Raw genomic sequence first — 111268 nt, 5'->3', positions numbered from 1 at the left:
CGGGTCCGACGGCCAGAACATTGGAAACTGGCGGAACTTACAGCGAATGGCGTAACGACGCCGTCGCAGGTTTTGGTCATTCCCCGATTTGGCTGGTCGAACGTTCGTTGAGCGTCCCGCCCGTTTGCGCATCGATCGCCGCCAGGCTGACCTCATAGCCCCACAGGGTCCGGATATGGCGGAGGGCGGCGTCGCGACTGGCCTCCTCCAGCATGATGCCGTTCTTCACCTTGTGCTCCAATCGCAACTGCCGGTCGCCGAGCAGATCCACATCCACCACCTGGATATCCGGCCGGCTCGCGCCGATGTCGTAGCTCTGGGCGAGCCCGGCGCGTATCTTTTCGTAGCCACGCTCATTGTGTATCGACGCGACTTCGTAATGCGGTTCGCTGGCGGCGTCGGCGAGGATAAAGAACCGCCATTTTCGCATCAGAGCGGGGCTCAGATACTGGCGGATGAAAGATTCGTCGCGATGGTTCGCCCACGCGTCGAGAAGGGTTTCGCGCCAATTGCCATTGCCGGCGAAATCGGGGAACCAGTCACGATCCTCGGCGGTCGGCTCTGTCGATATGCGCTGGATGTCCTGCATCATGTCGAGGCCCAACGCATAAGGATTGATGCCGGAAAAGCGCGGGTCGTCGAAGCCCGGCTGAAAGATCACGTTCGAATGGTTGCGCAGGATTTCCAGCATCGCGCCTTCGCTGATCAGGCCGCGATCGAACAGCATGTTCATGAGCGTGTAGTGCACGAAGGTGGCGCAGCCTTCGTTCATCACCTGCGTTTGCCGCTGCGGATAAAAATATTGCGCGACGACGCGGACGATCCTGATGATTTCACGCTGCCAAGGCTCCAGGACCAGGCTGTTTTTTTCCAGGAAGTAGAGCAAGTTCTCCTCGGGCAGGTTGAGCGTTTTCTTTCGCTCCGCGATGCCGAGGTCCGTTCCGCTGGCCTTGGTCCCGTCCTTCGAACGCGGGAGCGTGCGCCAAAGGTCATTGTAGGAACGCTCTTCGTATTCCAGGCGCTCACGAACGCCTTCACGCTGCCGCTCCGACGACAGCTTTGGCGGCCGGCGATATCTGAACACCCCCTGTTCCATCAGCGCGTGGGCCGCATCGAGGATCGCCTCCACCGCGGCGACGCCGTGCCGCTCCTCGCAACGGGCAATGTAACCCTTGGCAAAGTCCAGATAGCTCAGGATCGCGCTGGCGTCCGTCCATTGCCGGAACAGATGATTGTTCTTGAAAAAATGATTATGGCCAAGCGCTGCATGAGCTGTCACCAAGGCCTGCAGGGCCATGGTGTTTTCCTCCATCAGGTAGACGATGCAAGGATTGGAATTGATCACCAGCTCATAGGCGAGCCCCCGCCCGCCTTTGCGATAGAGCAATTCCTGGTAGAGAAAATGCTTGCCGAAGGACCAGTGGCGATACATCAGCGGCATGCCGACCGAGGAATAGGCGTCGAGCATCTGCTGGGACGAGATGATCTCCATCTGCACCGGATAGATGTCGAGGTGAAGCTCTTCGATCGCGATCGCCTCGATCGCTTCGTAGGCGCGCGACAGTGTCTTGAAATCCCAGTCGGACCCAGAAAAGAGCAAACCTGATTGGCTGGTTTGGCTGGACTTGCCGGTCTGGCCGAACTTGCTGGTCTGGCCGGATTTGCTGGTCTGGATTGCCATCGGCTCCCCTCAAGCGCTTTTCTGCAAGACCGGCTGCCTGGCAAAGAGCTGGCGAAAGACCGGATAGATGTCGGCTGCGTTGGCGATACGGCTCATCTGGAAATTCGGCCATCTCTGGTTGACAACGCTGTAGGCGCGCCAGAGCGAGGTTCCATTGTCGGTGGTGCCGAAAATATGGCTCTCACGTTCGTCTATGATCTCGACATAGGCGAAATACTGGCACAGGCGCATGATCTGGCCGTCCATCAGGCCGATGCAGCGCTCGGAATCGGTGACGAAATTGTCGCCGTCCGACGCCTGGGCGGCATAGATGTTCCACTCGTTGCTGGGATAGCGCTGCGCGATGATGCGGTGCATTTCCTCGAGTGCTGTGGAAACGACCGTACCGCCGCTTTGCGTATTGTAGAAGAAAGTTTCCTCGTCCACCTCCTGCGCCTCGTGCGTATGGCGGATGAAGACGATTTCGGTGCGGTCGTAGCGCCGTTTCAGGAACAGGTGCAGCAGTACGAAGAAGCGCTTGGCCAGATCCTTCTCGCGTTCGCCCATCGAGCCGGATACGTCCATGAGACAGAACATGACCGCATTGGCATTCGGCACGGGCTGGGCGTCGAAACGGTTGAAGCGGATGTCGACGGGATCGACATAGGCGATCCGCTTGCGGCGGCGCTCAAGTCGCTCAAGCTCCTCCCGCAACGCTGCAATGCGCTGGCGTGCCGGCGCCGCGCTCTGCGGCTCTGCCTCCAGGATTGCGAGTTGCTCCGCAATCGCATCAAGCTCCTCCTGCTTGGGGCGCCTTAGCGCAATCCGGCGACCATGGCTGTTTCGCATCGTGCGACCGACATTGATGTTGGTCGGCGAACCGGTCGCCGCGAATCCGGCGCGGCGCGGTTTGAAGGAAAGTATCTCCTTGAGGTTGAGCTTGACCATGTCGGGAAGTTCGAGATCCTCGAAAAAGAGGTCGAGCACCTCCTCGCGCGAGAGCACGAAACGAAATTCGTCCTCCGAGACCGTTTTCCCGGGAGACGAGCCGCCACCGCCCTGGCCGGGCTTGGGAACCCGGTCGCCCGGGGCGAAATGCTTGTTGCCCGGCAGGATGTGCTGCCGCCTGCCGCTGTCCTTCGCATCGCTGAAGCTCGGCTCGCCTGTGCCCCTCGCCGGCATCGAGACGGCGTGCTCGCTGTCGACATCGGCGATCTTGCCGGTACGGATCCGATCCCGGATGCTTCGCTTCAGCTCTTCGCGCGCACGCTTCAGGAAGCGCTGGCGGTTGCCGAGGCTCTTGTCCTTCGGGTTCAGTCGGCGATCGACAAAGATCGGCATGGAACCATCCCGGCCGGACTCAGCCCGCCTTGTTCACCCGCATGTACCAGTCCACCAGCCGGCGGACTTGACGTTCGGTGTAACCGCGTCCGACCATCCGATGCACGAACTCGGTATGCCGCTTCTCCGTCACGCTGTCCTGCTTGGAGCCGAAGCTGATCACCGGAAGCAGGTCCTCGACCTGGCCGAACATCCGCTTCTCGATGACTTCGCGCAGCTTTTCATAGCTTGTCCAGGACGGGTTGCGGCCATGGTTCCTCGCCCGGGCGCGCAACGTGAACTTCACGACCTCGTTGCGGAAGTCTTTGGGGTTGGCAATGCCGGCCGGCTTTTCGACTTGCGACAGTTCGTTGTCCAGCACCTCGCGATTGAGGATCTGGCCGGTATCGGGGTCTTTGTAGTCCTGGTCCTCGATCCAGGCATCGGCATAGGCGATGTAGCGATCGAACAGGTTTTGGCCGTATTCGCTGTAGGATTCCAGATAGGCCTTCTGAATTTCATGGCCGATGAACTCGGCATAACGCGTGGCCAGTTCCGACTTTATGAAGTCGAGATAGGCAGCTTCCGTTTCCTTGGGGAACTGCTCGCGCTTGATCGCCTCCTCCAGAATGTACATCAGATGCACCGGATCGGCGGCCACTTCCTTGGTGTCGTAGTTGAAGGTCTGCGACAGGATCTTGAAGGCAAAGCGCGTGCTGACGCCGTTCATGCCTTCATCGACCCCGGCGGCATCGCGGTATTCCTGAACCGACTTCGCCTTGGGATCTATGTCCTTGAGGTTCTCGCCGTCATAAACGCGCATCTTCGTGTAGAGCGGCGAATTGTCGTGCTCGGCCAGACGGGTCGAGACGGTGAACCGGCTGAGAATGTCGAGAACCTCTGGAGCGCAGGAACTGGAGGCCAATTCGCTTTCGCGCAGCAGCTTTTCGTAGATCTGCCTTTCTTCGGTGACCCGCAGGCAATACGGAACCTTGACCACCAGGATACGGTCGAGGAACGCCTCGTTGTTCTTGTTGTTCTTGAACTGCAGCCATTCCGATTCGTTGGAATGGGCTACGACGATGCCCTGATACGGGAAAGATCCGAAGTTTTCCGTACCGTTGTAGCTGCCTTCCTGGGTAGCGGTCAGCAGCGGATGGAGGACCTTGATCGGCGCTTTGAACATCTCGACGAACTCGAGCAGCCCCTGCGTGGTCCGGTTCAGGCCGCCGCTGTAGGAATAGGCGTCCGGATCGGATTGGCTGAAATGCTCGAGCTGTCTGATGTCGACCTTGCCGACCAGAGCCGAAACGTCCTGGTTGTTCTCATCGCCTGGCTCGGTCTTGGCGATGCCGATCTGGCGTAGCCGCGAAGGCATCAGCTTGACGACGCTGAATTTGGAGATGTCGCCTGACAGTTCGTCGAGGCGCTTGGCCGCCCATGGCGAGATAAGACCGTTCAGCCGGCGCCGCGCGATGCCATACTTGTCCTCTAAAAGGTCGCCCATGCGGTCAGGATTGAAAAGCCCGAGCGGCGATTCGAAAACCGGGCTGATCTGGCCGCCGACCTTCAGCGTATAGATCGGACGCTCCTCCATCAGCTTCTTCAGCCGTTCGGCGAGCGAGGACTTGCCGCCGCCGACAGGGCCAAGCAGATAAAGAATCTGCTTGCGCTCTTCGAGCCCTTGAGAGGCATAGCGGAAATAGCCGGCTATGCGCTCGATCGTGTCCTCCATGCCATAAAACTCGGAAAAGGTGGGATAGACCTTGATTGTCCTGTTCGAGAAAATGCGGCCGAGCCGCTCATCCATGCTGGTGTCGATCAGGGTGGGCTCGCCGATCGCCTCGACCATCCGCTCGGGCGCCGAGGCATACATCGATTTATCCTCGCGGCAGGCAAGGAGATATTGCTGGATGCTTATCTCCTCCTGCGCCGCATTGGTGTAAATCTCCGAAAACAGATCGAAGACGTCGGAGTGGTTCTCGCGCATGGTATTCCTCGCCCCGGCCGGTCTGGTTGCTCTCGCCTCTTCATTCAACTGTCGGAAAGCCTTTGTGGTTCCCTATAACACGTAGTGCGTCTGCGACCGGATGTTAGGGGTCGAGACAGATATCGTGAACGCCTGGAAGTCAGCCAGCGAATGGCTCGCACAATGGAACGTTTCCGAGGGAAGTCCATTCTTCCATCAGCGCTTGCCGAGTGCAACAGCCCGCTGGGTACAAGCTGCCTTTCTGAAGAAATAAACCGCCCGCGCTCATCAGGTTGCCCGCGCTCAGCAGGTTGAATGGCGACGCACAGGTCATTCGGCGAAGAGAGCTGCACTGCGGTGTCCAACCCGGCACCAGGAGCAAGGGAAAGGAGATGTTCCATGTTCGAGAACAGTATGTGGTTGATCGTCGTTGCTGGCGGCCCGCTACTGCTGGCAATCCTGCTCGCCTATGCACTCCTTACGTGGCGACGTCGCGGGCCTGCAGAGCGCAGAGAAAGCGACCGGGCCACCGAGCGACTGTATCGGGAGGAGAAAGACCGCCCGGGCGGGGGCAGCTGAGAACCGTATCGGCAGCCGGACTTTCTGCTAGACTCCGACACTTTCGGGCCAAAGCGCCCGGATTTGCTTCGGCAACGCGTCCCGCACCTTGGCCGACTGGCCGAGGTCGACATGCCTGGCGAGTACCTTGAACACGGATCTCGTCGCATCTTCGGGATTCACGGGTCGAGTGGATTTCATCTCCTCGGCCACCCGCTGCAGGAAATCCTCCAACGATCGGCTGCTCGTCGGCAGATCACGCGGCCGATACCGATCATAGTAGGCTCCCCGCACGAGAAGCGCAGTTCCGCCCCCAGACTGCCACCGCCAGTCAAAGAACCATCCCCTGTGGAGAGGAATTAGTGGATTGAATTCAACGTCTGAAGCGAGGCGATCACCTTCGGGTGTTTGTGGGCTGCATTGTCGGGATGTGCATACCAATCGGCTTCTGTGTCGATCGAAAGCGCCCGACATCCATGCCATTGCGCAGCCTGAAATTAATGCCCATGACTTTAATGCCCATGACTGGACAGCTCCCAAGCGCTCCAAGACTATAGAATCCAGGCGAAGGGCCTTTACGCGTGCAGTTACGAACGGGCATCCCTAAGGAGGCGGCCATGAGGAGCGATACCGAATATCTACGTCACGCCGTGCAGATCGCCACCGAGAGCCGGCCAGTGGCAATCATCCTTTCGGGGCGCTCCTGGTCGGGCCGGAAGGCGACGTGCTGCTTTCGTCGGGCAACACCTACGCGCGGGATCGCGGCGTTGGCCACGCAGAGGCAAACGTGGCCCGCGCGGCCGCGCAGCAATACGAGCCGACCTTTCTCGAGCGATGCACGCTGGTGACCTCGGTCGAGCCGTGCTGCATGTGCGCCGGGGCCTGTTACTGGGCTGGCATCGGCACCGTGGTCTACGGACTCAGCGAAAGGCGGTTGGCCGAGCTAACCGGAGACAATCCGGAGAATGTGACCCTCGATCTGAGTTGTCATCAGGTGTTCGCCGCCGGACGGCGCCATGTAGCAATCCGTGGCCCATTCCCTGAACTCGAAGAAGAGATCGTAAACGACCACAAGGATTTCTGGTGACAGAAACCCATCAATAAGGGACTGCCGTCGGTGAAGCGTCCGTAGCCTCTGCGGCGCCACCAGTTCGAAAGCTCAGTTGCCCGGAACCTTCCTCCCCTCTCGCCGGTTTACCGCAGAGGGGTTGCAAATGAGTCGATATTTCAGCCTGTCAGCTGCGTCATTATTGCTCGCGAGCGGCTCTGCCGGCGCCCAGTCGGTAGCCAGAACTCAGTCGGCACTTGAGCCCGCGGGAGCGGAAGCGCAGCAGATAGCCATACTATTTTGGGTAATGCTAAGCGGCGGCGCCGTCATCTGGCTGGGCGTGGTCGGCCTGCTTCTTCATGCAGCCCTGGTCAATCGCCGCAGGCTGGCCGAAAAGTCCGCCGTCAGGGTCATCCTTTGGGGCGGCGTCGTCTTCCCCTCGGTCACGCTTTGTGCCCTGCTCGCCTATGCGCTGTGGCTGATGCCTGGCCTTCGGCCCTTCGCCCAGGCGAGCTCCGCCGCCCTGCGGATCGAAGTCACCGGCAAGCAGTTCTGGTGGGAAGTTGTCTATCACCCTCCTCAGGGACCGCCGGTCGCGTCCGCCAACGAGATCAGGCTGCCAGTCGGCGAGCGGGTCGAATTGACCCTGAAAAGCGCCGATGTGATCCATTCCTTCTGGATCCCACCGCTCGGCGGCAAGATGGACATGATCCCCGGCCGCACCAACAGGCTTTCGATCATGGCCACGAAACCTGGTATATTCCGCGGGCCGTGCGCGGAATATTGCGGCACGTCTCACGCCCTAATGGCTTTCTCGGCCGTCGCGATGGCGCCTGAAGCATTCCGGTCCTGGCTTGCCGTCCAGGCAATTCCCGCGGAAGGGGCCGGCGCAAGCGGCGGCGCGCTGTTCCTGCGCCATGGCTGCGGGTCCTGCCATTCCGTCGCGGGCACCGATGCGCGCGGCCTGATCGGCCCGGACCTTTCGCATGTCGGTTCCCGCGCCACCGTCGCAGCCGGAATCCTGCCCAACACCGAAGACGCCGTCGCCCGCTTCATCGCCCGGCCCGACCTGATCAAGCCCGGCTCCAGCATGCCGGCCTTCGACATGTTGCCGCCGGACGACATTCGCGCCATAGCCGCCTGGCTGAGAGGCCTGCAATGAGCGGTGCGGTCAAGGAGCGTTCGCCGGAAGAATACAAGGCGCAGGAAGAGCGGCTGCGCGCCGTCTGGGCCAATCCGGCCGGCTGGCGCTACTGGACCTCGGTGAACAATTACCAGATCGGCCTCTGGTACGGCTCGGCCGCCTTCGCCTTCATGCTGTTTGCCGGCGTGCTCGCGCTCATGATGCGGCTGCAGCTCGCCGTACCCGACAACGACTTCCTGTCGGCCGACTTCTTCAACCAGGCTTTCACCCTGCACGGCACTGCGATGATGTTCCTGTTCGCGGTGCCGATCTTCGAAGCGGTCGCGATTTTCCTGCTCCCGCCGATGCTGGGCGCGCGCGAGATGCCGTTTCCGCGCCTCGGAGCCTTCAGTTTCTGGAGCTTTTTGCTCGGCGGCATCTTCGTCTGCGGCTCGATCTTCTTCAATGCGGCGCCGTCGGCAGGTTGGTTCATGTATCCGCCGCTCGCCACCGACAAGGAGTTCTCCGGCATTGGCGCCGACATCTGGCTGCTCGGCCTTTCCTTCATCGAAGTCGCCTCGATCGCTGCCGCCGTCGAGCTCATCGTCGGCATCATGAAATGCCGCGCGCCGGGCATGCGCATCAACCTGATGCCGCTCTTCGCCTGGTACCTGCTGATCGTTGCCGGAATGATCCTGTTCGCCTTCCCGCCGCTGATCGCCGGCGACCTCCTGTTCGAGATGGAACGGATGTTCGATTGGCCGTTCTTCGACGCGGCGCGTGGCGGCGACCCGCTGCTGTGGCAGCATCTGTTCTGGATATTCGGCCATCCCGAGGTCTACATCATCTTCCTGCCGGCCATCGCGCTGATGGCCATGATCGTGCCGACTTTTTCGCAGCGTCCGATCGTTGGTTATTCCTGGATCGTGCTCGCGGCAGTGGGGACGGGGTTCCTCTCCTTCGGCCTGTGGGTACACCATATGTTTGCGACAGGCCTGCCGCAGATCTCGCTGGCCTTCTTTTCGGCGGCCTCCGAGGCGGTGGCGATCCCGACCGGCGTGCAGATCTTCGTCTTCATCGCCACCATGCTGGCTGGCCGGGTGATCTTCTCAACCCCGATGCTTTTCGGCGCCGGAGGGCTTGCCATTTTCGTCATCGGCGGACTGACAGGCGTCATGGTGGCGCTCGCACCCTTCGACTGGCAGGCGCACGACACCTATTTTATCGTTGCGCATCTCCATTATGTGCTGATCGGCGGCATGCTTTTCCCGGTCGTGGCCGGGCTCTATTACTATTACCCGCTGATCGACGCGAAGAAGCTATCCGACCGTCTGGGACGGCTCGCCTTCTGGCTGATGTTCGGCGGCTTCAACATCGCCTTTTTCCCCATGCATCTGAGCGGCTTGCGCGGCATGCCCCGCCGCGTCTTCACCTATCCAGCCGAAATCGGTTGGGATTGGCTGAACCTGATCTCGACGGCCGGAGCCTTCATTTTCGCCGCGGGCGTGCTGGTGGTCGGCTTCGACGTGCTCAGGCCCAAGCACCGGCAGCCGCGCGGCGAATTCAACCCGTGGAATGCCGGCACCCTGGAATGGATTTCCGAGCCGGAGGAGAACTGGGGCGTCCGCTCGATACCCATCGTGCGCAGCCGCTACCCTTTGTGGGACCAGAGGGATCTTGCCCGCAAGGTCAATGAAGGCCGCTATTACCTGCCCGACGCGGAAGAGGGATGGCGCGAGGGACTGGTTACCACCGTGCTCGACGCCGAACCCATCCAGGTGCTGCGCGTCGGCGGCACTTCCCATGTCACCATCGTCTCGGCGCTTTCTCTCGGGGCCGCCTTCATCGCGCTTACCTTCCACTGGTGGATCGCGACGGCGCTGGCCGCAATAATCTGCTTTTGCGCCGTCATCTATTGGCTCTGGACGGGCACTGGCGAAATCCCCGAGAAGCCGGAAAAGGATGCGGGCTTGGGCCTCAGCCTGCCGCTTTATGCCTCCGGCCCCGATTCGGTCGGCTGGTGGGCGATGTTCATCACCATGGCGGGCGACGGCACGGCGTTCGCCAGCCTCGTCTTCGGCTATTTCTTCTACTGGACGATCCATGCCGACTTTACCGCGGGGATTGCCGGGCCCGATGCGGTCTGGTCGCTGCTGGCTGCCAGTCTGTTCGCTGCGGCGTGGGGCCTGATGCTGGCGGCCCGCACGTTCAACAGGCGCGGCGCTACGGCCACTATGCGCGGCTTGCTGGTGCTGTCCCTGCTGACGACCGTCGCCGCGTCCGTCACAGGCTTGGCCGCGCCGTTGTCTCCAGGCATGGACCCGACGCGCCACGTCTATCCCGCAATCGTGTGGATCCTCGTGATCTGGGTGCTCGCCCATGCGGCGCTCGGCACGGTCATGCAGGCCTATTGCCTGGCCCGCTCGCTGGCCGGCCGACTGACGCCGAAGCATGACCTGGACCTAAGCAATGTGGTGCTCTACTGGCATTTCCTGCTGATTGCCGCCGTCATCACCTTCGCCATCATTGGCCTCTTTCCGGCAGCGATGTGAGGCGGCGATGTGGCTCGTTCCGAAACAGATCGAGACGCTCTGGACGCTGTTCACCGCGCCGGTGGTGTGGGCTGCGCATTTCCTTGTTTGCTACATCGGCGCGGCGATCTATTGCGCCAAGCCCGAGCTTGTCGGGCTGAGTTTCACCGCTGTGCGCGCCGGCATCGCCGCCGCCACTGTGATCGCCCTCTCGCTGATCGCGCTGTCAGCATGGCTCGCCTGGCGGCAATGGGGCTTCGGCACAGACGATCCGCCGCATGACGATCCGACGAGACGCGACCGGACCCTGTTCCAGGGCTTTGCGACGCTGCTGCTCTCGGGCCTCAGCTTCATCGCCGTGATCTTCACCGCGATGCCCGCATTGTTCGTGACGGAGTGTATCCGATGAGACGCGCCTGCCTCATCCTCGGCATCCTCGTCCTCGCCCTGGTCTGGCTCGGGCCGCTGCTCGATGGCTGGCGGGATTCGTTTTCGGCGCACATGCTGGCGCATATGGGAGTGGTGGCTATCGCCGCGCCGCTGATGGCGATTGGGATCCCGCTCGGCCCGACACCAGATGCAAGCCGGGCGTTCACCCTCGCCCTCCCCGCCTCCCTCGTCGAACTCATAATCGTCTGGTCCTGGCACGCGCCGGCCTTGCGGGCGCTGGCGCAAAGCTCGCTGTTTGTCACCGCTGTCGAGCAGGCCACCTTCCTCGCCGCCGGGCTGTTCCTGTGGCTGGCCTGCCTGCCGCGCCGCGGCTCCGACACCACAGGCAATGCCGCCGGCGCCTTCGCCCTGCTTCTGACGTCCATCCACATGACCTTGCTCGGCGCGCTGCTGGCACTGACCCCGAGGCCGCTTTATGGGACCGGCGAGGTAAGCTGCTTCGGTGTCGCGCTTTCCGCCCAGCAAGATCAGGAACTCGGCGGCGTGATCATGCTTCTGCTCGGCGCTGCGGTCTACCTGGCCGGCGGCGTGACGCTTTTTGCGCGCATCCTCGCCACACCACCGCGAAAGGCGGTATGATGCATATCAGCTGGAAGAAGCTCGCCATAGCGCTTGCCATTCTGCCGTTTGTCGTAGTGCTGGCGGCCTGGATCGGCTTTTTCAATGTCGGTGCCTCGAGCGGCCACTGGAAGATCACGGAATGGTTTCTCCATTTCGCCATGCGATCGGCTGTGCGCACCTATGCCCTGGCGGTCGACGTTCCAGGGGCTCTGCCGCGGCATGCGGTCCAGCCGGCCGCCGGGCATTTCGCGCGCGGCTGCGCCATCTGTCACGGTGCCCCGGGCGAGCCGCGATCTCCTGTCGCCATGAGAATGCTGCCGCAGCCGCCTGATCTTGCCGGGATCATCGGCGAATGGTCGGACGCGGAACTTTTTCGTATCGTCAAGCACGGCGTGCGTTTCACCGGCATGCCGGCCTGGCCGACGCAGGATCGTGACGACGAGGTCTGGGCGATGGTCGCCTTCCTGCGCGAACTGCCGTCGATGGACGAAGCCACCTATCGTGATCTCGCCTATGGCGAAAGGCTTACGCCTCCTGCAGACGCTGCCGGAACCCTGCCGCAAGCGCTCGCGGATTGCGCCCGCTGCCACGGCAAGGACGGCCTTGGGCGCGGTCCCGCGATACCCGTTCTGGCCGGGCAGAGCGAGGCCTATCTCCTTGAAAGCCTGCGTGCCTATGCCGAGGAAGGCCGGGCAAGCGGGTTGATGAGCCTGCCCGCAACTGAGGCAGGGCCTCAGTTCTGGCCGGACCTGGCTAAGCATTTCGCTGCCCTGCCGGCGATGCACCCCGGCGGCGGGGGCGAACCAGCACTTGTGTGGCGCGGCAAGGAAATCGCCGAGAGAGGCGTCAAGGACGCCAACGTGCCTGCCTGTCTCGGCTGTCACGGAAGACAGGACCGCAGCCCGCTCTATCCCTCCATCGCCGGCCAGCCGGCGCGCTATATCGAGGCGCAGCTTGGGCTGTTCAGGGCGGGAAAGCGGGGTGGAACGCGCTTCGGCCATCTCATGGCCAATGCGGCGAAAGGTCTGACGGACGACGACGTCCGCGCGCTTGCGGCCTATTTCTCCCGATCGGCCGCTCCGTCCGCAACCGCAACGCGATAGGCGCGTTTGCGTTCTTTCGACGTTTTCGAGGTTCTGGTGAAAAACTTGCTTGCCGCCCTTCTCATACTGGTCGTTCTTGTCGTCGTCGCCGGAGGAGCGGTCTTCTTCATGTCCCGCGAAGAGGCGACCGTTCCGATCGCGGAGACCTATGGGCCCAACCCGACCCTGCCGGAGCCCAATCCCACCTGGCTGCCGACTGTCCATGTCGCCAAGGCCACGCCGTGGCCGCAGGGCACCAAGCCGACTGCGGCCCAGGGATTTGCAGTCAACGAGTTTGCCGGCGGGCTCGACCATCCGCGCTGGCTGTATGTGCTGCCAAACGGCGACGTGCTGGTGGCCGAGAGCAATGCGCCGCCCAAGCCGGAGGAGGGCTTCAGCATACGCCGCTTCTTCGTCAATTTCTTCCAGAGTCAGGCCGGCGCGGGGACACATAGCGCCAATCGCATCTCGTTGCTGCGCGATCAGGACGGCGACGGGGTGACAGAAACCAAAACCGCCTTTCTCACCGGGCTGTTCTCGCCATTCGGCATGACCCTGCTCGACGGCAAGCTCTACGTCGCCAACGCCAATGCAATTGTGGCCTATCCCTACCAGGAGGGTGCGACCGAGATCACCGCACCAGCGGAGAAAATTGTCGACCTGCCCGCGGGAAGGAACCACCACTGGACCAAGGACGTGACCGCCTCGCAAGACGGCACGAAGCTCTATGCGACGGTCGGATCCAATTCCAATGTCGGCGAGAACGGCTTGGAGGAAGAGCAGAACCGCGCCGCAGTGCTGGAGATCGATCTCGCCTCGAAACAGACGCGTGTCTTCGCCTCCGGCCTGCGCAATCCAAACGGCCTGTCGTGGCACCCGGAAAGCGGCGAGCTCTGGGTCGCCGTCAATGAGCGCGACGAGATCGGCAGCGATCTGGTGCCGGACTACATGACTTCGGTAAAGGATGGCGGCTTCTACGGCTGGCCTTACAGCTATTTTGGCCAGCATGTCGATGATCGCGTCAAGCCACAGCGGCCCGACCTCGTCGCCCAGGCGATCAAGCCGGACTATGCGCTCGGGGCGCACACGGCTTCATTGGGACTGACCTTCAACACAGGCGACCTGTTCGGTCCTCAATACAGGAATGGCGCTTTCATCGGGCAGCATGGCTCGTGGAACCGCAGGCCGCACAGCGGCTACAAGGTGATTTTCGTGCCGTTTACCGGCGGTAGGCCCTCCGGCCCGCCTCAGGACATCCTCACCGGCTTCCTGAGCGAGGACGACAAGGCTTTTGGCCGTCCTGTGGGCGTAGCGATAGACCGGCGCGGCGCACTGCTGGTGGCGGATGATGTCGGCAACAAGGTCTGGCGGGTGGTTCCAGCTCAGACGCAATCGGCCCTTTGAGCGGTTCGTTGAGGCAGCCGCTTATCACCATTCGCATCAATCAATCAGTATCAGTGCATCGCCGTTGCCCGTTACCGGCGCCCGAGCAGGATCGATGTCAGATACATCGGAATCTGATAGCAAGAGGAGCGTCGTCGATCGCCGCGGCGGCGAACCCGGCGGGCAGCCGCGCGGCGATTCTCTTTAACGGAGTGTTCGAATGAGACATGTGTGGCGTTGGTTCGGCCCAGTCGACAAGGTGACCATCGCCGATGCGCGTCAAGCCGGGGCGCAAGGCATCGTCTCGGCCCTTCACCATGTTCCTCACGGCGCCGTCTGGCTGCCCGCCGAAATCGAAAGGCGTCAGCGCGAAGTCGCGTCTTTGCCGGATGGAAGCGCAAGCGAACTGAACTGGGAGATTGTCGAAAGCCTGCCGGTTTCCGAAGCTATCAAGACGCAGGTCGGCGAATGGCGCAGCCATATTGCCAACTACCGGACATCGCTGGAAAACCTGGCGCGAGCCGGCATTTCGGTCATCTGCTACAATTTCATGCCCGTGCTCGATTGGACCCGCACCGATCTTGCCTGGCGCCTGCCGCATGGCGGCACCACCATGCGCTTCGATCTGATCGACTTCGCCGCATTCGACATCCATATCCTGAAACGCCAAGCGGCGCTCGGCGACTACACACCGGAGATCGCCGCCGAGGCGGAGCGCCGATATGCGCAAATGGATGACCGTGCGCGCAAGATTCTGGCAAGAAGCGTCAATTCCGGTCTGCCTGGTTCGACCGAAGACACGTCTCTCGACGGTCTCGCGGCTCAACTGTCAAACTATGACCGTATCGGCGCAACCGCCCTGCGCCGGCATTTCGTCGATTTCCTGGGGGAGGTCGTGCCTTCGGCCGAACGCCTCGGCCTGCGTCTCTGCTGCCACCCCGATGATCCGCCGTTTCCGCTGCTCGGCCTGCCGCGAATCATGTCGACCGAGGCCGACTACAGCTACATTCTGGGCGCAGTCGACAGCCCGGCCAATGGAGCGACATTGTGCACCGGATCGCTCGGCGCAAGAGCGGATAATGATCTGCCCGCCATGATTGAGCGGATGGGGCCAAAAATCCACTTCGCCCATCTGCGCAATGTGCGCAAGGAAGCGGCCGGCACCCCCTGCTCGTTCCACGAGGACGAGCACCTTGCCGGCGACACCGACATGGTGGCGGTGGTGGCGGCGCTGCTCCACGAGGAAGCGCGGCGCAAGATGGAAGGACGCCAGGACGCCGTCATCCCGATGCGCCCCGACCACGGCCAGGATATCCTCGATGACCTGAGGCGCGGGGCGCAGCCCGGCTATCCGGCCATCGGTCGGCTCAAGGGATTGGCCGAGCTCCGCGGAGTCGAACATGCCATTCGCAGATCGACATCAGCTTAGTTCGCCGCGCCCCCTCTGTCCTGCCGGACATCTGTCCGGCAGGACAGAGGAGGGCGCGAAGGATCACTACAGATCAGCATTTATCCTGAGCCGCTGCATTGGGCATTCCGCAGCCGGCCTCCGGCTCGACGGCACCTTCCCCCCATTTGCGCGGACTTGTGTATAATAGCAGTTTGCGGTTTGAGTCCGATTGCAATCCGCAAGCTTGCGCTAGTTATTGGTCCATCCACAGCTGGTGTTGAGAGAAACTCGAGGCAGTTGGGAATTCATACCCTGGGAGGAAGATAAGATGAGAAAATTCGCCGCCGCTCTGGCCGCCGCCGCCACGCTGTATTCGTTCGCCGCGGGCGCGCAAGCCTATCCCGAACGCACCATCACCGTCGTGGTGCCGTTTTCGGCCGGCGGCCCGACCGACACGGTCACGCGCCTCGTCGCGGAAGCCATGTCGAAGGATCTCGGCCAGCAGATCATCGTCGAGAATGTCGGCGGCGCCGGCGGCACGCTGGGCGCCGGTCGCGTCGCCCAAGCCGATCCCGACGGCTATACGCTGCTCCTCCATCACATCGGCATGGCGACAAGCGCCACGCTATACAGAAAGCTCGCATACGACACGTTGAACAGCTTCGAATATGTCGGTCTCGTCACCGAGGTGCCGATGACCATCGTCGGCCGCAAGGACCTCGAGCCGACCGATCTGAAGGGGCTGGTCGACTACGCCAAGGCCAACAAGGATACCGTCACCGTGGCCAATGCCGGCATAGGCGCGGCCTCGCATCTGTGCGGCATGCTGTTCATGAGCGCCATCGGCACGCCGCTGGTCACCGTGCCCTACAAGGGCACCGGACCGGCCATGACCGATCTTCTCGGCGGCCAGGTCGACATCATGTGCGATCAGTCGACCAACACCACCAAGCAGATCCAGGGCGGCACGATCAAGGCCTACGCCGTCACCTCGGCTGAACGCCTCGATGTTCTGCCGGACGTCTCGACGACGACGGAAGCCGGTCTCCCGGAAGTGCAGGTCGGCATCTGGCACGGCCTCTACGCGCCCAAGGGCACGCCGGCCGAGGTCACCGAGCGGCTGTCGAAGTCGCTTCAGGTCGCGCTGAAAGACCCGAATGTCGTCGCCCGCTTCGCCGAGCTCGGCACCAAGCCGTCGTCTGAAGCAGACGCGACTCCGGCCGCGCTGAAGGCCAGGCTGGAAGGCGAGATCGCGCGCTGGAAGCCGATCATCGAAGCCGCCGGCCAGTACGCCGACTGAGGTTTTTACAAACGGGGCGCCCATCAGCGCCCCGTTTTTTTACACCGGCATCGGCGCGCCCGCCGCGCGGGCACTGGGAGGACGTCATGAAACCTTTCACAATCGACACGACCAACGGCATATGCGCCGCGCTGTTCATCTTTCTCGGTGGATTTTTCGCGCTGCAGTCGCTCGACCTCGAGATCGGCACCGCCTTCCGCATGGGACCGGGCTATTTCCCGCTGGTCCTGGCAATCGTGCTGATCCTGCTTGGCGCCATCATCCTCGTCGAAGCGGTGCGCTTCGAAAGCGAGCCGATCGGCCATGTAGCCTGGCGCGGCATGCTGTTCATCCTGCCTGCCCCGATCTTCTTCGGCCTGACCGTGCGCGGCCTAGGCTTCCTCCCCTCGATCTTCCTGACGGCGCTGATCGCATCCTTTGCCAGCGGTCGCATGAGGCCGCTGACTGCGCTCGTACTCTCCGCCGGCCTGACGCTGTTTGCGTTCCTCGTCTTCAGCTATGCGCTCGGCCTGCCGTTCCGGCGCTTCGGCCCGTGGCTGCCTTCCTGGCCGGCATTGTGAGGCGATGAGCATGGAACTCCTCGACAACCTCGCGCTCGGCTTTTCGACGGCCACGTCGCTGGCAAATCTCGGTTTCTGCCTGATCGGCGTCCTTCTCGGCACGCTGATCGGTGTTTTGCCCGGCATTGGCGCCACCGCCACCATCGCCATGCTGTTGCCGATCACCTTCCAGATCGGCGACCCGGTTTCCTCCCTGATCATGCTCGCCGGCATCTATTACGGCGCGCAATATGGCGGCTCGACCACCGCCATCCTCATCAACATGCCCGGCGAATCCTCGTCAGCCGTCACCGCGATCGACGGCTACCAGATGGCCAAGAACGGCCGCGCCGGGGCGGCACTCGCCATCGCGGCGATAGGCTCGTTCTTCGCCGGCACGGTGTCGACCTTCCTCGTCGCCATCTTTGCCCCGCCGCTGACGGCGATCGCGCTGCAATTCGGCGCGGCCGAGTATTTTTCGCTGATGATCGTCGGCCTCGTCTCGTCCGTCGCGCTCGCCCACGGCTCGATTGTCAAGGCGCTGGCGATGGTCGTGCTCGGCCTGCTGCTCGGCATTGTCGGCACCGACATCTACACCGGCACGCCACGCTTCACGCTCGGCATCCGCGAATATGCCGACGGGCTGAATTTCGTCGCGGTGGCGGTCGGCGTCTTCGGCGTCGCCGAGATCCTGCGCAACCTCGAAAACGAGCACGAGCGCTCGGTGATGATCCGAAGGGTCTCCGGCCTGATGCCGACCCGCGAGGACTTTCGCCGCATGGCGGCGCCGATCGTGCGCGGAACCATCATCGGTTCGGCGCTCGGCATCCTGCCGGGGGGCGGCGCGATCCTTGCAGCCTTTGCCTCCTACACGGTCGAAAAACGCATCTCGAAAAACCCCGGGGAATTCGGCAAGGGCGCCGTCGAAGGCGTCGCCGGACCGGAATCGGCCAACAATGCCGGTGCGCAGACCTCCTTCATCCCGATGCTGACGCTCGGCATTCCGGCCAACCCGGTCATGGCGCTGATGATCGGCGCGATGATCATCCAGGGCATCGTGCCCGGCCCCAATGTCGCGACCGAACAGCCGGCGCTGTTTTGGGGCATCATCGCCTCGATGTGGATCGGGAATCTGATGCTGATCATCTTGAACCTGCCGCTGATCGGGCTTTGGGTGAAACTCCTGACGATCCCGTATTACGTGCTCTTCCCGATCATCATGGCGTTCTGCTCGATCGGCGTCTACAGCGTCAACACCAACATCTACGACCTCTACGCCGTCGCCTTCTTCGGCTTGCTCGGCTATCTCCTGACCAAGCTGCGCTGCGAACCGGCGCCGCTGCTGCTCGGCTTCGTGCTCGGCCCGCTGCTCGAGGAAAACCTGCGTCGCGCGATGATTCTCGCGCGCGGCGACCCGACCACCTTCGTCACGAGGCCGATCAGCGCCGGCCTGCTCTTCATCGCGCTCGCCGTGCTCGTCATCGTCTTCCTGCCGGCGGTTAAGAAAAAGCGCGAAGAGGTGTTTGTGGAGGAGAATTAGCGAGAGTCAAGCGGCCGCCCGTCGACCGGCGCGGCCGCCGATGCGGGCCCCGGTTTCCGAATCGAACAGAAAGACGGCGGTATCCTGGAAGGTGATGCCGATCGGCTCATCCATGTCGTAGTGCGCCGATTTATCGGCCTTGACGGTTACGGTGGCCCCACCGAACTGGCAGGTGATCAAGGTATGATCGCCGATCAGTTCCACGGCATAGACCCGCGCCGCAATCTTGCCTTCCGATGGGCCCGTGACCCGGCAATCCTCGGGTCGGAGGCCGGCAGTGACCTTTTTCCGGCTTTCGGCAACGCTGGTCGCAAATCGCCCTTCCGTGCAGGCGAAGCTACCCTCGACCAGCTCGCCCCTAAGAAAATTCATCGGCGGCGAGCCGATGAAGCCGGCGACGAACAGGTTCGCCGGATCGTCGTAGATCTGACGGGGCGTCGCGATCTGCTGCACGACGCCGCGGTTCATGATGGCAACACGGTGAGCCAAGGTCATGGCTTCGATCTGATCGTGGGTGACGTAGATCGTCGTCACGCCCAGATCGGCCTGCAGGCGTTTCAGCTCCGAGCGCATGTGGCCACGCAGCTTGGCGTCGAGATTGGAGAGCGGCTCGTCCATCAGGAAGACGCTCGGCCGCCGCACCATGGCGCGGGCGAGCGCGATCCGTTGCCGCTGACCGCCGGAAAGCTGCCGTGGATAGCGGTCGAGGAACTCCTCGAGATGCACCTTGACGGCGGCGCTGCGCACGGAGGCGTCGCGATCGGCGCGCGGCACGCCCCGCAGCTTCAGCGGATATGCGATGTTCTCAGCGACGGTCATGTGCGGATAGAGCGCGTAGGACTGGAACACCATCGCCACGTCGCGATATTTGGGCAGCACATGGGTGACGTCGCGGTCTCCGATGAGGACGCGCCCGGAACTCACCGATTCAAGCCCGGCGACCATGCGCAGCGCCGTCGTCTTGCCGCAGCCTGAAGGGCCGAGCAGCACCAGGAACTCGCCGTCCTCGATCTCCAGGTCGAGCCCTTTGACCACCTCGACCGCGCCGAAGGACTTGTAGATATCGGACAGGGTGACCCGCATAATGACTAGCCCTTCACTGCGCCGACAAGCAGTCCGCGCGCGATGTGCTTCTGCAGGATGCTGGAGATGATGATCACGGGGGCGATCATCACGGTGATCAACACCGACATGTTCCACCATTGCGGCCCGCGGGTCGTGTTCTGTGCCGATACCAGAACCGGCATGGTCTGCGCATCGGCATTGGAGAGGAAGAGGGCCAGCAGATACTCGTTCCAGGCAAGGATCAGTACCAGCAGGAAGGTCGCGACCAGGCCGGACCGCACCAGCGGCAGCGCGATGGTGAAGAAAACGCGGAACTTGGAGGCCCCATCTATTTGTGCGCTCTCCTCGAGGTCGAGCGGGATGCCGGCGAAGAAATCGCGCGTCAGCCACACGACGATCGGCAGGTTGATGGCGGTGTAGGTGGCGATCAGCGCCACCTGCGTGTCTAGCAGGCGCATCTGCTGGAACATCACGTAGATCGGCAACACGGCGACGATCGGCGGCATGATACGGTTTGAGATGATCCAGAACTCAATATCGCTGTTGCCGACCGCAAGCTTCGTGCGTCCAAGGAGCGTGAACAGCGCAATGACGAAGAGGGCTGCCGCCACAACAATGGCGATCTCCCACCGCACGCCGAAAGTGGCCACCGCCACGATGATTGCGGTGAGCAGGATCAAGAAGATTGCAACGGCGGCGAGCTTCACCTGGAAGCGGATACGCACGAGCGCGTAGGCCGCCAGCGAGCCGATCAGGACTGCGAGCAGTGTGCTAGCGACCGCGACAACGACCGAATTCATGTAAGGGCGCAGCGTGTAATTCTGCACGAGCATGAAGTCCCATGCCTGAAGCGAGGGAGCAAAGTCGACGAACGGGAGATAGAACGGCCCGTTGTCGACCTCTCCGGGCCCCTTGAAGGACGTGATGAACACCCAGTAGAGAGGAATCACCACAACCAGCGTCCACAGGAACAACAGCACATAGGTCACCACCCTGGCGACCGGCGCCTGACTATCGATCGAGGCCGGCTCGAACAGCCGGCGCGCCAGCGAGCGCGGCTCGGCGCTCATGCTTCGAACCGGCGCGCCGGCCGGACCACGAAGTTGAAGAACGAGACGCATACGATGGTCGAGATGAAGAGCAGCATGTAGCCGATAGCCGCCGAGCCACCGAGATCCTGGGTGCGCCAGGAAATGAAGGAATGGAGCGTCATCGATTCCGTCGCCAGGCCGGGACCGCCGCCGGTGAGCACGTTCGGCAGGTCGATGATCTTGAAAGCCTCGATGAGCCGGATCAGCACGACGGTAGCAGCAATCGGCGCGATCGCTGGCCAGGTAATGTCGCGAAAAATCTGGAAGCCGTTGGCGCCGTCAAGCCGCGCCGCCTCGACCTGATCGCGCGGCTGGTTCTCAATGGCCGCCAGCAGCACGATGAACATGAACGGCGTCCACTGCCAGGTGTCGCCGACCAATACCATCAGCCGTGCCGACCAGGCCTCCGTCGCCCACGACCACTCGCTGATGCCGAAAGCGCGCACGAGCGGGGCGAAGGGCCCCTTCTGCATGTCGGCGAGCATGCGGAAAGTGTAGGCGATGCCGACCGGGGTCACCATCAGCGGGATGAAGAAGAGGACGCGAAAGAAATTCCGGCCACGGATCGGCTGGCCGCACAGCAGCGCTAGGCCCAGTCCCAGTGCGAACTGCACGGACACGCCGACGAACACGTAGAGAAGCGTATTGACGACAGTCCCTGGCACGCCGCCCGGCGCCATGGGGGCCAGCGCAAGAACCGCCAAGCCCATCGCCATCGCCGTCGCGAGAAGGCGACCAACCGTGCCGACGACGGTCGGCCTGCCACGCAACAAGTAGCGGGCGAGGAGGAAAAACAGCCCTGCCGCGATCAAGGCCAGCAAAGCGAATTGGACAAAGCCGAACGTGCCAAACTTACCGAGCAGGTGATACTGCTGCGAGCCGACCAGCAGCTTGCGGAAGTTCAAAAGTCCGATGAATTTCAGCGTGAATCCGCCCGGCGCGAGCGCAAAGCGCGAAAGCGCGAGATAGGCCGATATGATGAGCGGAAAAATCGCGAAGCAGAGAAGCACGATGACGGCTGGCAGCACCATGATCCGGCCCGAGTGACCGTCCAGCCATTCGGCCCAGCTGCGGCGGTCGGCAGCGTCTGGCATGGTGTCGGTTGCGGTCATCATATCCTGAGAAAGTGGGGCAGGCATCAGGCCCGGCGCGGACCGATGCCACGCCGGGTCGTTTGCTTGACTGCCTATTTGGCGCCGATGGTCGCCTTGTAAAGTTTGAGCTGCTCGTCTTTGCCAATCTCTTCGTTCAGCTCATTCCAGCCTTCCTCGACCGCCGCGACGGTCGCTTCCTTGTCGATTTCGCCGGCGAGGAAGCGCGACACCGCCTCGTCGAGCACGACCTGCTGATACTTTTGATTTTGCGGAATGCGCAGGTCGAGGATCATGTTCGGACTGCTCATGCTGTCGTTGATCGCGCCCAAGTAAACTTTGGCCTCCTCCTCGCTCATGCCGGCCTTCTTCCAAAGGTCGCTGTAGCTGAGCTGCGAAGTGCGGTACGGGTTGAAGCCGGTGCCGCCGACGGTCACGTCGGCATTCGACTGCGCCGGCTGCGTCATGAACGAGAAGTAGGCGTAGGCGGCGTCCTTCACCTTCGGATCGGCCGCCGCGTTGATGCCGCCGCCCCAGCCGCCAAAGGCGGCGAATGGCGCATGGTTCACGCCGTCGATCGCGTGCGGGCAGTTTTCTGCCGTGCAGGCCTCCAGCTTGCCGGTGTCCCAGTTCAGGACCTCCTTGGATCCAGGCATGATCGCCGCGCCCCATTTGCCCATCACCTTGGACTGCGCCGGATCGATCGAGATCGTGCCCACATCACCCCAGTCGAGGTTCAGCGCGCAGCGGCCGGAGGCGAAGAGCGGCCTTGTATCGCTGACGTCGAGGTTCAGCTCGTCCGGCGGGCCGTATTTGGTCGATTCAGCCAGGAAGTCGAGTGCCTTGCGGAAGGCGTCGTTGTTGACGAGCGGCGTCATGTCCTTGGTGTTGAAGAAAGTGCCCTGGCTGGTTCCCTTGGACTGGGTCATCGAGCCGACCACATCGGTGACGAACCAATAGCTCTGCGCGTTGCGCTTCTTGGCGATGCATGAGCCGAAATCCGGCGTGCCATCGCCGCTCATGTCCTTGCCATGCGTGGCCTCGGCGACCTCGAGATACTCGTCCCAGGTTTTCGGCACCGCCAGGCCGGCCGCTTCCAGCACGTCCTTGCGGTAATACATCATATGGAAGTCGCCATCGAGCGTGATCATGTAGGTCTTGCCGCTGTACTTCTCGGAGAAGTCCCGGAAGAACGCGCCCACATCGTCCTGCTGGATGTCCTTATCGGCCTCGACCCGCGGCGTCAGGTCCTCGAGGTAGCCGCCGGCAATGTAATCGACCATCCATTGCGGGGCGAACACCCCAGCGTCGACCGAGTTGGTGCCGCTCGCCCAGTCGGTGAGAATCTTTTGATAGAGATCCGAGAAGGGCACCGCGATGACATTGATCTTGGCGCCGGTAAGCGCTTCGAACTCGGGCGCGCGCCGCTGCAGCGGCTCCTGAATCGCACCAGTCTGCGTAATGACGTTCACGGTAACGCCCGCAAACGGTTTGTCCTGCGCCAAGGCAGGCGCGCCAACCAGCGCGGCAAAAGCCGAAAAGCCGGCCAGAAAGACCCCAATTCTCATCAGACTTCCTCCCGTGTTGACCGGGACTTGTTCCTGCGAAAACCAAGCCGCCGGTATCTCCCCGTCGGCTGCCGTCGCCAGAGCACGGCACCAACGCTCCTCAAGCACAATATCGGCATCGCGCAGCGAGTCCAGTGCCTTGCCGCGACGGAAGATGAGGTGCCCAGCGGGCTTCCCGGCTGATGCACCGCGTCACCGATGCTCACCACCGTCGGCATGGGCGTCACTGCAAGTTGGTGTGGCGGTGCAACATCAGTCTGTGCGCGTCGGCTATCTGCTGCGCCATGAAGAGCACAATGCTGTCGAGCAGGATCAGGCAGCATTGTTCGAACAAGCTGCCGCCAAACTGTTGCGATTTCTCGACGGGGACGTGCAGCGTGACATCGGCAATGCCGGCCAGGATCCCGGCTGGCTTATGCGTCAGCGTAACGACCTTGGCCCCCTCCGCCTTGGCGATGCGGGCAAAGCCTGTACTGACCGGCGTTTCCCCGGAGCCGGAGATGATCAGCAGCGCATCGCCCCTGCGGATCGATGGCGCCGATGCCTCACCGACGAAATGCACCGCTCGGCCAAGATGCATGAGGCGCATCGCACCCATCTGCGCGACAAGGCCGGAGCGTCCCTGCCCGGAAAAGAACCATCGCTGATCAGGGTCATCGAACGCCTGCACCAGCCTTGCAAAGGCGTCGGCGTCGATCCGGCCAAGAAGGTCGGTTATCTCCTGTCCCACGGCCAGCCACGGCCTGGATTGGGCAATCTGTCGCGAATCCATCGTGCTACCTCTTTCGGGCTTGCGGATTCTGTAATGGCGCTGCCAACCACAAGGATTTCCGGCTCGACTGCGATCACCGCTTCCAGCGTGTCGGGGCCGATCCCGCCGGCGAGCGAAACCAGAAAGCCGCGATCATGCATCTTTCTGACGGCCTCGATATGTGACGTGGAAATGTTGCCTGCCAGCCGCGGATCGGTTGGCGAGTGGACCGCGACATAGCCGAAGCTTTCGGGGAAGACAGCATTCAAGGGAAGCAATTCTTTCTTGCCCGCCTCGGTGACGGTGTCGACGGCGACCGTCGCGCCGAAGGCGGCGGCACGTTTTCCGACCGCCTCATGCGTGGCGGACGAAGCACACGACAGCACCGTCATGAACGCGGCACCGGCGCCGAATACCATATCAGCCTCGAACTGGCCGCCGTCGACGGTTTTGGTATCAGCCAACACCATGACTTCAGGGCAGAGCTCGCGCGCCGTGGTGATGGCCGAGAGGCCGAGGCGTTTCAGCAATGGCGTGCCGATCTCGATAATGTCGGCGAACGCCTTCATCTGCGCGAGCAGAGCCAGGTGTTCAGGCTTGTCGAAGGCGACTTGGAGGAGCAAGGCGGCTCTCCTGGATTGCTTAAGACAGCGGATGCGGCATGCCGCCAAACCCACTGTCGTGTGCTTCGTAGTCGAAATCTGCCATAATCCAGCAACCTCCAGGCTGGTCTGCATAGGGAGAGCAAATCGTACCCCGCAAAGCAAGTGTGGTTCTTGTCGAAAGCAGGAGGTGCGGGCCAGATCAGCGCCGACGCCACCTGCAATGCAATATGAGGTAGTCCTTTGACGAGATTGTTCGAGCCCATTGGATGCAAGGTCGACCTGCCGACTGGTGCGATGGCAAATGCAACCGGCAGCTACCAGAAGCGCTTCCGCGATCTGGACGGGCTCTATGCTGACGCCGCAGCGTTCGAAGCCATGCGCGCGACATGGGGCGAACGCATCGCCTACGAAGTCTCCGAGTTCCGGCCGACCGAGCAGTCGGGCGACCTGATTTTCGGCGTCACTCACATGGCGCCCGGCAAGGTCGGCGTCGAGTATTTCATGACCCGCGGTCATATCCACAGGCGGGCCGACCGGCCCGAGATCTACTATGGCCAGAAAGGGCACGGTCTCATGCTGATGGAGTCGCCGGAAGGCGAGGTTCGCATCCTGCCGATCGATGCCCAGACCGTCTGTTACGTTCCGCCGTTCTGGATCCACCGCTCGATCAATGTCGGAGACGACGATCTGGTGATGCTGTTCTGTTACCCCGCCGATTCAGGGCAGGACTACGAGATCATCGCGAGATCGGGAGGCATGCGCTCGCGCGTGGTCGCCGGCGATGGAGGCTGGAGGCAAGTCGACAACCCGGATTGGCGACCGCGTGACGCGAAGCTGATCTCCGCCCTCTATGGGCAATCCGGCACGGTGCCGGCATGAACGCTCGCTTCGAGATCGCTGCTTCACGTCGCAGTGCTGCACTGCGCGCGGAGAAAATCCGGGAGAATGGCGAATGAGCCGCTATCGGCCGGCCACCCAGCCGACATTCTACTTTATCGGCGTCACGACGACGAGCAGCTCGATCATGCGGGTTTTCCCTGCATGGGCGCGCCACCTCGGGCTGAAGGATGCGGTTCTCAAGGGTGCGGTTCTCAGGGGCATCGACTTTCCACTCCATGCCGATCCGGACGCCTATCGTGAGGTCGTCTCCTTCATAAAATCCGACCCGCTGTCGCTTGGCGCGCTCGTCACCACGCACAAGATCGATCTTTTCAATGCAGCGCGCGACCTGTTCGACGTGGTCGATCCGCACGCCCGCCTGATGCACGAGACCAGCTGCCTGTCGAAGCGGGGCGGCAAACTGATCTGCCATGCCAAGGATCCGATCTCTTCCGGCCTTGCGATAGACGGTTCCATTCCGGCGGGATATTTTGCGGACACCGGCGCGGAAGTCCTGTCGATGGGCGCCGGCGGATCGACGATAGCGATCACCTGGCACCTGGTGCGCAAGCAACGTGGCCCCGACTTGCCTTCGCGCATCATTGTCACAGACCGTTGGCAGCCGCGTCTCGATGAAATCGAGCGCATCCACAAAGACATGATGTCGACGGTCGAGATCGAATATGTCCTGGCAGACCGGCCCGAGCTCAATGATGAGACGTTGGCGGCGCTGAAACCCGGCTCGCTGGTGATCAACGCGACCGGACTTGGCAAGGACGCGCCTGGCTCGCCGATCACCGATGGCGGCGTGTTCCCCAAGCGCGGCATCGCCTGGGATCTCAATTATCGCGGCGACCTGATCTTCCTCGACCAGGCCAGGCGGCAGCAGGCCCGACAGCAGTTGCAGATCGAGGACGGTTGGACATATTTCCTGCATGGCTGGACGCAGGTGATCGCAGAGGTCTTCGACATCGCGATCCCGGTGTCGGGGCCGGATTTCGACGAAATGTCGCGCATCGCCATCGAAGCGGCGAAAGGCTGATGCCGTGGGTCTCGTCACGCCGTGCTCGCTTTGACCGATAGACAGAGGATCACATGTTTGCCCATCTCAGGACTCTCCCGAAATGAGCGGCGAACTTTTCCTCGCCATCGATGTCGGCACCGGCAGCGTCCGCGCCGCACTGATCGATGTCACCGGCAAGATCCTCGAGCTTGCGTCGCGAGAGCACGACCAGATCGTGCCGGAATTCGGCTGGGCCGAACAGCGGCCGCTCGACTGGTGGGAGGGTGCGCGAGCCAGCGTCAAGACGGTGCTGGACCGCGTCGACGGCGCCCGCGAAAACATCTCCGCCATCTGCGTCTGCGGGCAGATGCATGGGCTGGTCCTGCTCGACGCGCACGGAGCGCTGACACGCGAGACGGCACCGCTCTGGAACGACAAGCGCACCATCGATCACGTCCGTCACTTCGAGCAAGCGAACGAGCCGGACAGCTACCTGCCCGAAAGCGGCAACACCCCGACTCCCGCATGGCCGGGCTTCAAACTGCAATGGGTCCGAGACAACGATCCCGCCGCATACGCCCGCAGCGCAGTCGCCATCATGCCGAAGGATTACATCAACTACCGGTTGACCGGCGAGATCGCTATGGATACAGGCGACGCGTCCTGCAGCTTCCTGATGAACCCACTGCGGCTCGACTGGTCGCCGGTGATGATCGAGCGCATGGGTCTGGACGCCGCCAAGCTGCCGCCGATCCGCAACCCGCTGGATGTCGTCGGCCACGTCACCGAACAGGCGGCGCTCGACACCGGCCTGCGCTTTGGAACTCCCGTGCTGGTCGGTGGCGCCGACTATCCGGTGGCACTGCTCGGCTCAGGCGCCTGTCGCCCGGGAATGGGTTCCGACAGCACCGGCACGGGCGCCATCATCACTGTTATCGCGGAGAAGCCGCTGCTTGACCCGGAAATCTCCAACGTTGCGACGGTCGAAGGCAACTGGGCGCAATTCGTGCTGCTGGAGACCGGCGGCGACGGCATGCGCTGGGCACGCCGTGCCTTCCACGGCAACGCGCTGTCCTACGACGAGATCGTCGCCCGCGCCGCCGAGGCGCCGGCCGGTTGCGACGCGCTGCTCTTCATGCCCTTTCTCACCGGCGAGCGTCTGGGGCCCCATCGCAACGCCCGCGCACAGTTCTTCGGACTGGGCGCCGCGCATGGCATGGAGCATCTGCACCGCTCGATCCTGGAAGGCATCGCCTTTGCCATGACGCGCCACATCCGCATCATGGAACACGCATCGAACAAGCCGCTGGAGCGCGTCATCGCCGCCGGTGGCGGGGCGCGCACCGAACTCTGGCTGAAAATCAAGGCGAGTGCCTTCAACATTCCGATCCTGGTCCCGCGGGAGCCCGAATGCGGCATTGTCGGCTGTGCCGCGATGGCCGCGACGGCGACGGGCCGCTTCTCGCGCGTCGAACAGGCGGCCGAGCGATTCGTGAGCTACGGCGCCGAAATCCTGCCGGACCCCACATGGGCCGAGACCTACAGGCGCACCCAACCGGTTTTCGACCAGCTCTACTACCACAGCCAGGCGCTCTACGACGACATCGACGCACTGGCGGCCGCCACGCGCCCGACGCAGCCGTGATGCATCTCAGGCCTGCCGAGCCCTGCCTGTAGCGACAGACCTGGCAATCACGATGCATCCCGTCTGGAATGCATCGGACGATTGACTTCAGCTGTGGCGGATTTCCGTTCCCAGCACCTTCAGGCACTCGCGGATGAACGCGGCTAGTGCGGTCCAGCCCTTTGCCGAGACCATCGTGCCGTCGACATAGGCCTCAGTCGGGGACAGGTCGATATAGGTTCCACCGGCCAGCGTCACTTCAGGCTCGCAGGCAGCCAGCGCACCGACTTTCCTGCCACGCACGACGCCGTCGACCGCGATCAGGATCTGGACGCCATGGCAGATCGTAAAGATCGGCTTCTCGTTTTCGTGGAAATGGCGGACCATCGCCTGCACGCGCTTGTCCGTGCGGATGTACTCGGGGCCACGGCCGCCCGCGCAATATACGGCATGATACTGGTCGAGCTGTCTTTCCGCCTCCGAAAAGGTCTTGTTCAGCAAGGCATTGTGGCCGGGCTTTTCGGTGTAGGTCTGGTCACCTTCGAAATCGTGAAGCGACGTCTTGATCAGGTCTCCAGCGTTCTTGTCAGGACAGACAACGTGGACGATGTGGCCGACGGCCTCCATCGCCTGCTGATAGACGAAGATCTCGTATTCTTCGGTAAACTCACCGGTCAACATCAGTATTTTCTTGCCTGGCATGGTCGGTTCCTCGTTTTGTGAATGGAAGGGTTTTGTGAATGGAAGGCGGGCGGGCATTGCGCTCGCCCGGCGGCGCGGGTCTCAGAAAGCGCAATCCGGGATGTCCCCGGCGTTTGCTTGCGTTGATCAACGGTGCATTCAGCTTGACGGCGCCGCTGCCGACGGTGACGAACATCGTGCCAGCCTCAATCGAACGCCGGCAGCAAACGATCACGGGAATGCTCGATATGACGGCGCATCGCCTGTTCCGCCGCAGCGGGGTCGCAGGCAGCGAAGGCGGCCAGGATGGCCTGATGCTCGTCGAGCGCTTCCTCGGTAACGCGCGAATGGAACATCAGGCGGAAGATGTGGAAGTGCGTGTGCTGGAACGCGAGAGTCTCGCGCACGAGATCATTGTTTGCAAATTCCATGATCCTGTCGTGGAAAATGGCGTCCTGCCGCGCGAAATTGGAGTAACGCAGGCGTTCATCCTTGCCTTCGCGGCGCGCCATGCCCCCTGCGGACTCCTCAAGCACTGCAAGTTTCGTCTCATCCATCAATGCGGCTGCTTTGGCCGCCGCATGCGGCTCGAGCAGCAGGCGAAGCTCATAGAGTTCGTCAAATCGGCGCCTGGTTATCTGCGGCGCGGCACGGTAGCCGATCAAATGTGTCTTCAGCACAAGGCCTTCGCCTTCGAGGCGGCCAAGCGCTTCACGGATTGGCGTGTGGGATACTTCGAGTTCCTTGACCAGGCTGTCGACGGTGATCCGTGAGCCAGGCGCGATCTTCAGCGACATGAGTTGCGCGAAGATCGCTTCATAGACGTCCTCCACGAGGCTGTTGGATCGCTGGATGCGCCCGCTGGCGGGGTCGGCTTCTCGGGCACGGCTTGCGTTCGTGGCCTGCATCTTTGCCTCTTGACAGGACCACTGGCTATCACGATGCTTCGCTCAATACAATCCTATATCCTATACGATTTAATAGAGGATATTTTTTGGGCCGAGTTCGACGAACTTTCGCCTTCCACATCATCGAAGGGACACAGAACATGAGCCTTTTCGCTGCAATAAGGCTGCCGCGTGACATCCTCTTCGGGAAGGGCCAGCGCCATGTCATTGCAACCGTTGCGGCAAGGCTCGGCCGTCGGGCTCTTGTCTGCACGGACGAGCGATTTGCCGCAACCGTCGCCTTCGCAGAGATCATCGCGACGCTCGAGGGCGCATCGATCGATGTGCTGGTGCACGACCGTGTGCAGCCCGATGTGCCACGCGACTCGGTTGCTGTCTGCGTCGAGGAGGCGCGGGATTTTGCGCCCGACATGGTGATCGGCATCGGCGGCGGCAGTTGTCTCGACATGGCCAAATGCGCCGCGTTGCTCATCAGTCACGGCGGCCTGCTCCAGGACTACTACGGCGAGTTCAAGGTGCCCGGTCCGACGCTGCCGCTGATCTTGGTGCCAACGACAGCCGGCACCGGCTCGGAAGTGACCCCTGTCGCGGTGATCTCCGATCCGGATCGCACCATGAAGGTAGGCATCTCCAGCCCACATCTGATCGCGGCAGCCGCCATCTGCGACCCGGAACTGACGATGACATGTCCCCCGGGGCTGACGGCGATCGCGGGCGCAGACGCGCTGACCCATGCGATCGAGGCTTTTACCGCCGTCAGGCGCGGCACCGACCCCGGCCTGCCGCAACAACATGTCTTCATCGGCAAGAGCGCGCTGACCGATCATTTTGCGCTGCTCGCGATCAAGCTGCTTGGCCGCAGTCTCGAGAAGGCCTACCGCGACCCCGCCGACGAGGACGCTCGCGCCGATGTGATGATGGGCGCGCTTGCAGCCGGCTGTGCGTTCGGGACGGCCGGCACGGCGGCGGCGCACGCGGTGCAATATCCGGTCGGCGCCCTCACCCACACCGCTCACGGGCTGGGTGTCGCCACCATGCTGCCATATGTCATGAAGTACAACCGGGCCGCCGCGGCCGCCGAGATGGCCGAGATCGGCCTTGCCCTTGATCTCGACGGCAGCGACCGGAGTTCCGGTGAGATGGCCGACGCAACGATCGACGAGATCGGCCGGCTGTTTGCAGCGATCGGCATCACGCCTTCGCTGGCCAGGCTCGGGCTTCCCGCCGACAAGCTCGATTGGACGGCCGAACAGGCGCTTGGCATTGACCGTCTCATCAAGAACAATCCGCGTCCATTCGACCTGGCAGCCATGCGGGGCCTGATCCAGGCCGCCTATGATGGCGACCTCGCCACCTCTGTCATGTGAGCAATCGAGGAGCACGCCATGAACATATCGCATCAGGTGGTGGCGGACGATCAGGACACTGCCGACTTCCATAGATTCTCCCACGGCTTGTATATCGGCGGCCAATGGCGGCAATCCGCCGACGGCACGGAAATCCAGGTCGTGGACCCTTCCACGGAAGCGGTGATCGCCGCCGTTCCCGATGCGACGATCGAAGATGCTGCGGCCGCCGTCGAGGCTGCGGCCAGGGCCGCCGATGGCTGGCGCACAACGGCGCCGCGCAAGCGTTCCGAAATCCTCAGAAATTGCTTCGAGCTGATGACGCAGCGTTCCGAGACGCTGGCAACCCTGATCTCGCTGGAAAACGGCAAGGCACTGCCGGACGCGCGTGGCGAGATCGCCTATGCTGCGGAATTCTTTCGCTGGAATGCCGAGGAAGCCGTTCGCATCACCGGTGAATTCGGGATGGCGCCTTCCGGCACCAACCGGATCGTGGTCGACTACGAGCCGATCGGCATCTGCGTCCTTGTCACGCCCTGGAACTTCCCTGCCGCCATGGCGACGCGCAAGATCGCGCCCGCTTTGGCTGCCGGGTGCACGGTAATCTTGAAGCCGGCCAGCGAGACCCCGCTCACCGCCTACGCGCTTGCCGCGCTCTACCAGGAAGCAGGCGTTCCGCCAGGTGTGGTGAACGTTCTGACAACCTCCAATCCCGGCCCGGTGACGGCCGCGATGCTGGCCGATCCGCGGGTGCGCAAACTCTCCTTTACCGGCTCGACTTGTGTCGGGCGGGTTCTGCTGGCCGAGGCCCCAAAGCACGTGGTTTCGTGTTCGATGGAACTTGGCGGCAACGCGCCATTCCTTGTGTTCGATGACGCTGACCTCGACGCGGCGGTCGATGGCGCGATGGTGGCGAAGATGCGCAACGCCGGCGAGGCCTGCACGGCTGCAAACCGCATCTATGTCCAGTCTGGCGTTTACGATGCGTTTGGCGAAAGCCTCGCCAGGCGGATGTCGGCACTCAAGATCGGCGCTGGCACGGACGCGGCCACGGAGTGCGGGCCGATGATCACCAGGAAGGCCGTGGACAAGATCGACCGTCTGGTCAACGATGCTGTCGCCCGTGGCGCGCGGGTGCTGTGCGGAGGCAAGGCAGGCTCGGGAACCGGATACTACTATCCGCCGACCGTGCTCTGCGACGTCCCGGCCGAGGCGGAGATGGCGCACGAGGAAATTTTTGGGCCGGTGGCGCCGATCTCGAGATTCGAAACGGAAGCCGAAATCATCGCGCGCGCCAACGACACCGAATACGGTCTTGCCGCCTACATCTACACGCGCGATCTTGCGCGTGGAATGCGGCTGGCATCCAGGATCGAAGCCGGGATGATCGCTCTCAACCGCGGCTTGATGTCCGATCCGGCAGCACCCTTCGGCGGGGTCAAGCAGAGCGGCCTCGGCCGCGAGGGCGGCCAGCATCACGGCATTGCCGAGTTCATGGAGGCGAAATACCTCGCCATCAGCATCTGAGCGGAGGAAGAGTGCAAAGCGATCCGTTTCGCATCCGCGACCACGTCGCGGATTTTGACAAAATCGTGCAGGACATCGTTCACCGCAGCGAGGCCGTTCGCGCAACCATTCCAATGACTGCCGACGTTGCCTATGGGCCGGATCAGACCGAAACCATCGACCTGTTCTTTCCCTCGGGCAAAAGAAGCGGCCTGCCGGTGCACATGTTTATCCATGGCGGCTACTGGAGAATGTTCTCCAAGCGCGACTACTCATACGTCGCGACGACGATCACCCAGGCCGGTGCGATTGCCGTCATCGTCGACTATGCTCTGATGCCCAAGGTCAGAATGGCTACGATCGTCGACCAGGTGCGCCGCGCCAAGCAGTGGGTTCTGGACAATATTCATGACTGGGGCGGAGACCCCGCAAACCTGACTGTTAGCGGTCACTCGGCCGGAGCACATCTTTCAACGTTTCTGTTCAACAGCGAGCATACCCCCTCGAATGTGCGGGCAGCACTTCTGCTCGGCGGGCTCTACGATTTGAAACCGCTCCAGAACTCCTTTCTCGGCGCCGAGATTGGAATCACCGATGAGGAAGTCGCAATGTTTACACCTCTTGCCCATCGGCATGATCCTCAAACCAGGGGGACGGTTCTGGTCGGCGCCAATGAGACGCCGCCTTTCCATCAGCAAGCAGATCGATTCAAAGAGCACCTGCTGCAGCAGGGTTCACCGGCAACGTCGCTTGTTCTGACGAACCGCAACCACATGGACAGTGTAAGAGATCTCGGCGTGCCTGAGAGCCAGGCGGGTGATTGCCTGACGAAACTGATTGCTAACGACAGCCGCTAACCCTCCCAGCAGACATGCCGGCCATCACCACAGCGGCTTAACCGCAATGCCGTCTGCATCCAACCGGGAATTGCTCCGCCCCGTGACACCAGTCAGACCGCCCTGAGATACTCGACCCATTGCGGGGTCTGCATCACCGAGCGTGCGCGCATATATTTCCACGCCCCGTATTTGTAGAAATCGAAATCGAGCGCCGATACGACGTTCTGCACCATCGCCCAGGTTCCCCACTTCACATCGGCGAGCACCTTGTGCACGACCAGGCGGGCCTTCAACCGTGGATCGAACCTGCCAAAATATTCCTCGATGACCTCGGCCTCGACCGCATCGGAGAAGAACATTTCTCCGCACCAGATGCCGAGTTCGTAACAGCGGTCGTTGTTTGCCGCATACTCATAGTCGATCAGCATCATCGACCGGTCGGGCGCGATCATGAAGTTTCCGGGCATCGGGTCGTTGAAGCATGGAACCAGGTCGATGCCCGAAGCCTCGAGAGCCGCCCGCGCCAGAACGTACTGGCGATGCAGCCAGGCAAAATCCGCGGGCAGCGCACCTCCGAGCTCGCGCACCTGATCGACATGCTCGTCGATCATGTCGAAGACGGTCTTGGTCAGCGACAGCAGGCCCGAATCGTTGAAGCGCCGGTAGAGACCCAGAACCGAGCGCCGTACATCCGGGTCGAGGAAATCGCGGTTGGTACAGGAGCGCCGCCCCTCCATGAAATCGGCAATCTCGACACCGCGTTCGTCCAGATAGCCATAGACCGCGGGCCCGATACCGAGCGAGTGCGCACGCCGGCTCGCCTCCGCCGCCGCCTTTCGGTCGATGAACATCTCGGTGCCGCGGCCCGGAACCTTCACGAAATAGCTCCCTGACTGTCCCGCGATGCGAACGCGCCAGTTGGAATTGCTGATGCCGCCATGCACCGGCCCGTAGCGGAGTTCGCGGCCGGCCCATGGTTCGACGGCACAGATGACGGCCTCGATCTCCCGCTCGGCTTCGCTCACCGCCTCGCCCGGCCGCTTCTCAACCATGTAGGGCCTCCTCGCAGTCGCTCAAAGCCGTCTCAACTTCAGTTCGAAGTCCGGTTGGCGAAGGGACATCCGGCAGCGCAGCAGGCGCCACTGCGCGTATTTCAGAAACTCGATATCGCCGCGCGGCGATATCGAGTTCATAAGCATCCCCCAGAGCCCCCACACCAGATCGTCGGCCGCCGCATACGCACGGCAGCGGTCGAGGGAAGCCTGACGGAAGGAGCCCTCGAACACCTCAAGCGCCGGCCGCATCTCTTCTTCGAACGGAAAGGTCTCGTTGAGAAGAATGCCGATGTCGTAGAGAGGGTCGACATTGCGGGCTTCGTCGAAGTCGACGAGCTGAACCGCCCCGTCCTGGCTTATCATGACGTTGGAGGCGAGGCCGTCGGCGTGGCTGGGCCGGACATCGTAACCCGCAGCCGTGATTGCGCGCTCGATCTCGCCGACGCCGTCGAGCATCCACCAAAGATCGTCCGGGCGGTCGGCGCCAGCGGCTTTGCAGGCGTTGTCCAGCACCCGGATCCTATCGAACACCGTCCGGGACAAGGTGAATGGCCGCGCCCCGTGGATCGCCTTTTTAAGCGCGATGACCTGTTCCATCACGTCCGCCCGCCGAAGATCGTCCATGCGCGCTGTTCTCCAACCGGGGGGCAGGAGATCGAAGACGATCGCGTCGGCGTCTCGCGCAAGGTGCCGCGGACTTGGCGTGCAGCCCAGTCCGGCCGCGATGGAGGCGGCTTCAAACACGGCCTCCAGGTCGACGAACGCCTTCTGGTCCGAGTTCACGATCTTCAGGAAATAGGCCGGAGACGGCTGGTCGACCGCCACCAGCCATGCTTCGCTGTCAACGCCGCGATGCGAGGGCGATGCGATACCCGGAGGAGCTGAGGTAAAACCAATCTGTTTTCCCGTCCAGGCCGCAACAGCAGTGAGAGCCGCCTCGGCACGAACTTCCGCGGGGGTCGAGGCTTCGCCGAGCGTCTTCATCGTCTGTCCTTCAGTTCTTCAGGATGTTGCCGTCAAGGCAGAACCGCCACAGCATCCCGGCGAGCAGTTCCGTCCCCAGGAGCCGGTCCTCGGGCGTGGTAAACTCCGTCGGATGGTGGATGACACCGCCGACGCTCGGTACCCCGATGACGATCGCCGGCGTCACCGCCGACATGCTGACGGCGTCGTGCCCACCGATCGTGTCGAGCCGCAGCACCGTCTGCCCGAGCGATTTGGCGGTCTGTTCCGCCAGATCGATCAGCCCGGCGTCGAATTCTCCTGCTCGCCTCCGGTCTATGGATCGGACTTCGAAAGACGTGTTGGCGCGCGCGGCGCAGGCTGCGATCTTCTGCTTGAGCTCCGCTTCGGCCCACGCCAGAAGCTCGGCGCTTCCCGACCGCAGTTCGATGAACATCACCGCCTCTGCCGGCACCACGTTCGGCGAATTGGGATGGACTTCCAGCCGCGCCGCCGAGGTGTGCAGATCCGGACCGGCCTTGTCGGCCATGTCCCTGAGCTCGGCGATCAGATAGGCGGCAGCGAGCAGCGCATCCTGCCGCTCGGCCATCGGTGTGGGGCCGGTGTGGGCCTGCCGGCCGAGATAAGCGAGGCGATATTTGACGGCGCCCCAGAAACGGGTAAATGCGCCGATCCGCAGGCCGGCCTTCTCGAGATGGGCTGAACCTTCGATGTGGATCTCGATGAGGGCGTCCGGCACCACGCGAGCGGCCTTGCCGGCATAGCCGATCTCCGACAGCGCCTCGGCCACCGAAACGCCAGAACCGTCCCGGCGCGCCAGCGCGAAATTGAGGTCGATCTCACCGGAATTGACGCTGCTGCCAAGCAGGCTGGGCTGGAATCGCGCACCTTCCTCGTTGGTCCAGTTGACGATGACGAAGTTGCATTTCGGCGTGATGCCGGCTTCGGCCACCCGGCGCCGGATCGACTCTATCGCGCTGCAGGCGGCAATCACCCCATAGGCGCCGTCGAAACGGCCACCATTCGGCTGACTGTCGAGATGCGAACCGCACATGATGCATGGCGCATCCCTGCCCGCCCAGTCGAGAAATCCGTACATGTTGCCGATCGCGTCGACCTCAAGGCGCAGGCCTTCCTGCGCGAACCATGCAGCCAGCCAGTCGCGTGCCAGTCCATCCTCGCGGGACAGCGTCAGTCGCATCATCGAGCCGTCCGGACCACCGCCGAAGGCGGAAACCTCATCCATCATCCGATGGAGGGCTTCGGCGTCGATGCCGGGGAAGGCCGACGGGTCCTTGCGAATTTCAAGCATAGAGCACCTTTACCTGCGCCTGATCCATTTGAGCGGCGAAGTCCGCCTTGAGCGGAGCGTCGGTGATCAGGATGTCGACGTCCCGGAATTCGTATGTGCAGATGGAGCCCTGCCGGCCGAACTTGCTGCTGTCCGCCAGCATCACGCACTGCTTGGAGTGCTTTCGCAGCGCGCGGCGAATGTTCGCCTCGTCCTGTCCGAGGTCCATGAAGCCGAACCTGCTGTCGACGGTTGCAATGCTGACGAAGGCGATGTCGAACAGGTGCCGCGTGACGAGATCGACCGGATCCTGACCCATGAAGGCGCGGTAGCTCGCCCTGACGTCGCCGCCGACCGCCACGAGATTGGGATGTCCGGCATCGGCGAGCAGCGCGACGATGTCGAGCGAGTTGGTGTAGACGGTGATATCAGGCCAGTTCCTCAGATGCTTGGCGAACGCCAGCGTCGTCGTGCCGGTGTCGACGAAGATCTTGATATGGTCTCTGAGCAGGGTCGCCGCGCATTCGGCGATGCGGGCCTTTTCGCGCGCGTTCAGCCGCATCCGGTCGGCGATGGGCTCATCGGCGTCCGGGCGCGGCTTGACGCCACCGCCATAGATGCACCGCAGGTGCCCCTCGAGTTCCAGCTGCTTCAGGTCGCGACGCACCGTTTCCCGGCTGACATGGAAATGCTCGGCGAGTGCCTGCACCGACACGCGCCCGTGCGTCTCGAGTTCGGCAAGTGCATATTGCAAGCGATCTTCAGGATCGCTCATGCAAATCTCGCTTCCATCGGTATGTTCCTCCCCGTCTTTTGTCCATCATGCGGCGGCGCGGGCCCCCTGTCTTTCAACCAGGAAGCAGGCCGCCGACTCGCCGTGATTTCGCACCGTCAGCGTCGGGCTCTCGGCATGGCACCTGTCGAAGGCATGCGGACAGCGGCTGGCGAAACTGCAACCCGGCGGCAGGTCGATCGGGCTCGGCGGCTCGCCTTCGAGCAGGCAGTCCTCCGGCTTGTAGCGGCGCTCCTCCAGTGTCGGTACCGCGCTCAACAGCGCCTTCGTGTACGGATGCCCGGGATCGAAGAAAAGACGCTCATTGTCGGCGATCTCGACCACCTCGCCGAGATACATCACGGCAACCCGGTTGCAGACGCGGCGGACCATTGCAAGGTCATGCGAAATGAAGACGTAGGTCAGGCCGTGCTGGGCCTGCAGTTTTTCGAACAGCGCCAGCAGGCGGAACTGCTCGGTCTGGTCAAGCGACGACAGCGTCTCGTCCATGATGAGCACCTTCGGCTCGAGCACCATGGCGCGGGCGACGTTGACACGTTGGCGTTGACCGGCGCTGAGCCCAAGCGGCAACTCATCGTAGAGGTTCGCGGGAAGCTCGACCTCGGCCATGACCGCCAGGACACGATCGCGTATCTCTTTCGCATTGCGCATGCCGTGCACACGCAGCGGATCCTCCAGGATCGCGCCGATCGATGTCCGCGGCGGCAGCGAGTTGAACGGATCCTGCAGCACGAGCTGAAAATCGCGCCGGAACTTCAGCAGCATCTTTCCCCTCAGTTTCGAGAGATCCTGGCCATCGCAGATGACGCTGCCGCTGTCCGGAAACTCCAGGCGGCTGAGAAGCCGCATCAGGGTGGACTTGCCGCAGCCGGACTCGCCGACCACGCCGAAATTCTCGCCCGGCATGACGTCGAAGGTGACATTGCGCACGGCGCGAACCTCGCTGTGGGCCGCGAACGTTCCCCGTTTGCGGACTAGGTAGGTGCGGGTTGCGTCGCGTATGCTGATCGTTGGCCTGGCCGCGTTCGGTGTACGTGGAACCGCGACCGCTTCGCTCGTCCAGATTTTCGGTATCTGGCTGATCAACTGCAGCGTATAGGGATGCTGCGGCGCGTCGATGAGCCGCTGCGGGGTGTTGCGCTCGACAATCCTGCCTTCGGACAGCACCAGGACCTGGTCGGCCGCCTCCTTGACCGTCGGCAGCGAAGAGGAAACGAACACTACCGCGGTGTCGAAACGCTCCGTCAACTCGCGCATCAGACGCAGGACCTGCGCTGCGACTGTCACGTCGAGCGGCTGGGTGACGTTGTCGGCAACGAGAAAAGCTGGATTGCTGATCAAAGCGTCGACGATCAGCGCGCGCTGCATCATGCCGCCGCTGAACTGCGAGGGGTACTCGTCGAAACGTAGTCGTGGCGAGGGAATGCGGACCGCTCCAAGAAGATCGATGACCCGCTTGCGGGCTTCCGAGGGATCGATGCCGGGCACTACGGCGCTCAGCTTCTCGACGATCTGGCGGCCGACCGGCAAAGTCGGATCCAGCGCTCCCATAGGGTTCGCGCCGACATAGGCGATCTCCCTGCGCAGCAGGCGCATCCGTCCGCCGGCCAGGTCGAGGATGTTCTGCGACTTGTACTCGACCGAGCCGGACGAGATGCGCAGCGGCGGGTCGATCCAGTTGACCAGGGCTCGCGCCAGAACGGTCTTGCCCGAACCGCTGGCCCCGATGATGCCGACGATTTCACGCGGGGCGAGATCGAAACTCACATCGGAGAGCACCGGCCGGGCGCCAGCGCCCGTGCCCACTTCCACGCCGAGGTTTTTAACCGACAGGACCGGGCTGCTGTTCACGACACGCCTCCGTAGATCCGGTTGCGGGCCCGTTCGAGCGAAGCGCCCATCAGATTGATGCTGGTCAGGGTAAGACACAGGAACACCCCGGGCATGGTGGCGATCCACCACGCATTGAGCAGGTACTTCCTGCCATCGGCGATGATGTTGCCGAAGGTCGGCGTCGGAGGCTGCACGCCGAGGCCGATGAAGCCGAGGATCGACTCGAAGATCATCATGCGCGCTACGTCGAGCACCGACACGAAGATGATCGGCGGCAGCACCAGCGGCGCGAGCAGCCAGACCATGATGCGAAAATCCGAAGCGCCGCTGAGTTGGGCGGCGCGCACATATTCGCTCTTGCGTTCGGTCATCACGACGCTGCGCGTGACGCGGGCATAGACCGGCCAACTCGAAAGACCGAGCACAAGGATGATCGCCGGGATCGTCGGCCGCGATACCCCCAGAACGGTGATTGCGAGGATGATCATCGGTATGGAGAGCTGCGCGTCGGTGATCCGCATGATCACCATGTCGATCCTGCCGCCATAGTAGCCGGCGAGCATGCCGAGCGAGCAGCCGATGATCAGCATCACCACCACGGTGGACAGGCCGATCAGCAGGGAATAGCGCAAGCCCACCAGACTGCGCACGAGCATGTCGCGACCGATCTGATCGGTGCCAAGCGGTGCCGCCCAGTTCCATTTGTCGCCGAGGAAGGGCGGCGACTGCAAACGGCCGGCGACGTTCATCTTGGTGGGGTCGATCCCGCTCAAGGCCGGGTAGAGCAGCGCCGCGAGACCCAGTATGGCGAAGATCACGAGGCCGACCCGGAACTCGTTCGACGCCAGGGCCGCCTTCCATATTCGCCGGGAGAGGGAAGCGCCGCGCTGCGCTTCCGGCGCGGTTACCTTCAGGCTCAGATTGGTTTGCGCGAGGCTCATCAGTATTCCAGTCTCGGATCGATCAGCGTCGCGATCAGATCGACCGCGATGTTGATCAGGACGAAGATGGCGCTGGTGACGATCGCTATGCCCTGAATCAGCGGAAAGTCGCGCTGCAACACGGCATTGATGGTCAGAAGCCCAAGTCCGGGATAGTCGAAGATGAATTCGATCACGAGCACGCCGCCGAGCAGGCCGCTGATCTGGATGCCGAGAAGGTTTAGCAGCGGAACGGAGGCGTTGCGCAGCGCGTGCGCGAAGATGATCCGACGCTGGCTGAGCCCGCGCACGCGGCCGACTGCAATGAACGGCATCATCATTGCCGAGGAAATCGAGCCGGTCAGCGTCCGGATTAGAACCGGCGAAAGTTCGACAGCCAGCACGATTGCCGGCAGGATGGTGTAGGCAAAGCCCTTGTAGCCGATCGCCGGCAGCCATCCGAGCTTCACGGAGAGCAGCAGCGCAAGCACGATGCCGAGCCAGAAACCCGGCAGGGATATGAAGATCGATGACACGTAGAAAGCGACTTTGTCCGGCCATCGCCCGGGAGACAATCCGGCCGGGATGCCGACCAGGAACGAAAAGAGCATCGCGAACACGATCGCCAGAAAGGCGAGTTGCAGCGTCATCGGCAGGGTCTCGCCGATAAGGGTGAGCACATCGGCGCGCTCGCCGCGCGTGGCATCCCCGAAACTGGATCCGCCGGTCGAGGCGCCGCTGGCCGGCCGAACGAACGACTGGCCGAGGTCGCCCCTGACGACGCCGCTCATGTAGCGCCCGAATTGAACCAGCACCGGGTCGCGAAGCCCCATCTCCTTGGCGATCTGCTCGATCAGCGCCTCGGGCGCCATTCCGCCCGCCATCAACCGGACGGGATCGCCAGGAACGACGCGAAGCAAGGTGAAAATCAGCAGCGTTACAAGAAAAATGATCAGCGCACCCTGGGCCAGGCGGCGGACAAGAAAGCTAATGATGAACATTCCATCTCCTGCGGCGGACGAAGCCCGAGGACTGGTTGCCAGCAGCCGAGCCCGTGTGTCTCACCCGGCCGTCGACGACAACCGCGGCCCGGGTTGTTACTCCCGCGGGCCGCGGCTGGCGCCGATCAGGCGAACGCCCCCTTCGACGCGTCCATGGAACCGTCCGGATAGATGAAGAGCCCCGTGAGAGATTTGTCCATCGCGTGGATCATGACGGAGGTGAACAGGGAGAACGACGGCACCTTCGCGGCAATCATCGGCATCGTCTCGGTCTGGAGGATCTGCTTGCGCTCCTCGAGCGACGCCGCGCTGCGCTCCTTGTCGAGTGAGGCGTCCAGTTCGGGATCGACGATACCGGTGATGCGCTTGGATGAGGAATGGAAATGCGTACGCAGCACAAGGTCCGGCTCCGGCGATCCGGTCGACCAGCCGCAGTCGACCATATGGCCCGGACCGCCGCCGGGACGGTCGTAGAGACGCTCATTCCACGCCGCGATCTCCAGCACCGATAGCGTGACGGGGAACCCCTGCTCCTGCAGCATGGCAGTGATCACCTCGCCATACTCCTTGGTCTTTGGATAGAACCCAACCGAGGTGATGTATTCGAGCTCGGGCAGGCCCTGGCCCTTCGGGAAGCCTGCTTCGGCGAGCAGGGCCTGGCATTTCTCCGGGCTGTATTCGGGATAATTGGGCAGGTCGATATAGCCGAACTTCACCGGCGAGACATAATTCGCCGAGGCATGGCCGGCTTCGCCGAGGATTTCCAGCAGCATGGACCGGTCGATCGCGTGGCAGGCCGCCATGCGCACGCGCGAATCGTCGAAGGGCGGCTTGGAGCAGCGGAACCACAGATATTTGTTTTCGACCGAGACCACGCTGCTGATTGCCACCTTCTCGTTACTTTGCAGGGTCGCCACCTGCTCCGGTTCGAGCCGCTCCACGATGGACGCCTGGCCGTTCATCAGCGACAGCATGCGGGTGGTCGAATCGCCAACGAAATTGAAGCTGATGCCGGGGATGGTCGGCGCCCCGAGGAAGTAGTCCGAGTAGGCTTCCAACACCGTGTCGTTGCCTCGCTGCTCGACGAACTTGTAAGGCCCGGTGCCGTTCAAGCGCTGCGAAAGCGGCCCGCTCGGCCCGGCGGCGATGTCGGTTGCCGACAGCATCGGCAGGTAAGAGGCGAGGAAGATGAACAGGTGCGCCGGGTAGCCGCCCTTCGATGTGTCGACAATCACCGTGTAGTCGTCCGGCGTTGTGATCGTCAGCGTCTCGGTCGGGCCCGGATACCATTGCGCCGGCCGGTCGGGCTGCGAGCCGTATTCGAAGGTCGCCTTGACGTCTTCCGCCTTGAATGGCTTTCCGTCGTGGAACCTTACCCCTTCACGCAGTTTGATCTCAAGCTTGGTCGGCTCAAGCAAGGTGATCTTTGTGGCGAGTTCGTAGATGACCTCGTCGGGTTTTTCGACGCGCATCGGCGTGCGGGTCAGGAACCCCATGACGAAACCCTCGATGTTCTTCTGCGACAGCGTCGTATGCGCGGTCGGATCCCAGTTGCCGGTGATGTTCTCGGCCGACAGGAAGACCAGTTGCTTGCCCGCCTGCGCAGCCGCGCCCGACACCAGGAATTCCGGGTTGATCACCATAAGCCCGGCGCCCGCTCCGAACGCCGCCATGCCTTTCATGAAATCGCGCCTGCTTGACTCGCTCATATGTTGTTCCCCTTTTTCGTTATGTGGTTTTGTGGTTTTCCTTACGTTAGCCAAAACTCCCCGCTTGGCAACACAGATTCTTGCTGCGTGCTGCCGATACCGCGCGAGGAAAGGGGATGTCGCCCTACTTTGGTGGAATGTTAGGCATTTTGGCGCAAAAACGTTCTGCTGGAGAAGGCGAGACGGCCCTCATTGCCCAGCAAAGAGGCACGAAATTGGGTTTTTGGAATCGTGTGGTTTCTTCCAAAACGTCGCAAAGCCAAACAGTGTGCGAAATGTCTCGCGGGAAGAAACCAGCAGTTCACCGGAACATGCAGCTGCAATTTGCGGATGTCGGCCGGAGCACGGCGCTGAAGGCATTGCTTTATCAGCAGCACGCCTCAGTGAGGGAAAAGAACCTCACCCATTCCAAGCACCGCGTTGTCACCGCCGTATTTCTGCGGCGCGTTGCCCAGAAGCGGCCGTTTCAAAATACCATCGGCGATCAGATGGCGATCGACGACGGCGGCGAAAACGCTTTCCGGCGCGCCGCATTCGACGAAGCTCGGCGACAGACTTTTCGGCGCCCGATCGAGAAGGATCGAACCGCGACGCATCAGATAGCCGGGCATCTCGCCGGTGCCGCCGGCCACCACCAGCGTGCCGGCGATCATGCGGCTGCCGGCATTGTCGCCTGAGCCTTTCAGCACCGCGATCAGGCCGCGGCGCATGCGGTCGGCGGCAAAAGCGCCGGCTTTGCCCCTGACGATCAGCACGCCGCCATTCATGCCGGCCAATTCGCCGGCGAGCGGCCCACCAAGGTGATCGCCGGCGTTGCCGGTTATTTCAAGCCTGCCGCCGCGCATGCCGGAGCCGGCATGCGGACCCGCATTGCCTTCGATCGTCAGCGTGCCGCCACGCATGGCGCGCCCGGCCTGGGCGCCGGCATTGCCGACGACGCGAACCGAACCGCCCCGCATGCCTTCCGCCACGCGGTCGAGGCGCGCGCTGCCACCTTCGAAGACGATGTCCAGCAGATCGTTGCCGGCGATGCGAAAAATATCGCCGACCTTCGATCCATGTTTCGACATGCCGATCTGGATTTTTTCGAAATCGCGCCTTTCGATCCCGGCAAGCCGCTCCGCCGTCAGCAGTGATAGATCAAGGCGCTCCGGCGGCTCGGCGACAAGGGTGAAGGTCAGCGCTTTCACGGCAGCATATCCTTCAGCGAATAGATGAACTTGCCGAGCTTGCCGCCGTAATTGCCGGCGCTTATCCGAACCGCGCCTCGCTGCGGCCCGAGTTCGATGACGGCCTTGATGCCGGCCTTCATAGCGGCGGCTACGGCGTCGTTGGTCTCGCCGTCGATGACGATTTCCAGGACGGCATTGATGTCGGCGCCGAGCTCACTCCTGACAACACCGCGCAGTGTCGGCGCGTAGGCTTCGTTGGCCGACGCGATCATGCCCTTGTATTTGCCACCGATCTTGGAACCCGAACGGGCAATGCCGCCCGGAAACGGCACGATCGCGCCCGGCGCCAGGCCGATCGCGGCAACCGCGGCCTCGGCGGCGAGCAAGGCCTTGGCGCTGCTTTCAGCCATGACGAAGAAATTGCCGCCGCCGACGGCAGCCTTGGTCAGCCCGGTCGTTGCTTCGCACAGGAACTCGCCATCCATGACGGGAACCCGCCAAAAATGCCTGCCGCCGATTTTCTTGGAGATCTGCCAGCCATCGCCAAAGTAACGCAGCGCCGATCCGAGCTTCAAAGCGGCGCTGCCCTCCAGTCCGGCGAAGCAGGCCGAACCCGGCGAGGTCAAGACACATTGGCCGACGCGATTGAGCAGTTGTTTCTGCAGCTCATCTGTTCCCGTCGCGAAGATCAGCACGCGGCAGCCGGGCCGGCCGTCCGGCGTGGCCGATGGCGGCAGTTCGACGTCGATTGCCGCTTCGCAGCCGCAGCCGATCACCGAGGTGGCAAAGCCGGTCATCGTGATCGCCGCCTGGCGCGCCCATTTCCGGTTCGGCGCGGTGATGATGATGGCGGTCGCGCGCATGCCGAAGGCCTCGGCAAAGGTATCGTCGATCACTATGCCATTTACGCTCACGTTCGGCATGCCACCTCGCCGAATGGCTGTTCGCGCGCGATCGCCGTATCCGGGAAATCGAACCAGTCCAGCGACAGGCCGTAGCGCTGCTGGTGATAGTCCTCCAGACGCCGCAGCATCGCCTTGTCCGGCGACGGATTGAGCCTGAGCGCCTTGCCCCAGCGGTAATGGGTGATTTCTCCGTCCTGCACGACGAGATCGCCATCCTTGAAGACATACGCCGCCTGCCCCAGCATTTTCGCGATATTTTGGTCCCTGCGGTAGACAGCGATGTCGGCTGTGGCGCCGGCGCCGAGATGGCCGCGATCCGTCAGACCGAGCAGCCTGGCTGGGGCCGCGCGCGTCATGATGGCAATTTCCTCGAACGTGTATTCGCGGTCGATTGCGGCAAGGGTGGAGAGCGCCATGGCGGGAGGTGAAAGTCCGGCCATCATTTCGGTGCGCGCTTCCCGGCTCATCAGCAACTCGAACAGAGCCGGGTAGACGGTGAAGGGCGCGCCGTTGGGATGATCGGTGGTGAAGAAGACACGCCACGGATCGTCGATCAGCAGAAAAAGCTCGAGTCCGATCGCCCACTGCATCGTGCCATAGAAATCCTTGCCATAGCTGTAGGGCACGATGCCGCCGCCATTACCGTCGCCGTCATGAATGACGGATTTCTTCGGCTGCGCACTGCCACGCGCCGAAAACTGCCGCATGACGTCGGAAGAGACGGTGACCGTCTGGCCGAACATCACCTGGCCGATATCGATGGTGACTTCCGGCGTCGCATTGACCAGTTCGGCAAGACGCGCCGCGGCCGATGAAAACCTGCGCTTGCCTTCCGTGCCGTAGCCGTAGAACTGGAGATGAGCGAGGTGCAGCGGCAATCCTTCCGCCGCCGCGATCGTCGCGGCCGCCGTATCCGCCGATCCGGGGCTGCCCAGATTGTTGCAATGGACATGCAGCGGATGCGGGACGCCGAGACTGTCGACCGCCGCCTGCAGCGTCTTGACGATCTTGCGCGAGCTGACGCCATAGAAAGGCACCACATCGTCCAGCGAGAAGGTGCGGACGTTTTCCTTGAAGGCGGCCGCCGCACCGGCGTTGATCACCTTAACCCCAAGCGCCCGCGTCGAGGCGACCGTCCAGGCGACATAGTCCTCGATCATCGTTGAGGAAGCGTCGTCGCGGATCATCGACAGCAGGAAATCGTCATTGCCGAGAATGGCGAGCGTCGCCTTGTCGATGATCGGGATGTCGGCCAGTTCGAGATGGGTGTGAAGCGCGGCTCCTGGCGACATCGCCGGCTCGACGACCGTTGTAAAACCCATCTTGGCGTAGAGGCATCCGGTCTGGAAAGTCGACCAGCCGGCATTGGAGAGCGGCGTCGTCGCCGGTCGCGCCTGGTGCGCGGCATGCTGCTCGGGCAACAGCAGCCGTGCCGTATTCACGTTGCCGCCGCCGATGTGGGAATGGATGTCGATGGCGCCCGCCATGACGATGCAGCCGGCGGCGTCAATAGTCCGGTCGGCAGCGCCCGCTGCCGGCGCCGCAACGATCTTGTCGTCGCTGATCCACAGGTCGCCCTTGCCGAGACGGCCGTTGACCGGATCGATGATGTCGCCGCCGGCGATTTTCGTCAGCATGGCAACGCCGCCTCGGCGGAGACATGACTGGCAACCAGCCGGATAACAGTCGCAGCGGAGGGCAGTTCAGAGGCCGCTCGCGCATCGACCGACCGCAGCGAACCGGTGCGGCTGGAATAGACCACCGCCTGGTGATCGACGCCCGCTTCGCCGATGGCGATGGTGACCGCAGCGCCCGCGACCGGCTCCTGCGTTTTCGCCAAGGCAATCAGCGCCATGCGGTTCCTTTTCTTCTGCGGCTGGACAATTGAGGACGAGATCCGCAGATGCAGGTCGGCTTCGCCGGCAGCGATCATGCGCGCGACATCATAACGCCAGGGATCGAATTCCGGGAAGCCGCGCGCAAAGCCGGTGCGCAGCGGAAAACCGGTCATCCAGGTCGAGGCGAGCGCGCTTCCCCAGCCGTTTTCGCTCGCCGGCAGATGCAGGCCGGATGCGCGTGATTTGCGGTTGAGATCAGTGACCAGCCCTTGCAGCATCTCGAGCGCCAGCCCTTCTGTTGCGTCGCCTGAAAACAGGAAAACGGGAAAATGCGCAGCCTCCAGGGCTTTGGCGAAATCGTCGAAATTCGATACCGGCCGCGATGTCTGGCGCCCCCTCCACTGCGCCCTCAGCGCCGCCAGCGTCGCGCCGAGGCTTGCCTCGCCGCAGGACAGGAGCGTCGCAATCCGCCCGTTGCTCAATCGCGGTGCAGACATTTCGTTCGACCCGATAAGAAAGATTTCGCGTTGATTCCTGGCTGAGAGATCGGGGGTCGAGAGATCGGGAACCGTGGCTGAGAGTTCGCCGACAAATTGATGATGGATCTGCGGGAGTTCGCCGACGACCACCACGACATCGGCGCGCCGGCGCGCCTCGCCGGGCGCAACGGTCATCGCGCCTTTGTCGGTAAAAAGCGCGGCCTCCCGGGAAACTGCCGCGCCATCGGCATGATCGTATGCCGCGCCAACCCGCTCAGCCAGCGCGATCGCCGCCCTGGTGCCGTGTATATCCGTATCCAGGCTGAAAACCGGGCACCGGCTTGACCCCAACAGCGCGGCGGCATGTGCAGCCGCGCGCTCGACCAGCGTTTCCCGGTTGCCGATCCAAGCAACCGCCATTCATTACGCTACTTTCTGGTGCCGGCCCGATCCTAGACGAAACTGGATTGGTCGTGAACCCCGCCTGTCAGCAGATTAGTCAATGTTTTAGCGAATGTTTTCTGGCGCCATCAACAAATTCCGACCGCGCTTAATCATATTTGATGTAAGCGAAGCGCTGATCGGTCGGCGGAGTGCCTTCCAGCGCGCCGCCTTCCCTGGCCGGCTGCCACTGGACGACTTCCTCGATCTTTTTGGCCAGTTCGAAGTCCTTGTCGGTGATGCCCTTGGCTGCGTGGTTCATCAGGCGCACCTCGACCCAGGCATAGGACGCCGTGATGTCGGGATGGTGCCATGCCGCCTCTGCGAGATGGCCGACCGTGTTGATGACCATCAGTGTCGATTTCCAGCTGTGGGTCTTGTATTTGCGCCGGATCCAGCCGTTCTCGTAGTGCCATTTCGGCAGCTCCTTCTCGAGCCGGTCGGCAATCTCAGCTTCCGAATAGACTTTTTCCCTCGTCGTCTCGTTCATCTCGACCTCCGCGAATTGCCCGGTCCGTTCTCGCGCCGGGGCCAAAAACAGATAAAACGAATGCACTCTCTCCGGCTTGCCCCTTCGACGAAAACAGCTATCATGGCGACGGGCACCTAAACTTCCATGATGCGTCTATGATGCACCCATCGGGGGGCAGATGTCGAATTCTGTTACCATACGAGTGCCCGCCCGCCTGCATCTTGGCTTCCTCGATCTCAACGGCGATACCGGGCGTCGCTTTGGCAGCGTCGGCCTGCCGCTGAGCGAACCCGAAACAACAGTCACTCTGTCACGATCCAGCGAGACCATCGTCGAAGGCACCGAGAGCCGTCGCGCCGGCGAACATCTGTCGACGCTCTGCAGCCATCTCGGCATTCGCGGCCAGCACCGTCTGGTGGTCGAACAGTCGATCCCGAGCCATGCCGGCCTGGGCTCCGGCACGCAGATCGCCCTTGCCGTCGCCGCGGCGCTGCGCACGCTCCACAAGCTGCCTCTCGATATCGGCAGCGATGCGACCCTGCTCGATCGCGGCGGCCGATCCGGCATCGGCATCGCCAGTTTCGAAAGCGGTGGCGTCATTGTCGACGCCGGCAAGGACGACAGCGGCAGGCCGCCGCCGGTCGTGGCGCGACTGCCGTTTCCAGAAGAGTGGCGCGTCATCCTGATCCTTGACCACGGCGGGCATGGACTGCATGGCGACGCCGAGATCGCGGCATTTCGTTCGCTGCCGCCGTTCCCGGCGTCCGGCAGCGGCGAGATCTGCCGGCGGGTGCTGATGGGCATCATGCCGGCTCTGGTCGAGCAGGACCTGCAAGCCTTCGGCGCCGCCGTCACCGCGATCCAGATGCTGATCGGCACCCATTTCGCCCCGGCGCAAGGCGGCGTGTTCACCTCCAAGCGGGTCGAGAGCGTGGCCCACGGTCTCAACCAAGCAGGCGCCGTCGGCATTGGCCAGAGCTCGTGGGGGCCAACAGGGTTTGCCTTTGCCCCATCGCAAGACGCTGCAGTCAGCTTGGTCAGCGCGGTTCAGCAGACAGTTGAAGACGGCATCGAGATCAGGATCGTCAAGGGCAGGAATTCCGGCGCGAAGATCAGTTCGACCAGACTTGATCTCGTCGGCAGCTGACGGCCCGGCAACGCGATCAGGTTGAAGAAGAAAGGCGAAAAATGGCCCGCAAACATATCCTGCACATGCTGACGCCGTTGAAGCATATGAGCCCTTTCGACGTGAACATGGCGCTCGATGCAGGTTTCGACGCCGTCGTCCCCTATGTCGATGTAGGCCTCGGCGAGGTGACAGGCCTCGTGCAGGACGCGATCTTCTCGCGCCCGCCCGATGCGGGCGTCGATACCGGCATTTTCATCGCCGGCAAGGATGCCTCGCTGGCGCTCGACATGTTCGACGCAGCGCGAAAAGCGATGGTGCCGCCTTTCCAGGTTTCGGTATTCGCCGATCCGGCCGGCTCGTTCACCACGGCCGCGGCGATGGTGGCCAAGGTCGAGAAAGCGCTGGAGAAGAAGTTCGAACGCGGGCTGAAAGACACCAGGATCGCTGTATTCGGCGCCACCGGCGTCGTCGGCTTCTGCACCGCCGTGATCGCCGCCAGGGAAGGCGCGGGGGTGACGCTTGTCGGTCATGACGGCATCGCAAGGGTCGAGCAGATCGCGGCCGAGATCAAAAGCCGGTTCAACATCGCCGTGGATGCGGCTGACGGATCGAGCGACGCCCTCAAGACGAAGCTGGTCGAGGCGAGCGAGGTGATCCTGGCGTGCGCCAAGGCCGGCGTCCAGGTGGTCTCGAAAGCCCAGTTGAAAGGCGACGGCCTGCTTATTGCCGCCGACGTCAATGCGGTTCCGCCGGCCGGCATCGAAGGCGTGGCCGTCAATGCCAATGGCGATCCGCTCGAAGCGGCAAAAGCTGTCGGCATTGGTCCGCTCGCCATCGGCAACGTGAAATACAAGGTCGAATTCGGCCTCTTCAAAAGAATGATCGAATCCGAAAAAACCATCACGCTCGATTTCCAGGAAGCATTTTCCCTTGCACGCGAGACCGCCAAATAGCGCCGGATCTCTCCTGATCGCGGCGATTTCAGGCCGGGCGCTGGCTGCCGCTGCGCGCCGCGCCTTCTATCGTCCGCTGGTAGCCGATTTCTTTTGCGATACCGACACGGTGGCGCTTGCCGAGCGCGCGACGATGCTGCCGGGCGACCTGCAGGGCGGCATCGACGGCGAGCGCATCGTCGAGACGCTTCGGCAACTGGCTGGAGACGACCAGCCGGTCGCCATCGTCCTGGGCTCGGGCTTCGAGCGGATGACAGAGACCGTCGACGAGATCGCGCGCCATTTTCCGCTCGCCGGCAACAGCGGCGCCGCGATCCGCAGGATCAAGGACCCGCAATTGCTGGCAGCCGATTGCGCCGAACTCGGCATTCCGCATCCCGAATTCCGATGGGACCCGCCGCCCGATCCGGAGAACTGGGTGGTCAAGACCGCGGGCGGCGCCGGCGGCGCGCATATCACACGGGCCGCCGGAGAAACCTCGGTATTACAGAGTAAGGCTCCTAGCGGCCGCTATTTCCAGCGCTTCGTTGCCGGCCGCAGCATCTCGGCCCTGTTCGTCGGCGACGGCAAAACCGCTGATATCGTCGGCTTCAGCCAGCAATGGGCGTCCCCCGCCCCGGCAGCGCCCTATCGCTATGGCGGCGCCGTGCGGTTGAGGCGCTTCGATCGCAGACAGGCGGCGATGATCCGCGGCTGGCTTTCAGGTCTGGCGCGCCGCGCGGGCCTGGTTGGGTTGTGCAGCGCCGATCTCATTCGCGGACCGGATGGCTACAAGCTCATCGAGATCAATCCGAGGCCCGGCGCCACGCTCGACATTTTCGACGATGCCGACGCCCCGCTGATCGAAGCGCATCTGCGCGCCGCGGCAGGCAAGGCCTACCGTCTGCCGCGCTTCGTCGATTCGATGGCGTCGATGGTGACCTACGCGGCGGCGCCGATCGCCCGCTTTCCATCGATTGCCTGGCCTGAATGGACTGCCGACCATCAGTCGCCCGGCACCCGTCTGATTGCCGGCGATCCGGTCTGCACCATCTTCGCGCGCGGTGCGAGCGCCGATCTGACCAGGCGGCTGATCAAGGGACAAGCCAGCCGATTGCAACACCAATGGGAAGGAGACCGGACATGAAAGACGGTTCGGCATTCCTCAACGACAATGCGCAGCGCATCATCGATGGCATGATCGGCGACGCCGAACGCCTGCGTATCGGCGTTTCCAGGGGGCCATTGGGTGAGTGCCTGATCGATGCCGGCGCCAAGGCCGGCGGCGGCGTCGAGGCCGGGCTGCGCATGGCGGAAGCCGCGATGGGCGGCCTCGGCAGCATCTCGGTGTGCATGGACCGTGGGTCACAAAAATGGCCGTTCACCGTTGAAGTGCGGTCCTCGCAGCCGGTGCTTGCCTGCCTGGGCAGCCAGTATGCGGGCTGGAACCTGTCGAGCCAGGGCTATTTCGCCATGGGATCGGGACCGGCGCGGGCGCTCGCCCGCGTCGAACCGCTGTTCGAAACACTCTCCTATCGCGATACTGCGTCGTCCGCCGTGCTGATCCTGGAGACCGCCGAACCGCCGCCCCGAACGATCGTCGAGAAGGTCGGCAGGGCAACCGGACTGGCACCCGAAAAGCTCACCTTTCTCTATGCGCCGACACAAAGCCTGGCCGGCGGCGTGCAGATCGTTGCGCGCGCGCTCGAGGTTGCCCTGCACAAGACCAACGATCTCAAATTTCCGCTGGAGAACGTTGTCGACGGCATCGGCACGGCGCCTATCCCCGCCCCCCATCCGGATTTCCTGACCGCCATGGGCAGAACCAACGACGCCATCATCTATGGCGGCAGCGTCCAGCTCTTCGTAAAAGGCTCGTCGAAAGACGCCAGCGAGCTCGCGGAGCGATTGCCGAGCCGCGCCTCGCGCGACCACGGCCACCCCTTCGCCGAAATCTTCAAGCGGTTCAAGGGTGATTTCTATGCCATCGATCCGCTGCTGTTCAGCCCGGCCGAAGTGATCGTCACGGCGATCGAGACCGGCGATACGTTTCGCGCCGGCGAGCGTGATCTGCAGATGCTCGAACGGAGCCTCGGTTAGGCCATGGCGCTGCAAGGGATTCGTCTGTCATCCGCCTGCCGGGCCGCCCGTTCCGGCTTTCGGTATACCGGTATCCGAGGCGCGACATGATCCCTCGCATCCTGATCGTCAGCGACGTCTCGGACGCCCGTTCCAAGGGCCTGGCGGCAAGGCTGGACCGGCGCGGCGCCGTGGTCGCAACCGTGCCGCTGGCGGCGATCGCGTTCGACACCGGCAGCCCGAGCGGACTGTCGATCCCCGGCTTCGACGGCGCGCTGCCCGACGCCGTGCTGGTCCGTTCGATCGCCGCCGGATCGTTCGAAGCGGTCACCCGGCGTCTCGGCGTGCTGCACGCATTCGGCAAGCTTTCAATTCCGGTGTGGAATTCCGCGCAGGCGATAGAACGCTGCGTTGACAAGTCGATGACGACCTTCCTGCTGAAGAATGCCGGCCTGCCGACGCCGCCGACAACAGCGGTCGAGGGTTTTGCCATGGCCGAAGCGGTCGCCAGACGCGAACTGCCGTTCACGCCGCTGGTGCTAAAACCGCTTTTCGGCGCCCAGGGCCGCGGCATCCGGCTGATCGAAACACTGTCCGATCTCCCCGCCGAAGACGAGGTGAACGGCGTCTACTATCTCCAGCATTACGTGCCGCGTCCCGGCCCTCCTTTCCGCGATTTTCGCGTCTTCGTCTGCGCCGACGAGGTTTTGGCGATGATGAGCCGCCGTGGCGACGACTGGATCACCAACGTCAATCGCGGGGCGGTGCCAGAGCTGGTTTCGGGGCTGGTTTCGGGGCATGGCGAAACCGAACTGGCGGCGCTGGCAAGGGCCGCCGCCGCCGCTATCTCAGCGGATTTCGCCGGCGTCGATATCGTGCCGGCGGCCGACGGCAAGCTGTTCGTGCTGGAGGTCAACAGCATGCCCGCCTGGTCGGGGCTTCAATCGGTCGTGGCGGTGAACATCGCCGATGCGATTGCTGACGCCCTCCTGAAATTCCTGGCTGATCGCCCAGCTGATCGCCCAGAGTCGGCGGCGGCGCGACCCTACCGCCTCACCGCGCCGGCGAATTCGTGACGAGCCGCTAGCATGGCGGTTTCGCGAGAACGCCTCCGCGCCGCCTACAAGGACGCCTGCCGGATGGAAATCGAGGCGCTGAAACCGGGCAACGTCCATCTGTTCGCCGACGGGCACGGCATGTCCGCTGCCCAGTTCATGACGAGCGCCGAGGTCTCGTCCGGGCCGCTGACCGATCCTCGCCTGCCGGTCGGACAGCGCATGCTGGAAGCGGTCCGCGCGACACGCCTGGCGGTCGCGACCAATACCAATCTCGGTATCATACTTCTGGCAGGGCCTCTGCTATGCGCCGCTGAAATGGCGGGCGCCCCACTGCACGACAATTGGCTGCACGTCAATCTCGACTCGGTGCTGCGCGCGATGAACATGGACGATACCAGGGCGGTGTTCGAGGCGATCGTCACCGCCGCGCCGGGCGGCCTCGGAGAGGCGGCGAACGATGTGCGGCAGGAGCCGAAGGTTCATCTGCTCGAAGCCATGCGGGAGGCGGCCGACCGCGACGTGATCGCCCGCCAGTATGTTACCGGTTTCGGCGACGTGTTCGGCGTCGGGCTTGCGGCTCTGCAAGCGGCGTTGGCGCGCGGCGAAGGCGGCATGTGGCCGACGGTGTTCGCCTATATGTCGTTTCTCGCCGGCTTCCCTGACAGCCATGTGGTGCGCAAGCATGGCGCTGAAGCCGCAGATCAGGCGCGGCAAGAAGCCCTTGCCGTTGAAGCGGCGCTGCATGCCGACGACGACGAGACGTCACGCATTCGTCTGCTGATTGGGCTCGACCGCCGGCTGAAAGCGAACAACGTCAACCCCGGCACCTCGGCCGACCTGACCGTGGCTACTCTTTTAGTCCACACCCTCGGCGTTCAGCTTGCATAATCGCAACGTTGGTGGTTGACTTTCGGGAGCGGAAGCTGGGCTTCCGCGGCTATCCAGCCAACCGGTCCGGATCCCCGGGCGCTGCCAACAAGGATAGCTGTCCATCGAGCGCTCGCTCGGTTTGCGGCGTCATTGGACACCATAACTGTGTCTTGGAGGAGAATTGGCATGGCAAAGATCTCGAAAGTAATGGTCGGTGAATCGCTGGTGGGAGACGGCAACGAAGTGGCGCATGTCGACCTGCTCATCGGCCCACGGGGGAGCGCAGTCGAAACAGCATTTTGCAACGCGCTGACCAACAACAAGGACGGTTTTACCTCCCTTTTGGCGGTGATCGCGCCCAATCTTCAGTGCAAGCCCAACACCGTGATGTTCAACAAGGTCACGATCAAGGGCGCCAAGCAGGCCGTGCAGATGTTCGGCCCGGCCCAGCATGCGGTCGCCAAGGCCGTGCAGGATGCCGTCGCCGAGGACATCATTCCCGCCAACGAGGCCGACGATGTGTTCATCTGCGTCGGCGTTTTCATCCATTGGGACGCCGCCGACGACGCCAAGATCCAGCAGTATAATTACGAAGCGACGAAGGAAGCCATCCAGCGCGCGGTCTCGGGAACGCCGACGGCCGCCGAGGCCACTGCCAAGCGGGATCAGGTGAAGCATCCGTTCGCGGCTTAGACAAGAGACAGCCCCGCACAGGCAAAACCCTCCGCGGAGCCGGATGGTCTGTTGCGCCGCCTGAAAAAGCTTCTGGGCCTTTAGAGTTCGGACCCAAAACTGCCCTCGGGCCTGACCGAGGGTGGGATTGGCTTTGGCAATCCGATGCTCCAGCAAAGCGATAGAGCGGCGAGACGATCGACTTGATCGCCCGCCGCTCTACAAGGCCCAGTTTCCGAGGAAAGGCCCAGTTTCCGAGGCCGAAGTTCGAGGCTGCACGAAAATGTCAGGTGCCCAGCGTTTGTCAGGTGACAAGCGTTGCGAGGTGCCCCGGCGTCAGCGTGCCGTCATGCAGCGAGGTCGCAACCAGCGCCGCGGCGATACCGAGGGACGAAAGGGCGCGAATGTCGGCCTCATTGCGCACCCCGCCGGCCGCGATGACGGAGCGGATTCCAGCCTTCGCCTTGATCGCCTCGAGCCGCGTGAAATCGGGACCGGAGCCGGAACCGACCTTGGCCAGTGTCATGACGATCAATTTTTGCGGCCAAAGCGCCGGCTCATCGAGAAATGTTGCCGGACCGCGAAACCCGTCGTCGAAGTAATCCAGCGACAGGATAAGCTCCGGATGACCGCAAAAACGCCGCAACAGCCCGTCGTCCTGCTGCGATTCGGAACCCAGGACCGGGCAAAGCCAGGGTTCGGCAAGTGCCGCCGAAAGGGTTTTCTCGTCGGCGATGCCAGCGTCGAGCCAAAGCTCCGGCGGCTCCGCCATCGCCTTCAGCCGGGCAAGCGCGCCGCTGTTTGGCGTTCCGCCTTCGATGGCATCGAGATCGGCGATATAGAAGGTCGGAAAGGGGTAAAGCCGGCGCAGGCCCTCAGTGACCGCAACGACATCGGAACTTTGGCTGAGCGGCGTGACGATCGGCCTGTAGCGATCGCGTTTTCCTTGCTCGGCGCGGACCACTTCGCCGTCTTTCAGGTCGAGAACCGGAATGATACGCAACTCTTTTCTCGCCGACCAACTGTCCCTGACCAACTGTGATGAAAGCTTGAAGCGTGGAAAAAAGAAAGAGCATCGTTGCCGGCTTCGATATTGGCGGCGCGCATCTGAAGGTGACGCGCGCGCAAGACGGCCGCATCGTCGAGGCAGTAACGATCGCCACGCCGCTTTGGCTCGGGCTCCATACCCTGGCCTTGGCATTCGAGGAAACGGCTCCGATCTATGCCGGCGCCGATCTCAACGCATTTACCATGACCGGCGAACTGGCGGATGTTTTTCCGTCCCGCGATGCCGGCGTCGCGGCTCTGCTGGATGAGATTTCAACCCGTTTCCCAGGCGAGAACTTGATCTATGCCGGGCCGTCCGGCTTTGTCGGGGTGGAGCAGGCAGCGCGGCTGAGCGCCGATGTCGCCTCCGCCAACTGGCATGCGACAGCGTCGTTGGTGGCAAAGCTCGCCGGCGATGCCCTGTTCGTCGACATGGGCTCGACCACCACCGACATCATCGCCATTAGAAATGGCACCGTCGCCAATGACGGCTACACCGATGCCGGACGGCTGCTGAGCGGCGAGCTGGTCTATACCGGCTTCACCAGGACGTTCCTGTTCGGTGTCGCCTCGTCGGCCCCCGTCCGCGGCAGGCTGACACCGCTGATGAACGAGTATTTCGCCTCGATCGCCGACGCGCACCGGATCCTGGGGGTGCTCGACGAAAAGGACGACAAGCACGCTTCCGCCGACGGCAAGGAAAAGACGATCGACGGTTCGGTAGCGCGGCTGGCGCGCATGATCGGGCGCGACGCTGCCGACCTGACGCTGCCGGAATGGCGTGAAGTCGCGCGCTGGTTCAGCGAACAGCAGTTGCGCAAGATCCACGATGCAGCATCCCTGGTTGCCGGCCCCCTGGCTAGGGATGTGCCGATCGTCGGCGCCGGAACCGGCCGCTGGCAGATCAGGCGGCTGGCCGAACGCATGCAACGCCGCTTCGTCGATTTCGCCGAGATCATCCCCGCAGATGACGCCGCTCGCGGCGAAGCCAGCAGCGTCGCGCCTGCGTCAGCGGTGGCGCTGCTGGCGGGATCGCAATTGTAGGCGCTCTATCATGGCCATCCGATCAATCGGATCTATGAGGTACTGACCTGGAATTGGCCCGGCTTGAAAGATCTCAACCCGTACCAGCGCATCAAAAATCAGACCGCGCGCAAGGTCGCAACAGGGTGAAACCCGACGTTCGGCACCCGCTCGGCGCATGTCCGGTTCGCGCCAATATCGGCCATTGAGGTGACCGTTGCCACTGCCTGAAAGCAGACATTGTTGGCGACCATTCGGGAGGTCGCGGGTGCGCCATGTTCAGACATTCGCGGTGCTTCTCCAGAGCGGACGTTAGCTCATCGGTAGGAGTCGACCTGCGGACCATGCCTGATGGTAGGTGTAAGGGAACGGCGTGACCCCATGCGATGAAGCGGCGGTAGGCCGCCGCTCCGAATTTGAGCGGCCCGTCCGGCAACGCTATAATTGACCGGCAGGGGACGTTATCGATGACGCAAATCAGAGCCATGACTGAGCAGGACGTGCCGTCGGTATCGCTGCTCATTGGAGAGTCTTGACGCAGGACGTACTCGCCAATCATGGGTGCCGAGACCGCGGCCCGGATTTCGGATGAAGATCACACGCTGCAGCGGATTGCGGCGGAACTGACAGACACCAACAAAATGTCGTTCGTGGCAGAACGGCCAGACGGCTCGATTGCCGGCTACGCGATGGCTAAGATGAATGAAGCCGGCGACGTCATGCTTGACCGGCTCCACATCGATCAAAGCGAGTACGGCACCGGGCTAGCCGCTAATATATTGCACGCCGTCTTTGCCGCCCATTCCGGCATCCCGAGCATCGCACTCGAAGTGCTCGAGGGAAACGACCGGGCAATGGCCTTTTACCGCAAACATGGTTCGCAGGGCCGCGTCGCACGGTGCAGAAGGCCATGCATCGTTGATTATGCGCAAACTGCTATCGCGCGCCTAGTCGGAACTCGCGCATCGAACAGTACATCACGTCTTCCGTCCCCAGCGCACCGGCGGCCTCCCCGTTCGCAATCCAAATAAACGTCATTCAGCTGTTTGATTGGCATGTCAGCGTGAGCGAACGCGAGGTCCTGAGCGTCAGAAGCCGACAATGAAGCCGGACTGATTGCGATCAGCACGGTGCCGAGCGTCACAGGCGCGACGGACTTAACAACTGACATGATCATTTTGAGATCCTCCCCACCTCCCGTCGGTCAACATTCAGTCCTTGGGGTCGCAGGTGTAGTGCCGTTCGAAGGTCCCGTCCGCGCGCCGCTGCTTGTCGAAGCCGCGATGTAAGGCTCGATCGCGCGCTCGTGGACCAGCCAAAGGGGATCTCGGCCGAGGCGTAGCCACTGCCGGCGGCCAACCGTTTCGGGATCGAGGCCTAAGCGATCCTGGTGCGCTCGATCGTCGTGCCGGCCGCGCCTGCCTCCGCATGACGGATGGTCAAAGCGCACATGATTTCGTCACGTGAGATGCCGATGTCGCCAAGAACGTCATCGGGTAAACGGCTCAACTGGTCCGTTGCCGACAAGAGAGCTTTTCGGTCGGCGCGGAGGCGTAACCACCTGCGAAATGGACCAATGGCGGCAGCATGAATTATAACCATGATCAGATCGTCCCTTCATTGATCTGAATTGACCGGTACGGAACGGCGCGAACGGCACTCCGGGCGAGAGCGTCAGCCGTCCGCGAGGCAAGTTAGGCTTAGTGGTCGATGGATTGGTTTTCCCGCGGCGTGCCCATACTGCGGGCGGTGGCTGGCCCCGGGCCACGCATGTAATAAAGCTCCGGGCGGTAGCGCGGCGCGACGAATTTGCGAAACCCCGCAGCAAGTTTTGTGACGGGAGCCAAGAATTTCATGACTGTTCCCTTTCCCTTCGCCGGCTTGCACACGAGCCGGCGGGCCTGACGTTGCAACAAGGATATGACAGTCGAACCAGGCTCGGCTGTGGGAATTCCCACACCGGGGAAAACATTGGCGAAATCCGCTCCCAGTTTGCATCCCGGAAAGCGGGGCCTGCGGCCATCAAATTTCCTTGGATAGGGAGTAAGGTGAAGTACACTTGATTGAACAAGAGACCGTTGTGACAGGCTCTCTGGCCTTCATCTCAAGACTTTGCGATGCCGACCTCGCCGCGCTGACCAAACGGTGGCACGAGCGCAGCTATCGACACAACGAGCTAATCATTTCCCACGGCGACACTGGTCGCGATGTCTTCTTCCTGCTGGAAGGACGGGCTCGCGTGACACTGGTTTCAGCGGACGGCAGGGAGATAGCGTATCGCGATGTCGAACCGGGTGACATTTTCGGGGAGCTCGGAGGCATTGACGGGATTGCACGCTCTGCCAGCGTAGTCGCACTGGAGACAACCCGCGCTGCACGGCTGTCCGGCACAGCATTCCGGGATATCGTGATGACCCACCCTACTTTTGCCTGGGTGCTGCTTGAGCATCTGTCTGCCCAGCTCCGGCGCATGACCGAGCGGGTATTCGAATACAGCACTCTGGTCGTGCGAAAACGGCTGATCGTCGAGCTCCTGCATCGGGCGGAGAAAGCCGCACTCGTGGACGGCGAGGTGTCCATAAGCCCGGCACCGACGCATTCCGAGTTGGCGGCAACGATGAGCACGCACAGGGAAGCGGTCTCGCGCGAAATGAGCGACCTCGCCAAGAGAGGCCTGATCGAAAAGCGCGGCAGCAGGTTATTGCTGCATGACGTCTCGGCACTACGGGCGCTGGTCGACAAGAAGGAATAGCGAAGGCTGTCGCTGCGGCGGGGGGCACCGCACGTTTCATACTCCTCGGCCGCAAGTGATTATTCCTTCCGGCAAACCGGGCAACCTAGCGTGCCAGCGCGCGGGTCGGGCTTTGATCGCTTCACCCTTGCAAGAATCATGACTCGGCTTCTTGATGCGGGCACGGAACGTTATCCCCCAGCCTGCTTGCAGACTTACAAGGGCGGATCGAAGGGTGAAGCCGCGTGGACGTTAAATACCAAATCTTCGTCAGCTCGACCTACGCCGATTTGGTGGACGAAAGACGGTCGGTCATCGAGGCCGTTCTTAACCTCGGGCATATTCCTGTGGGGATGGCGGCATTCCAAGCCAGCGACGACACTCAATGGGATTACATTAAGCGGCGCATCGATGACAGCGACTACTACGTACTCATCGTAGCAGAGCGGTACGGCTCAGAGTTGAAGGGTAAGAGCTACACCCAGATGGAGTACGGGTACGCCGTCGCCCAAGGCGTGCCTACCGTGGCGTTTTTGCTCGAAGGCGGTGCTCGCAAGACGTGGGCCGCGGAAAAGGGCGAGTTCGAGAAAAAGGCCAAACTCGAGAGATTCCGAAAGCTGTATGAAAAGAAGCTCGTCAAATATTGGCGCAACAAGGACGATTTGGCGGGTAAGGTTGCGATGGCTATTAGACGTTATGACCGTGGTCTGAGCGGCGGCCCGCCCTTAGGCTTTGCAGCTGTTTAGCAAACGGGGGTTGCTCGGGAGTGCCGAGCCGAGCCCCAAGCAAAGAAAGGACGGGCCATGGAGCAAGATAACGTTTTTTACGTCGGTGTCGATGTGTCGAAAGCCAAGCATGCTGTCGCGATTGCCGAGGGCGGACGCGGTGGAGAGGTCCGGTATTTCGGCGAGGCGTTCCCCGCGCGTCGTCACCGGAACGTCGTGGCCGTGAAGCCGAACCTTGACGGTCCCGTCATCGTGAACAAGCGTCACCTCGCCAGTCATCGTGATCGTGTCGCCTTCGGACAGTTTCGCCATCGGCATCGCCCTCGCAAAGGCCGCCGCTGAACTGGACGTGGAAAGCGCCATCATCGACGGTGAGATCGTCGTATTGAACGAGACTGGCCTGTCTGACTTCGGAGCCTTGCGGAAAGCCATCACCCGACGCCAGCACGACCTCTATTCGTCGCCTTCGATCTTCTGCATCTCAATGGTCACGACCCGCGCGACATGGCGCTGGAGGACCGCCGCGAGATCCTTGCCGAGATGATCCCGGACGGTGGCCGTATCCAATTCAGCCAGGCGCCTCCCGGCGAGGCTAAGGCGATCTTCCACCTGATAGACCAGGCGGGGCTCGAAGGCATGGTGTCGAGGCGCAAGGACAGCAAATACCGGAGCGGCAATTCGACGGCTTGGCTCAAGACCAAAGCTTACAGCATCGATGAATACGAGTTGCTCGGCGTCGAGCGTGAACCCGGAAAGCCGGCTTTCGCCCGAATGGCCGAGCGTGGCACAGGACGCTATGTCGGGAGCGCCTTTATCACCTTGAACCGGGAGATGCGGGAACGCCTCTGGGAGCGCGTACAGGAGCATTCTGGGCTGCGCCAAACGGGATGAAACGGCCGGCGACGCAATGGGTCAAGCCGGGGCTGATCGGCCGTGTGAAGCATCTCCGCGGCGAGGAGAATCTGCGCCATGCCTCGCTGCAGGATTTTCGGGAGGAAGACTAGGGTAAAACTCAGTCATTCTGGCTATGCCGCGAATGGCCGAGATGGGTTAGGCCCTGCCGTTTGAATCGGTCGGCGGCAACGAGCACAGAGCGCCATTTGCCGACATTCACGGAGCGTTGGCAATCCCGACCTACGCCCGACCGCCGAATCGGCTGTGCGGTCGTGCCCTGTGCCGGCACGGAACTGCAGACGAGTGCAGCATTCATGTCCCACGACCAGGTAGCAGTCGCCAACGTTGTACGAAAAAGGCGGGATGCGTTTCGGTCCACTGGGCGACAAGTGGTTGCGCCTGTATAAAAGCGGCCCCGGGATGGATGGCCAAATCGCCGACGATCAACTCGCGCGACTCGCAGGCCTCCGGAGCGGATGTCAGGCAAGCCAGAATGACGAGCGTATAAAGCATTGTCTTGTTCCTTCGCGGAGATCGAGTTCGTCCTCGGAGGCGACAGATTCAATGGCCGGCACGAACGAGTTCGGGAGGGGGCTCGGCTCCTGCCACGAAGAGTTTGCCGCCGGCCCGCGAAATCTCGACGGTTTGGCTGCGCTCGTCCAACCTGCCTGGAACCGAGATCGTGAGGCTTTGGCCTTCATCGAGGGTTGCCTCGAAGCGCACAGGCAAGCCCGCCTCGCCTTCAGCGATCGTGGTGACCACCCGGAAGCTGTTATCGGCTTCCGTATAATAGACGACGCCTTGAAAACCGCCGAGATCGATACTCCCTCCTTGTAGGGGGTCCAGTTCACCTGCAGAGGCGTAGCCCGTCGTCACGCAAAGCGCTGCAAGGACCGTGTATCTGTACATGATATTTTCCTCCTCAACCGAACAGGTCAGAACAAGATCGGTGCGCAAAGCATATGAGGAGTGGGTAGGTTCGTCTGTGGGAATTCTCACACGCGTGGCAACGCATTCAAAAACGAGGCCGGGCGCGTGTGGCAAGATGCGGATCGCGTCATGAGCGCCGGTCGCACCCAACGTCGGCTTTTGGGAAAGATTCCAACGCAGGAAGGTGGGGATTGGGTCAGATCACGACGATGCCCACTGTGAGCTGAATGTCCGCCCTAAAAGATCCGTAGCCAGAAGCTGAACGTCTCCTTCCGGCCCCTAAGCGGCCGACCAGGATGAAGCAGCCCGAAAGCTGACGGACCGCATCCGGCCCAACGCTGACGGTCAGCAACGCGCCGCATGGCGGTCATCGCAACGGTCCCGTCCATTCACCAAAAGCGGACATTGCCATCCAATCGCTACAACGAACAAACTATTTGCCCTTCATGCCGAGCTAGCAGGACGAGAACTCATGATGCATGCCAATCAGGTGGATATCGACATCGATATTGCCCGCCAGATGATCCGCGATCAGTTTCCCCAGTATCGTCATGAGGACATCACCTCAGTTGCATCGTCGGGAACCGTTAATGCCATCTTCCGCATTGGCTCGAAGAGCACTGCGCGGTTCCCACTGCGGGCGATGAATCCGACCGAATGCGCCGATACGCTTCGGTCAGAGGCCGCTGCTATGGTCGAGATTGGGGAGCATTGCTTATTTCCGACGCCTCAACCGATTGGGCTCGGCGAGCCAGGTCCTCACTATCCAATGCCATGGGCATTGCAAACGTGGATCGAAGGCGAGGTTGCCACGCCGCACGGGCTAAGTGGATCGACGGCGTTCACCCTAGACCTTGTACACCTCGTGGCATCGTTGCGCCACGCGGACACACGGGGCCGACGCTTCGACGGGCAAGGACGTGGTGGACATCTCTCCGATCATGACGATTGGATGATTGTTTGCTTTGAAAACAGCGAGGGCCTTCTTGATGTGGCTCGACTGCGCGATTTGTGGGCTCGCTTACGGGAGTTGCCATCCGCTGGGCCTGACGTGATGAGTCATAGGGACGTTATCGCAGCAAACCTTCTCGTGCAGGGCGAGCGTCTTGTCGGAGTACTTGATGGCGGCAGTTTCGGACCAGCCGACCCGTCGCTAGATTTGGTAGTCGCGTGGCATCTTCTAGACCGCGAGCGAAGGGCGGCCTTTCGATACGGCCTTCAAGTTGAAGATCTTTCGTGGAAGCGTGGTGCTGCTTGGGCATTCCAGCAGGCAATGGGTCTCGTCTGGTACTATCATCGCACCAACCCCGCCATGAGTGCGCTTGGGCGCAGCACGATCTCTCGCATTCTCGATGATTCGGACATCTGAATCGAGCAGTCACTCCGTCGGGACGGACGTCCGTTTCCTAAACGGGGAGTATAAAGGAATCGTCCGCTCTCCACCGATTATGTTGAAAAATCCGCCGCAATACTTTGCGCCAGCCCGGCTGGTCCGGGTGTAGAAGTTTCATCTTTCAGTGGATGGCGCTGAGAGCCTTGGAGGGCATTTGCCAGAAAAAGAAGGAACGCTTCTTCTCCGCCATGCGCCGATGCCGCTTGCGTTTCACGCCAGCCGAACTTTTTCAACACAATCCGCCAGAAGCGGTCGTTAGCCACGCTGCGCTCCTTCTGAAGGCTGGGCCGGTGAGGCTACCAAGCATCAGACGCAGCTCCGACGCGACCCTTCGATTTGCCTGATTTTCGAATTCGCGGGATCGCGGGCGGCTTTTACATCGGCCGCTTCAACCGACAAAGAATCGTTTTATTTCCGGGCCGAGGACTTCTGGCGCGGCATTGTGAGTCTGACCTTCCAGCGTGTGGTGCTGCGCATTGGGCAGGACATCCGCTAGCGCTCGAGCCGAATTGCGTATCCATACAGGGCTGGCCCCACCGTCCATCACGAGCGTCGGTGCGGTGGCAGCAGTCCACTGATCACGCGGCAGCGGGTCGCCGGCCATGTTGTCTCCCAGGACGGCGATATCGTAGGGCAAAGTATGCGCCACTGCTTCGAGCGCGGGCCATGTTGGCGCCCTTCGCATCTCAGCGACGGCTTCGGCAGGCGCACGCACCACTTCGGTCATCCAGTACTCTACGGCGTCACCTCGGCGATTAGCCGCCACGAGTTCGTTGATCTGCCCGACAAAATTCTCAGGCGGAGGCGGGCGGCTGTCGTCGATAATAAACGGTGGCTCGTACAGAGAGAGCTTTCGGACTATAGCGGGGAACTTGACCGTGGCCTCCAGAGCCAGGACCGCGCCAGAAGACTGGCCGTGGACAAACGCCGCTCCACCTGCTTCGTCAATGAGGGCCATGAGATCTTCGATCTCGCGCTCGACGGAATATGGCGGCGTGTCTTCACTATCGCCTCTGCCCCGGCGATCGTAACTGAACACCGTGAAGCGTGGCGCCAAGAGCTTTGCCAGTGGCGCCCACCCCGATCGATCGCTTAGGGCGCCGCCGACCAGGATGAGCGCCGGTCCGTCGCCCGACCGATCGAAGGCGATGCGAGTCCCGTCTTTCGAGGTTACTCTATTTCCGGTCCACGCGCGCCTCCTGCGCCGACACTAAGCGCCCCATCGACGCAGCGGAAATGATCGCACCCGCCAAACCCGTCCCGATGAACAGGCGCCTGCTCAACAAACGTGTCGACAATTGGACACTCCCACTTCGGTTCGGACAAAAAACGAGCGGCGCGGAAGGCAGTTCCACGATCCCCGTCAGCTGCTCGCTGACGGTCGCACACGTAGACTGGACGCGAGTACTTTCTCGACTCTGGCTGTCGTGGCGCAGTCCAGGCAGGACGATGACCGCTTTGCGCCAGATGAAAGTTGCAGAATGACGATAACGATCTATCACCATGCTGAATGCGGCACGTCCTGCAACACACTTGCCATGATCCGCCAATCCGGCGAAGAGCCAGAAGTGATCGAAAAGCTGAAGACGCCGCCGTCGCGCGAGAAGATTGTCGAAGTGATTACGTCGATGAAGACTACGCCGCGTGAGCTGCTACGCCGTTACGACCCATTGAAACACCATAGAACAGGCAGAAGCACACAACGGACGGAAATACCTGCACGAGCTACCACCGCTCAACAGATGGTGAATTCACGCGGTCGTCAAACGGGAATAGCGTTGCCTTCGTAGACGTTGATGCGGGGGGCCAAGCAGGAGCTTAGCCATGACAGCCATCGACACCCAGGAAGTGCTTCATCTGCTGAATCGCCGCCTCTTCCTTGCGGGAAGTGCGGCACTCGCGGCCGTGCCGCTGATGCCGTGGAAGGCGCTGGCGCTGGCGGCGCCGCACAGCTTCACGCAGGGCGACGCGCAGGTCACCGTAGTCAGCGACGGCCAGTTCACGCTGCCGCTCAACATCATCGCGACCGACGCGTCGACAGAACAACTCGCCGAGATCGCCAAGCGGCTCGGATACCCGGCGGACGGTGCCCGGATGTCCATGAACCTCCCGGTCCTCAAGATCGGGACCGACCTGATCCTCATCGACATCGGTTCCGGTGGAAAATTTATGCCGGAGACAACCGGAAAGCTCGCCGAAAACCTGACTGCGGCCGGCATCGATCCGGCGTCGATCACCAAGGTCGTCTTCACACACGGCCATCTCGATCACATCTCGGGCACGCTCAAAGCCGACGCCGAGCTGCTCTTCCCGAACGCGGCATATTATGTTGGCGAGGCCGAGTGGAATTTCTGGACCGATCCGAATCTCCTTTCGAAAATGCCGGCCGAAATGGGCGACTTCGTCAAGGGCGCGCAGCGCGACTTTGCCGCTGTGAGAGACAAGGTGACGATGGTCAAGGGCGGGCAGGACATCGTGACAGGCCTCACCGTCATCGACACGCCCGGCCATACGCCCGGCCATATCTCGCTGCGGCTTGCCGGAGGGGAGGGTCTGATCATCGCCGGCGACGCGACGACCAACCAGATCGTCTCGTTCGAGAAGCCTGACTGGAAATTCGGCTTCGATGCCGACCACGACACCGCGATCAAGACCCGCAAGACGCTGCTCGACGGCGCAGCCGCCGACAAGACCAAGCTGCTCGGCTATCACTGGAACTATCCGGGCGTCGGCTTCGCGGAAAAGGACGGAACTGCCTACAAGTTCGTCGCGGCGAGCTGACTGCCGTTCCTTTGCAACCGAAAGGCGCGGCTTGTCCGTGCCTTTCTGACCAAGCTTGCAAGATCAACGTTGAAGCTAGCGCTTTGGAACTGTCCAGTCGGCGCCATCTCGGTGCACTCGTGGCCTGAAGTAAAGGTGATGGGCGACGGTGTTCTGATGGAGTTTGCCAGCGCAGTAAATGCGGTGACCGCGGCCATTGAACTGCAGCGAAGGATGGCAGATGCGAATTCCGCGCTGCCCACAACACGCCGCATCGTTCTGCATATCGGGATTAATCTCGGCGACATCGTCATCGAGGGCAGCGATGTTTACAGTAATGGCGTCAACATCGCGGCCCGGTCAGAAAGCCTCGCCAAGCCAGGCGCGATCTATGTGTCGCGCAGCATCCACGACCAGGTAAACCGCAAGCTCGAGCCGGCTTTGACGATCTCGGGCTGAAACAGTCATTTGGTGCGCCCCGAAGATCGGCCCATCTGGCGGACGGCTTCCACAAAGCGGGGCTGCCGGAGTAAACACCCGCCGGGTCAACTCACGACAATGGACATTGGAAGTTGAATGTCCGCTATCGTTCTTGCCAGACCAAAAGCAGACCTACTGCTTGCGGCCCCACTCCGGTCATCGTGCATACCGGGCTCAATGACCGCAAAGGGTCGAACACCGCCGTTTGAGATCAGCGCCACCGCCACCGTGTACCATGCTAAAACGCGTCAGCCCGGACGCTTACTCTGGTTCAGCATATCCGGCTCAACCCCGCACCTCGTCGCCGTGCGACTCCTGGACCGACAGGTGCTCGCCGACGCGCTGCATCAGCCAGTCCCAGGCTTCCTTTTCGCCCTCGCCCGCGGTCTTTTCGATGGCTATCGAAAGGTAGGCGATTTCCGCCTCGATCTTGTCGCGTGGCAGCATGCCGAGGCGGCTGACCAGTATGGCTAGCTCCAGCACCGCCGCCTTGGCGCGGTTGAAGCCGGTGAACGGCGCATGCGTTTCCTCCTGCACCACGCGGCAGAAATGGCGAGGTCGCATAGCATCGTCATCGACACTTTTGACTTCGAGCACCGAATGCGCGAGCGCCGCCTCGAGCCGCGGCACCGGAAACCCGTTTACCGCAACGGTTGGCCAATGCTTGCGGCCAGTCAGGCAGCCGGCAAAGATGCGGACGTCATCGGTGTAATTGGCGATGGCGCACGGCACTTCGGCGAGATTGTCGAGCGTGATCGACGGCCGGAACGGCGCGATGACCCAGCCGTCCTTCTCGGCGATGATGCCGATCGGCGCGATGTGGACGTCGCCGGCCTTGTTGACGGTGGTGATGATCGATTCGCTGATGTAGGGCATGGTTTAGCGCTCTTTCTTCGCGCGAAGCGTGTGGCCCGCTTCGGCAAGACGGCTGCGGTCGGTTTCGGGAGCCGGCGCGGCAACGCCCCATGCGAGCGGCTCGTCCTGCACATAGCGCTTGCCGAGGCGCCACGCGATCTCGGCCTTCATCAGTTCCGCTCCGAGATAGAACGCATGCGCGCCATCCGCCTCAACGCCAAGCCCGGCAAACAGTTCGAACGCATCCGTGGCAACCGCGTGCCCCTTGCCGTTGAAAACATGGATGCCGTCCTCGGCGGTCATGATGCGGAAGTTGGTGTCGCGCACCTCGGCCGCCAGTGCTTCGATATCCCCGGTCGAGGCGGTGAACGGCTTGCGGTCGTGAACCTGCAGCAGCCCTGGATGGTAACTTCGCGGCAGCGCACCGTCACTCTTGGCGGCAAACAGGATGCGGCGGGCAATGTCGTGCTCCTCGATCGTTCGCAGCGTGTGCGGGCTGACATGCACGGCAAGCACGTTTTGGATCTGAAGCTCCGAGCAGAGCCCGGCCAGAACCGCGGTAACGCCGGAACTGTCGGCATCGGTCAATTCGGTGAGATTGCCGGTGCCCATCAGCAGTTCGACCTCAGGCCAGCGGCGGCGCGCCTCGATGAAGCGCCCGAGTGAGGCGGCAAAGCCGAAATGGATCGGGTCGAGCACCGGATCGGCGATGAAGGCGACGCCGGCCTTCTGTGCCACTTCGATGGCCCGGCCAAGCGAATCCAGGTCGCCGGGTGCGGACGGGATCAGCACTGGCACGGCCTTGCAATCGAAGGCCAAGGGCAGCGTCTTCTCATCGAGGCTGAGAAGATAGTCCGCACCGGCGCGTGCGCCGATCGACAGTTCGTCGGTGCTGGCCGAATCGACGCTGACCAGAAATCCCTGTGCCTTCAGCTCGAGCACGGCCTCTTCCAGCAGTGGAAACGGTGTTTCCGGCAGGCAGCCGAGATCGATGACGTCGGCGCCGGCCGCAGCCAGCGTCCGTGCTCTCGCCACCAGCGCCTCGATCGACAGCATTGGCGCGTCGACGATCTCGGCGAAGATGCGCATGCTGTGACGCGAAAGGTCAGGCGGCTCGCCCGCCCGGCCGAGAAAGGCCGGCAGATCGGCGATCTCGTCGGGTCCGCGTATGAAGGGCACGCCGAAATGCTCCGACAGATGCTCGATGTCGCCGCGATAGCGGCCGGGCAGGATGACGCGGTCGATGCCGCCCGTCAGGGTGAGTCGCCGCTTGATGATGTCTTCGCTCATCAGCGCCGCGACCTTGACGCCGATATCGATGATCTCCCAGGCAAATTCGGTTTGACCAAGTCCGGCCAGCAGCCTTTTCAGCCGGACCCTGGCCAGATGGCCGGTAAGAAAGACCAGCCGCTCAGCCATGGCTTGCGAGTTCGGCGTGGCGCCGCCTGACCGAGGCTTCGAGATCGGCAAGCGACTCGACCACCTGGGTTCGCTCAAAACTCTTCAGCTGGTCGGTATTCTCCAGGTCGATCCTGCGCGGATAGACCTTGACCAGCCCATGCGGCGCCATGGTTTCGAGTTCCGGCGCGGTGTCGCAGGCAAAAACGATGGCCGGCACCCGGCATTTTCCGGCCTGGGCAAAAACGTTGGTAGCGAGCGTGTCGGAAATGCCGTGCACGCATTTGGCGACGGTGTTGGAACTGGCCGGCGCCACCACCACCGTATGATAGACGCCGTGATAGAATTCGCCGACCGGGATCGCGCTCGCCGACTTGTCGTGCAGCACGCGCGTCGTCTCCGGGAAATCGAGCTTGAGCTTGTACATGCGCAGCACTTCGTTGGCGGCTTTCGAGACGAAGACATCGCAATGCTCGATCTGATGAATGAGTGCGAAGCTCTCCGTAAAAAAATGACCGGAACCGGTCAAAACCCATGCCCAGCGCGGCGTATGCAGCGTCGCCATCGCCTACCCTGCTTTTCTTGCCGACCGGACAGGGGCTGCGATCGGAATGCCGGGCAGATTGCCCGCCGCGAACAGCGCCCCGGCCTCGGCGGCATCTTTCGGGCCGGCGAGATGGACATCGACACCGTCGGGCAGCATGGCGGCGAAGCCGGCGTCGACGATGCCTCTGGCCGCCAGGCTGTCGATCGTGTCGCTGCCGGAGAAGGCGCCGGTCTGCTTGATCAAGAGCAGCGCATTGGCGCCGAGCTTGCCGGCAAGCCAGGCGGCAAGCGAATCGGAGGTAACGTCCCAGGACGCCGGAATGTCCGGCGCCGGCAGCGCCAATGACGACGGTAGCCACACCGGGACCGTGCCCGCGTCCAGGGCTCGCAGCATTTCTTCCAGCGACCGTGCCGGCGCGAGCCTTTCGTCACGGTCGAGGATGATCTGGGCGAACTGCTCCATGGCGAGGATCGCCATGGCGTGGGCGGCGGTGTCGGAAAAATCCATGTAAATCTGCGTCTCGCGCACCTGGTCGGCAAAGCGGCCGCCGCCGGGCACGATGACGATCGGCAGCTTGGAACCCGCCAGCGCCGCGATCCAGTCCGCCATTTCCGCCGCATCGGCCGTGCTGCCGCCAAGCTTGACGACGGCTCGCTTGGCGATGGCGCGCCTGATGACTTCGGGTCTTTCTTGTCGCGGCTGGGAAACAGCGCCTTGGCCTTTTCGGCCGGCAGGCCCGGAGGCGACGCCGCGGCCAGCCGATTGGCGCTTGCGTTCGATCTCGACGCCGACGCCGCCTGGGCCGAGTTCGAGTTTTTCCACCCTTACCGTGACACGCACGACACGCGGGTTCTCCAGAATGTAGGTCGCCACCTGCTCGGCCAGGGCCTCGCTAAGCTGGATGTGGCCCCGCGCAACAATGGTGCGAATGCCGTCCATGATGATGTCGTAGGAGAACACGTGGCGCATGTCTTCGGGATGGTCGGTGACTTGCAGCACGTCGGCGGTCACGTCGAAACGCACTTTTTGGGTATGGCCGTGCTCAAAACTGTAGGCGCCGATCTGGACCGGCAGGACAAAGTCCCGCACGAAGATCTTGTCGGTGCCCAGTGTCGGGTCGGTGCCCGGCGAATAGCCCCTCGCCGCCAGCAGGCGGTAGTCGACGCTCGACGCGCCGCCGGCCCGGGATGCTTCCGGGATCAAGTCGCGGATCTGCGCAACCGCCTCGGCGCTGATCGAACCCACGCGGTCGGAGTGGCCGCACAGCGCCCCGCGAAAGCCGAGAAAATCGGGAAGGAAGGGCAGCAGGCGCGGAATATCAGGGGCTTCCAGCGATCCGCTCAGCCCAACCATGAGACCGAGCGACTTGCCTCGATCGACGAATCCCGGGATACGCTCGGGCGGCAGATGGTCGAGCAGCCGCCCGTTGGACTTGTTCGCAGTGTCCACCATGGCGCCATGGAAGCGATGTTTGGCAAGTATCGGCAGAAGCTCGAAATCCGGCGCCAGGTCGGCGAAAAGCACCGCGATGAGTTTCGTTCGCGCGGCGAGCGGCTCGAGCGCCGCCGCGCAAGCGGCGACATTTGCCGACGGAAACAGGCCTATCTTGACGTAATCGACGCCGGTTCCGGCGATCTCTTCGGCCTTGGCGCGGATCGTCTCGGGCTCCATCGGCAGGTCGCCGCTGACGGCGCTGACCGGAGCCCGGCCGGCGATCAGCGAAATCGTCCGGCGGATGGTCTGCGTGGACACCGCGCCCAGCGCTCCCGCCTTCGGATCCTTCAGGTCGACGATGTCGACGCCGCCTGAAAGCGCGATCTCCGCCTCGTCGACGCCGGTGACGCTGGCCAGCATTCTGGTCATTGGAGGACTTTCTCCAGCATGAGGGACAGCACGTTCTTGGGCCTGAATACCGACTTCCGCTCGGTTGCCGTTCCGGCGAGCACGCACGGCACTAAAGCAGACAGGAGAAGTCCACTTTCAGGATTTGAAAAAATTTGCGGGTCAGCTAAGCTCATCATGGGCACCTTGACTTTGCGCCGGTCCGACAACAATCGGACTTTAGCGCAAGAACGGGTAATTTTATCGATGGCGAGCGCGGTGCCGGGCACTCTGGCGGCCTTTTTGTGCTTTTTTTCCCTGACCGTCAACGTTCCGGGGGCGCTGGCCCAGGAAGCGACGGGCAAGCAGCAGACCGCAACGGCCAAGCCGGAAAAAAAGGTGACCGAGATCAAGATAGGCTATTTGCGCGCCTATGCTCCGCAACTGGCCTTGTCGGTGCTTGACGTCCCGCCGCGCGATGAAGGCGTTGCCGGCGGCAATGTGGCGATTGCCGACAACAACACGACCGGCAGCTTCCTTGGCCAGAAATTCAGCCTCGACGTGACCGAGGTGAAGCCGGATGCCGAGGTCGTCCCCGCCTTCCAGGACATGATCGCCAAAGGCAACCGCTTTGTGGTCGCGGATCTCTCGGCCAGGCAATTGCTGTCGATCGTCGATCTTGCCCGCGACAACGGTGTTTTGATCTTCAATGCCGGCGCCACCGACGACAGTCTTCGCGAGGAGGAATGCCGCGCCAGCATCTTCCACACCATCCCGACGCGCAGCATGCTGGCCGACGGGCTGGCGCAATATCTCATCTGGAAGCAATGGCGGCGCTGGGTGCTGATCTACGGCTCGCACGAGCGCGACCAGCTTTTTGCCGAGGCGCTGCGCCGGGCGGCGACGCGCTTCGGCGGCGAGATCGTCGGCGAAAAGCTGTTCGAGGATACCGGCACGGCACGGCGGACCGATTCCGGCGTCGTCCAGATCCAGCGGCAGATGCCTGTCTTCACCCAGGACCTGCCGGAGCACGATGTGCTGCTGGTCGCCGATGAAAGCGAGGTGTTCGGCACCTATGTTCCGTTCCGCACCTGGACTCCGCGTCCGGTCGCCGGCACCGCCGGCCTCACCCCCTTGGCCTGGCATCCGGCCAGCGAGCAATGGGGCGGCACCCAGATCCAGAACCGCTTCGCCAAGGCAAGCGGCCGCCGCATGGTGTCGAAGGACATGGCGGCGTGGACCGCGGTGCGCATCCTCGGCGAGGCGGCGACCCGCACGCAGGGCGCCGACCCGCGCAAGATGGCCGATTTCATCCGCTCAGACGATTTTTCGATCGCCGCCTTCAAAGGGCAGAAACTGACCTTCCGCAAATGGAACCAGCAGTTGCGGCAGCCGATCTTTCTCGGCGACACCAGGTCGGTCGTCTCGACATCGCCGCAGGAGGGATTTTTGCACCAGCTGTCGGAGCTCGATACGCTCGGGGTCGACGAGCCGGAAACAAAATGCGTGCTTAAGTAGAAAGATCGGGAGGAAATTCCGTGCAGAGACGAGCTTGCGCACTCGCCATAGTTGCGACCGGCTTCATGGCCGATCCGGCGTCGGCCTACATGGCCTATGTCTCCAACGAGAAAGACAACACAATGACCGTCGTCGACACCGCGACGATGCAGGTGGTGAAGACCGTCAATGTCGGGCAGCGTCCGCGCGGCATCACCATCTCGCACGACGGCAAGCACATTTATCTCTGCGCCAGCGACGATGATTCGATCGAGGTCATCGACACGGCGTCGCTGGAGATTGTCGACACCTTGCCTTCCGGGCCCGACCCGGAGCTGTTCGTGCTGTCGCCTGACGGCAAGACGCTCTATGTCGCCAATGAGGACGACAATCTCGTCACCGTCATCGACATCGAGGGCAAGAAGGTGCTGGCGGAAATCCCGGTCGGCGTCGAACCGGAGGGGATGGGTGTCAGCCCGGACGGAAAGACCATGGTCAACACGTCGGAAACGACGAACATGGCGCATTTCATCGATACGTCGACGCACGAGATCACCGACAACGTGCTGGTTGACGCGCGTCCGCGCTTCGTCGAGTTCACCCCCGACGGCAAGCAGGCCTGGGTGAGCGCCGAGATCGGTGGCACGGTTTCGGTGATCGACAATCAAACGCGCGAAGTCGTCCAGAAGATCACCTTCGAGGTTGCCGGCCTGAGGCCCGAATCCATCCAGCCGGTCGGTGTGCGCATCACCGCCGACGGCAAGAAAGCCTATGTGGCGCTCGGACCGGCCAACCGCGTCGCGATGGTCAACACACAGACATACGAGGTCGAGAAATATGTGCTGGTCGGCCAGCGGGTCTGGCAGCTCGCCTTCACCCCGGACCAGAAAACCATCATCTCGACCAATGGCGTGTCGAACGACATCACCTTCATCGACGTGGCGACCGACGAGCCGGTGCAGTCGGTGACCGTCGGCGCGCTGCCGTGGGGCGTCGTCGTCTCTCCCAAATGAATCCCGCCAAATGAACCATTGAATAAACCAAGTGAATCAAACCGACAGAAAAACAGCAGAAGGGCAGGAAATCATGCGGAAATTTCGGGCAACCGCTTTCGCCGCGCTGGTGGGCATGGTGCTCACCCAGGGCCAGGTCTGGGCGCAGGGCGACGACGGCGATGACGATGACGCAGCCGCCGGCGCGGCCGCCAGCACGGAGGCCAGTCCGCAAGCCGAGAAGGCGACCCGGGCCAGCAAGGACGTGCCGGAACTCATCCTCGGCAGCAAGCAAGACCAGTTCACCGCCAACCAGAAGGACTTCGAGCTGATCGCCGGCCAGGGCTATCGCTGGAAGATCTCCGCAGCAGGCGGGCTCGAGTACAAATTCCACACCGACCTGTTCCGCAATGTGTGGAACAACCAGATCGTCATCAACGACCTCGAGGTGCACATGAACGGCGCACCCGCATGGCTCGAATTCGACTCCGACGGCACCATCCAGGTGCAGTTCACCACCGTGAGGCCCGGCATCTACACATGGTCGGTACCCGACCTCGCCGACAGGGGCATGAAGGGCACGATTACGATCAAGTAGGATTACGATCAAGTAGGATCGCCGGATCCAGGACCATCGCGATCGGGCCCGATGCGCTAGACTCCTGGTGCGCCAGGTGCGCTAGACTATCGTCGACGACAAGGAGCCAGCCGGCGTGCAGCATGTGAGGACAAGCGGACCAGGAGATCAGTCGGCGGCGCTCGATGTCGCCGGCGTCAGCCATTCCTATGGTTCGAAGCGGGCGCTCAACGACGTCTCTTTCTCGATCGCGCCGGCGACGTTCACGGTTCTTCTCGGCCTCAACGGCGCCGGCAAGACGACGCTGTTCTCGCTGATCAGCCACCTTTACGACACCCGCCGCGGATCGATCCGCATTTTCGGCCATGACGTCAGCCGCGCCTCGGGCGAGGCGCTCAGGCGTGTCGGCATCGTGTTCCAGGCGCGCACGCTCGACCTCGATCTCAGCGTCCACCAGAACCTCTCCTACCACGCATCGTTGCATGGCATCGGCGCAGGCGAGGCCAGGCAGCGCATTGCCGCGCTGCTCGATATCGTCGACATGCCGGGCCGGCAGCATGACAAGGCGCGCAGTCTTTCCGGCGGCCAGATGCGGCGCATCGAGATCGCCAGGGCGCTGCTCCACCGCCCTTCCCTGCTGCTGCTCGACGAGGCGACGGTCGGTCTCGACATCCAGTCGCGCGCCGGCATTCTCGCCACCATCCGGAAGCTTGTCGAAACCGAGGGCATCGGCGTGCTGTGGGCGACGCATCTGATCGACGAGGTTGAAGACGGCGACCATGTGGTCGTGCTGCGGCAGGGCGAATTGGTCGCCAAGGGCAAGGTGGCCGATGTCATCAGGACGAGCGGCGCCACCTCGATCCGCGACGCCTTTTCGAGGTTGAGCCGCATCGAGGCGGCCGGCATCGCGGAGCTATCACCATGAGCGCTCCCGCAATGCCCGAAAAAGTCGCCGGCATCAGCGCGGTGAAGTTCGAGAAATTCGGCCTGCGCCATTATCTCATTTGCCTCAAGGGCGTCGTCCTGCGGGAGTGCCTGCGCTTCCTGCACCAGCGCGAGCGCTTCATATCCTCACTGGTTCGGCCGCTCATCTGGCTGTTCATTTTTGCCGCCGGATTCAGGCAGGTGCTCGGCGTGTCGATCATCCCACCCTACAAGACCTACGTGCTCTACGAGGTCTACATCACGCCGGGCCTGTGCGGCATGATCCTGCTGTTCTCAGGCATGCAGTCTTCGCTGTCGATGGTTTATGACCGCGAGATGGGCAACATGCGCACCCTTTTGGTCAGCCCCTTCCCGCGCTGGTTCCTGCTGGTGTCGAAGATGCTCGCCGGCGTCTCCGTATCGATCGCGCAGGTCTATGCGTTCCTGATCGTTGCCTGGTTCTGGGGCGTCAAGGCGCCGCCGATCGGCTATCTCATGGTGCTGCCGGCGTTGTTCCTGTCGGGTATGATGCTTTGCGCGCTCGGCATGCTTTTGTCGTCGATGATCAAGCAGCTCGAAAATTTCGCCGGCATCATGAACTTTATCATCTTTCCCGGCTATTTCGCCTCGCCGGCGCTCTATCCGTTGTGGCGCATCCAGGAGGCGAGCCCGCTGCTCCACAAGATCTGCCTCGCCAATCCGTTCACCTATGCCGTCGAACTGATCCGCTTCGCCTTCTACGGCCAGATTGAGTGGCTGTCGCTGGGCGTCGTTGCCGGCTGCACTGTTCTGTTCCTTGCCGCCGCCATCATCGCCTACGACCCTTCGCGCGGCCTGGTGACCCGCAAACAGGACACGGGAGGAAATGGCTGATGGCACGAATGAACCTTGTTCGCTGCCTGGCTGTGGTTGCCATGTTGACGCCGAGCGTGAACGCCAGGGCGGCGAATACCGATCAGGACTGGCCCTGCATACAGCGCAAGGTGCCGCAACTCTCGCTCGGCCAGATCTGGAACGGGCCGGAGCTTCCGCCAGCGGCGAAGGATTTTTCGAAGGACCCTGCCGTCTCCGCCCTGGTCGAGGAGGTGGCGGCCCGGCGGGTGCCGATTGCCGAAGCCCAGAAGAAGATCAAGGATTTCGCCGCCTCGCTGCCGGCCGAGCAGCTTGCGCCGAAAATGGCGATGCTGGTGCAAGGCATGTTCGATCACATGGACGCCGAGCGTTCGCACGTGATCTCAGGCATTTCCCGTTACGCCCGCAAGCAGCTCGAAATGGCCGCCGCCTTGCGCAAGGCAGCGTCCGACGTCGATGCGTTGCGGGCAAAGCCGGATGCGGATCCCGACGACGTCGAACGGCGAACCGAGCAGCTGAAATTCGCAACGCGAATTTTCAATGAACGCGTCCAATCACTGACTTACGTCTGTGAAGTGCCGACGATCATCGAGCAGCGGCTTTATCAATTGTCCAAGGCCGTCTCGGAAACGCTCGCCGCGAAGAAGTAGAACCTCGATCCTCGGGGCGGATCTCACGATCCCCGGCCGGGCAGCACGCGCCAGCGCTGCACGAAATAACCGGGATGTGTCTCGATCCACTGGGCGACCAGCGGCTGCGCCTGCATGAAGGCGGTCCCAGGGCGCATCGCCAGGCCGTCCACCATCTGTTCGCGTTCTTCACAGGTCTGCGGCACATCCGTCAGGCAGACCATCATAACCAGCGTGTAAAGCATTACCCCTTGTCCCCATCGAATCCCGAACCCCATGCCCGGGAGTTTCAGTGATACCGACCAGTCTGCAGGGGTCGCACGTATAGATTGCTTACGTCGCGTGAAAGGACGTGGCCCCCGTTCTTTCGCACTGCAACATAACATATCGCTTATCTAACGCAAACGATCTCCGGGCGTTCTCCAGAGCAATTGCTTCAGGTTTGCGCCGCGCCAATTTGGCGCCGACGTCGATGATTCCGATCTCGCACGGTGTCTTCAATGTCGTCAGGCCGGCAGCCCGTTCTGCTTACGCAGGCTCTTGTCGAATGCGGATGCGGGGACGAAACGGCGCAGGAGACTGACCTGGCGCGCCATTTTTCCCGCAGCATAGCGCCTCTTCGGAACGGGATCGGTCGCAGCCGCCAAAACGGTCTTGGCGACCAATTCGGGCGAATCGCCTTTTTCCATTGCTTTCCGCACGACTGCGTTCATGCCAGCGCGCGCAGCGTCATAGATATCAAGCAACTGATCCGCCCTGGCGAGATTATCTTCGAAGGACGTGCGGGTATAGGCGGGTTCGACCAATGCAACGCGAATCCCGAACGGGCGCAGTTCATGGTCGAGCGATTCGGAATAGCCTTCGATGGCATGTTTGGTCGACGCATAAAGCGCGAAATAGGGAGCTGGAATAAAGCCCTGCACCGAACTCAAATTGACGATTCTACCCTTGCCTTGACGGCGCATTATCGGCAGGACCGCGTTGGTCACGCGGAGCACGCCGAAGACGTTCACATCGAATAGTGCCTGAGCCTGGACCATTGAGGACTCTTCCGCGCCACCAAACAGACCCATCCCGGCATTGTTGACAAGCAGGTCGATGCGCCCGGTCTCGGCCAGCACGTCGTCGACCAGTGTCGCCACCGACGCGTCATCGGTCACGTCACAGGCCAGCATGGTCAGGCCGTCAGAGTTTTTGGCGGCTGCGCGACGGCTGGTGCCGAACACGCGAAAACCGGCGCTTTGCAAAGCTATGGCCGTCGCGCGCCCGATGCCGGAGGACGCCCCCGTCACCAGGGCGACGCCAGGATTGGTCTTGTTCATGGAAATCATTTCTTTCTTCAGGTCGGACTGATTTTGGATTGGCATGGATGAAGCACGAAAGCCGGAGGCGTCATTTATGAACGCCTTTGGCGTTCGCACCGGCGAGTTCATCCATCCAGCGCCGGAACACCGCGCTGGCGTTGACGCCGCCAAAGCCGAAGCCGTTGGCGATCGCGTGGTCCATTGCCATCGGGCGGGCCTGGTTGGCGACGAAGTCGATGCCATCGCCGGCCGGATCCGGCGCGCCCAGATTGAGGGTTGGCGGCGCCACCTGATCCCTGAGCGCCAGGATTGCGAAAATGGCTCCAAGCCCGCCGGCGGCTCCGAGCAGGTGCCCGGTCGCCGATTTCGTTGCGCTGACGGCGATGGTGGAATCTGCGCCGAAGAGTGTTTTGATCGCCGCGATTTCCCCGAGGTCGCCGACCGGTGTGGAGGTCGCGTGCGCATTGAGGTGGCGAACCTCACGCGGCGAAATGCCGGCTTGGGCAATCGCGATCTGCATGGCTCGGCGCGCCCCGTCGCCATCCTCGGGACCGGAGGTGACGTGATGCGCATCCGCCGTCGTGCCGAGCCGACGAGTTCGGCGAGCGGTTTCGCGCCGCGCGCCAGCGCGTGGCTCAGTTCCTCGATGACCAGCACGCCGGCTCCTTCGCCCATGACGAAGCCGTCCCGCGACACGTCGAAAGGCCGTGACGCCTGAGCCGGCGCCCAGTTGAAGCCGGTTGAAAGAGAGCGTGCGGCAGCAAAACCACCGAGACTGACGATGTTCATGCAGGCTTCCGTTCCGCCGCACACGGCGATATCGGCTTCGTTGGCGCGGATGAGGCGAGCCGCATCGCCGATCGCCTGGATGCCGGCCGCGCACGCCGTCACCGGTGCGCCGAGCGGCCCCTTGAAGCCGTGGCGGATCGAGATGTGGCCCGCCGCGAGGTTTACCAGGAAGGACGGTACCGTAAACGGCGACAGGCGGCGGACGCCGCGCTGGTCGACCGTGCGCACCGCCTCGGTTATGGCGGGGAACCCGCCGATGCCGGAGGCGATGATCGTGGCCGTGCGCAGGCGATCCGCTTCCGAGACGGGCGCCCATCCTGCTTGCGCGAGGGCCTCTTGTGCAGCGGCGAGCCCGAAGATGATGAACCGGTCTACCTTGCGCTGGTCCTTCGCAGCCAGGACGCTATTCGGATCGAAACCAGCGTCCGGATCGTCTTCCAGCGAGGGAACCACCCCGCCGATCTTGGCTGGCAGCTCTCCCACTACATCGTCCGGAAGCCTGCGGATGCCTGAGCGACCGGCCAGGAGCCGCGACCACGACGCGTCAACATCGGCAGCAAGGGGCGTGACCGCTCCCATGCCTGTAACAACAATCCGTCGCATCTGCTTTCCTAACGATTTGGCTGCGTCGCCGGCGCTGCGCACGCCGTTCAAACGCCGGCTGCTTCGCGAACCTGTTCGGTCGCCGCGTCCAGAAATGCCTGGGCGAGGTCCGGATCGTTGACCACGCGCGATAGCGTCAGCGCGCCGACCATCGTCGAGAGAATGGCCATGGCCTTTTTGTCGGATTCCTCGCCATTGGCTTCGGCAATGAAACGGCCGAGGATTTCGAGATGCTCCTTGATCCCGGCCTCGAACGACGCTTTCACGTCGCTGCCCTGCCTGGCGGCATCCGAACCGAGCGCGACAATCGGGCAGCCGTCCATCTTTTCTCCGCGATGGTCCATACTGAGGTAGAATGCGATCACCGCGCCAAGCGGATCCTCGGATTTTGCCGCAGTCGCGGCCGACCACCGCAGCGTGGCGCTCTCCATCGCCCGCCTCGACGCCTGCATCGCCAGATCGTCCTTTGAGGCGAACTGCTTGTAGAACGCGCCCTGGGTCAGCCCGGCAGCCTCCATCAGGTCTTTGAGGCCGATGCCGTCAAAGCCGCGCTCCCGAAAAAGCCGGCTTGCCACATTGATCACGGTTTCGCGGTTTTCCGCCGCCTGAACGCGACTCACACGCATCGTTGACCTCCTTAATTAGATTGCGTTCGACATCTATAGCAGCTATAGAATTCGAACGCAATCTAATTTGGCTGCGTACGGTGCCCAGGGATCACGCCATCGAAGTTTGGAGGAGAGGTCAAATGCTATACAGTTATGTCGTCAAGAAATCGATCCGGCAGAGCTTCGACCACGTCAACAACCATCGCTGGGATGAGGCGGTGAAAGCACTCGTGCCGCATGTCCATCACCGCGTTTCCGGCACCCACGCGCTTGGTGGTGAGCGCCACGACAGAGAAGCCGTGCGCCGCTGGTTTGAGCGCCTCGGCCGCGTCCTGCCCAATCTCCATCTCACGGTCAACCACATCTGGGTGAACGGCTGGCCGTGGCATACCACCGTATTTGCCCAGTGGGACGGCACCGCAACGCTGCTCAACGGCGACGCGTCCTACGTCAACAGTGGTCTCCACGTATTCACCCTGCGATGGGGCAAGGTCTATGCACTTGAGGAATTCTACGATTCACAAGCTGCGGCCCGCGGTCTTGCCACCCAAGCGGCAACTGGCCTCGAAGAAGCTGTCGCCGAACCAATTGCAGGCTAACAGAGGCGCAGTCGGCGGCTCCCAGCGTTGCGTAACCGCGGGTACGCTAGCCCGTGAACCCTCATCGCTTGGCTGGCGGTCGCCTCGCTCGGCAAATTTCGCCACCTCCCGAGCCTCGAATATCAGAATCGACCAGCTGAACTCGCGTGGAGAACCTGCCCGACGGTGACGCCGCGGCTGCGGCCGACCATCGGTGGTAGGCGCTCTCCATCGCCCGCCTGGACCTCTGCGCCGCTTAAGGCCGATGCCGTCAAAGCCGCACTCCCGATTGCAGCGCCTCACACGCATCATCAATTTTCATTTTTTAGATTGCATTCGTAATCTAATTCGCATATATAGAGTTCGAAGGTAATCTAAAAAAGAGGAGATACGAGATGATCCGCAAAACCCTGAGCGCCTCAGTTTTGGCCGCGCTGTTTCTTGCCGCCCCGGCGTTTGCCGAGGAAGCCACCATAGGACGCCCGATCGAAGCCGGCAGCCTGCACGAGGGACACCTCGACATGGTCGTCTATTACGACCCGGGCGACGGCGACCTCCTTGAGGTCACCGCCACCTTCGCGCCGAAGATCGGCGGGGATCCGCAGCGCGTCGTCATGGGCCTCGCCGACGGCGACTCCGTGGCCTTTTCGATGCCGGGCCACCGCGGCCCGCTCTACGCGTTCTCAAGGTCCGGCGAGCAGGTGACATTGTCGTCCGAAACCGACGTGCACCTGCGCGCCGAGGCAATGCACTGATCCGCCTTGCAGACGGCAGCCTGCGTGCTGCTGGCTGAGAGCTCGCGTCCGTGGGGCCGATGTAGAAGGTCAAACTTCTCTATTTTGAGAGGCGACGAACGGCCATCGTTTTCCTGAAGCGTTTGCCCTGGGGCCGCGCGGCCTAGCTCGCGTGACCTCCAATGTTGGGTCCTTCGTGCGGATAGAGCTTGCCGAACAGCGGCAGGTACATCGCGCCCTTGCGCATCAGGAAATCGTGGAACGTCGCCATCGCCGGCGAGATCGCGTGATCGCTGCGCATCACCGAAAACCATTGCCGGCGGATCGGCATGCCGACGACGTCGAGGATGACCAGCCGGCCGGCTTCGGTTTCGGCGGCGATGGTGTGGGCAGAGATAAAGGCAATGCCGAGCCCGGCCATCACCGCCTGCTTGATCGTCTCGTTCGAGCCCATCTCGACGCCGAGATCGTCGATGCGGCCGGGCACGTCGCTCAAGAATATTTCCAGCGAGATGCGCGTGCCGGAGCCGGGCTCGCGGATGAGGAAATGCTCTTCGGCGATCCGCTCCTTGGATATCTCGCGCGCCGAGGCCAGCTTGTGGTCGGGCGGCGCGATGATGACCAGCGGGTGATCGCCGAAGACCGAGGCACGCACCGGGACTTCCCTCGCCGGGCGTCCCATCAGCGCGATGTCGATGTCGTGGTTCTTCAGACTGTTGATGGTTTCGGCGCGGTTGCCGATGGCGAGCCGCATGTCGATGTCGGGTTGGTCCTTCATGAAGCCGGCCATCAGCCGCGGCGCGAAATATTTGGCGGTGGAAACGACGCCCAGCCGCAAGCTGCCGATGCGCACGCCCTTGATCGCATCCATCTTGTCTTCGAGCAGGCGAAGCCGCTCCTCGATCGCCTGCGCCGTCTCGACGAAGGCCAGGCCTGCGGCAGTCGGACGCATGCCGTCCGATGTCCGGTCGAACAAGGCCAACTGGAACTCCTCCTCGACCTGCCGCAACTGGATCGTCACCGCTGGAGGAGACAAGCCTAACACCTTGGCTGCTCTCACGATTTTTCCATGGCTGACGATGGCCTGAACGGTCTTGAATTGCTTGAGCGTGAGGTTTCTCATGCGCCATACTAAATTTTTTTTAGTACGAAAGTAAAGTTATTGAATTTTACTTATCTCACGCCGTTTGTTCTCATTCCCCAATTCGGCCGGAGGAGTTGCGGCTGGATCGGGAGGTTACGATGCCAGCGGCAACGCTCGACGCATTTCTGAATTCCTATCTCGGCCCGCCCGACGAACTGCGTTCCGCGGTCGTCGCCACCGTCCGTCAGCTGACGCAGGCCGCCACCAAGGTCCGCAACACCATCAATCAGGGGGTGCTCGGCGCCGCCTTTGCCGGGACCCGCAGCGCCAATGCCGACGGCGACATCCAGAAGGATCTCGACATCTTCGCCGACGACATCTTCCTCGACGCCATGCGCCACGCTCCGGTCGCGCTCTATGCCTCCGAAGAACTGGAGCAGCCGGTCCTGCTCGACAGCCAGGCGCCTCTCGCCATCGCCATCGACCCGCTCGACGGCTCTTCCAACATCGATACCAACGTGTCGATCGGAACGATCTTCTCGCTCCTCCCTGCAGCTGGCCTCCCTGCAACTGGCGCGCCGGACAAAAATCCGGCCGCCGCTTTTTTGCAGGCAGGCGTGAACCAGCTGGGCGCCGGTTTCTTCATCTACGGGCCGCAGCTGGCGCTGGTTCTGTCGCTCGGCAGCGGCACGCATGTCTTCGTTCTCTCGACCAGGCTCGGCACTTTCGTCCAGGCCTACGAGAGCCGGATCATCCCGCAGCGTACCCAGGAGTTCGCCATCAATGCCGCCAACTACCGGCATTGGGACGAGGCGGTGCGGCTCTACATCGACGACTGCCTCGAAGGCACCGAAGGCCCACGCGGAAAGGACTTCAACATGCGCTGGATCGCCTCCCTGGTCGCCGACTGCTACCGCATATTGATGCGCGGCGGCGTATTCCTGTATCCAGGCGACAAGCGCAAGGGTTACCGCCAGGGACGGCTGCGCCTCGTCTATGAGGCCAACCCGATCGCCTATCTCATCGAACAGGCGGGCGGCGCCGCCACCGACACGATCACCCGCATCCTAGAAATCGAACCCGAGAGCCTGCACCAGCGCGTGCCCGTGGTGTTCGGATCGGCACGCGAAGTCGCGCGCATCACTCGCTACCACATCGAGCCCAGCGCGATCGGCGAGCGTGCGCCGCTGTTCAGCCGCCGCGGCCTGTTCAGGGCCTGAGCATCATGTCGGCAAAGCACCCCATCATCACCATCACCGGGTCGTCGGGCGCCGGCACCACCTCGGTCAAACGCATCTTCGAGCTGATCTTCCGGCGCGAGAACATCGACGCCGCCTTCATCGAAGGCGATGCCTTTCACCGCTACGACCGCGCCACGATGAAGGTCAAGGTGGCCGAGCAGGAGAAGGCCGGCAATCCGAACTTCACCCACTTTCATGCCGAGGCCAACGAACTCGCAATCCTCGAAGAGGTGTTTGAGGAATATGGGCGCCGCGGAACCGGAAAGACCCGCACCTACATCCATGACGAGGACGAGGAGAAGCAGTACGGCACGCCGCCGGGCCATTTTACCGAATGGCGCGAATTCCCGCCGAGCGACCTGCTCTTCTACGAGGGCCTGCATGGCTGCGTCGTCACCGACAAGATAGACCTGGCCCGGCACGCCGACCTCAGGATCGGCGTGGTGCCGGTCATAAATCTCGAATGGATCCAGAAGATCCATCGCGACCGGGCAACCCGCGGCTATTCCACCGAGGCGGTGATGGACGTCATCCTGCGCCGCATGCCGGACTATGTCCGCTACATCGTCCCGCAATTCTCGCAGACCGCCATCAACTTCCAGCGCGTGCCGATCGTCGACACGTCCAACCCGTTCATCGCGCGCTGGATTCCGACGCCCGACGAATCGATGCTGGTCATCCGCTTCGCCAATCCCCGCGGCATCGATTTCCCCTACCTGCTTTCGATGATCCACGACTCCTTCATGTCGCGGCCGAATTCCATAGTGGTGCCAGGCAACAAGCTCGACCTTGCCATGCAGCTGATCCTGACGCCGCTCATCCTGCAATTGATCGAACGCAAGAACCGTGTGTCGTGAGGAGGACGCCATGAACAGCCAAGCAGCAGCCCTGAAGCCCGTCGCCGCCGTCTCGGAGCGCGACATGGCGAACGCCATTCGCGCATTGGCGATGGACAGCGTCCAGAAGGCCAACTCCGGTCATCCGGGCATGCCGATGGGCATGGCCGACGTCGCGACGGTGCTGTTCGGCCGCTTCATCAACATCGATCCGTCGGCGCCCAGCTGGCCCGATCGCGACCGCTTCGTGCTTTCGGCCGGGCACGGCTCGATGCTGCAATATGCGCTGCACTACCTGCTCGGCTACGAAGATATGCCGATCGAGCAATTGCAGCGGTTTCGCCAGTTGGGCAGCCGCACCGCCGGACATCCCGAATATGGCCATGCGCTTGGCATCGAGGCGACGACCGGTCCGCTTGGACAAGGCATCTCGACCGCCGTCGGCATGGCGCTAGCCGAGCGCATGCTTGCCGCCCGCCACTGCGCCGATCTCGTCGACCATTTCACCTACGTAATCGCCGGCGACGGCTGCCTGCAGGAAGGCATCAGCCATGAGGCGATCGACTTTGCCGGTCACCTGAAGCTCGCCCGGCTGATCGTCTTCTGGGACGACAATGCGATCTCGATCGACGGACCGACGTCGCTGTCGACGTCGATGAACCAGCCGGCCCGGTTCGAAGCCGCTGGATGGCATGTCCAGTCGGTGGACGGCCACGATTTGGAAGCCGTGGCTGCGGCAATCGAAGTGGCGCAGCAGTCGGACCGGCCGTCCCTGATCGCCTGCCGCACGGTGATCGGCAAGGGCGCGCCCAATCTGGGCGGCTCGGAAAAGACGCATGGCGCACCGCTGGGCGATGCCGAGATCGCCGCGACGCGCGAGAACATCGGCTGGGCCTGCGCGCCGTTCGAGGTGCCGGACGACATCCTTTTCGCCTGGCGCGAAATTGCCGAGCGCGGGCAAGCAGCGCGGCACGCTTGGGAGCAGCGGCTTGCCGCCTCGCCGCAGCGCCAGGCCTTCGAGCGCGCGGTCGCCGGCACCCTGCCCGACGCGGTCTTCGAAGCGCTCGGCGCTTTCCGCAAGGAGCATGTCGAAAAGGCGACCAAGGTCGCAACGCGAAAAGCCTCCGAAATGGCGCTCGGCGCCATCAACGCGGCAACCGAGCTGACCGTCGGCGGCTCCGCCGATCTGACGCATTCGAACCTGACGATGACCAAGGGCATGGATCGCATAGCGCCTGGTGCCTATGCCGGCCGCTACATCCACTACGGCATCCGCGAGCATGGCATGGCCGCGGCCATGAACGGCATCGCGCTGCATGGCGGCTTCGTGCCTTATGGCGGCACCTTCCTGTGCTTCGCCGACTATGCGCGCGGCGCGATGCGGCTCTCGGCGCTGATGGGCCAGCGCGTCATCTATGTGATGACCCATGATTCCATCGGGCTCGGCGAGGACGGCCCGACCCATCAGCCGATCGAGCACCTGGCGATGCTGCGGGCGACGCCCAACCTCAACGTCTTCCGGCCGGCAGACATCATCGAAACGGCGGAGTGCTGGGAACTGGCGCTGAAGAGCAAGAACCGGCCGAGCGTGCTGGTGCTCTCGCGCCAGAACCTGCCGATGCTGCGCCAAGCGCACGGCGACGAGAACCGGTCGAGCCAGGGCGCCTACATCCTGCGCGAGCCGGCCGGGCACCGCGCCGTGACGCTGATCGCCACCGGCTCGGAGGTCGAGATCGCCGTCGCCGCCGCCGAACGGCTGGAGACCGAGCACGGCATCGCCGCCGCGGTCGTCTCGATGCCGTGCTGGGAGCTGTTTGAGGAACAGGATACCGGTATACGAAAGGCCATCCTAGGCTCGGCGCCGCGCATTGCCGTCGAAGCCGCGGCACGGCTCGGCTGGGACCGCTGGATCGGCGACACCGGCGCTTTCGTCGGCATGGCCGGTTTCGGCGCCAGCGCCCCTGCCCCGGATCTCTACCGGCATTTCGACGTCACGCCCGAAGCCGTCGCCGCAGCGGCACTGAAGCTCATCATCTAGGAAGGACCCCAAAAATGGCCCGCATCACCCTTCGCCAGCTTCTCGACCATGCCGCCGAGCACGGCTACGGCGTTCCGGCATTCAACATCAACAACATGGAACAGGGCCTTGCCATCATGGAGGCGGCCAGGGCCTGCGACGCGCCGGTCATCATCCAGGCCTCGCGCGGCGCCCGCTCCTATGCCAACGACATCATGCTGGCCAAGATGATGGAGGCGTTGACCGAAATGCATCCGGCCATTCCGCTCTGCATCCATCAGGACCACGGCAACAACGAAGCCACCTGCCTTTCGGCGATCCGCCACGGCTTCACCTCGGTGATGATGGACGGCTCATTGATGGCGGACGCCAAGACGCCGGCGAGCTACGACTACAACGTCGCCGTCACCGAACGTGTCGCCCGCATGGCGCATTGGGTCGGCGCTTCGGTCGAAGGCGAGCTCGGCGTGCTCGGCTCGCTGGAAACCGGCCAGGGCGAGGCCGAGGACGGGCATGGCGCCGAAGGTGTGCTTTCCCACGACCAGCTTTTGACCGATCCCGATCAGGCGGTCGACTTCGTCACCGCCACCCAGGTCGACGCGCTGGCGATCGCCTGCGGCACCTCGCACGGCGCCTACAAATTCAGCCGCAAGCCTGACGGCGGCATCCTCGCCATGCAGGTGATCGAGGCGATCCACGAAAAGCTGCCCAACACGCATCTGGTCATGCATGGCTCTTCCTCGGTGCCGCAGGAACTGCAGGACGTCATCAACCGATATGGCGGCGAGATGCCCCAGACCTTTGGCGTCCCGGTCGAGGAGATCGAGCGCGGCATCCGCTACGGCGTGCGCAAGGTCAACATCGACACCGATTGCCGCATGGCCATGGCCGGGCAATTCCGCCGTGTCGCGACCGAGGACCCGCGCGAATTCGATCCGCGCAAATTCCTGAAACCGGCCATGGACGCCCTGCGCGACCTTTGCCGCGACCGCTTCGAGCGCTTCGGCACGGCCGGCAACGCCTCGAAGATCAAAGTCATCGCCATGGACGAGATGGCGAAACGATATGCCGCGGGAAAGCTCGCCCCGCAAATCGCAACCGCGAAAGCCGCCTGAGCGGCAACAGGAGACCTGTCATGAACAAGATCGACATGCCGTCAGCTGGCACGCTCAAGGAAGGCAAGGAACGCTACAAGTCGGGCGTCATCCCCTACAAGAAGATGGGCTACTGGGAGCCGGACTACCGGCCCAAGGAGACCGACCTGATCGCCATGTTTCGGATCACGCCACAGCCAGGCGTCGACCACGAGGAGGCGGCCGCCGCCGTCGCCGGTGAATCCTCCACCGCGACATGGACCGTGGTGTGGACCGACAGGCTGACCGCCTGCGAGCTCTACCGCGCCAAGGCGTTCAGATCCGAGCCGGTGCCGAACACCGGTCCCGGCACCAGGACCGAGCAACAGTACTTCGCCTACATCGCTTACGACCTCGACCTGTTCGAGCCGGGCTCGATCGCCAACTTGACTGCATCGATCATCGGCAACGTGTTCGGCTTCAAGGCAGTCAAGGCCTTGCGGCTCGAGGATATGCGCATTCCGGTGGCTTACCTCAAGACCTTCCAGGGGCCGGCCACCGGCATCGTGGTGGAACGCGAGCGGCTCGACAAGTTCGGCCGGCCGCTGCTTGGCGCGACGACCAAGCCGAAGCTTGGCCTGTCAGGCCGCAACTATGGCCGCGTCGTCTACGAGGCGCTGAAGGGTGGCCTCGACTTCGTCAAGGACGACGAGAACATCAACTCGCAGCCCTTCATGCACTGGCGCGACCGCTTCCTCTACTGCATGGAGGCCGTGAACAAGGCGTCGGCCGCCACCGGCGAAGTCAAGGGCCATTATCTCAACGTCACCGCCGGCACGATGGAGGAGATGTACGAGCGCGCCGAATTCGCAAAACAGCTTGGCTCCTGCATCGTCATGATCGACCTGGTCATTGGCTACACGGCGATCCAGTCGATGGCCAAATGGGCACGCCGCAACGACATGATCCTGCACCTGCACCGCGCTGGCAACTCGACCTATTCGCGCCAGAAGAACCACGGCATGAATTTTCGCGTCATCTGCAAATGGATGCGGATGGCCGGCGTCGATCACATCCATGCCGGCACCGTGGTCGGCAAGCTGGAAGGCGACCCGCTGATGATCAAGGGCTTCTATGACACGCTGCGCGAGGAGCGCACGCCGCAGAACCTCGAAACCGGGCTGTTCTTCGACCAGGAGTGGGCCTCGCTCAACAAGGTGATGCCCGTCGCCTCGGGCGGCATCCATGCCGGCCAGATGCACCAGCTGATCCATTATCTCGGCGAGGACGTCATCCTGCAGTTCGGCGGCGGCACGATCGGCCATCCGGACGGCATCCAGGCCGGCGCGACGGCCAATCGCGTCGCCTTGGAGGCGATGATCCTCGCCCGCAACGAGGGCCGCGACTATCTGCGCGAAGGCACCGAAATCCTCGAACAGGCGGCCAGATGGTGCACGCCGCTGAAGGCGGCCCTCGAGACCTGGAAGGACGTCACCTTCAACTACGAATCGACCGACACGGCCGACTTCGTGCCAACCGCAACGCCCAGCTTCTAAACGAAAGGAACCGTCGCCATGATGACCAATCCGGGAAACAAGGTCACGCAGGGACAGTTTTCGTTCCTGCCCGACCTGACCGATGAGCAGATTTCGGCGCAGATCAAATACGCGCTGAAAAACCACTGGGCGGTCAGCGTCGAGTACACGGATGATCCGCATCCGCGAAACACCTATTGGGAAATGTACGGCAACCCGATGTTCGACCTGAGGGACCCAGCCGGCATCCTGCTTGAGGTCAACAATTGCCGCAAAGCCATGCCCAACATGTATGTCCGGGTCACCGCCTTTGATTCGAGCAAGGGCTGGGAAGCGCCGCGCATGTCGTTCATGGTCAACCGGCCGCCCAACGAACCCGGGTTCCGGCTGCTGCGCCAGGAGCGCGACGGCCGCAGCCAGGGCTATTCGATCGTGCCTTATGCGACCGACAGGCCCGAAGGCGAGCGGAGCTAGCCGAAACCATGCTGGACGCGATAGCAAAGGGCGCTGCCGCGCAGGACGCGCCGGTCGATCTGCAGGCCGAGTTCGAGGCGTCCAACATCGATGAGGTGTTGGGCAAGCTCGACCGCGAACTCGTTGGCCTGAAGCCGGTCAAGACCCGCATCCGCGAGATTGCGGCGCTGCTCCTGGTCGACCGGCTTCGCCGCAAGTTCGGCCTGACCTCGGGCGCGCCGACGCTGCACATGAACTTTACTGGAAATCCCGGCACCGGAAAAACCACTGTGGCGCTCAGGATGGCCGAAATCCTGCATCGTCTCGGCTATGTCCGCGAAGGCCACATGGTCGCGGTGACGCGAGACGATCTCGTCGGCCAGTATGTCGGCCACACCGCACCCAAAACCCGCGAAGTGATCAAGCGCGCCATGGGCGGGGTGCTTTTCATCGACGAGGCCTACTATCTCTACAAGCCCGAGAACGAACGCGACTACGGCCAGGAATCGATCGAAATCCTGCTGCAATGCATGGAAAACAACCGTGACGATCTGGCTGTGATTCTTGCCGGCTACAAGAACAAGATGGACCGCTTTTTCGACAGCAATCCCGGCATGCGCTCACGCATCGCCCATCACCTCGATTTTCCCGACTACGGCGTCAGCGAGCTCAAATCGATCGCCGAGATCATGCTGGCGGAACAGAATTACCGTCTCAGCGAGGCGGCGGCCAAGGCGCTCGAAGAGTATCTGCCGATCCGCATGCGGCTGCCGCATTTCTCCAACGCTCGCTCGGTTCGCAATGGGCTCGACCGGGCGCGGCTTCGCCAGGCCAACCGGCTTTTCACGTCGCGCGACCGGGTGTTGACGAAGACCGACCTTATCACCATTGAGGAATCCGATATTCGCGGCAGCCGCGTGTTCGCGCAAGGCAAGCTCGAAGGCGAACCGGAGACGAAGCCGCGCTGACAAGCCGGTTGCGTGCAGCGACCGGAAACGGAAGACGGAATGGAGCCGACGAACATGGGTACCAAGACAATCATTGCGCCCTCGGTGCTTTCTGCGGATTTCTCGCGGCTCGGCGACGAAGTCGAAGCGGTCGTCCGGGCGGGCGCCGACTGGATCCATCTCGACGTCATGGACGGCCATTTCGTGCCCAACATCACCTTCGGTCCGCCGGTGATCAAGGCGATCCGCAATCGAACCGACAAGGTCTTCGACTGTCACCTGATGATTGCGCCGGCCGACGTCTATCTCGCCGCCTTCGCCGATGCCGGCTGCGACATCATCACCGTGCATGCCGAGGCCGGGCCGCATCTCGACCGTTCGCTGCAGGCGATCAGGAATCTCGGCAAGAAGGCCGGCGTGTCGCTGAACCCGTCGACGCCGGAAAGCGTCATCGAATATGTGCTCGACCGGCTCGATCTGGTGCTTCTGATGACCGTCAATCCGGGCTTCGGCGGCCAGGCGTTCATTCCTTCTGTCGTCGACAAGGTCAGGCGGGTCAAGGCGCTGATCGGCAACCGCCCGATCGACATCGAGATCGACGGCGGCGTCACCCCCGAGACCGCTCCGCTGGTCACCGCGGCCGGCGCCAATGTTCTGGTCGCCGGCTCGGCAATCTTCAAGGGCGGCAGCGAGGCGGCCTATCGCGCCAATATCGGCGCCATCAGGCAGGCGGCCGACGGGGCGATCCGGAAAGCCGCGTAAACCGTTTCATCGGAGGAAACCTTGGCGGCAATCCCACCTGTCTGCGATTTCGGCTGGCAAGCCATCGATGCCGTCTTGCCCGGCGTCGACGGCAAATCGCATTCGATCCTCAGCCAGGCCGGTCCGAACGGGCTGGTGGTGGCCTTCATCTGCAACCACTGCCCCTATGTGAAGGCGGTGATTTCACGCATCGTCCGCGATGCCAACGACCTGAAGCCCGAAGGCATCGGCTTTGTCGCGATCAACTCCAACGATGCCGACGCCTATCCGGATGATTCCTTCGACAACATGAAGCTCTTCGCCAGGACGAACGGCTTCACTTTTCCCTACCTCCACGACGAGCGCCAGACGGTGGCGCGTGCCTATGGAGCCGTTTGCACTCCGGATTTCTTCGGGCTCAACAGCGAATTGACGCTGCAATATCGCGGCCGGCTGGACGCGGCGCGACGCGACGCCGGACCGCCCGGGCTAAGACGCGACCTGTTCGAGGCGATGAGACAGATCGCCCGAACCGGCGACGGACCGCTGGACCAGATTGCTTCGATCGGCTGCTCGATCAAGTGGAAGGATGCTGCATGAACGTCGGGGCAGGCAGGCGGTTTCGATCGCCGAAAGCGATCCTGTTCGATCTCGACGGCACGCTGGTCGATTCGGCGCCTGATATAACCGCCGCCGTCAACGAGTTGCTGGCCGGTCGCGATCTGTCGCCGCTGCGCCTGGAGCAGGTCAAGGCGATGATCGGCGGCGGCGTCAGGAAACTGGTCGAGCGCGCCTTCGCCGCTTCCGGCACGCCGCTGCTCGGCAGTGCGCTTGACGAGGCCAACCGCGCCATGACGCCGATCTACCGCAGACATCTGACCGGCCTGACGACGCTGATGCCTGGCGTCAGGGAGGTTCTCACCCACTTCCATTTGAGCGGAATAGCCATGGGCGTGGTGACCAACAAGCCGCAGTTGGCGGCTCGCGAGATCCTGCTGCATTTCGGGCTGACGGAATATCTCGGCACGATCGTCGGCGGAGACGCGGTGACTTGCCTGAAACCGGCGCCCGACGCTCTGCTGCTGGCGCTCGACCAGCTTCAGGTCGAGCCTCGTGACGCGCTGATGGTCGGAGACAGCGGCGCCGACGTGGCCGCCGCGCGCGCCGCCGGCATGCCCGTCATTCTGCTGCGTGGCGGCTACACGCAAATTGCCGTTGAAGAGCTGGGCGCCGACCTGGTTTGCGACGGCTTGCTCGACCTGCCTTCCGCTATGCGTAGGCTGCAAGACGCCGCGTGACCGGCGCCACCACCAAGGCGCCGGCCGAACGCAGTTTCGAACGGCCGGCGAAGTTACTTCCTACGGAAGAACCGGGCACTTCCGAGGGAAGAACCGGGTTACTTCCGGGGAAGAACCGGGTTACCTCCTGCGGAAGAACCGTGTTACTTGGAGAATTGCTTCAGATAGGCGATGACGTTGGCGAGATCCTCGTCCTTCTTGAGGCCGGGAAACGCCATCTTCCCACCTTTGATCATGCCCTTTGGGTCGCGAAGGTAATTCGTCAGCGTGGCGTCGTCCCATTTGAGGCCGGATGCGCCCGCCTCGGTCATGGCTTTAGAATATTTGAACCCCGGATGCGTGCCGGCCGTCCGGCCGATGACGCCGCTCAATGACGGACCGATCTTGTTCTTGTCCTCGTCGACGACGTGGCAGGCCTTGCATTTGGCGAAGACCTTCTCACCCGCCGCGGCATCCTGTGCCTGCGATTGGTTCGTGATAGCAGTCGCAACGGACACGACGGCGAAAAATGCGATTGCACGCATGGCATTTCCTCATTGATCGTCAAGGTGCCCTGGACGATTTGCGCATGCCTTTGTTTGATCATCGGCATCCTGCATGCTGGAAGCTACCCGGCAGATGAGGGATGTCAACCGCTACCCCGAGTTCAAGGCAGTCGCTTCAGACAAAGGAGCGCGTCCAAGTCGTATTGGCCACCGTCAACGTCGGCGCTGCCCCTCATCCGCCTGCCGGCACCTTCTCCCCGTATAGTGACGGGGCGAAGGGGCTGGCCGCAACGTCGGCGTCCTTTCTGCAACTCTGGAGATTGGCGAAATCCTTTGCGAAGGCGTCCTTCTCCCCGTCACTATACGCGGAGAAGTGCCCGGCAGGGCGATGAGGGGCAGCGCATACCGCGAGCGATTGCGCGCGTATTTTCATTGCTTTGTGACGGCAGTTGTGTTAGGAATTTATTCATGGTCCTGATTTGCGCCACGACCCGCCCGATGAGGCGGGTTTTTGTTTCAGGTATCGGCGCGCCTCTCCATTCGCCGTTGTTGACGGCCATCGGGCGAACGCGTAGCCTCAAACAATTCCGGTTTTCCATGGGCACCTCGGGACTCCGGCATTGGCGGTTTGTCCAGGCTCGCAGACCGGGCCGGATCTCGCCGAAGCGGGCGTCTTCAAGCCGCAAGAGGTGCTGAATGGATATGGTCGACCTCATCTTGACGGTTTGCCTGATCGCCAATCCTGGCAACTGCCGAGACGAACATCTCTATTTCGAGAACCGCGGCTCTCTGTTGCAATGCATGATGCTGGCGCCCACCGAAATCGCGAAATGGTCGCAGGAGCACCCGACCCTCAAGGTCAAGCGCTGGAGATGCGCTTTCCCGAACAAAGACCGTGCGATCTGATCGGCGCCCCGGCCTGTTATGGCCCAGGGAGGAGACATCATCATGATTTCGCGTCGAGGAACGCTCCGCCTGGCAGCTCTCGGAATGGCCGCAGCGCTTGTCCCAAAGCCGTCCTTCGCCACGGTCAAGGTTCGCATCGGTGTGCTAAAATTCGGCACCGTGAGCTGGGCGCTTGACACGCTGAAGCACCACAAGTTCGACGCAGCCAACGGCATCGATCTGGAGGTCGTCGATTTCGCCGGCGAGGATGCAACCAACGTCGCCATGCTGGCCGGCGCGATCGACATGATCGTCTCCGACTGGCTGTGGGTCTCACGCCAGCGCTCCGAAGGCGTCGACCTCACATTGGTCCCCTATTCGACCGCGGTCGGGGCGATCATGGTGAAGGAGGGAGCGCCGATCCGGACGATCACCGATCTCAGGGGAAAAAAGATCGGCGTCGCCGGCGGACCTCTCGATAAAAGCTGGCTGCTGATCCAGGCGCTGGCCAGACGCGATCACGGCCTCGACCTGGCGGCAACGAGCGACATCGTCTTTGGCGCGCCGCCGCTGATTTCGGAAAAGGCGATGCAGGGCGAGCTCGATGCGGTGCTCAATTTCTGGCACTTTTGCGCCCGCCTCGAGGCAAACAGCTTTCGTCGGCTGATCGGCGCCGATGCTGCGGCGAAAGCGCTCGGGGCCTCGGGCGCCGTGTCGGCGCTCGGCTATGTCTTTCATGACAAATGGGCGAACGAACATCCGGACGCCGTCACCGGCTTCATCAAGGCTTCGGCCCAGTCAAAGGACTTGCTGGCCAGATCCGACGACGAGTGGCTGCGCCTTGCGCCGATTATCCGCGCGCAAGGCAAGGAACTGGCCAAACTGCGTGACCGCTATCGCGAGGGCATTCCCAGACGCCCCGTCGCCGAGGATGCGGCCGACGCCGGCAAGCTCTACCGTGTGCTGGCCGAGATCGGCGGCGAAAAGCTGGTCGGCCGCGCGCCGGAGATGGCGCCCGGCACGTTCTGGCAGGAACTGCCGCAATGATGAGCCCACCTGACACCGGCGATCGCCCGCCTGGCGCTGCGGCCGGCACGTCCAGCCAATCCGGTCTTGCAGCGGCGCTGACACCGGTGCTGACGGTGGCGGTTTCCCTGCTCGGGCTTTGCCTGCTGTGGGGTCTTGCGGCACATGCCTGGCCGAGCCGCGCCTTTCCAGGGCCGGGACAGGTCTGGCAGGTGCTGCTCGCAGAGGCGGCGAACGGCGATCTTTTCTACCATCTCGGCGCGACGCTCGGCCGGGTTGCCGCGGCATATGTCGTCGCGATGGTTGTTGGCTCGCTCATCGGCGTTCTCCTCGGCAGCCACCGCAGCGCAGACCGGTTCTTCGCTCCCTGGGTGGTTCTGTTCCTCAACATTCCCGCGCTGGTCGTCATCGTGCTCGCCTACATCTGGTTCGGCCTCAACGAAGCGGCGGCGATTGGCGCGGTTGCCGTCAACAAGATCCCCAATGTCGTGGTGACGATGCGCGAAGGCGCCAGGGCGCTTGATCCGACTTACGCCGAAATGGCCGCCGTCTACCGTTTCGGCCTCCTCGATCGCATTCGCCACGTCCTGCTGCCGCAACTGCAGCCCTATCTTGCCGCCGCCTCACGGTCCGGCATCGCCCTCATCTGGAAGATCGTCCTGGTGGTCGAACTGCTCGGCCGCTCCAATGGCGTCGGCTTCCAGATCTATCTTTATTTCCAGCTTTTCGACGTCGCCGCCATCCTTGCCTACACGCTGGCTTTCGTGGCGGTGATGCTTGTCATCGAACTCCTTGTGGTGCAGCCCGTTGAACGACATGCAACCCGTTGGCGCCGCCGTCCCGCTTAGGGTCGACATCGCCGAAAAGACCTTCAGGTCCGCACAAGGCGTCTCGATCACGGCGCTTCAGGACCTTTCCTTCGAGGTCCGGCAAGGCGAATTCGCCTGCTTGCTGGGGCCGTCCGGCTGCGGCAAGACCACGACGCTGCGCATCCTGCTTGGGTTGGACAAGGACTTTTCCGGCTCGTTCCACCTGCCTGAAGGCGGCTCCGACCGGATCGCCGCCGTGTTCCAGGAGCCGGTCTTGCTGCCGTGGCGGACGGTGGAGCAGAATGTCAGGCTGGCGCTGCCGAAAAGCCTGAGAACGAAAAATCTCGACGGGCTGTTCGACACGCTCGGCCTCGCCGGCATGCGCTCGCTCTATCCGGCGGAGCTTTCGCTCGGCCTTGCGCGCAGGGCAGCGCTTGCCAGGGCCTTCGCCACCGAACCGGCGGTGCTGTTCCTGGACGAGCCCTTTGCCTCACTCGACGAACGGACCGCCGAGCGGCTTCGGCACCTGCTTTTGACCGTGTGGTCGGCGCGGCCGACGACCGCCCTGATGGTGACCCACAATCTGCGCGAGGCCTTGATGCTGTCGGACCGCATCATCGTGCTCGCGCAGCGGCCGGCCCATGTGCTCGGCATGTTCGACGTAAGGCTGCCGCGGCACTATCGCAATCCACAGGTGATGAGCGACCTATTGCGGTCATTCCAGCAAAAATTTCCGGGCGTGGCCTGATCGCCTACAGTTCGTAATCGGGAGGAAGCCATGCCGATCGACAGGATACGACGCAAGCTTGTGAACGGCTTCGCCTGCACCGCGGTCAGCGCGGCGATGCTGCCCTGCTGCCTCGGGCGGGCCGCTGTCGCCGCAGCCTACGGCCTTGAATTCAAGCTCAGGAAGGTCGCCGACGGCGTCTTCGCTTTCCAGGGCATCGATGAATTGATGAGCGCCGCCAACCAGGGCGCGATCTCCAACCTGGGCGTCGTCGTCGGCACCGATGCCGTCGCCGTCATCGACAGCGGCGGCAGCCTGATCGAGGCGAACGCCCTCATCGCCGCAATCGGCAAGATAAGCGCCAAGCCGGTCCGCTACCTGATCAACACCCACATGCACCCCGACCATGTCTTCGGCAACGCGGCGTTCCGGCAGATCGGCGCCACCATCATCGGCCACCACAATCTGCCGCGCGCCCTCGAGGCACGCGGCGCCTTCTACCTGCGAAACTTTCGCGAACAGATCGGCGACGCGCTCATCAAAGGCATCGAGATCATACCGCCGACGATGCTGGTCGACGATCGCCTGCAGCTCGACCTCGGCGGACGCGTGCTCGAATTGCAGGCATGGAAGGCGGCTCACACCGACAACGACCTGACCGTCTTCGACAGCGCGACCCGCACGCTGTTTGCCGGCGATCTGGTTTTCATCGGTTCCTTGCCGACGCTCGACGGATCGCTGCTCGGCTGGCTCCGCCAGATGGATGCGCTCGCCGCGATCGGCGCAGTGCGTGTCGTGCCGGGTCATGGCCCGGTGCCGGCCGACTGGCCGGCGGCGCTGACGGCGCAGCGGCGCTATTTCGAAATTCTGGCGCGCGATGTTCGCAAGGCGATCGCCGACGGGATGCCGCTCCGCGAGGCCGTCAGGACCGCCGGCGCAAGCGAACGGGGCAATTGGCATCTCTTCGACGACTACAACGAGCGCAATGCAACGGCCGCCTTTGCCGAACTCGAATGGGAATAGATCACAGCGACAAGCGTTGTGGATCGATTTGCCAACGCATCGTCAAGGGTCTATCCTCGAGATCGGCCTGGGCACCACCTCTCTGAGATTGGTGGAGGCATCGAAATGCAGAACCACGCTTACCGGAGCCGGCAACTCGGCTTGCCGCTCGCAGCCGTCTTTGCAGCGATTGTCCTGGCCGTCGGCACGCTCTTTGGTTCCTCCGGAGTCGCCAACGCCCAGCAGTCAACCGCGTCTTCGAACAGGATCTGGCAGGATCTGAAAGGCGACGTGTTCGGCGATCGGGCAATTCTGGTCGATAGCGGCGTCGTCAGGATCGAGGCGCCGAAGCGGGCGCAGGATGCCGCCATCGTGCCCGTCGACATCTATATCGACCCGGCCAAGGCGCCCGACGGCATCAAATCCGTCACCTTGATCATCGACGTCAACCCGGCGCCGGTGGCGGCGACGTTCCAGATCGGCAAGGACGCCGGCGTGACGCATCTGTCGACGCGCGTGCGCGTCGACGACTATTCCTATCTGCGTGCCATAGCAGAAACGCAGGGCGGCGCGCTCCACATGGCCCAGACCTTCGTCAAGGCGTCAGGCGGATGCTCCGCCCCGGCGGTCAAGAACCAGGACGAGGCGATGGCGACGATGGGGCAGATGAAGCTGCGCCAATTCCCGCCGCAAGAGACGATGACGAAGGCGCAGGAATTGCAGCTGATGATCCGCCACCCGAACAATTCGGGCCTGCAGCGCAACCCGCTGACCCAGTATTTCATCCCGGCGCATTTTGTTCAGAAACTGTCGGTCTCGCAGGCAGACCGGCTAATCCTGTCGATGGAAGGGGGGATATCGATTTCGGAAGATCCCAATTTCCGGTTCGATTTCACCGCGCACGGCACTGGCCAAATCCAGGTCGAAGCGATCGATACGGATGGCAAGGTATTTCGCCATCAATGGCCGCTGGAGGTTACGGGGCTTTGAAACCTCGAAACGGCATGCAGCGCGTCGCATGAATCCATTCAAGTGCGACGCGCTTTAGAAGCAGCGCATGTCGGCCTCCGCCTGCGCGCGCTTCAGCTCCGTGCTTGCGGCTTTTGACGGCGCGTTTTCGCGGAACAGTCCCGAACGCTCCCCTGTCGTCAGGGACATGCTCTTGAAGGTCTCGGCCCTTTCATAATCCTCGAATGGAACGATTGAGGCGATGACGTCGATCGAGCAGGAACAGCGCTCCAGCGCCTGACGCGTCTGGCCATTGGTCCGCATGCAGCCGAGCACATAGTCGACAACCGTCACTGTCGGATAATCTCCGGCGGCGCCGGCCGGATTGGCGAAGGCCAGGGCCGACGTGAGCAACAGCGGCAAGCTCGAAAAGCCGACATATCTGATCATGGAGAACCTCCGATTGGCCCGGAACGTGACAGATCGAGCCCACTGGATCGAGACGGATCACCGCACCAGTTGGCCTCGCGAACCCACGCCAGTCAAGTTCTCGTGCAGGCCATATAGTACCAAAGGACAGGGCCGTCCCGGCCGGCAAAAGGCCTCCCCGACAGCACCAACATCCGCTCCGAATCCTGGTGCTGACCTTCATTTCATGTCTGCTCCACTATCGGCACAGGGAGCGACGCGCGCATACTTAAAGTCACACGCTCCAACGAATATTCCCAAATAAAAATCAATACATTTCGCCAGAAAAATACGCAAAATTTAACCACTTATATAAATCTCGCTCCATCCACAGTCGATCAATAGCTTTCTGTCCGGGCTTTTTCACATCTATTTCTCTATATTGCAGTGCAACATAAGCGGAAGTGATTTTTCTTGCCTTCCGTCTGGCGATGACATAGCTTCATCCTGTTTCCGGCTTCAAGGGCGTCACCGTCATTAGGGAGCGGCGACAGTCTTTCGTAGGCCAAGTGGGATGGGCAGTAACGGTGCCCTCTGCTCATTCGGCTTAGGTCGTGACACGCTGCCGGAAATACTTCCCCCACATGAATCGCTTGGGCAAGCCCTGGTGGGCTCAACGGACGATTCGTCATTGTGCACCCTGGGAGGACTTTGATGCGTGTATTAGCGAAAACTGCCTACCTACTAACGACCGCGGCGCTCATGTCGTTCGGCGCGGTCCACATGACGTCGGCCAATGAAGAGCTGATGAAAATGGCCTCTGATGCCAAGAACTGGGCAATGCCCACGGGTGATTACGCCAACACCCGTTACTCGAAACTGAACCAGATCAACAAGGACAATGTGAAGAACCTGCAGGTCAAGTGGACGATGTCCACTGGCGTGCTGCGCGGCCATGAAGGCGGCCCGCTGGTGATCGGCGACGTGATGTATATCCACACGCCGTTCCCGAATATCGTCTACGCTCTCGACCTCAACAATGAAGGCAAGATCCTCTGGAAGTACGAGCCCAAGCAGGATCCGAACGTCATTGCGATCATGTGCTGCGATACGGTCAATCGCGGCGTCGCCTATGGTGACGGCAAGATCATCCTCAACCAGGCCGACACGACTGTTGTGGCGCTCGATGCCAAGACCGGCAAGGTCGTCTGGTCGGTCAAGAACGGCGAGACCGACGGCAGCAAGGGCGAATCCGGCACAGCCGCGCCTATGGTCGTCAAGGACAAGGTCATCATCGGCGTTTCAGGCGCTGAATTCGGTGTCCGCGGCTGGACCGCGGCGTATAACCTCAAGGATGGCTCGCTTGCCTGGAAGGCTTATTCCACCGGTCCGGATGCAGAGACGCTCATCGATCCGGAAAAGACCACTCATCTCGGCAAGCCCGTTGGGCCGGATTCCGGCATCAACACCTGGGAGGGCGAGCAGTGGAAAACCGGTGGCGGCACGACTTGGGGATGGTTCGCTTATGATCCCAAGCTGAACCTGGTTTACTATGGCACCGGCAATCCCTCGACCTGGAACCCGGTCCAGCGCCCGGGTGACAATCGCTGGTCGATGACGCTCATGGCGCGCGATGCCGACACCGGCGTGGCCAAATGGCTCTACCAGATGACCCCGCATGACGAGTGGGACTATGATGGCGTCAACGAGAACATTCTCGTCGACGGCATGGAGATCAACGGCGCCAAGCGTGACGTGCTGGTGCATTTCGACCGCAACGGCTTTGCCTACACCATGGATCGCGCCAATGGCGAGCTTCTCGTCGCCAAGAAATACGATCCCACGGTGAATTGGGCGACCGAGGTCAACATGGACCCCAACAGCGACCAGTATGGCCGTCCGCAGGTCGTGGCCAAATATTCGACCCAGCAGAACGGCGAAGACACCAACTCGACGGGCATCTGCCCCGCCGCGCTTGGCACCAAGGACCAGCAGCCCGCGACCTATTCGCCGAAGACCGGACTGTTCTATGTGCCGACCAACCATGTCTGCATGGACTACGAGCCTTACAAGGTAAGTTATACCGCCGGCCAGCCCTATGTCGGCGCGACGGTGGCGATGTACCCGACGCCAAACAGCCATGGCGGCATGGGCAACTTCATCGCCTGGGACGCGGCCAAGGGCGAGATCGTTTGGTCCAAGCCCGAGCAGTTCTCGGTCTGGTCCGGCGCGCTTGCCACCGAAGGCGATGTGGTCTTCTACGGCACGCTGGAAGGCTACATCAAGGCCGTCGATACCGAAGGCAAAGAACTCTACAAGTTCAAGACGCCGTCGGGCATCATCGGCAACGTCAACACCTTCGAACATGGCGGCAAGCAGTATATAGCCGTCCTGTCGGGTGTCGGTGGCTGGGCTGGCATCGGCCTCGCAGGTGGCCTTTTGGGAGCCGAAGGCGCCGCAGCCTGGCAAACGGCAGTGGCGGGTGAGAAAGCTCCGACCGATGAGGAAAAGTCCATCTCCACGGCTGGTCTTGGCGCGGTCGGCGGCTATGCCGCTCTTGCCGACTACACGACGCTGGGCGGTCAGCTCACCGTCTTCGGCCTCCCGGATTGATCTTCCGGGGCATCGCACGACCCTTGCGATGCAAAGGCCCATGGCCTGAGAAATGGCCCGAGAAACGAGAGCCCGGATCACCGGCGAATGCCCGCCGGGCTCTCGATTTCGCCGCGTACCCGAAACACCGATCAATGCCGCTTCACGACAGCAAGACCGTGTGCAGGCGAAATGAAGGAAAGAGTCTGAATGTCGGTTCGCATTGTAATTTCCGCTCTCGCTCTGGCTCTGCTGCCTCTGGCAGGCTCAAGCCTCGCACAAGCCCAGGACAGCGCGGAAAAAGCCAAGGCAGTGACGGAAGAGGACGGCAAGAATTTGGACGCGGACGGAAATCCGACCTACAAGATCGAGAACGGAAGCGTGGATTGGTACACGTTCAGCGGTTACCGCCGATATCACTCCGACTGCCATGTCTGCCATGGGCCGGATGGCGTCGGCTCGAGCTACGCGCCGGCCCTGGCGGAGACCATGAAGAACACCGACTATGGAACCTTTCTGTCGATCGTGGCCGAGGGTCGCAAAAACGTCGGCGGCGGCAAGGAAAACGTCATGCCGGCCTTCGGCGACAACAAGAACGTCTACTGCTACATGGACGACCTCTATGTCTATCTGCGCGCACGCGCGGTCGGCGCTGCTCCCCGTGGCCGCCCGCCCAAGAAGGCGGAGAAGCCGCAGGCAGCCAAGGACCATGAAGCGTCCTGCATGGGAGGATGAGATGAGTTGGTACCGCGATAGGCTGCGCCTCTTCCTGTTCGCTGCCACGGCGGCCGCGTTCGTCCCCGCCCATGCGCTGGCGCAAGATGCGGGCCTCGGCGCCGCCGGAGAGCTGGTCGACCCGGAAGTGCTGCGCGTCTGCGCCGATCCCTCGAACATGCCGTTCACCGACCAAAGTGGCGAAGGTTTCGAAAACAGGCTGGCGGAACTGGTTGCCGAGAAGACCGGCCGGAAATCAGTCGCTTATACCTGGTTTCCCATGATCACCGGTTTCGTGCGCAACACGCTGACAGCCAACCGCTGCGACGTCATCATGGGATACGCGCAGGGCGACGAACTGGTCCAGAACACCAACGCCTATTACCGGTCGGCTTATGTGCTGGTTTACCGGAAGGGCGGCGGCCTCGGCGGCGTCGAAACCATCGAGGATGCCAGGCTCGCGGACAAGAAAATCGGAATTGTCGGCGGAACGCCGCCGGCTTCCAACCTGGCCGCGGCCAAGCTGATGCGGAGCGCCAAGACCTACCCGTTGATGGTGGACACGCGCATCGCCCCATCAATGGCTGAAGTCATGATCAAGGATCTTTTGGCAGGCACGATCGACGCCGCCATCGTGTGGGGGCCGATGGCGGGCTACTACGCCAGAAAATCGGGCGCCGATCTCACTGTGGTTCCGCTGATGAAGGAAAAAACCGGCGCCCGCATGTCATACCGCATCACCATGGGCGTGCGTCCATCCGACCAGGAATGGAAGCGGACGCTCAACCGGGTGATCAGGGAAAACCAGACGGAAATCAACAGGATCCTGTTGGAGTACAATGTGCCGCTGATCGACGAACACGACAATCCGATCACGCAATGACGAGAAACGTATGAAGGGTATGAAGGGAAAGGAGACGATTTTGCTGGTCGCTGCTGGCCTTCTGGGTCTGACCGGATCGATGTGGGCCGAACCGATGTGGGCCGGCGAGATCGCCGAGCCCGGCGGCTACCGGATGGACGACTATCGGGCGCCGGTGCCGCAGACGCTGCAGGGCGCGAAGGTGGTGACGACGGCGGAGGCGGAGGCGCTGTGGCGGGAGAACAAGGCAGTCTTCTTCGACGTCATGCCGAACACGCTGAAGCCGACCAATCTGCCGGCAGGAACGATTTGGAGAGACACGATCAGAAAGGACATCCCGGGCAGCACCTGGCTGGCCAATGTCGGCTACGGTGCTCTCTCCGAGGAGACTGCCAACTATTTTCGCCAGGGCCTCGCGGCCGCAGCCGGTCCCGACAAGTCGCGTGCCATTCTGTTCTATTGCATGACGAATTGCTGGATGTCGTGGAATGCCGCGAAACGGGCCATCGAATGGGGCTACAGTTCGGTGATCTGGTATCCGCCCGGCGCCGATGGATGGGAAGGTGCAAACCTTCCGCTGGAGGAAAGGAAGCCTTATGTGATTAGCAATTAAGCGGGAGCATTGTTATTTTCAATCGTGTTGTTTTTCGATTTTTCAGAACCTGCCGTTTCATTTGTCCATTTGAGAGCTGATGGACGAGCCATTGCAATGGTGCCCAGCAATGGATGACTGAGAAAAGATCGGCCCCTTCGGGCTGGTAGAAGAGGAGAAATGCCATGAAGAAGAGCTGGACAAAACCGACCATGTGCCAGGTTGCTGCGGGCTTCGAGATTTCGCGGTATCTGCCTGCTGAAATTCCTCCCAAGAAGTAGGCCGCAGAGGTGCGTGTCCCCGGCAACGGGGACACGCACTGGCTTGCCGCGCGAGGTCTTGGTGAAAGGCTTTGACGCGTTCAATGCGGGCGCGAAGCCATTCGCGTTCGAAGATTTGCTGTTGGTTGAACAAGCCGCAGAGCGGGCATTGCAATGCGCTTGAAGATCATCGGCTCGGCGGCAGGCGGCGGCTTTCCGCAGTGGAACTGCAACTATCGCCTGAGCCGCGCGGCTCGCACCGGGATGGCTGGCGTGCATTCGCGAACCCAATCAAGCATCGCCGCCTCGGTGGATGGGGCCGGCTGGGTTCTCTTCAACGCCTCGCCTGATATTCGCAAGCAGATTGCGCAAACGCCTGAATTGCAGCCCGCGCATGATGCGCCGTTGCGTTCGACGCCTATCCGCGCGGTGTTGCTGACCAATGCCGATGTCGATCATGTCGCCGGCCTGCTCAGCCTGCGTGAGCGGCAGCCCTTCGCCATCTACGCAACGACACAGGTTCTGGCGACGCTGGAGGCGAATTCGATTTTCAATGTTCTCGATCCGGCGCTCGTGCCGCGGCGCATCTTGCCGCCGGCTGAAGAACTGGCGATCTGCGATGCAGACGGCCACGACACGGGCGTGACTGTCGAGAGCTTTCCCGTGCCCGGCAAGATAGCCCTCTACCTCGAGGAAAGAAGCCGCCCGGATGCCAATTTCAGTTCCGACGCCGGCGACACGATCGGCGTCCGTATCACTGGTGCCGGCAGCCGCGGCTCCGTCTTCTATATCCCAGGCTGCGCGCGCATCGATGAGGCCCTGCGCACGCGCCTGGCCGATGCCGCCTGTGTACTTTTCGATGGCACGGTCTACACCGACGACGAGATGATTGCCGCCGGCGTCGGCCAAAAGACCGGTGCGCGCATGGGGCATCTGGCAATGTCGGGAGACGATGGGTCGATCGCCGGCCTGGCCGATGTGAGGATCGGCCGCCGTGTCTTCGTCCACATCAACAACACCAATCCTGTTCTGGACGAGAATTCCGCCGAACACGCAGCTGTCAAAGCGGCTGGCTGGGAAGTCGCCCGCGACGGCATGGAGATGGAATTTTGAGTGCTTTCCACGACGCGGCCAGGAACGGCCTGTCCTCCAGCGCGCTCGAAGCGGTGCTGCGGCAGGTCGGCGCCGAGCGCTATCACAACCGCCATCCCTTCCATCACAGGATGACCAGCGGTGCGCTGTCGCGGACCGAGATGCAGGCTTGGGCGCTGAACCGCTATTGCTACCAGGCCGTCATCCCGCGCAAGGATGCCATGATCCTCGCACATGCGCAGGACCCGGCGTTTCGCGCCGCCTGGCGCAAACGCATCGAGGACCACGATGGCGAGGACGGCTGGAGCGGCGGCATCGCGCGCTGGCTGCATCTGGCGACCTCGCTCGGCCTCGATGCCGATGACGTGAAGAGCGAAAGGCTGGCGCTGCCGGCGACACGTTTCGCGGTCGGCGCCTACCTCGCCTTTTGCACGAACCGGACGCTGTTCGAGGCGGTCGCCTCGTCGCTGACCGAGATGTTCTCGCCGCTCATCATCGGCGAACGGGTCCCGGCGATGCTGGCCAAATACGACTACATCACCGAGGATACGCTGGCCTATTTCAGCCGACGGCCCGAACAGGCCTCGCGCGACTCCGACTTCGCCCTCGCCTACGTGCTCAGCCATGCCGACACGGCGGAACGCCAACAGCAGGCGATCGATGCGCTGGTGTTCAAATGCGATATACTGTGGGCCATGCTCGACGCGCTTCAACACGCCTATGGCGAGCCCGGAAACATCCCGCCCGGCGCCTTCCGTCCGGAGCCAGCCCGATGATGGCGCTGCGCGAAAGAGCCTTGGTGTCGCCGCAGTCGGTGCCATCGCTGCCGAAGCACGTGCGCATACAGTACGACCCCGTGCGGCAGGCGTTCGCCGTGCTCTCGCCGGAAAAGGTGTTCTGGCCGAACGACATCAGCCTCGATATATTGCGCCGCTGCGATGGACGGTCGACGGTCGGCCACATCATTGCCGGCCTTGCCGCAGACTATGACGCCGAACAGGAGGCCGTGGCGGCCGACGTCGTCGCCTTCCTGCAAGAATGGTCGGACAAGCTGCTGGTAAAACTATGAGCGAGCCCCTTCTCCCTCCGATCGGCATGCTGGCGGAACTGACGCATCGCTGCCCGCTGCAATGCCCGTATTGCTCCAATCCGCTCGAATTGCTGAAAGCCAATCGCGAACTCGATACACAGACCTGGCTCGACCTGTTCTCGCAGGCTGCCGATCTCGGCATTCTCCAGGTGCATCTGTCGGGCGGTGAACCGACGCTGCGCCGCGACCTCGAGCAATTGATCGCCGGGCTTTCGGCGCGCGGCGTCTACACCAACCTGATCACCGCCGGCGTCGGCATTGCCGAAGGCCGCATCGAGGCGTTTGCCGAAGCCGGGCTCGACCATCTGCAACTGAGCTTTCAAGGCGCACGGCCGACGACCACCGACCGCATCGGCAATCACAAAGGCGGCCACGAAAAGAAGCTGGAGACGGCACGCCGCGCCCGCAAGGCCGGCCTGCCGCTGACCATCAACGCGCCGATCCATCGCCACAACATCGAGGAGGTGCCGGAATTCATCGACCTGGCGCTTTCGCTGGGCGCGGAGCGGCTCGAGATCGCCAACGTGCAGTATGCCGGCTGGGCGCTGACCAATCGCGATCAACTGATGCCCGAGCGTGCTGCGGTCGACCGTCAGGCGGAGATCGTCGCGGCGGCGCGCGAACGGCTGACCGGCATCATGAACATCGATTTCGTCACGCCGGATTATTTCGCCATCTATCCCAAGCCGTGCATGGGCGGCTGGGCGCGCGACGCCTTCATGGTGGCGCCAGACGGCACCGTGCTGCCGTGCCATGCCGCACAGACCATCCCGTCGCTCAGCTTCGAGCGTTTCGGACCGCGCAGCCTGGCCGAAATCTGGACTGATTCGCCGGCATTCAACGCCTTTCGCGGCACCGACTGGATGCAGCAGCCCTGTCGCAGTTGCGAACGGCGTGAGATCGACTGGGGCGGCTGCCGCTGCCAGGCGATGGCGATCGCCGGCGACGCCGCCGCGACGGACCCGGCTTGCGCGAAATCGCCGATCCATGCGCGCATGGCCATGCTGATCGATGAAGCCCAGCGTGCTGCGGCAGTTCCTTCGAGCGACGAACAATTCGTCTACCGGCGGATCGGCGTCGTCACCGAGCCCGCCTGACGCGCCTGAAGTTCTTGTTGTTATGCGTGTCGTTATCCCAAAACCGCTGCGCACCCTCGGGTCAGGCCCAAGGGCATACTTTTGGGCGACATGCATTATTCCCCGGTCTCGCGCTCGCGCACCGCGTCGGCGAATGCCAGTGCGTCGCGATTGACCGCGATATTGTGCACGCGAAAGATCGAAGCGCCCTTCAGCCGCAGGATGACGCTTGTTGCTGCTGTGCCGACGTCCCGCCCTTCGTCACCGTCGCCGACCAGGTGATGGGCAAGGCGCTTGCGTGACGTGCCGACCAGCAATGGAAAACCGAGCGCGCGCAATTCACCGAAGCGAGCCAGGAGCTCGAGGTTTTCTTCGCCGTCCTTGGCGAAAGCGAAGCCGGGGTCGAGCACGATCCGATCGTCCGGGATGCCGGCGCCGCGCGCGATCTCCAGCGATCTGTTCAGGAACAGGAACTGGTCGGCGATCACATCCGCCAGTTTTTCGCGGCCGCGCCCGGTGTGCATGATGACGAGGCCGGCGCCGGTTTCCGCCGCGACCTGCGCGATGTCGGGTTCGCGCTGCAGGCCGTGCACGTCGTTGACGATATGCGCGCCCGCCGCGACCGCCAGCCGCGCCGTCTCGGCCCTGTAGGTGTCGACCGAAACCAGGCAGCCGCCGTCGGACGACAGCGCCTCGATGACCGGCAAGATGCGCGATTGTTCCTCGCGCGCCGAAACGGCGCCGGCGCCGGGCCGGGTGGATTCGCCGCCGACATCGATGATCGCCGCGCCCTCGCCGATCATGCGCCGCGCCTGCTGGGGCGCCCGCTCCGGCCGGTCGAATTCTCCGCCGTCGGAAAAACTGTCCGGCGTGACGTTCAAAATCCCCATCAGCAACGATTTCGCGCCAAGATCGAGATGCCGTCCATGAGCAAGCTGCCAGCGCGTCATGCGTCAACCTTTTTTCGTATCAGATGCAATTCGCGACAAGATTGTCACTCACACGAACCCGGTTTCCAATCTACCTATGCCCGCGAAACAAAAGGAGCGTAGCAATGACCAAGGAAAGCTTTATCTACACGACCTATATTGTCTCGACACCGGCAAAGGTGTTCGAGGCGATAACCAAACCGGACCTCGCACGGCGCTACTGGGGCCACGAGAACGTCTCCGACTGGAAGCCCGGTTCGAGCTGGCAGCATATCCGCGCCAATGACGACCGGACAGTTGAGCTCGTCGGCAAGGTCGTCGAGGTGTCGCCGCCGACCCGTCTCGTCATCACCTGGGCAAACGCTTCGCAGGCGTCGGATCCGGCGAGCTACAGCCGGGTGACCTTCGAGGTCGAGGAATACGAGGCCATGGTCCGGCTGACCGTCACCCATGACGAACTCGAAGCCGGCAGCGGCATGGCCAACGGCATCAAAAAGGGTTGGCCGATCGTCCTTTCCAGCCTGAAATCCTTCCTCGAAACGGGTCAGGCGATCGATGTCTTCGCCAAGCCGCGCGCGTCCGAACGGGCGGCCTGACCCAGGACAAAGGACCGAGCAGATGAGCACTCCCTACACCGGCGGATGCGCGTGCGGCGCGGTCCGCTACGAGGCAAAGGCAGCCCCGATCTTCGAGAACCACTGCCAATGCCGCGATTGCCAGAAAAGAAGCGGCACCGGTCACGGATCTTACCTGACGTTTCCGTCGCGGGCGGACGTAACGATCACCGGCGTGACGACGGACTGGCGTGTCGCGGCGGACAACGGAAATGAGAAAATCCATTCCTTCTGCCCGGTCTGCGGAACGCCGACACACTTGACATACGCCGCCATGCCGGACGTGATCACGGTCCATGCCGCAAGCCTTGACGATCCAGGCCGGTTCAATCCGACCGTGGTGACCTACGGTATCCGGGCCCTCCCCTGGGACAAGATGGAAACGGGGCTGACGACGTTCGAGAAGATGCCATCAGCCTAACGGCCCGGCGGCAGGGCGGACGCGCACTATCGTCAGGAGGCGGATCTGCGCCCACCACAGGCGCGGATCGCATTACGGTGCACACCCATCCTGACCGCATTGTCGCCCCTGAGGTCGACCAGGCGAAGGTTCGCCCCGGTCGCGATCTCCGCATAGCGCCGTTGGGTCAGCTCCACCTCCTCTATCGGAAGATCGTCGACAAGTCCTTCGCGCCGATCCCGCAGCACGGCCTCGAGAAAGCATACTTTCAGGCAATCGCCGAGATAGAGAACGCCGAACCGGTTGGCAGGGACCCGCCGCCGCGGATCGCTGAAGCGACTTGGCGACTTCCCGTAACCCAACGGATCAGGATAGGTACTCCAGTAGATCCGACCGAACGTCCGACCCGCGGTATGGTCTCGATTTCGAGCTTTGCGCGTCCGAAGTCAGGTGGAGGCGGAACGCCCGGCATTCAGTCGAAATCGCCCCGTGCCACACCTTCCGCAGCGGCTAGCACCGACGCATCATCGCCCTGCTGAAGGGCTCGAAGACCTGTTCGTCCATCGAGCGCACCGTGACGAGACATCAGAAACCGGTAGACACCCCATGCACTGTTACCCAACATCGCATAGAGCGCCGGCAATGCCCCGAATGGTCGGCCGTCGTTGTCGAGTTGCCACACAGGAAAGCGGAACCCGCGCTTGGCGCCATCGATCCCGAGCAGCTGCCCGCTCTGCCGCTTGGCGTTGACCGTCACCCGCGACATGCCGAGCAGCTTGGCAAAGGCTTCCGCGCTTAGCATGTCTTCGCCGGCGACAATTTCGGCGACATGCTTGCGGCCACGCTGGCGCGCAGCGGCAAGCGCCGCTTCAAGTTCGGCGTCGGGCATGCCCGTGTCTTCGGCAGGAAACAAATCATCCGAGGCGATCGGCTGTTCCTCGACCGGCGTGATCGTCTGCGCGCCGACGGCTGGATCAACCTCGACCCGGAACGATACGCGGTGGCCGATCTTGCGACTATGCGCGATCGCCTCTTGATAGCGCTCGAGCAGCACCTTCTTGAAGTCCGACTGCGACGGCAGTTTCGTGGTAAATGCCATTGTGGTAACGCCCGCATGCGATGCGGTCACGCTATGATTGCTGCGCTTTGGAGCGGCCATGATGACAACCTCCTGTTTCCATCAATGTGAGACAAGTTGCAAATTCGTCAAGTTGGATAACTTCGTAAAGCAGCGCCCCTTGCGTCGACGGACTGCCGATCACGATGCCCACGCCCGACAACTTCCCCGTCATCTCGCGAGGGCCGAGCTCGCCGATAAAATTGAGCGCGCCCTGCTCCGAGGGTTATAGCACCGCTTGGATCATGTCGGTCGATTCGATCGGCCGCGAAAAGTACGAGTTGAACCAGATCGGCCAGTTTCGAGCTAGTCCCATGGATCGCAACGACAGCGTTCCTTGGCGATCTCTCTGGGAACGGAGTCCTTACCAGGGCTGAGTGCTAGTCAAGAATTCGTTTTTAGCGCGAGTGCCTTAGTAGATTATCGCCGACGACCCGGGGCGGTTTTTCGGTCCCTGATGTGGCTCCGCCCTCACCTGCCGCCGAAGCTGCAACGCGGCGATTTGGATCAATTCCTGACCCAGACGGTAACGTCGAACGCAAGTACAGCAGGCTATCCAATGGCGATTGCCATGACGCCTCGCGTGCACCGGTAAAGGGCGTGTAGGTGGGGCCGAGCACCACACCTATCAAGGCGTCGATCTCCTTTGAGCTGCCAGGTCGAGCTGCTATCGGTGAGCGCGATCTCACTCCTCCTTCTCC

Annotated in this window: 116 protein-coding genes and 2 pseudogenes; 69 read left to right on the top strand and 49 right to left on the bottom strand. The window is 62.5% G+C overall.

Going from position 1 to position 111268, the window contains the following annotated elements:
* Positions 1–76: 76 nt before the first annotated feature.
* Genes NMG70_RS24680 through NMG70_RS24670 form a run of 3 tightly spaced genes read right to left on the bottom strand, consistent with a single transcriptional unit; the run spans position 77 to position 4970 of the window.
* A complete protein-coding gene (locus tag NMG70_RS24680; protein ID WP_254026933.1) occupies positions 77–1681 on the bottom strand; it encodes a SpoVR family protein in 1605 nt (534 codons plus the stop codon).
* A 9-nt stretch (positions 1682–1690) separates the two neighbouring features.
* Positions 1691–3001: a YeaH/YhbH family protein gene (locus NMG70_RS24675; RefSeq protein ID WP_254026932.1), complete on the bottom strand. Its 1311-nt coding sequence runs from the start codon at positions 2999–3001 to the stop codon at positions 1691–1693.
* A 19-nt stretch (positions 3002–3020) separates the two neighbouring features.
* A complete protein-coding gene (locus NMG70_RS24670; RefSeq protein ID WP_254026931.1) occupies positions 3021–4970 on the bottom strand; it encodes a PrkA family serine protein kinase in 1950 nt (649 codons plus the stop codon).
* Between the two features lie 378 nt (positions 4971–5348).
* Between NMG70_RS24670 and NMG70_RS24665 the strand changes: the two genes are divergently transcribed.
* The gene (locus tag NMG70_RS24665; protein WP_254026930.1) at positions 5349–5528 is read left to right on the top strand and encodes a hypothetical protein; all 180 of its coding nucleotides are present in this window, start codon (positions 5349–5351) and stop codon (positions 5526–5528) included.
* 27 nt (positions 5529–5555) lie between these two features.
* On the opposite strand, the gene NMG70_RS24660 is transcribed toward NMG70_RS24665, so the two are convergent.
* Positions 5556–5981: a DUF2267 domain-containing protein gene (locus NMG70_RS24660; RefSeq protein ID WP_254027005.1), complete on the bottom strand. Its 426-nt coding sequence runs from the start codon at positions 5979–5981 to the stop codon at positions 5556–5558.
* Between the two features lie 160 nt (positions 5982–6141).
* On the opposite strand from NMG70_RS24660, the gene NMG70_RS24655 reads away from it, so the two are divergent.
* The 11 genes from NMG70_RS24655 (at position 6142) to NMG70_RS24605 (ending at position 18454) form a co-directional block, all read left to right on the top strand.
* Positions 6142–6594 carry a nucleoside deaminase gene (locus NMG70_RS24655; RefSeq protein ID WP_254027004.1) on the top strand — a complete coding sequence of 151 codons (453 nt, stop codon included), beginning with the start codon at positions 6142–6144 and terminating at the stop codon, positions 6592–6594.
* A gap of 127 nt (positions 6595–6721) precedes the next feature.
* The gene (coxB, locus tag NMG70_RS24650; RefSeq protein WP_301555181.1) at positions 6722–7717 is read left to right on the top strand and encodes a cytochrome c oxidase subunit II; all 996 of its coding nucleotides are present in this window, start codon (positions 6722–6724) and stop codon (positions 7715–7717) included.
* Positions 7714–10230 (top strand): cytochrome c oxidase subunit I, encoded by a 2517-nt coding sequence (gene ctaD / locus NMG70_RS24645; protein ID WP_254026929.1) that lies wholly within the window; start codon positions 7714–7716, stop codon positions 10228–10230. Before coxB ends, ctaD begins: the two co-directional genes overlap by 4 nt.
* A gap of 7 nt (positions 10231–10237) precedes the next feature.
* A complete protein-coding gene (locus NMG70_RS24640) occupies positions 10238–10618 on the top strand; it encodes a hypothetical protein (RefSeq protein ID WP_254026928.1) in 381 nt (126 codons plus the stop codon).
* Entirely contained in the window at positions 10615–11238 is a 624-nt protein-coding gene (locus NMG70_RS24635) for a cytochrome c oxidase assembly protein (RefSeq protein ID WP_254026927.1), read from the top strand. Before NMG70_RS24640 ends, NMG70_RS24635 begins: the two co-directional genes overlap by 4 nt.
* On the top strand, positions 11235–12323 hold the full coding sequence (locus tag NMG70_RS24630; protein ID WP_254026926.1) for a c-type cytochrome: 1089 nt from the start codon (positions 11235–11237) through the stop codon (positions 12321–12323). The genes NMG70_RS24635 and NMG70_RS24630 overlap by 4 nt, the downstream gene beginning before the upstream one ends.
* 108 nt (positions 12324–12431) lie before the next feature.
* Positions 12432–13706: a PQQ-dependent sugar dehydrogenase gene (locus NMG70_RS24625; protein WP_254027002.1), complete on the top strand. Its 1275-nt coding sequence runs from the start codon at positions 12432–12434 to the stop codon at positions 13704–13706.
* A 199-nt stretch (positions 13707–13905) separates the two neighbouring features.
* On the top strand, positions 13906–15114 hold the full coding sequence (gene uxuA, locus NMG70_RS24620) for a mannonate dehydratase (protein WP_254026925.1): 1209 nt from the start codon (positions 13906–13908) through the stop codon (positions 15112–15114).
* Between the two features lie 289 nt (positions 15115–15403).
* Positions 15404–16375, top strand: coding sequence for a tripartite tricarboxylate transporter substrate-binding protein (locus NMG70_RS24615; protein WP_254026924.1), 972 nt, complete (start codon positions 15404–15406; stop codon positions 16373–16375).
* Between the two features lie 86 nt (positions 16376–16461).
* Complete coding sequence (locus NMG70_RS24610; RefSeq protein WP_254026923.1) at positions 16462–16935, top strand: tripartite tricarboxylate transporter TctB family protein; 474 nt, start codon at positions 16462–16464, stop codon at positions 16933–16935.
* A 10-nt stretch (positions 16936–16945) separates the two neighbouring features.
* Positions 16946–18454, top strand: a complete 1509-nt coding sequence (locus NMG70_RS24605; protein WP_254026922.1) for a tripartite tricarboxylate transporter permease — start codon at positions 16946–16948, stop codon at positions 18452–18454.
* 6 nt (positions 18455–18460) lie between these two features.
* On the opposite strand, the gene NMG70_RS24600 is transcribed toward NMG70_RS24605, so the two are convergent.
* From NMG70_RS24600 to NMG70_RS24575, 6 genes are all read right to left on the bottom strand, one after another.
* Positions 18461–19537, bottom strand: a complete 1077-nt coding sequence (locus NMG70_RS24600; RefSeq protein WP_254026921.1) for an ABC transporter ATP-binding protein — start codon at positions 19535–19537, stop codon at positions 18461–18463.
* Between the two features lie 5 nt (positions 19538–19542).
* Positions 19543–20589, bottom strand: coding sequence for a carbohydrate ABC transporter permease (locus NMG70_RS24595; protein WP_254026920.1), 1047 nt, complete (start codon positions 20587–20589; stop codon positions 19543–19545).
* On the bottom strand, positions 20586–21722 hold the full coding sequence (locus NMG70_RS24590) for a carbohydrate ABC transporter permease (protein WP_254026919.1): 1137 nt from the start codon (positions 21720–21722) through the stop codon (positions 20586–20588). The genes NMG70_RS24595 and NMG70_RS24590 overlap by 4 nt, the downstream gene beginning before the upstream one ends.
* A gap of 74 nt (positions 21723–21796) precedes the next feature.
* Positions 21797–23269, bottom strand: coding sequence for an ABC transporter substrate-binding protein (locus NMG70_RS24585; protein ID WP_254026918.1), 1473 nt, complete (start codon positions 23267–23269; stop codon positions 21797–21799).
* Positions 23270–23492: 223 nt separating this feature from the next.
* Entirely contained in the window at positions 23493–23999 is a 507-nt protein-coding gene (locus tag NMG70_RS24580; RefSeq protein WP_254026917.1) for an SIS domain-containing protein, read from the bottom strand.
* A complete protein-coding gene (locus tag NMG70_RS24575; protein ID WP_254026916.1) occupies positions 23984–24757 on the bottom strand; it encodes an orotidine 5'-phosphate decarboxylase / HUMPS family protein in 774 nt (257 codons plus the stop codon). The genes NMG70_RS24580 and NMG70_RS24575 overlap by 16 nt, the downstream gene beginning before the upstream one ends.
* Positions 24758–24865: 108 nt before the next feature.
* On the opposite strand from NMG70_RS24575, the gene NMG70_RS24570 reads away from it, so the two are divergent.
* The 3 genes from NMG70_RS24570 to NMG70_RS24560 all read left to right on the top strand — a co-directional run bounded on the left by NMG70_RS24570 (position 24866) and on the right by NMG70_RS24560 (position 28152).
* A complete protein-coding gene (locus NMG70_RS24570) occupies positions 24866–25504 on the top strand; it encodes a glucose-6-phosphate isomerase (RefSeq protein WP_254026915.1) in 639 nt (212 codons plus the stop codon).
* Between the two features lie 73 nt (positions 25505–25577).
* A complete protein-coding gene (locus NMG70_RS24565) occupies positions 25578–26546 on the top strand; it encodes a shikimate dehydrogenase (RefSeq protein WP_254026914.1) in 969 nt (322 codons plus the stop codon).
* An 82-nt stretch (positions 26547–26628) separates the two neighbouring features.
* Positions 26629–28152 (top strand): xylulokinase, encoded by a 1524-nt coding sequence (locus NMG70_RS24560; RefSeq protein WP_254026913.1) that lies wholly within the window; start codon positions 26629–26631, stop codon positions 28150–28152.
* 87 nt (positions 28153–28239) lie between these two features.
* On the opposite strand, the gene NMG70_RS24555 is transcribed toward NMG70_RS24560, so the two are convergent.
* From NMG70_RS24555 to NMG70_RS24545, 3 genes are read right to left on the bottom strand one after another with little or no spacing between them, the layout of a single operon-like run.
* Positions 28240–28833, bottom strand: coding sequence for a DJ-1/PfpI family protein (locus tag NMG70_RS24555; protein ID WP_254026912.1), 594 nt, complete (start codon positions 28831–28833; stop codon positions 28240–28242).
* Positions 28799–29008 (bottom strand): hypothetical protein, encoded by a 210-nt coding sequence (locus NMG70_RS24550; RefSeq protein WP_254026911.1) that lies wholly within the window; start codon positions 29006–29008, stop codon positions 28799–28801. Before NMG70_RS24550 ends, NMG70_RS24555 begins: the two co-directional genes overlap by 35 nt.
* A gap of 10 nt (positions 29009–29018) precedes the next feature.
* Complete coding sequence (locus NMG70_RS24545; RefSeq protein ID WP_254026910.1) at positions 29019–29720, bottom strand: GntR family transcriptional regulator; 702 nt, start codon at positions 29718–29720, stop codon at positions 29019–29021.
* Between the two features lie 140 nt (positions 29721–29860).
* On the opposite strand from NMG70_RS24545, the gene NMG70_RS24540 reads away from it, so the two are divergent.
* From NMG70_RS24540 to NMG70_RS24530, 3 genes are read left to right on the top strand one after another with little or no spacing between them, the layout of a single operon-like run.
* Positions 29861–31087: an iron-containing alcohol dehydrogenase gene (locus tag NMG70_RS24540; RefSeq protein ID WP_254026909.1), complete on the top strand. Its 1227-nt coding sequence runs from the start codon at positions 29861–29863 to the stop codon at positions 31085–31087.
* A gap of 18 nt (positions 31088–31105) precedes the next feature.
* Entirely contained in the window at positions 31106–32593 is a 1488-nt protein-coding gene (locus NMG70_RS24535; RefSeq protein WP_254026908.1) for an NAD-dependent succinate-semialdehyde dehydrogenase, read from the top strand.
* Between the two features lie 11 nt (positions 32594–32604).
* The gene (locus NMG70_RS24530; RefSeq protein WP_254026907.1) at positions 32605–33429 is read left to right on the top strand and encodes an alpha/beta hydrolase; all 825 of its coding nucleotides are present in this window, start codon (positions 32605–32607) and stop codon (positions 33427–33429) included.
* Between the two features lie 92 nt (positions 33430–33521).
* Here the strand turns inward: NMG70_RS24530 and NMG70_RS24525 are convergent, their stop codons facing one another.
* From NMG70_RS24525 to NMG70_RS24465, 13 genes are all read right to left on the bottom strand, one after another.
* On the bottom strand, positions 33522–34463 hold the full coding sequence (locus tag NMG70_RS24525) for a choline/ethanolamine kinase family protein (protein WP_254026906.1): 942 nt from the start codon (positions 34461–34463) through the stop codon (positions 33522–33524).
* A gap of 21 nt (positions 34464–34484) precedes the next feature.
* Positions 34485–35450 (bottom strand): aminoglycoside phosphotransferase family protein, encoded by a 966-nt coding sequence (locus NMG70_RS24520; protein ID WP_254026905.1) that lies wholly within the window; start codon positions 35448–35450, stop codon positions 34485–34487.
* Between the two features lie 10 nt (positions 35451–35460).
* On the bottom strand, positions 35461–36741 hold the full coding sequence (locus NMG70_RS24515; RefSeq protein WP_254026904.1) for a Zn-dependent hydrolase: 1281 nt from the start codon (positions 36739–36741) through the stop codon (positions 35461–35463).
* Complete coding sequence (locus tag NMG70_RS24510) at positions 36734–37495, bottom strand: DeoR/GlpR family DNA-binding transcription regulator (protein ID WP_128184062.1); 762 nt, start codon at positions 37493–37495, stop codon at positions 36734–36736. Before NMG70_RS24510 ends, NMG70_RS24515 begins: the two co-directional genes overlap by 8 nt.
* Positions 37496–37540: 45 nt before the next feature.
* Complete coding sequence (locus NMG70_RS24505; RefSeq protein ID WP_254026903.1) at positions 37541–39364, bottom strand: dipeptide ABC transporter ATP-binding protein; 1824 nt, start codon at positions 39362–39364, stop codon at positions 37541–37543.
* Positions 39361–40287: an ABC transporter permease gene (locus NMG70_RS24500; RefSeq protein WP_254026902.1), complete on the bottom strand. Its 927-nt coding sequence runs from the start codon at positions 40285–40287 to the stop codon at positions 39361–39363. Before NMG70_RS24500 ends, NMG70_RS24505 begins: the two co-directional genes overlap by 4 nt.
* Positions 40287–41267 carry an ABC transporter permease gene (locus tag NMG70_RS24495; RefSeq protein ID WP_254026901.1) on the bottom strand — a complete coding sequence of 327 codons (981 nt, stop codon included), beginning with the start codon at positions 41265–41267 and terminating at the stop codon, positions 40287–40289. Before NMG70_RS24495 ends, NMG70_RS24500 begins: the two co-directional genes overlap by 1 nt.
* Before the next feature lie 125 nt (positions 41268–41392).
* Positions 41393–42976, bottom strand: a complete 1584-nt coding sequence (locus NMG70_RS24490) for an ABC transporter substrate-binding protein (protein ID WP_254026900.1) — start codon at positions 42974–42976, stop codon at positions 41393–41395.
* 380 nt (positions 42977–43356) lie between these two features.
* Positions 43357–44166: a formylmethanofuran dehydrogenase subunit C gene (locus NMG70_RS24485; protein ID WP_254026899.1), complete on the bottom strand. Its 810-nt coding sequence runs from the start codon at positions 44164–44166 to the stop codon at positions 43357–43359.
* Positions 44163–45071: a formylmethanofuran--tetrahydromethanopterin N-formyltransferase gene (gene fhcD, locus NMG70_RS24480; RefSeq protein WP_254026898.1), complete on the bottom strand. Its 909-nt coding sequence runs from the start codon at positions 45069–45071 to the stop codon at positions 44163–44165. The genes NMG70_RS24485 and fhcD overlap by 4 nt, the downstream gene beginning before the upstream one ends.
* A complete protein-coding gene (locus tag NMG70_RS24475; protein WP_254026897.1) occupies positions 45059–46690 on the bottom strand; it encodes a formylmethanofuran dehydrogenase subunit A in 1632 nt (543 codons plus the stop codon). The genes fhcD and NMG70_RS24475 overlap by 13 nt, the downstream gene beginning before the upstream one ends.
* A complete protein-coding gene (locus NMG70_RS24470) occupies positions 46684–47790 on the bottom strand; it encodes a molybdopterin-binding domain-containing protein (protein WP_254026896.1) in 1107 nt (368 codons plus the stop codon). The genes NMG70_RS24475 and NMG70_RS24470 overlap by 7 nt, the downstream gene beginning before the upstream one ends.
* A gap of 130 nt (positions 47791–47920) precedes the next feature.
* On the bottom strand, positions 47921–48301 hold the full coding sequence (locus tag NMG70_RS24465; RefSeq protein WP_254021481.1) for a 4a-hydroxytetrahydrobiopterin dehydratase: 381 nt from the start codon (positions 48299–48301) through the stop codon (positions 47921–47923).
* A 160-nt stretch (positions 48302–48461) separates the two neighbouring features.
* On the opposite strand from NMG70_RS24465, the gene NMG70_RS24460 reads away from it, so the two are divergent.
* From NMG70_RS24460 to fae, 7 genes are all read left to right on the top strand, one after another.
* On the top strand, positions 48462–49430 hold the full coding sequence (locus NMG70_RS24460; RefSeq protein ID WP_254026895.1) for a beta-ribofuranosylaminobenzene 5'-phosphate synthase family protein: 969 nt from the start codon (positions 48462–48464) through the stop codon (positions 49428–49430).
* A 41-nt stretch (positions 49431–49471) separates the two neighbouring features.
* Entirely contained in the window at positions 49472–50365 is an 894-nt protein-coding gene (locus tag NMG70_RS24455; protein ID WP_254026894.1) for an NAD(P)-dependent methylenetetrahydromethanopterin dehydrogenase, read from the top strand.
* On the top strand, positions 50343–51491 hold the full coding sequence (locus NMG70_RS24450; RefSeq protein WP_254026893.1) for an ATP-grasp domain-containing protein: 1149 nt from the start codon (positions 50343–50345) through the stop codon (positions 51489–51491). The genes NMG70_RS24455 and NMG70_RS24450 overlap by 23 nt, the downstream gene beginning before the upstream one ends.
* On the top strand, positions 51488–52444 hold the full coding sequence (mch, locus tag NMG70_RS24445) for a methenyltetrahydromethanopterin cyclohydrolase (RefSeq protein WP_254026892.1): 957 nt from the start codon (positions 51488–51490) through the stop codon (positions 52442–52444). The genes NMG70_RS24450 and mch overlap by 4 nt, the downstream gene beginning before the upstream one ends.
* 86 nt (positions 52445–52530) lie before the next feature.
* Positions 52531–53499, top strand: a complete 969-nt coding sequence (locus tag NMG70_RS24440; RefSeq protein WP_254026891.1) for an ATP-grasp domain-containing protein — start codon at positions 52531–52533, stop codon at positions 53497–53499.
* Between the two features lie 12 nt (positions 53500–53511).
* On the top strand, positions 53512–54369 hold the full coding sequence (locus NMG70_RS24435; RefSeq protein WP_254026890.1) for a triphosphoribosyl-dephospho-CoA synthase: 858 nt from the start codon (positions 53512–53514) through the stop codon (positions 54367–54369).
* A gap of 168 nt (positions 54370–54537) precedes the next feature.
* Complete coding sequence (fae, locus tag NMG70_RS24430) at positions 54538–55044, top strand: formaldehyde-activating enzyme (protein ID WP_254026889.1); 507 nt, start codon at positions 54538–54540, stop codon at positions 55042–55044.
* 283 nt (positions 55045–55327) lie between these two features.
* Here fae and NMG70_RS24425 read toward each other — a convergent pair whose 3' ends face one another.
* A complete protein-coding gene (locus NMG70_RS24425; protein WP_254026888.1) occupies positions 55328–56026 on the bottom strand; it encodes a HisA/HisF-related TIM barrel protein in 699 nt (232 codons plus the stop codon).
* Between the two features lie 53 nt (positions 56027–56079).
* Here NMG70_RS24425 and NMG70_RS24420 point away from each other — a divergent pair, with 53 nt between their 5' ends.
* Positions 56080–57114 (top strand): hydantoinase/oxoprolinase family protein, encoded by a 1035-nt coding sequence (locus NMG70_RS24420; RefSeq protein WP_254026887.1) that lies wholly within the window; start codon positions 56080–56082, stop codon positions 57112–57114.
* 536 nt (positions 57115–57650) lie between these two features.
* A complete protein-coding gene (locus NMG70_RS24415) occupies positions 57651–58124 on the top strand; it encodes a GNAT family N-acetyltransferase (protein WP_254026886.1) in 474 nt (157 codons plus the stop codon).
* 346 nt (positions 58125–58470) lie between these two features.
* Here NMG70_RS24415 and NMG70_RS32700 read toward each other — a convergent pair whose 3' ends face one another.
* Both NMG70_RS32700 and NMG70_RS24410 read right to left on the bottom strand, forming a co-directional pair.
* Positions 58471–58602, bottom strand: coding sequence for a hypothetical protein (locus tag NMG70_RS32700; RefSeq protein WP_301555180.1), 132 nt, complete (start codon positions 58600–58602; stop codon positions 58471–58473).
* A 191-nt stretch (positions 58603–58793) separates the two neighbouring features.
* Positions 58794–58949 carry a hypothetical protein gene (locus NMG70_RS24410; protein ID WP_254026885.1) on the bottom strand — a complete coding sequence of 52 codons (156 nt, stop codon included), beginning with the start codon at positions 58947–58949 and terminating at the stop codon, positions 58794–58796.
* A gap of 224 nt (positions 58950–59173) precedes the next feature.
* On the opposite strand from NMG70_RS24410, the gene NMG70_RS24405 reads away from it, so the two are divergent.
* A complete protein-coding gene (locus NMG70_RS24405; protein WP_254026884.1) occupies positions 59174–59845 on the top strand; it encodes a Crp/Fnr family transcriptional regulator in 672 nt (223 codons plus the stop codon).
* A 224-nt stretch (positions 59846–60069) separates the two neighbouring features.
* Positions 60070–60570, top strand: a complete 501-nt coding sequence (locus NMG70_RS24400; RefSeq protein ID WP_254026883.1) for a DUF4062 domain-containing protein — start codon at positions 60070–60072, stop codon at positions 60568–60570.
* Here the strand turns inward: NMG70_RS24400 and NMG70_RS24395 are convergent.
* Entirely contained in the window at positions 60550–60861 is a 312-nt protein-coding gene (locus NMG70_RS24395; RefSeq protein ID WP_254027007.1) for a hypothetical protein, read from the bottom strand. The two genes, NMG70_RS24400 and NMG70_RS24395, sit on opposite strands and share 21 nt — an antisense overlap.
* Before the next feature lie 192 nt (positions 60862–61053).
* On the opposite strand from NMG70_RS24395, the gene NMG70_RS24390 reads away from it, so the two are divergent.
* Positions 61054–61440 (top strand): ATP-dependent DNA ligase, encoded by a 387-nt coding sequence (locus NMG70_RS24390; RefSeq protein ID WP_254026882.1) that lies wholly within the window; start codon positions 61054–61056, stop codon positions 61438–61440.
* A 315-nt stretch (positions 61441–61755) separates the two neighbouring features.
* Here the strand turns inward: NMG70_RS24390 and NMG70_RS24385 are convergent, their stop codons facing one another.
* Positions 61756–61956, bottom strand: coding sequence for a hypothetical protein (locus NMG70_RS24385; protein WP_077376813.1), 201 nt, complete (start codon positions 61954–61956; stop codon positions 61756–61758).
* Positions 61957–62004: 48 nt separating this feature from the next.
* Positions 62005–62352, bottom strand: coding sequence for a hypothetical protein (locus NMG70_RS24380; RefSeq protein ID WP_254026881.1), 348 nt, complete (start codon positions 62350–62352; stop codon positions 62005–62007).
* 493 nt (positions 62353–62845) lie between these two features.
* Between NMG70_RS24380 and NMG70_RS24375 the strand changes: the two genes are divergently transcribed.
* A complete protein-coding gene (locus tag NMG70_RS24375) occupies positions 62846–63742 on the top strand; it encodes an aminoglycoside phosphotransferase family protein (protein WP_254026880.1) in 897 nt (298 codons plus the stop codon).
* A 77-nt stretch (positions 63743–63819) separates the two neighbouring features.
* Here the strand turns inward: NMG70_RS24375 and NMG70_RS24370 are convergent, their stop codons facing one another.
* On the bottom strand, positions 63820–64029 hold the full coding sequence (locus NMG70_RS24370) for a hypothetical protein (protein WP_254026879.1): 210 nt from the start codon (positions 64027–64029) through the stop codon (positions 63820–63822).
* Between the two features lie 125 nt (positions 64030–64154).
* The gene (locus NMG70_RS24365; RefSeq protein ID WP_254027001.1) at positions 64155–64880 is read right to left on the bottom strand and encodes an alpha/beta fold hydrolase; all 726 of its coding nucleotides are present in this window, start codon (positions 64878–64880) and stop codon (positions 64155–64157) included.
* 367 nt (positions 64881–65247) lie between these two features.
* Between NMG70_RS24365 and NMG70_RS24360 the strand changes: the two are divergent.
* The 3 genes and pseudogenes from NMG70_RS24360 to NMG70_RS24350 form a co-directional block, all read left to right on the top strand.
* Positions 65248–65424 (top strand): annotated as a pseudogene (locus NMG70_RS24360) (thioredoxin domain-containing protein); the annotation flags it as partial.
* 166 nt (positions 65425–65590) lie between these two features.
* Positions 65591–66547: an MBL fold metallo-hydrolase gene (locus tag NMG70_RS24355; RefSeq protein ID WP_254026878.1), complete on the top strand. Its 957-nt coding sequence runs from the start codon at positions 65591–65593 to the stop codon at positions 66545–66547.
* Between the two features lie 138 nt (positions 66548–66685).
* A complete protein-coding gene (locus NMG70_RS24350) occupies positions 66686–66985 on the top strand; it encodes an adenylate/guanylate cyclase domain-containing protein (RefSeq protein WP_254026877.1) in 300 nt (99 codons plus the stop codon).
* Positions 66986–67291: 306 nt separating this feature from the next.
* On the opposite strand, the gene NMG70_RS24345 is transcribed toward NMG70_RS24350, so the two are convergent.
* The 5 genes from NMG70_RS24345 to NMG70_RS24325 are packed head-to-tail and all read right to left on the bottom strand — an operon-like array spanning position 67292 to position 72040.
* The gene (locus NMG70_RS24345; RefSeq protein WP_254026876.1) at positions 67292–67882 is read right to left on the bottom strand and encodes a DUF447 domain-containing protein; all 591 of its coding nucleotides are present in this window, start codon (positions 67880–67882) and stop codon (positions 67292–67294) included.
* A gap of 3 nt (positions 67883–67885) precedes the next feature.
* Positions 67886–69280: a DUF6513 domain-containing protein gene (locus tag NMG70_RS24340; protein ID WP_254026875.1), complete on the bottom strand. Its 1395-nt coding sequence runs from the start codon at positions 69278–69280 to the stop codon at positions 67886–67888.
* Positions 69273–69824, bottom strand: coding sequence for a flavoprotein (locus NMG70_RS24335; RefSeq protein WP_254026874.1), 552 nt, complete (start codon positions 69822–69824; stop codon positions 69273–69275). The genes NMG70_RS24340 and NMG70_RS24335 overlap by 8 nt, the downstream gene beginning before the upstream one ends.
* A gap of 3 nt (positions 69825–69827) precedes the next feature.
* Positions 69828–71669 carry a (5-formylfuran-3-yl)methyl phosphate synthase gene (locus NMG70_RS24330; RefSeq protein WP_254026873.1) on the bottom strand — a complete coding sequence of 614 codons (1842 nt, stop codon included), beginning with the start codon at positions 71667–71669 and terminating at the stop codon, positions 69828–69830.
* A complete protein-coding gene (locus tag NMG70_RS24325) occupies positions 71666–72040 on the bottom strand; it encodes a hypothetical protein (protein WP_254026872.1) in 375 nt (124 codons plus the stop codon). Before NMG70_RS24325 ends, NMG70_RS24330 begins: the two co-directional genes overlap by 4 nt.
* Here NMG70_RS24325 and NMG70_RS24320 point away from each other — a divergent pair.
* The 6 genes from NMG70_RS24320 to NMG70_RS24295 all read left to right on the top strand — a co-directional run bounded on the left by NMG70_RS24320 (position 72027) and on the right by NMG70_RS24295 (position 77119).
* Entirely contained in the window at positions 72027–73145 is a 1119-nt protein-coding gene (locus tag NMG70_RS24320) for an ABC transporter substrate-binding protein (RefSeq protein ID WP_254026871.1), read from the top strand. The genes NMG70_RS24325 and NMG70_RS24320 overlap by 14 nt on opposite strands.
* Before the next feature lie 20 nt (positions 73146–73165).
* Complete coding sequence (locus NMG70_RS24315) at positions 73166–74137, top strand: YVTN family beta-propeller repeat protein (RefSeq protein ID WP_436798454.1); 972 nt, start codon at positions 73166–73168, stop codon at positions 74135–74137.
* Positions 74138–74210: 73 nt separating this feature from the next.
* Positions 74211–74714: a cupredoxin domain-containing protein gene (locus NMG70_RS24310; RefSeq protein WP_254026870.1), complete on the top strand. Its 504-nt coding sequence runs from the start codon at positions 74211–74213 to the stop codon at positions 74712–74714.
* A gap of 115 nt (positions 74715–74829) precedes the next feature.
* A complete protein-coding gene (locus NMG70_RS24305; protein WP_254026869.1) occupies positions 74830–75618 on the top strand; it encodes an ATP-binding cassette domain-containing protein in 789 nt (262 codons plus the stop codon).
* Positions 75615–76490: an ABC transporter permease gene (locus NMG70_RS24300; protein WP_436798453.1), complete on the top strand. Its 876-nt coding sequence runs from the start codon at positions 75615–75617 to the stop codon at positions 76488–76490. Before NMG70_RS24305 ends, NMG70_RS24300 begins: the two co-directional genes overlap by 4 nt.
* Positions 76490–77119, top strand: a complete 630-nt coding sequence (locus tag NMG70_RS24295) for a hypothetical protein (RefSeq protein ID WP_254026868.1) — start codon at positions 76490–76492, stop codon at positions 77117–77119. Before NMG70_RS24300 ends, NMG70_RS24295 begins: the two co-directional genes overlap by 1 nt.
* A 23-nt stretch (positions 77120–77142) precedes the next feature.
* On the opposite strand, the gene NMG70_RS24290 is transcribed toward NMG70_RS24295, so the two are convergent.
* From NMG70_RS24290 to NMG70_RS24275, 4 genes and pseudogenes are all read right to left on the bottom strand, one after another.
* Entirely contained in the window at positions 77143–77343 is a 201-nt protein-coding gene (locus tag NMG70_RS24290) for a hypothetical protein (protein ID WP_254026867.1), read from the bottom strand.
* A 261-nt stretch (positions 77344–77604) separates the two neighbouring features.
* Positions 77605–78420, bottom strand: a complete 816-nt coding sequence (locus NMG70_RS24285; RefSeq protein ID WP_254026866.1) for an oxidoreductase — start codon at positions 78418–78420, stop codon at positions 77605–77607.
* A gap of 70 nt (positions 78421–78490) precedes the next feature.
* Positions 78491–79794: pseudogene (gene fabF, locus NMG70_RS24280) on the bottom strand (beta-ketoacyl-ACP synthase II).
* Between the two features lie 47 nt (positions 79795–79841).
* On the bottom strand, positions 79842–80420 hold the full coding sequence (locus NMG70_RS24275; protein WP_254026865.1) for a TetR/AcrR family transcriptional regulator: 579 nt from the start codon (positions 80418–80420) through the stop codon (positions 79842–79844).
* A gap of 122 nt (positions 80421–80542) precedes the next feature.
* Here NMG70_RS24275 and NMG70_RS24270 point away from each other — a divergent pair, with 122 nt between their 5' ends.
* Positions 80543–81001 carry a nuclear transport factor 2 family protein gene (locus tag NMG70_RS24270; protein WP_254026864.1) on the top strand — a complete coding sequence of 153 codons (459 nt, stop codon included), beginning with the start codon at positions 80543–80545 and terminating at the stop codon, positions 80999–81001.
* A gap of 374 nt (positions 81002–81375) precedes the next feature.
* Entirely contained in the window at positions 81376–81735 is a 360-nt protein-coding gene (locus tag NMG70_RS24265; protein WP_254026863.1) for a hypothetical protein, read from the top strand.
* Between the two features lie 142 nt (positions 81736–81877).
* Here NMG70_RS24265 and NMG70_RS24260 read toward each other — a convergent pair whose 3' ends face one another.
* Complete coding sequence (locus NMG70_RS24260) at positions 81878–82837, bottom strand: LysR family transcriptional regulator (protein WP_254026862.1); 960 nt, start codon at positions 82835–82837, stop codon at positions 81878–81880.
* 119 nt (positions 82838–82956) lie between these two features.
* Between NMG70_RS24260 and NMG70_RS24255 the strand changes: the two genes are divergently transcribed.
* The 10 genes from NMG70_RS24255 to gph are packed head-to-tail and all read left to right on the top strand — an operon-like array spanning position 82957 to position 92939.
* Positions 82957–84018 carry a class 1 fructose-bisphosphatase gene (locus tag NMG70_RS24255; protein WP_254026861.1) on the top strand — a complete coding sequence of 354 codons (1062 nt, stop codon included), beginning with the start codon at positions 82957–82959 and terminating at the stop codon, positions 84016–84018.
* Positions 84019–84023: 5 nt separating this feature from the next.
* A complete protein-coding gene (locus tag NMG70_RS24250) occupies positions 84024–84896 on the top strand; it encodes a phosphoribulokinase (RefSeq protein WP_254026860.1) in 873 nt (290 codons plus the stop codon).
* Between the two features lie 10 nt (positions 84897–84906).
* Positions 84907–86913 (top strand): transketolase, encoded by a 2007-nt coding sequence (gene tkt, locus NMG70_RS24245; RefSeq protein ID WP_254026859.1) that lies wholly within the window; start codon positions 84907–84909, stop codon positions 86911–86913.
* 14 nt (positions 86914–86927) lie between these two features.
* The gene (gene fba / locus NMG70_RS24240; protein ID WP_254026858.1) at positions 86928–88007 is read left to right on the top strand and encodes a class II fructose-bisphosphate aldolase; all 1080 of its coding nucleotides are present in this window, start codon (positions 86928–86930) and stop codon (positions 88005–88007) included.
* Between the two features lie 20 nt (positions 88008–88027).
* Positions 88028–89521 carry a ribulose-bisphosphate carboxylase large subunit gene (locus tag NMG70_RS24235; protein WP_436798452.1) on the top strand — a complete coding sequence of 498 codons (1494 nt, stop codon included), beginning with the start codon at positions 88028–88030 and terminating at the stop codon, positions 89519–89521.
* Between the two features lie 18 nt (positions 89522–89539).
* On the top strand, positions 89540–89974 hold the full coding sequence (locus tag NMG70_RS24230) for a ribulose bisphosphate carboxylase small subunit (protein ID WP_254026857.1): 435 nt from the start codon (positions 89540–89542) through the stop codon (positions 89972–89974).
* An 8-nt stretch (positions 89975–89982) separates the two neighbouring features.
* Positions 89983–90921 carry a CbbX protein gene (gene cbbX / locus NMG70_RS24225; RefSeq protein ID WP_254026856.1) on the top strand — a complete coding sequence of 313 codons (939 nt, stop codon included), beginning with the start codon at positions 89983–89985 and terminating at the stop codon, positions 90919–90921.
* A 54-nt stretch (positions 90922–90975) separates the two neighbouring features.
* Positions 90976–91662, top strand: a complete 687-nt coding sequence (gene rpe / locus NMG70_RS24220; RefSeq protein WP_254026855.1) for a ribulose-phosphate 3-epimerase — start codon at positions 90976–90978, stop codon at positions 91660–91662.
* Between the two features lie 21 nt (positions 91663–91683).
* Complete coding sequence (locus NMG70_RS24215; protein WP_254026854.1) at positions 91684–92241, top strand: thioredoxin family protein; 558 nt, start codon at positions 91684–91686, stop codon at positions 92239–92241.
* Positions 92238–92939: a phosphoglycolate phosphatase gene (gph, locus tag NMG70_RS24210; protein WP_254026853.1), complete on the top strand. Its 702-nt coding sequence runs from the start codon at positions 92238–92240 to the stop codon at positions 92937–92939. The genes NMG70_RS24215 and gph overlap by 4 nt, the downstream gene beginning before the upstream one ends.
* Positions 92940–93082: 143 nt before the next feature.
* On the opposite strand, the gene NMG70_RS24205 is transcribed toward gph, so the two are convergent.
* On the bottom strand, positions 93083–93463 hold the full coding sequence (locus tag NMG70_RS24205; RefSeq protein WP_254026852.1) for a c-type cytochrome: 381 nt from the start codon (positions 93461–93463) through the stop codon (positions 93083–93085).
* Between the two features lie 657 nt (positions 93464–94120).
* Between NMG70_RS24205 and NMG70_RS24200 the strand changes: the two genes are divergently transcribed.
* The 6 genes from NMG70_RS24200 to NMG70_RS24175 all read left to right on the top strand — a co-directional run bounded on the left by NMG70_RS24200 (position 94121) and on the right by NMG70_RS24175 (position 98863).
* Entirely contained in the window at positions 94121–94330 is a 210-nt protein-coding gene (locus NMG70_RS24200) for a hypothetical protein (RefSeq protein ID WP_254026851.1), read from the top strand.
* A 39-nt stretch (positions 94331–94369) separates the two neighbouring features.
* The gene (locus tag NMG70_RS24195; protein ID WP_254026997.1) at positions 94370–95356 is read left to right on the top strand and encodes an ABC transporter substrate-binding protein; all 987 of its coding nucleotides are present in this window, start codon (positions 94370–94372) and stop codon (positions 95354–95356) included.
* On the top strand, positions 95353–96183 hold the full coding sequence (locus NMG70_RS24190; RefSeq protein ID WP_254026850.1) for an ABC transporter permease: 831 nt from the start codon (positions 95353–95355) through the stop codon (positions 96181–96183). The genes NMG70_RS24195 and NMG70_RS24190 overlap by 4 nt, the downstream gene beginning before the upstream one ends.
* The gene (locus tag NMG70_RS24185; protein ID WP_254026996.1) at positions 96152–96892 is read left to right on the top strand and encodes an ABC transporter ATP-binding protein; all 741 of its coding nucleotides are present in this window, start codon (positions 96152–96154) and stop codon (positions 96890–96892) included. The genes NMG70_RS24190 and NMG70_RS24185 overlap by 32 nt, the downstream gene beginning before the upstream one ends.
* A 30-nt stretch (positions 96893–96922) precedes the next feature.
* Positions 96923–97894 carry a quinoprotein relay system zinc metallohydrolase 2 gene (locus NMG70_RS24180; protein WP_254026849.1) on the top strand — a complete coding sequence of 324 codons (972 nt, stop codon included), beginning with the start codon at positions 96923–96925 and terminating at the stop codon, positions 97892–97894.
* A gap of 105 nt (positions 97895–97999) precedes the next feature.
* Entirely contained in the window at positions 98000–98863 is an 864-nt protein-coding gene (locus tag NMG70_RS24175) for a quinoprotein dehydrogenase-associated SoxYZ-like carrier (protein ID WP_254026848.1), read from the top strand.
* 54 nt (positions 98864–98917) lie between these two features.
* On the opposite strand, the gene NMG70_RS24170 is transcribed toward NMG70_RS24175, so the two are convergent.
* Positions 98918–99271, bottom strand: coding sequence for a hypothetical protein (locus tag NMG70_RS24170; RefSeq protein ID WP_254026847.1), 354 nt, complete (start codon positions 99269–99271; stop codon positions 98918–98920).
* 672 nt (positions 99272–99943) lie between these two features.
* On the opposite strand from NMG70_RS24170, the gene NMG70_RS24165 reads away from it, so the two are divergent.
* The 9 genes from NMG70_RS24165 (at position 99944) to pqqE (ending at position 107528) form a co-directional block, all read left to right on the top strand.
* A complete protein-coding gene (locus NMG70_RS24165; protein WP_436798451.1) occupies positions 99944–101842 on the top strand; it encodes a methanol/ethanol family PQQ-dependent dehydrogenase in 1899 nt (632 codons plus the stop codon).
* 189 nt (positions 101843–102031) lie between these two features.
* A complete protein-coding gene (locus tag NMG70_RS24160) occupies positions 102032–102556 on the top strand; it encodes a c-type cytochrome, methanol metabolism-related (protein ID WP_254026846.1) in 525 nt (174 codons plus the stop codon).
* 1 nt (position 102557) lies between these two features.
* Entirely contained in the window at positions 102558–103418 is an 861-nt protein-coding gene (locus NMG70_RS24155; protein WP_254026845.1) for a substrate-binding domain-containing protein, read from the top strand.
* Positions 103419–103437: 19 nt separating this feature from the next.
* A complete protein-coding gene (locus tag NMG70_RS24150; RefSeq protein ID WP_254026994.1) occupies positions 103438–104010 on the top strand; it encodes a PQQ-dependent catabolism-associated CXXCW motif protein in 573 nt (190 codons plus the stop codon).
* A 164-nt stretch (positions 104011–104174) separates the two neighbouring features.
* The gene (locus NMG70_RS24145) at positions 104175–104270 is read left to right on the top strand and encodes a pyrroloquinoline quinone precursor peptide PqqA (protein WP_101954564.1); all 96 of its coding nucleotides are present in this window, start codon (positions 104175–104177) and stop codon (positions 104268–104270) included.
* Between the two features lie 153 nt (positions 104271–104423).
* A complete protein-coding gene (pqqB, locus tag NMG70_RS24140; protein ID WP_254026844.1) occupies positions 104424–105362 on the top strand; it encodes a pyrroloquinoline quinone biosynthesis protein PqqB in 939 nt (312 codons plus the stop codon).
* Entirely contained in the window at positions 105359–106117 is a 759-nt protein-coding gene (pqqC, locus tag NMG70_RS24135) for a pyrroloquinoline-quinone synthase PqqC (protein WP_254026843.1), read from the top strand. The genes pqqB and pqqC overlap by 4 nt, the downstream gene beginning before the upstream one ends.
* Positions 106114–106410 (top strand): pyrroloquinoline quinone biosynthesis peptide chaperone PqqD, encoded by a 297-nt coding sequence (gene pqqD / locus NMG70_RS24130; protein ID WP_123148295.1) that lies wholly within the window; start codon positions 106114–106116, stop codon positions 106408–106410. The genes pqqC and pqqD overlap by 4 nt, the downstream gene beginning before the upstream one ends.
* Complete coding sequence (gene pqqE, locus NMG70_RS24125; protein WP_254026842.1) at positions 106407–107528, top strand: pyrroloquinoline quinone biosynthesis protein PqqE; 1122 nt, start codon at positions 106407–106409, stop codon at positions 107526–107528. Before pqqD ends, pqqE begins: the two co-directional genes overlap by 4 nt.
* A gap of 95 nt (positions 107529–107623) precedes the next feature.
* Here the strand turns inward: pqqE and folP are convergent, their stop codons facing one another.
* Positions 107624–108457, bottom strand: coding sequence for a dihydropteroate synthase (gene folP, locus NMG70_RS24120; RefSeq protein WP_254026841.1), 834 nt, complete (start codon positions 108455–108457; stop codon positions 107624–107626).
* A 104-nt stretch (positions 108458–108561) separates the two neighbouring features.
* Here folP and NMG70_RS24115 point away from each other — a divergent pair, with 104 nt between their 5' ends.
* Together NMG70_RS24115 and NMG70_RS24110 are read left to right on the top strand one after the other, a co-directional pair.
* Positions 108562–109032: an SRPBCC family protein gene (locus tag NMG70_RS24115; protein WP_254026840.1), complete on the top strand. Its 471-nt coding sequence runs from the start codon at positions 108562–108564 to the stop codon at positions 109030–109032.
* A gap of 22 nt (positions 109033–109054) precedes the next feature.
* Entirely contained in the window at positions 109055–109471 is a 417-nt protein-coding gene (locus NMG70_RS24110; protein ID WP_254026839.1) for a GFA family protein, read from the top strand.
* 32 nt (positions 109472–109503) lie between these two features.
* Here NMG70_RS24110 and NMG70_RS24105 read toward each other — a convergent pair whose 3' ends face one another.
* Both NMG70_RS24105 and NMG70_RS24100 read right to left on the bottom strand, forming a co-directional pair.
* On the bottom strand, positions 109504–109812 hold the full coding sequence (locus NMG70_RS24105) for an RES domain-containing protein (protein ID WP_254026838.1): 309 nt from the start codon (positions 109810–109812) through the stop codon (positions 109504–109506).
* Positions 109813–109922: 110 nt separating this feature from the next.
* Positions 109923–110549 carry an XRE family transcriptional regulator gene (locus tag NMG70_RS24100; RefSeq protein WP_254026837.1) on the bottom strand — a complete coding sequence of 209 codons (627 nt, stop codon included), beginning with the start codon at positions 110547–110549 and terminating at the stop codon, positions 109923–109925.
* Positions 110550–111268 lie beyond the last annotated feature (719 nt).

The organism is Mesorhizobium ventifaucium (assembly GCF_935822925.1).
In the GTDB taxonomy this organism is placed as follows: domain Bacteria; phylum Pseudomonadota; class Alphaproteobacteria; order Rhizobiales; family Rhizobiaceae; genus Mesorhizobium; species Mesorhizobium ventifaucium.
The sequence above is the reverse complement of the archived record's forward strand: the minus strand, read 5'-3'. Positions and strand labels throughout refer to the sequence as shown.

Excerpts from the sequence above, each read along its gene's own strand:
- fae (WP_254026889.1), top strand. The coding sequence starts at position 54,538 with ATGGCAAAGATCTCGAAAGTAATGGTCGGTGAATCGCTGGTGGGAGAC.
- NMG70_RS24455 (WP_254026894.1), top strand. The coding sequence starts at position 49,472 with ATGGCCCGCAAACATATCCTGCACATGCTGACGCCGTTGAAGCATATG.
- NMG70_RS24565 (WP_254026914.1), top strand. The coding sequence starts at position 25,578 with ATGAGCCGCTATCGGCCGGCCACCCAGCCGACATTCTACTTTATCGGC.
- NMG70_RS24510 (WP_128184062.1), bottom strand. The coding sequence starts at position 37,495 with ATGAGCGATCCTGAAGATCGCTTGCAATATGCACTTGCCGAACTCGAG.
- NMG70_RS24680 (WP_254026933.1), bottom strand. The coding sequence starts at position 1,681 with ATGGCAATCCAGACCAGCAAATCCGGCCAGACCAGCAAGTTCGGCCAG.
- NMG70_RS24555 (WP_254026912.1), bottom strand. The coding sequence starts at position 28,833 with ATGCCAGGCAAGAAAATACTGATGTTGACCGGTGAGTTTACCGAAGAA.
- pqqD (WP_123148295.1), top strand. The coding sequence starts at position 106,114 with ATGATGGCGCTGCGCGAAAGAGCCTTGGTGTCGCCGCAGTCGGTGCCA.
- NMG70_RS24180 (WP_254026849.1), top strand. The coding sequence starts at position 96,923 with ATGCCGATCGACAGGATACGACGCAAGCTTGTGAACGGCTTCGCCTGC.
- tkt (WP_254026859.1), top strand. The coding sequence starts at position 84,907 with ATGAACAGCCAAGCAGCAGCCCTGAAGCCCGTCGCCGCCGTCTCGGAG.
- NMG70_RS24610 (WP_254026923.1), top strand. The coding sequence starts at position 16,462 with ATGAAACCTTTCACAATCGACACGACCAACGGCATATGCGCCGCGCTG.
- NMG70_RS24585 (WP_254026918.1), bottom strand. The coding sequence starts at position 23,269 with ATGAGAATTGGGGTCTTTCTGGCCGGCTTTTCGGCTTTTGCCGCGCTG.
- NMG70_RS24265 (WP_254026863.1), top strand. The coding sequence starts at position 81,376 with ATGATCCGCAAAACCCTGAGCGCCTCAGTTTTGGCCGCGCTGTTTCTT.
- NMG70_RS24605 (WP_254026922.1), top strand. The coding sequence starts at position 16,946 with ATGGAACTCCTCGACAACCTCGCGCTCGGCTTTTCGACGGCCACGTCG.
- NMG70_RS24375 (WP_254026880.1), top strand. The coding sequence starts at position 62,846 with ATGATGCATGCCAATCAGGTGGATATCGACATCGATATTGCCCGCCAG.
- NMG70_RS24170 (WP_254026847.1), bottom strand. The coding sequence starts at position 99,271 with ATGATCAGATATGTCGGCTTTTCGAGCTTGCCGCTGTTGCTCACGTCG.
- NMG70_RS24255 (WP_254026861.1), top strand. The coding sequence starts at position 82,957 with ATGCCAGCGGCAACGCTCGACGCATTTCTGAATTCCTATCTCGGCCCG.
- NMG70_RS24150 (WP_254026994.1), top strand. The coding sequence starts at position 103,438 with ATGAAGGGAAAGGAGACGATTTTGCTGGTCGCTGCTGGCCTTCTGGGT.
- NMG70_RS24110 (WP_254026839.1), top strand. The coding sequence starts at position 109,055 with ATGAGCACTCCCTACACCGGCGGATGCGCGTGCGGCGCGGTCCGCTAC.
- NMG70_RS24640 (WP_254026928.1), top strand. The coding sequence starts at position 10,238 with ATGTGGCTCGTTCCGAAACAGATCGAGACGCTCTGGACGCTGTTCACC.
- NMG70_RS24525 (WP_254026906.1), bottom strand. The coding sequence starts at position 34,463 with ATGGTTGAGAAGCGGCCGGGCGAGGCGGTGAGCGAAGCCGAGCGGGAG.
- NMG70_RS24250 (WP_254026860.1), top strand. The coding sequence starts at position 84,024 with ATGTCGGCAAAGCACCCCATCATCACCATCACCGGGTCGTCGGGCGCC.
- NMG70_RS24490 (WP_254026900.1), bottom strand. The coding sequence starts at position 42,976 with ATGAGCGAGTCAAGCAGGCGCGATTTCATGAAAGGCATGGCGGCGTTC.
- NMG70_RS24330 (WP_254026873.1), bottom strand. The coding sequence starts at position 71,669 with ATGACCAGAATGCTGGCCAGCGTCACCGGCGTCGACGAGGCGGAGATC.
- fba (WP_254026858.1), top strand. The coding sequence starts at position 86,928 with ATGGCCCGCATCACCCTTCGCCAGCTTCTCGACCATGCCGCCGAGCAC.
- NMG70_RS24270 (WP_254026864.1), top strand. The coding sequence starts at position 80,543 with ATGCTATACAGTTATGTCGTCAAGAAATCGATCCGGCAGAGCTTCGAC.
- NMG70_RS24185 (WP_254026996.1), top strand. The coding sequence starts at position 96,152 with ATGCAACCCGTTGGCGCCGCCGTCCCGCTTAGGGTCGACATCGCCGAA.
- NMG70_RS24385 (WP_077376813.1), bottom strand. The coding sequence starts at position 61,956 with ATGCTTTATACGCTCGTCATTCTGGCTTGCCTGACATCCGCTCCGGAG.
- mch (WP_254026892.1), top strand. The coding sequence starts at position 51,488 with ATGAAAGACGGTTCGGCATTCCTCAACGACAATGCGCAGCGCATCATC.
- NMG70_RS24390 (WP_254026882.1), top strand. The coding sequence starts at position 61,054 with ATGGCGCTGGAGGACCGCCGCGAGATCCTTGCCGAGATGATCCCGGAC.
- NMG70_RS24550 (WP_254026911.1), bottom strand. The coding sequence starts at position 29,008 with ATGTTCGTCACCGTCGGCAGCGGCGCCGTCAAGCTGAATGCACCGTTG.
- pqqE (WP_254026842.1), top strand. The coding sequence starts at position 106,407 with ATGAGCGAGCCCCTTCTCCCTCCGATCGGCATGCTGGCGGAACTGACG.
- NMG70_RS24235 (WP_436798452.1), top strand. The coding sequence starts at position 88,028 with ATGAACAAGATCGACATGCCGTCAGCTGGCACGCTCAAGGAAGGCAAG.
- NMG70_RS24535 (WP_254026908.1), top strand. The coding sequence starts at position 31,106 with ATGAACATATCGCATCAGGTGGTGGCGGACGATCAGGACACTGCCGAC.
- NMG70_RS24155 (WP_254026845.1), top strand. The coding sequence starts at position 102,558 with ATGAGTTGGTACCGCGATAGGCTGCGCCTCTTCCTGTTCGCTGCCACG.
- NMG70_RS24175 (WP_254026848.1), top strand. The coding sequence starts at position 98,000 with ATGCAGAACCACGCTTACCGGAGCCGGCAACTCGGCTTGCCGCTCGCA.
- NMG70_RS24440 (WP_254026891.1), top strand. The coding sequence starts at position 52,531 with ATGATCCCTCGCATCCTGATCGTCAGCGACGTCTCGGACGCCCGTTCC.
- NMG70_RS24200 (WP_254026851.1), top strand. The coding sequence starts at position 94,121 with ATGGATATGGTCGACCTCATCTTGACGGTTTGCCTGATCGCCAATCCT.
- NMG70_RS24160 (WP_254026846.1), top strand. The coding sequence starts at position 102,032 with ATGTCGGTTCGCATTGTAATTTCCGCTCTCGCTCTGGCTCTGCTGCCT.
- NMG70_RS24335 (WP_254026874.1), bottom strand. The coding sequence starts at position 69,824 with ATGGCGACGCTGCATACGCCGCGCTGGGCATGGGTTTTGACCGGTTCC.
- NMG70_RS24350 (WP_254026877.1), top strand. The coding sequence starts at position 66,686 with ATGGGCGACGGTGTTCTGATGGAGTTTGCCAGCGCAGTAAATGCGGTG.
- folP (WP_254026841.1), bottom strand. The coding sequence starts at position 108,457 with ATGACGCGCTGGCAGCTTGCTCATGGACGGCATCTCGATCTTGGCGCG.
- NMG70_RS24190 (WP_254026850.1), top strand. The coding sequence starts at position 95,353 with ATGATGAGCCCACCTGACACCGGCGATCGCCCGCCTGGCGCTGCGGCC.
- NMG70_RS24355 (WP_254026878.1), top strand. The coding sequence starts at position 65,591 with ATGACAGCCATCGACACCCAGGAAGTGCTTCATCTGCTGAATCGCCGC.
- NMG70_RS24675 (WP_254026932.1), bottom strand. The coding sequence starts at position 3,001 with ATGCCGATCTTTGTCGATCGCCGACTGAACCCGAAGGACAAGAGCCTC.
- rpe (WP_254026855.1), top strand. The coding sequence starts at position 90,976 with ATGGGTACCAAGACAATCATTGCGCCCTCGGTGCTTTCTGCGGATTTC.
- NMG70_RS24100 (WP_254026837.1), bottom strand. The coding sequence starts at position 110,549 with ATGGCATTTACCACGAAACTGCCGTCGCAGTCGGACTTCAAGAAGGTG.
- NMG70_RS24165 (WP_436798451.1), top strand. The coding sequence starts at position 99,944 with ATGCGTGTATTAGCGAAAACTGCCTACCTACTAACGACCGCGGCGCTC.
- cbbX (WP_254026856.1), top strand. The coding sequence starts at position 89,983 with ATGCTGGACGCGATAGCAAAGGGCGCTGCCGCGCAGGACGCGCCGGTC.
- NMG70_RS24205 (WP_254026852.1), bottom strand. The coding sequence starts at position 93,463 with ATGCGTGCAATCGCATTTTTCGCCGTCGTGTCCGTTGCGACTGCTATC.
- NMG70_RS24540 (WP_254026909.1), top strand. The coding sequence starts at position 29,861 with ATGAGCCTTTTCGCTGCAATAAGGCTGCCGCGTGACATCCTCTTCGGG.
- NMG70_RS24615 (WP_254026924.1), top strand. The coding sequence starts at position 15,404 with ATGAGAAAATTCGCCGCCGCTCTGGCCGCCGCCGCCACGCTGTATTCG.
- NMG70_RS24600 (WP_254026921.1), bottom strand. The coding sequence starts at position 19,537 with ATGCGGGTCACCCTGTCCGATATCTACAAGTCCTTCGGCGCGGTCGAG.
- NMG70_RS24560 (WP_254026913.1), top strand. The coding sequence starts at position 26,629 with ATGAGCGGCGAACTTTTCCTCGCCATCGATGTCGGCACCGGCAGCGTC.
- NMG70_RS24395 (WP_254027007.1), bottom strand. The coding sequence starts at position 60,861 with ATGGCGAAACTGTCCGAAGGCGACACGATCACGATGACTGGCGAGGTG.
- NMG70_RS24260 (WP_254026862.1), bottom strand. The coding sequence starts at position 82,837 with ATGAGAAACCTCACGCTCAAGCAATTCAAGACCGTTCAGGCCATCGTC.
- NMG70_RS24630 (WP_254026926.1), top strand. The coding sequence starts at position 11,235 with ATGATGCATATCAGCTGGAAGAAGCTCGCCATAGCGCTTGCCATTCTG.
- NMG70_RS24415 (WP_254026886.1), top strand. The coding sequence starts at position 57,651 with ATGGGTGCCGAGACCGCGGCCCGGATTTCGGATGAAGATCACACGCTG.
- NMG70_RS24595 (WP_254026920.1), bottom strand. The coding sequence starts at position 20,589 with ATGAGCGCCGAGCCGCGCTCGCTGGCGCGCCGGCTGTTCGAGCCGGCC.
- NMG70_RS24295 (WP_254026868.1), top strand. The coding sequence starts at position 76,490 with ATGGCACGAATGAACCTTGTTCGCTGCCTGGCTGTGGTTGCCATGTTG.
- NMG70_RS24275 (WP_254026865.1), bottom strand. The coding sequence starts at position 80,420 with ATGCGTGTGAGTCGCGTTCAGGCGGCGGAAAACCGCGAAACCGTGATC.
- NMG70_RS24340 (WP_254026875.1), bottom strand. The coding sequence starts at position 69,280 with ATGGCTGAGCGGCTGGTCTTTCTTACCGGCCATCTGGCCAGGGTCCGG.
- NMG70_RS24380 (WP_254026881.1), bottom strand. The coding sequence starts at position 62,352 with ATGTACAGATACACGGTCCTTGCAGCGCTTTGCGTGACGACGGGCTAC.
- NMG70_RS24230 (WP_254026857.1), top strand. The coding sequence starts at position 89,540 with ATGATGACCAATCCGGGAAACAAGGTCACGCAGGGACAGTTTTCGTTC.
- NMG70_RS24435 (WP_254026890.1), top strand. The coding sequence starts at position 53,512 with ATGGCGGTTTCGCGAGAACGCCTCCGCGCCGCCTACAAGGACGCCTGC.
- NMG70_RS24290 (WP_254026867.1), bottom strand. The coding sequence starts at position 77,343 with ATGCTTTACACGCTGGTTATGATGGTCTGCCTGACGGATGTGCCGCAG.
- NMG70_RS24520 (WP_254026905.1), bottom strand. The coding sequence starts at position 35,450 with ATGAAGACGCTCGGCGAAGCCTCGACCCCCGCGGAAGTTCGTGCCGAG.
- uxuA (WP_254026925.1), top strand. The coding sequence starts at position 13,906 with ATGAGACATGTGTGGCGTTGGTTCGGCCCAGTCGACAAGGTGACCATC.
- NMG70_RS24670 (WP_254026931.1), bottom strand. The coding sequence starts at position 4,970 with ATGCGCGAGAACCACTCCGACGTCTTCGATCTGTTTTCGGAGATTTAC.
- NMG70_RS24590 (WP_254026919.1), bottom strand. The coding sequence starts at position 21,722 with ATGACCGCAACCGACACCATGCCAGACGCTGCCGACCGCCGCAGCTGG.
- NMG70_RS24475 (WP_254026897.1), bottom strand. The coding sequence starts at position 46,690 with ATGCTGACGAAAATCGCCGGCGGCGACATCATCGATCCGGTCAACGGC.
- NMG70_RS24665 (WP_254026930.1), top strand. The coding sequence starts at position 5,349 with ATGTTCGAGAACAGTATGTGGTTGATCGTCGTTGCTGGCGGCCCGCTA.
- NMG70_RS24460 (WP_254026895.1), top strand. The coding sequence starts at position 48,462 with ATGTCGAATTCTGTTACCATACGAGTGCCCGCCCGCCTGCATCTTGGC.
- NMG70_RS24285 (WP_254026866.1), bottom strand. The coding sequence starts at position 78,420 with ATGAACAAGACCAATCCTGGCGTCGCCCTGGTGACGGGGGCGTCCTCC.
- NMG70_RS24465 (WP_254021481.1), bottom strand. The coding sequence starts at position 48,301 with ATGAACGAGACGACGAGGGAAAAAGTCTATTCGGAAGCTGAGATTGCC.
- NMG70_RS24515 (WP_254026904.1), bottom strand. The coding sequence starts at position 36,741 with ATGCTTGAAATTCGCAAGGACCCGTCGGCCTTCCCCGGCATCGACGCC.
- NMG70_RS24145 (WP_101954564.1), top strand. The coding sequence starts at position 104,175 with ATGAAGAAGAGCTGGACAAAACCGACCATGTGCCAGGTTGCTGCGGGC.
- NMG70_RS24660 (WP_254027005.1), bottom strand. The coding sequence starts at position 5,981 with ATGTCGGGCGCTTTCGATCGACACAGAAGCCGATTGGTATGCACATCC.
- NMG70_RS24300 (WP_436798453.1), top strand. The coding sequence starts at position 75,615 with ATGAGCGCTCCCGCAATGCCCGAAAAAGTCGCCGGCATCAGCGCGGTG.
- NMG70_RS24545 (WP_254026910.1), bottom strand. The coding sequence starts at position 29,720 with ATGCAGGCCACGAACGCAAGCCGTGCCCGAGAAGCCGACCCCGCCAGC.
- NMG70_RS24500 (WP_254026902.1), bottom strand. The coding sequence starts at position 40,287 with ATGAGCCTCGCGCAAACCAATCTGAGCCTGAAGGTAACCGCGCCGGAA.
- NMG70_RS24470 (WP_254026896.1), bottom strand. The coding sequence starts at position 47,790 with ATGGCGGTTGCTTGGATCGGCAACCGGGAAACGCTGGTCGAGCGCGCG.
- fhcD (WP_254026898.1), bottom strand. The coding sequence starts at position 45,071 with ATGCCGAACGTGAGCGTAAATGGCATAGTGATCGACGATACCTTTGCC.
- NMG70_RS24625 (WP_254027002.1), top strand. The coding sequence starts at position 12,432 with ATGTCCCGCGAAGAGGCGACCGTTCCGATCGCGGAGACCTATGGGCCC.
- coxB (WP_301555181.1), top strand. The coding sequence starts at position 6,722 with ATGAGTCGATATTTCAGCCTGTCAGCTGCGTCATTATTGCTCGCGAGC.
- NMG70_RS24635 (WP_254026927.1), top strand. The coding sequence starts at position 10,615 with ATGAGACGCGCCTGCCTCATCCTCGGCATCCTCGTCCTCGCCCTGGTC.
- ctaD (WP_254026929.1), top strand. The coding sequence starts at position 7,714 with ATGAGCGGTGCGGTCAAGGAGCGTTCGCCGGAAGAATACAAGGCGCAG.
- NMG70_RS24495 (WP_254026901.1), bottom strand. The coding sequence starts at position 41,267 with ATGTTCATCATTAGCTTTCTTGTCCGCCGCCTGGCCCAGGGTGCGCTG.
- NMG70_RS24115 (WP_254026840.1), top strand. The coding sequence starts at position 108,562 with ATGACCAAGGAAAGCTTTATCTACACGACCTATATTGTCTCGACACCG.
- NMG70_RS24310 (WP_254026870.1), top strand. The coding sequence starts at position 74,211 with ATGCGGAAATTTCGGGCAACCGCTTTCGCCGCGCTGGTGGGCATGGTG.
- NMG70_RS24575 (WP_254026916.1), bottom strand. The coding sequence starts at position 24,757 with ATGCAGACCAGCCTGGAGGTTGCTGGATTATGGCAGATTTCGACTACG.
- NMG70_RS24410 (WP_254026885.1), bottom strand. The coding sequence starts at position 58,949 with ATGAAATTCTTGGCTCCCGTCACAAAACTTGCTGCGGGGTTTCGCAAA.
- pqqB (WP_254026844.1), top strand. The coding sequence starts at position 104,424 with ATGCGCTTGAAGATCATCGGCTCGGCGGCAGGCGGCGGCTTTCCGCAG.
- gph (WP_254026853.1), top strand. The coding sequence starts at position 92,238 with ATGAACGTCGGGGCAGGCAGGCGGTTTCGATCGCCGAAAGCGATCCTG.
- NMG70_RS24345 (WP_254026876.1), bottom strand. The coding sequence starts at position 67,882 with ATGCCCTACATCAGCGAATCGATCATCACCACCGTCAACAAGGCCGGC.